The following is a 115,343-nucleotide window of genomic DNA, read 5'->3' as shown; positions in this document are numbered from 1 at the left end:
AGCCTTTTGGTGTCCATTACAGTGTTGAGCCTGCACAAAAACCGCTGTGGTACAGAGGGTTTGGTGAGCTTGTAGATCTATACTCCACCCCATCTGTAGTTGAGCAATTGAGCTCTGTTCGAATTGATGTCGGCGATAAAGACGACTACATCTGGATCACAGAAGGTGTGCTTGCACTGAAACAGAAAGCCGAAGTAAATAAAGTCCCGATTTATTTCGAAGTGTTCCCAGGCGGACACAGTGACAAAGCCCTTGAACGCCTCGAACATCATATGCTGCCGTTTTTTAACGAACGATTGTAGTCCTTCCATAGGGGCACCCATTTGGGCCCCTATTTTATTTCTTGTAAATCAGCAAACATTATCAATCCACCTTGCGCTACTTTAGTGTTGTCGCCACAATCAACTAGGCGTGTATCAACACTGGGCAGCACAATAATGAAACATAAGTTAAGTACACAACATTACTATGAAGCTAGAATGCTGCGCGTAATTGATTATTTATACGAGCATGCAGACACTGAACTTGATGTTAATACGTTGGCTGATATTGCGTGTATGTCAGCTTATCACTTTCATCGTATCTATCGAGAATATGCTGGTGAAACAATTAATGTCACAGTGAGAAGAATGCGTATGTTGAAGGCGGCGACCTATTTAGTTCGCAGCGACTTAAGCCAGCAACAAATTGCAAAGCAAGTTTGTTATGGTAGCGTTGAGGCATTTAACCGTGCCTTTACTAAACACTATGGCGAAACACCTAACCAATATCGCCAACTACGTGCTTATTCAGCGTCTGATGTCACTGCGTTGTACCCAACATCTTCCAAGGAGTATCACTCTATGTACCCTGTTGAACAACAAAGCATTGAAAATATTGAGCTAATCGGAATAAATCACGTGGGTGATTATATGCAAATTGGCCAAGCTTTCGAAAAGCTCTCTTTAATGGCAACAAAAGTAGATCTTATCGACCAAAATACACGCTTTTTTGGCATTTACTTCGATGATCCAGAGTCTGTGCCACAAGCACAATTGAAATCTATGGCCTGTATTACCGTGGATAAAAGCAAACTGCCCACTCAACATGAGTTTGAACAGCTCACCATTCCTGCCGGCAACACTGTAAGTATCTTATTCAAAGGCGATTATACAGAGCTTGAAAAACCATATAATTGGCTGTACGGCCAATGGCTACCACAGAGCCAATTTGAACTGGCTGACTTTCCGCCTTTTGAAGAGTATTTAAATGACCTCAAAGATACCGCCCCACAAGATTTACTCACGCGTATCAATTTTTTAGTCGCGTGATAAGCCCTCCATGCATATAGGCCACCTGTACCTGTGACCTATATGCTCGATTAGCAATGATTTATACCCTCGGGCACCAGTATTTTTGCTATACAGTTAAAGTTAGAGCAAATAATCATTTAATTATTGATTCTTCGTTCTAATCCTTTACTCCTAATAATGATTAATAAGATAATCACGCTAAATTCATGTAAGTTACGTAAACTTATTTAATATCAGTAGCATTAGGGGAATATCATGATCGCAAGGAGTGTGCAAACCAGCTGGTTACTCATCTCTGTTTTATGGCTTTTAATTGGCTGGCATAACAATGCACTCGCACAGTCTAAAAAACGCCAAACACCGCAAGTAGCCATCGTAGGCTCAGGTCCGTTGGTGCCAAAAAGCGCGCATCAAGCAATTCCTATTAGTTATAAAAATACCGCCGAAGTTGATATTGAGATTTTACGCTTAACCAGCCCACATGACTTTTTACAAAGGCATTATTTAAATGACAGAATTTATCCCAGCTCGCTGGATAGGTTAAGTTACAGCTATGAAAGCGTCTTTGCCGACCGCTATACGCTACCAAACAATACAAAAGATAAAATTCATTCTGCAAAGTTACCCATACCAAAAAGCTTGCCATCTGGATGGTACATCGTCACGCTCAAAGCCGCAGGACAATTTGATGAGCTGCAGGCAAAACATATGCTGCTTACAGAACTTGGGATCCAAGCAAGAGTCCAGAAAAATGCTGCTCACTTTAGTGTTAACTACTTGCAAAATGGTCATAGTGTCGTTGATGCCAAAGTGAGTATTTATCGCGAACATGAACTCATTCGTCAAGGTAAAACAAATCCTCAGGGCAACATAGATTTTGCAGTCACATTAGAACAAAATGATATTGTCATTGCTGAGTTAGAGAATAAAAACAATGTCCCTCAACTCGCCATTTTACCTTTAAAAGAAGTGCCTCTGGATCTCTCCGCTTATCAATTAGGCGGCCGCTTATATCAAGAAACAGAAGCCTTTATCTACAGTAATAGAGACCTAGTCAGACCTGGGGATAGCTTACCGATAAACATCTTATTACGGGACTTTGATGGCCGTAAGACCAACATAGATAAACTTACCTTATCGGTAAAAAACTCTCGACAAGAAGAAATCATTAAAGAAACAATACAAACACAAGACGCAGGTTTTTTCAGCAAGTCACTGAAAACGGCTAATGACTGGCCAACGGGTCGCTATACCGTGGGGGTAAAACTAGACCCCAGTGCCCGAAGCCCCATCGCTGAGATGACCTTTCAGCTAGAAGAGTTTGTGCCTGAGCGTATGGACCTCAAGATAGATACAGCGCAACCATTTGTCATTGCAGGCAATAAAAACAACCTGACCTTACATGGTAAGTATTTATTTGGTAGCCCAGCCGCTGGCAATACCTTTAAAACAGATATCAGCCACCAGCCCATCAGGCACTACCCCGGTCCATATCAGGCATTTGTAGTGGGTCAAGATTTCTATTTAAGCGGTCGCTACAAATCTCTCGGCAATAAGAAATTGTCAGATCAAGGTAGCGCACAAATTAAGATTGCGACCCCCAGTGCAACACAAATTAAAAGTCCGGTGAAAACTCAAGTATTTGTTGCACTTCAAGAGGCCGGCGGCGCTGCAGTGCAACGCACCAGTACTTTTACAAGCTGGAAAAACGAGACCATCCCAGGAATTAAACCGCTCTCAAAAGACGTCCAATACCGTTCAGATGCGGGCTTTGAAATTGCTTTATTATCAGCCGATGGTCAAACACTATCCAATGGCAGTATCAAGTTAGAATTATATTACGATCAAGGTAATTACTACTGGATGTATGAAGAGGGTATCGGGTGGCAGCGCCAAAAACAAGACCGATGGCGTAAAGAGCAGCAAAATGTCGTCGATGTAAAGGCAGATATCGCGCGCGTTGAATTACCTGTCAACTGGGGAAATTACCGACTTGAAGCCACCGACTTAAAGGCTGGAAACAAAACGCATTATGAGTTCTATGCGGGCTGGTATCGCGGATATGGCCAATACGCAGTAAAGCCTGAGCATTTACAACTTACGCTAGATAAAGAGGCCTACCAAGCAGGTCAGCAAGCCAAGCTCACATTAACGACACCCATCGATGGCGAGTTGATGGTCACTCTGGAGTCTGATCGTGTACTTTGGTCACACAAAGTTGCTGTGAAAAAAGGACAAAGTCACATTGAGATCCCACTCGAACACACGTTAGCTCGCCATGATCTCTATGTGACTGCAACCGTATTTGGCCAACAGCAAAATGCCCCAAAACGCTATTTAGGCGTAATACCATTACCACTTGATAGAAGTAACCGCCAGGTCAAACTGGCAGTAAACTTGCCAAACCATGTAGAGCCATTACAAACAGTAGAGATCCCCGTCACAGCAACAGGGCTAAATGATGACAGCACCACTTGGGTCACGGTTTCCATGGTGGACAAAGGGGTCGTCAACCTCAGTCGCTACAAGCCAAACAATCCTTTCAACTATTTTTTTGCTCAGCGTCGTTACAGTGGAGATATTGTAGACTTATACTCTCGCCAATACGATCCGCGTCCAAACCCATTTGCCCAGTCCCGCTTTGGTAGTGACAGTATTGAGAACAACACTAATCGCAATGATGACTTAGTTGAAAGCAAAACCATTCAATTAATGTCAATGCCAGTCCAAATGCAAGATGGCAAAGCCGTCGTAAAGCTTGCATTACCCGACTATAATGGAGAAGCACAGCTTATTGTCACGGCGTTCAATGATAACCAAGTGGGCCAGCTGGTACATGACCAAATTATTCGTATGCCACTGGTTACTGAGCTTGCCGTACCTCGATTTTTAATCCCAGGTGACAATTCGTCTGTTACACTTGATGTACACAATTTAAGTGGTAATACACAAACACTGGATATTCGCCTCAGTGCAAATAACCATATCGCACTCACAGGACAAACTGAGCACTCGGTGACCCTAGATCACGCGGCACACTGGAGCTACACAATACCGCTTCAAACTACCGAACATACCCGTGAAGGTAGCACAATATTAACTTTGCACGCAAAGGGAGAAAATGTCGACGTAGAGCGCAGTTGGCGAGTACCGGTCAAACATATTGAGCCGTGGGTTACTCAAGCCAAAAATAGCCAACTAAGTCCACAACAGTCCATCTTATTTGATGAAAGCAGCTGGGATGGCTTAAAACGAGTGAAAGGCAAAGAAGGCAAATTACTCATTAGCCACACGCCTATTCTTAATATTGACCAATTTGCCACAGGACTACATGCTTACCCGTACGGATGTGCCGAGCAAACAACCAGTAAAGCTTGGCCCTTCATCTTACAAAACCCAAAACTAGAACAATTTCAGCAGCGTGCTTTGAAAAATGAGGCCAAGCTCACTTCTAACAAAGCGTATATCAGTACCGCTATCAGTCGCTTGAAGACCATGCAAAAGACATCTGGTGGTTTTGGCACCTGGGGCAGTTACAGTAAAGAGTCACCTTGGCTTACGGTATACATTACTGACTTCCTCACTAAAGCCGACGATAAGTACCCAGGGTTGGTGCCAACAGATATGCTACAGGAGGCACAATATCGCGTATTACGTTATGCTAGAGGTGATTTTGTCAACGCATTAACATATAGCTCAGAATCTGCCGTTGCAGCGACAAGCTACGCCGCTTATGTGTCAAGTCAATTAGGTAAGGTCAGCTACAGCGATTTAGAGGCGCTTCAAATCACCTCTTATCCATCGCAGCTGAGCTTGGTACAATTTGCAGCAGCACTTGCCAAAACAGGCGCGATCGCACAGGCTTCAGCCTTGCTCAACCAATTTGATACACAATCTCGAGTGAGCGCTTATATCTATGATTACGGCAGCCAGGTGCGAGACAAAGCTATGACGGTTATCGCCTTGAACGAAATGGCCAAGTTGCAAGGCTTAAAAAGCAAAGCGCAACGCCTCGCCAATGCTCTAGCTGAAGACCTTCCTTCGCTTGCCATTAATAAGCAATGGTTAAGTACACAAGAGCAAGCTGCATTACTGCGCTCGGCAGTGGCACTGGATAAGCAAAACCAACAACCTCTTACAGTAATGATTGATGGTAAAGAAATCACATCTCAAGGGCGTTTAGAGTATCCATTGCTTCCTGACTTGGCGCTTGTGAATCCTTCTGATGCCACTTTATATGTACAGCAGCTGCACACCGGCTATCTAGCCGTTAATCCGGTTGTGAGCAATCAAATTGACCCATTTAATACCATCAAAATAAAGCACTTATTAAGACGTTGGTACACTCTTTCAGGCCAACCACTCGATCAACAAGTATCACTCAAAGTTGGAGATCGTGTTTTGGTGGTACTCAATGTCGAAACAAAAGAGCGCATTCATGATGCAATGATTGTTGATAAGATCCCAGCCGGCTTTGTACTTGAAAACCCGGAGTTACTGCAGGATTTAGATATCAAGCAGTTGCTTCCTGAAGGGGTTGTATTAAGTCATGTCGAACACCAAGAATATCGTAACGATAGATATGTGGCTGTGACCGACCTTAAACCTCGTGATTATAGCCATCGCTACAACAGTGACAATTCAAGGCAACAATTTGCATATTTACTGCGTGCCGAAGTACCCGGCACCTATGCCAACCCGCCAAGCTTTATTGAGTCTATGTATCGGCCACAAAAACATGTGCTCTATAAACAATTCCCATCTAAAATCACTATCGAAAGGTAGCTTTGAGCGCCCATTACAGGGCGCTTACCACTGTGACTATGCCAAATGACGCTTAAAAAAATCCTATTTATCGCTTTATCAACATTGTTATTCATCGTGATGACCGCGATCGTTTGGCACACAAGCAACCCGTTACCCCCCATTTATCCAGATGGCCCAGCTACACTGATTAAGGCCAGTGACAACCGTACTTTACGATCATTTGGTGATAAACAGGGTGTTCATCGCTATCATGCCACCCTCGCAGAAGTAAGCCCTTTCTATTTACAAGCCTTGTTACATTACGAAGACCGATGGTTTTACCACCACTACGGGGTGAACCCTTTTTCTTTGCTGCGCGCGGCTGGACAATGGATAAAACATGGTCGTGTGATTTCTGGAGGCTCAACCATCACCATGCAAGTAGCCCGTCTTATCGACCCTCATGCTAGAACTATTTCTGGCAAACTGCACCAAATCGCCAGAGCAGTTCAATTAGAGTGGTATTTTAGTAAAGAGGAAATACTCACCTTTTACCTAAACCTTGCGCCATTTGGCGGTAATATCGAAGGCATTGCAGCAGCCTCAAACCGATATTTTGGCAAAGCACCTCTACAACTCACTAAAAACGAAGCCGCATTGCTGGTTGTTCTGCCGCAAAAACCCTCGCGCTATCGCCCAGACCGCTTCCCTACTAAGGCAGAAGCTATGCGCAATAAAGTTTTAAAGCGCCTTTATCAAGGCACTTTACTCGATTCGGAACAATATCGCCTACTCATCAAAGAGCGCGTTAACCTTCACGCAGATAAGCAACCACTCCTAGCCCCTTTGCTTGCACGTTACCTCAAACAACGCTATCCGCACAAACACAAGCTCCGCACCACGATAGATTATTCATTACAAAAGCGTCTGTCGATATTACTACACCAAACCAGTCAACGCTTGCCACATAAAGCCTCGGCCGCCCTGGTGATTTTACATAACCCCAGTGCACAGATCCGCGCTTACCAAGGATCAGTTAATTTTCGCGATGCAAGTCGATTTGCCCACGTCGATATGGTGCGCGCAACACGTTCTCCAGGCTCAACCTTAAAGCCTTTTATTTACGCTCAAGCATTGGATTTAGGCCTAATCCACAGTAAAAGTTTGCTCAGCGATATCCCCGCAGACTTTGATGGCTATAAACCGCAAAACTTAAATGGTGCCTTCAGTGGACCTGTCAGTGCGCAGCATGCACTGCAAAAATCGCTTAATGTGCCTACGATTCAACTGCTCAATCGCATTACGCCACTTCGATTTGAGCAGAATTTGGAGCGGGCAGGTATTCACCTTTCTCATCAACAAGCCAATCTATCTGTAGGTCTAGGGGGAACAGGTACCCAATTACTTACACTTGCAAAACTGTATCGTTCGCTAGCAAGTGAGGGTCATATCGCCCCCTTGAACGTGCTCAAAGATGTACCAAACAAATCAACGTCAGTACAGATTTTAAGCCCACAAAGTAGTTGGATAACCTTTAAAATGCTCAGTGCACAAAGTGCCCCAGATCGCGTCGTACCCTCTGTGCGTCGTCAAATTGCATGGAAAACAGGCACAAGTTATGGCTATCGAGATTTCTGGGCTGTGGGTGTGAGCCATGATTATACCGTCGCAGTCTGGGTAGGCCGCCCAGATGCAAGCCCGATGCTTGGTTACCTTGGCGCAACTCAAGCCGCCCCTCTGATGTTCGATGCTTTTGATTTGCTGCCACCAGACCAGCGACTTTTAACGCAACCTACCTCAGTAACAAACACTCTCATTTGCTGGCCAAGTGGATTAGCGCTGGAGCACATACCAAATAATCGATGCGAATCTCAGCACCATGCGCTTACTATCAACCATATGACACCACCTAGTATGGATATTTATGGCGACTTTACGACAAACATGAGCTGGCCAGAAAAGCTCGCCCATTGGCTTAAAAACAAGCACATTAATAATAGCGCGGCCGCATTACACAATTCATCTCAACCTGCTCCTAATTACTCCATTGCCATCACCTCTTTGAGGAATGGTCAACACTACTATCGCTCTCAACTTAGTACCCTGACTTTAACGTCTACACACCCAGCGCAGGTAAGCTGGTTTGTTAACCATGAGCCCATTACCGAGCCACAAATCAAACTGAGTCAATATTTAGGCGAAACCACAGTGTCCGCCTGTATTGACGCGCAATGCGATAAACAGACTATCTATATACACCCCTGAGATGGCCTCGGGGATTACTATTTACCCAAAACAAGCACAAATCTATCTCCCTTAGTTTAGAAAAGTAAGGTGAGTCTGCTACACTCAGCTCATGACTGTTGTCTTTATGTCACAAAGTATGACAGCCTAAACTAACAGATTGAAAAAGGTGAACTAAATCGTGTCAACAGATCCTTGGAATGTATTAGCACTGGCGCCAACTTCAGATAAACAGTTAATTGAAGCCGCGTATCAGCAAAAACTCGAAGATTTAAAAACTGAACCAGAAGAAACGCGTTCTGAACAAGAACAAGCGATCAATGCTGCATACCAATCAATTTTAAGCAGTCTTGTAGAACCTTTTTCTCCAGACGCTAATAGCCTAGCTGATCCGCTATTCAATGAGTTTAGCGACGAGCTAAGCGATTTATTAACCAATGCACACCGACATACTCAAATTTCAGCATGGCAGTTGCTCGTTGATCACCCTGCTTGTGAAAATGTTACACTGAGAAACGATCTCGCTGCGTTGGTATTTGATAAAGTGTTAACCCACCAAAAAACATGTCAGATTGAAAAAGAGATGGTTTCTAGCGAAGTACTGATTTTTCTAACCGAGCAACTAGAATGGGCTACCCGCGATGATTTAAAAGCACGATATGGAGAAGGCTTTTACTATCGGATGACGCAGCAAGAAATTCCACAACAAGAAATCGTGCCTGAACCGATTGCAGACACTGGCAACCTTGCCAATATTTTTATTGGTCTCACTATTATTTGTGCCATTGGTTTACTGATGATATCGGTCTAGCAACGAGACATACCGGATTTAGCCAGTCAAGTCAGGCTGGCTAAAGTCTCTCTTCGGAGCAAGTGCCTGATGGTCTCTTGGCTAATGTTCACAATGCCTATAACTCAGTCAGCTTTACAAAGTTAAAGCGAAGTCAGACCAGTAATGGTGAGCGAAGCAAGGTACCTAAACGCCTCTTTACCAAATACAGCTTCACACGACACTGATACACATAACAAACTCCCACCGTCTCAATAGCCACTCATACTGCTAGGCGTCTAGTATAGTGTTGGTATAAACTATGCCCAACCGATCAGACATTAACGGATCAGCGCCGAATTAACAGGCCTGAAATCGAGGAAAAAACATGAGCATAACTCGTAAACATACTAACCAGCGTATGAGCCGCATTGTAATACACAATGATACTATTTATCTGTGCGGGCAAGTGTGTAAAGACGCAACACAAGGTATTAAAGAGCAAACACAAACCATGCTCGACAAAGTAGATGCCTTACTTGAAGAAGCAAACAGTGACAAAAAACACATATTAAGTGCAACAGTCTACATCAGTGACATGCAATATTTCGCACAGATGAACGAAGTGTGGGATGCATGGGTGCCTGAAGGGCATGCACCGGCGAGAGCCTGTGTGCAAGCGGCTATGGCAAGACCTGAGTTACTGGTTGAAGTTTCCGTTGTCGCAGCGGTTAAAAAAGACTAATACAAGATTAAATAGCCGATTTTCATCGGCTATTATAAATCATATTACCACATCGGAACTGACCAATAGATCTTGTAATACCTTGTCAACCCGGGCCATAGCAAACTCAAATGCTTCTCTAGTAGTAGGCCCACCAAGTGTAAATCGAATGCCATTTATATCGCAAATTTCATGGGGAGATGCAAACACATCTAGTGTGCGCACTTCAACTGACTGCGCTTTAAACTGGCCTGCTACATAGTGCATATTTAAATTATCTGGCAGGTGCCAACATATATTCAAACCAAAAAAAGCCGCTTCAAAACCATACTGTCTAAGCACCTTATCAAAACACTCCTGTCGGTAACGGAGCTCCTCTTCTAACTTACACTGATTATACTGATACTCTTTGCTTTGCAATGCACGCATCATCAATTCAAAGTTCATCATCGATACCGACCAGCACTGAGCATGAACGGTGTTGATCACTTGCTGCTGCCATAATAAGGGGGTCAACATATAGCCAGCGCGTAGCCCACCGCTAAAGTACTTAGAAAAACTAGCCAAATAAAAAACTCGATCAGGGGCTTTTTGCCACAAAGGCAAACGCCAATTTTCAGGCAAACAGTAATTCACATCGTCTTCAAGAATAAAAAAGTGATACTTGCGGCTCAATGCCAATAGAGCTTGCAGTGTTTCTTCGCTGTAGCGCACATTAGTTGGGTTTTGACAATTCGGCGTAATATAAATTGCTTTGACTGGTTGGCTTTGGCAAATAGACTCAAGTTGTACCAAATCGATGCCTTGTTCATTTAACGCCACGCCTTTAGTACATAATCGTAAGTTGTTACACGCTTTAAAAAAACCTGGATAAGTCAGGGTTTCATGTATCACTAAATCTCCCGGTTCACACAAAGTAGATAAGCAACTATAGATCCCCTGCTGAGCGCCTTGAGTAAAAATAACATCGTGCTGTTCACACGCAAACCCACGCTGCAACAACCAGTCTCGGAAAAACCGCTGATGTCTTGGCAGACCATTGAGCTTATAGGTCATTAACTCAGCAAGTTCCGTATGGCTTTGTGATAGGTCCTGCATCGCTTTTGCAATAATACTGTCTTGTCCCATCAAAGGTTGCACACTGGCTGCCAAATCACTGACCTGTAGCTCATGGAGCAAACTATTATCTTTAGACACATAAGTACCAGCGCCTAATTTTGCTCTAACATAGCCTCTTAGCTCAAGCAGAACATAAGCTCTGGTCACCGTACCATGCGTTATTTGCAAAGCATCCGCCAATGTCCTCTGTGCTGGAAGACGCTGATCAAATGTCAATTGTTTGTTGTCTATTGACTGCTCAATCAACTCTGCTAATGCCATGTATTTTGGTTTGGTTGCGGCCAGTCGCAAAAAGAGTTCCCCATCGGGTTCCCAAATTGTATTCATAACAATAAATAAATTGATGCCCATTTGTACTTATGACAATAATTAAACACGAAACAAATAGCAAGAATTGTATTGATACAATTAAGGAGTTAACTTTGCCATTGGTCGAACTATTTACCCTATTTCCTGCATTGGTATTATTCAGCTTTGCTGCTTCTATCACGCCAGGACCAAATAATATTTTACTCACCTACTCGGGCTCTCAGTTTGGTATAAAAAAAACCCTCCCACATATTGTTGGGATCCGAGCTGGCATGACCATTATTCATATCGCTATGTTGATGGGCTTGGGACACCTTGTATTGGCAAATCCTCAATTACATTTAACGTTTAAACTGTTAGCTACTGGTTACATCGTTTACTTGGCCTATAAAGTTGCATTTAATCACAAGGGCCCCAGTAAGCTGCAGCAACAGAACCAGCCACTTTCCTTTATGCAAGGCGCTTTATTTCAACTGATAAACCCCAAAACAATGGCGACTCTTCTCTCCTTAACCACCGCATTAACTCTACCTGGCGATTACTATTGGCACTCAGCCATACTTGGTGTTCTGGTCTTTAACGTGGTTGCTTTAGGCAGTGGTTTAAGTTGGACTTACTTTGGTAAAATGCTCAGTAAAAAACTGCAAAATCAAAAGCATATGCGTAGGTTTAACTATGTCATGGCCAGCTTATTGCTCGCTTGTTTGCCACTTATTCATATCAATACTTTATAGGAGTTTAGAGTATGCAGCTTGTCAATCGGCTTACACAATCACAGTTTAACGAGGCTTACCAGTTTTTGTCACAGAGAAGCTATTGGAGCAAAGGGATTTCACGAGAAAAATTGTATGTCGCATTTGAAAACTCACTGTGTTTTGCTCTCGTGCACAATAAGCAACTCATTGCATTTGCACGTGTCGTCACAGACTACGCTACATTCGCCAATTTACTGGATGTATTTGTATTAGAGCCATATAGAGGAGTTGGACATGGCAAGCAGCTCATTGATGCAGTAGTCACACATCCTCAGCTACAAGGGTTGAGACGGTTTACACTGGCAACACATGACGCACATACTCTGTATCGCCAATTTGGCTTTGACGATGTTAAAGCGCCTCAGTATTTAATGGAGCGTTACATACATTTGGCACCCACATCGCAGCCACAACCCCAGCAATAATCAACAGTGCAAGCATGTATAAAAAGGTGCGAAGCCTCGCACCTAACTCAACGTCATTTGACCATCATTAGGGTTATTTCCCAGTATGGGTCTCTGGCTTACATGGAAAATAGCAACCCGTGATTACAGCACCACCAGCCACTTTGCCAGTCTGATGCTGACTCACTACTTTATGAGATAAATTTGCCAACTTTTTTGTTTTAAGATTAAGTTTCATCATTATTTCCTTATTTAATTTAATGCTTATACCATCAGAATGGTACGCATAAGATATCCATTAAAAATGGGAAAGCAAGGAATAAATAACCCTAAAAAACATTAAATTAGGAATAAAATAATAATAATTAAGCAGATAGATGCAATATGATAAACAGTCTACAAAACTGTTTTTAATCGCCAATCTAGCAGGTATCTATATCACAGAGCTCATTCTGCAACTTAGATTCATAGCCACTACTTTAGTCTTATCAATAATCGTGATTCACCTAAACTTGATTTCGATCACATGATCACCATTCGACCACATGCTTGGTCAGACTATCTCATAATGCTTGTGTATCACAGGATTCACTTTTAATGTTAGGAAAATCAAAAATAATAGATTCTACTTATGAAACCAATCACAACTCTTGCCCTAAGTGGTGTATTGCTTGCGCTTGCTTCAACAGACAGTTTAGCTAGCACGGCAACATTTAAATCTGATGACATCTTTGCGCTTGAATACGCAGCCAGCACACAGATAAGCCCCGACGGTAAAAAAATTGTTTATGAACGCAGTAGCTATGACATTATGCACGACGTGCCAAAACGTACGTTATGGTTATACGATATCGCTAAAAAAAGTCACTACCCGCTTTTTGCCGATCAACATAACTACGGCCAACCGCGCTGGTCACCAGATAGCAGTAAAATTGCCTTTACCAGTAACAGCAGCGGGTCTCGCCAACTACACGTATATTGGGTAGAGCAAGATAAACAAGCGGTGCTAACGCAACTGCCAAAAGCCATTGGTCATATCACTTGGTCACCAGATGGAGAGCAAATTGCATTTACAATGAATGTGCCGCAAGGTAAATCTAAGTTTGCAAAATCAGTCAAATTACCAAGTAAACCAAAAGGCGCAGAATGGTCAGAGCCGGTTAAAATCTTTGAAAAAGCCAGATACCAAGCTGATGGACGCGGCTACTTAGAACCAGCGTTTAGACATGTTTTTGTATTACCAGCAAATGGTGGTACCCCCAGACAATTAACCAAAGGTGATTTCCAGCACCGTGGTCCATTGGCTTGGAGTCCAAATAACCAACACATTGTTTTCTCATCTGATCAACACCCTGAGTGGGAATACCGTACAACAGAGACCGATTTATATCAGGTCAACGTTACAAATCAAACTCTAAAGCAACTGACAGACCTCCCTGGTGCGGAATATAGTCCAACCTTCTCTGTCAAAGGCGACAAACTGGCATTCATTAGCCGCGGCAATGCGCCTGTACCATACATCAATAACCAATTGACCTTAATGTCAATCAAAGACAGCAAGCTTAAAATCTTAACTGATGAGCTGGACCGCTCTGTTGCAGATTATCAATGGGCTGGTAAAGGTGACTTTGTTATTCAATATGATGATCAAGGTAAACGAGTCTTAGCGGCGGTTTCTACTCGTGGTAAAGTAAAACCATTAGTTGATGATGTCTCTGGTACAACTCTTGGACGCCCTTATGTCAGTGGCAATTTTACGATGGCAAATAACGGCACACTCGCTTATACCCAAGGCAACAGCAAAGCACCTGCTGATGTTGCCTATTGGCGTAAAGGTAAAACAACCACGCTGACACAGTTAAATCAAGACCTTTTAGCACATAGGACACTGGGTGACGTACACGAACTAAACTACAAATCATCGTTTGATGGCGAGCAAATCCAAGGCTGGTATATTACGCCCCCTAATTTTGATAAGTCCAAAAAGTACCCACTATTAGTAGAGATCCATGGCGGACCACATTTAGCGTACGGCCCGCACTTTAGTGCTGAATTACAACGTTATGCCGCTGAAGGGTATGTTGTAGTTTACGTCAACTACCGAGGCTCAACCAGCTATGGTGAACGCTTTGCACTACTATTAGATGGGAAATACAGCTCCAAAGAAGACTTTGCAGATCACAACTCTGCTGTTGACGCCCTAATTGCAAAAGGCTTTATCGATGAGAACAATCTATTTATCGCCGGCGGCTCTGCTGGCGGTATTGCGACAGCTTATGCAGTAGGTTTAACAGATCGATTCAATGCAGCTGCCATCACCAAACCAGTTATTAACTGGATCAGTAAAGTGCTAACAGCAGATAGCTACCTTGGACAAATCCGTAATCAATTCCCGGGATTGCCATGGGAAAACCTAGCTCACTATTGGCAGCGCTCACCATTATCGCTGGTAGGCAATGTCACCACGCCATCGCTGATCATGACAGGCGAGTTGGACAGACGTACGCCAATGTCTGAGTCCGAACAATTTTACCAAGCATTGAAACTACGTAAAGTTGATACCGTATTGATACGCGTCCCTGGCGCACCACATGGTATCGCAGGACGCCCCTCCCGTATGATTTCAAAAATTGAGCATACACTGGCCTGGTTCGAGCTATATAAAAAGTAGTCCATCACCATAAAATTAAATTGCCGAGTTATCTCGGCAATTTGCTTATGTCAGATATACAAAATAGATTCAACAAAAAGGATGAGTTGCCGATATAAAAATTTAAGGCACGTAAACACTGATAAGGAATCATCATGTTATCGAAAATCCTCCAGCATACACATATCACGCAACCACAAAGACAAAAAGAAACAGAAGCCGCACCATATGGCGCTCGCCATAAAATAACAACTCCCCTGCCTGATAACATCCTCAAACCGACGCCCAAACCTCCCTCTGTATTTAGAGAAAATGACGAAGACAAAGAAGAAAAGCCCCCGATTATTACTAAAGAACTAGACGAGGAGGCCGCGGGATACAAAAGACGTAATCCTGTCTTTAAAGAACAATATGAAAACTTAGAAAAAGTCGTCGAGTTGATACAAGAAAAAATACGTAACTTGCAAAAAGAAATCAATGAGCTCAAAAAGCCGCCACTGCAACGCACCTTAACATTCCATGGGGTTTCCACCGAAGCACCTAGCGAGCGAGCTGAAAACGAGCAATTATCAGAACACATTGGCAGTAAGGCCTATAAAAATACCAAAGAAGAGGAACAGATAGAGATACTTGAACAGCAGATGCAAAAGCTCAAAGGACAAGAAGCAGAGATCCGCACAGAGATGATCAACCTGATACTAGAAGAGCGTAAGAAATCTAAATGATACGGCTGAACGCCACATTATTGCAGTGCACGGGCAACTGAAATACGTGGACAGCACTTTCAACTCTGTCCACAAGCCCCCCATTTAAATCCCGCCTTTACTTCCAGAGCCGCTACAGTTACGGCTATTACCTAACGCATACTGTTGACGAATTTCTGAAGGGGTAAGTACCCTATGATGTAATGCGATTTCACCGATCGCGCCTTTAAATAGTCCCGTTTTAAAAGAAGACCGACTGCCAATTCTCAGTGGCATTTCATTACTCAATGAGCCTTGACGCCCAGTAGGGTCGAAAGCACTATTAAGCTGTCCATTAAGATAAAAACGTATCCCTTTCGTGCGATCTCTATCTATGCTGACAGCAACATGATGCCACTGACCATCAGAGACAAATGCTTTAGAGTCATAAAACGTGCAAGAAGAATCCGGCTCTTGACAATACCAGCTCCCATCACCATCTGCTAACTGCAGTGCTAAAAACCCATCATCTATATAGAACGCGTAACCTTGCACATCAGATACTTGGTCTTCATAACGCTTATCGACAATGATATGCTGACCCATTGAAGATGTTTTAACCCAGGTCATGAGTGAAAAGTCTCCCGTACCGATATCCAGCTCAGAGTTAAACGCCTCTACATAATCATCAAAACCATCAAGGCAAAATGCTAGATCTGATTTTTTATTGGCCAACGTAATGCTATCACCAGCATGAACAGCAAGTTGATATTGCTCACTTTTGAGTACTTTTGGTGCTGATGAATACAGCCAACTTGCCCACACTGCAACACCTAACATAAGCAGTAAAATTGTGATTACAAGTGGCCAAATTTTCAGCGTTTTATCAACATAATCAAGCTTAACCGGTTGCGCTAATAGATAACCTTTACCTCGGATATTTTTAATGTGTTCTTGCTCATCCAAAGCTAAAAAGGCTTTCCTAAGAATACTTATGCGCTGCTTTACATTTTCATTGCCAGTCACAACACCTTGCCACACTTTATTTTGAAGTTGCTCTGCTGCCAAAGGGTTATGTTGATGCTCTACTAAAGTTAGAAGTAATGAAAATGAGAGTTCAGAAAGTGGTTGACTCAAATCATCCTTGCGTAAAGTTTTAGTGTTTAAATCTGCATAAACAGCCCCCACCCAGAAACCTTTACATTTTTCTAAACTTAACTTTCTTTCATCCATAAAAAATTTATCCATATATATCAAAAGGTAATACTTACCGAAATTCGGTAAAAGTAATTTTACTCTTTATTTACTCTATTTTTCTAGTGTTTTTTGTGTGTTGTCACCAATATAAACGCAAATTCTTATTCACTTTGATTCAACAATAAATTCAAACATTTGATAATGGAGTGTCCAATGCCGAATACTAAAAAAGCCAAAAGCATATCTGTGTTGTTAATTAATATACTCATAGCTGCCCCCAGTTTTGCAACAGTCTCCATTCAGAAAAACCAAATTGACGAGACCTCGAACCTACAATGCGATCATTACATTAGTAGTAAACAACACTTGATAGATGGTCAAAGTATGTCACTCAATGCGGGTGACACCCTATGCCTAGCACCAGGAGAGCGTGGCCCACTAAGAGTGAGAAATGTGCAAGGATCCGCATCAGCGCCTATCATCATTCGTAACCAAAGCGCAGTGGTGACATTCACGCCTTACGAATACAGTATCGCAATTGAAAACAGTCAATGGCTTAGGATCACATCAAATACAGTTGAGGGAGAGTCAGAATACGGCTTAAGACTTGGTGGCACACTTGGAATTGGTGGGTTAAGTGAGCAAATCGAAATTGATCATATCGAAATTTATCGTGCTAGGTTTGCAGGTATGCTCATAAAAACAGATCCGACTTGCGATAGTCGCACTTGGGCAGAAAACTTCACTATGACTGGTCTTCGTATTCACAACAACTACATCCATGACACAGAGAGTGGCGAAGGCATGTATATTGGCTATACAGGTAAATCGCGTAACCTTGTCTGTGATAACACGTTGACTACAGTCTACCCCCACAAGATCCAAGGCGTGCATATTTTTGACAATAAACTAGAGAATATTGCCGCTGACGGTATACAGCTTAATTCAGTGCAAAATAATGCATATATCACCAACAATACAATTTATCGCACAGGTGTTAGCCCTTTTGATCCGCACTGGCAAAATACTGGTATTCAAGTCGGCGGCGACAACGTAGAGATTAAAAATAACTTAATTTATCGCAGTGGTGGCAATGGCATGATGATTGATGGTGATGGCATTAAAGTGCTAAGTAACCATATCATTTACGCTGGAGAAAATGGCATATTTGCCCGTAACGCAGCTCAGCAAGATAGCAGTATAAGCAATGGTTTAGCGCATGCATACAAGGGGAATTTGATTGTCCATCCAGGTAGCTACGCACTTAAACTATATGCAATCAACACCCTCTCGGAACACCTTATTATTGAAAATAGTATTGAAAATGATGGTTCACTAGATAGTGCTGGGCGGCCAAAAACTTTTTCTTATTTAAACAATGCCGTATTGCGGCACGAATTAAACAATCATCATTACGTAACTCAATCAGCATATATAGAGGCGAACTAAGCAGCCTATATTGTAATCGTCTCGCTGAGCGTGCCGCTTGTCATCTTTGCCCAACATACCTGACTGGCACGCTCGGCACTTTTGCAATAAAAGGGGAAAATTGAAATAAGTTTCGCTGAGCGTGCTACTTGTCATCCTTGCCAACATACCTGACTGGCACGCTCGGCACTTTTACAATAAAGGGCAAAATTGCAATGAGTTTCGCTGAGCGTGCCGCTTGTCATCCTTGCCAACATACCTGACTGGCACGCTCGGCGCTTTTACAATAAAGGGGAAAATTGCAATGAGTTTTGCGGAGCGTGCCGCTTGTCATCCTTGCCAGCATAGCTGACTGGCACGCTCGGCACTTTTGCAATAAAAGTGAAAAACTTAAATGGAGCTTGCTGAGCGTGCATAAAGTCATTCATCCCAACATACCTGACGAGCACGCTCAGCACTTTTAATCACGATCAGCTAGAAGCGCTATCTTCCTTTAAATCAGGCCTGCTCAGAAACCTCAAGATCTGGCTTAATTTGCGCCAATAACTCCTTGGCAGCATCAAAGTCATAATCGTCAATTAATGTCGCTAACCGTTTGAACTTATCCACAAACAGTGTACCGTCGTAGATAGGTAGCAACTCACTCACCAAATCAATCGCATCGGTATCATAGTCTTCTAATAACATAGTCAATTGCTTCAACTTATCCGCAACTTGCTGCTCCGTGAGGCGCGTACAACTTTTAGCGTCTAAACCACCTTCATCTCCCTCGTGACTTAGCACTTGTTGTATAGCAAAAATTAATGGTTCTAATTTTTCATGGACCTGATTTAATGCTGCCTTATATTCACCTTTATTAGCACATATTTGCTCTAACTCTCCCGCTACATTCTGCACCTCAGTTGCGCCTATGTTGCCAGCAGTACCTTTAAGCGTATGCGCACAACGCATAGGCGCATCCGGATCAGCATGTTGCTGCTCAAGTGCTTCATCAAAGTGTGCATGAAAGTGCTGCTGACGATCAACGAACCTTCTTAATAATCGCTTAAATAACGCAACATCTCCTTGTGATATCGATTGTGCTATACCCGTATCAATGCCTTCAATATCGGGGTAACTCGACTCTGATTTTATAGTAAGTGGTTGCTGTATATCATTTTTAATCACATTCGAAACTGAAATCCACTTCCGGAGTGTTGCGAACATTTTGTCAATATTCAGAGGTTTACTAATAATATCATTCATCCCACATGCCAGTGCTGCCTCCTGATTATCCATCATAACGCTGGCTGTCATCGCAATTACAGGTAAGGATTCAAATTGAGCTTGCTCTCGGATCTTACGAGTCGCAGTATACCCATCCATCACCGGCATTTGGCAATCCATCAATACACCGTCAAACTGACTTTGAGCTAACATTTCCAGTGCTTTCTGACCATGTTCGGCCACCTCAACAACGATTCCCTTGCTGGTCAATAATGTTACTGCAAGCTCTTGGTTTAGATCATTGTCTTCGACCAATAATAGGCGTGCGCCAGACAACTGTTGTTGCTCATGCTCATCTTGCTCGTTACGATGCTCAACCTGCTGACTACTTAGACCCAATGCGCACTGTAAAGCAGAATACACATCGTCTGCCAAAAATGGTTTCAATACATAGCTGCTGCGTTCAAACTCACGCAAGTAGACATCAACATTTTGCATTTCATACAACGGCATTAATATACAAGGCATATGGGGGTCTAGATGACGTATCTGCTGTAAATAAGACCTCGATTGCTCAAGCCGCATATCTATAAAAACGACATCTTTATCCACTAACATGCCGGCAAGATCTGCAATGTCAGAAGATGCGAAAGCCTGTGCTTCAATGTCAAAACGCGACAGGCAAGAAGATAAATAACGGCTTGAGCTGAAGTTGTCATCAATGATCAATGCGTGCTTTAGCTCAAGCTTTTCAAGTGCTTCAGGTTCATATAGAGCATCATCAAGCACTAACGTGAAACTAAATGTGCTTCCTACCCCCTGTGCGCTTTGGCAATGGATCTCACCATGCATCAGTTCAACCAACTTTTTACATATAGCCAGTCCAAGACCTGTTCCACCATATTTCCGTGTTGTTGAAGTATCCGCTTGCGAAAATGAGTTAAATAGTTTTGCTTGCTGCTCTTGTGACATACCGATACCAGAGTCAATCACAGCAAACTTTAATGTCAGCTCTCCAGCTACTTGCTGCTCAACCCGCACATCCACCAATACCTCACCGCCTTGCTCGGTAAATTTCACGGCATTGCTGCCAAGATTAAGCAAAATTTGAGATAAACGAAGCGGGTCACCAATTAATTTACTGGGCACTGCTGGGTCAATATGTGCACATAGCTCCAGCTCTTTTTCTTTTGCTTTAACTGCAATTAAATCCAAAGCACTGCGCAGCGTGTCTTCGATGCAAAATTCAACTTGTTCAATATCTAGCTTGCCTGCTTCAATTTTAGAAAAGTCTAATATGTCGTTAATAATACCTAGCAATGATTCTGCACTGCGATGAATTTTCTCAACATAGTTACGCTGCTTAAAATTTAAGTCGGTTTCTAACGCGAGGTAACTCATACCAATAATGGCATTCATTGGTGTACGGATTTCATGCGACATATTAGACAAGAAGTCTGACTTTGCTTGCGTAGCGCTCTCTGCACGCTCTTTTGCTTGCTTTAAAGCTGCCTCTAATCCTTTGGAATCGGATATATCCATATGTATACCAAACATTTCCTTGCGCCGACTATCTTGATTCACAAACACACTTTGCCCCATGCTTAAAATCCATTTCCACTGTCCATCTGCCGTTTTCATACGCAGCTCACAACGGTATGTCTCTGCTTGCTTTGAAAGATGAGCCTGAAGTGCATTTTCGACTATGGCGAGATCATCAGGATGGATAAGCTCACGCCAGCGATTAATGGTTTCGCCATAACGCAGCTCAAGCTCACCTTCTTGGTAACCGAGCATAGTTGACCAAATCCCATTAGTGACAAGTAGGTCACTTTGGCAGTCCCACTCCCAAGTACCGGCATTTGCTCCTTGCATCGCTAAATCAAGCCTTTGCTCAGCCTCTTTCAATTCACTATAAGACAGTGAATTCGCCAGTGCGACTGCAATATGGTTAGCGACCGAGCGTAACACATTTAAATGAACTTCCTTATAGGCACGGGGCTTATTTGATTGTACGGTAAACACACCGATAACTTTGCCATCCACAATCAAAGGCGCACAAAAGACAGACTTAGTTTGTTCACCATAAAGATTATTACAGGCTTTAAGCCCAACCTTGTGCCAGTGGTCATCCGTAGCCGCATAAAACTCTTGTCCACTTGAGACACAATATACATCGGCGCTACTCACCACCTTGGTGTGACTCTCCAAGGCTTCATATAACTCACCTTGCTGCATCGCATAGATATAATCGATGTAGTTCTTTTCAGGATAAAACACCCCTACAGCAAAAAATTCGCAATGTAATATATCACTGAGGTGAGCGTAGATGGTTTCACTGATAACATGCATGTCATATGTTGCAGCAACCTCTTTACCAACTTCTCCTAACACCACAATATCGCGTGTCCTACGTGCAATTTTACGCTCTAATTCGATGCTATTTTCTCGTAATTGCCTTACTCTCAGCCAAAACCCCAATAGTAAAATAACCACAACGAGCATCGGCATTAAGACACGAAACCACATAGTTTGATACCACGCTGGGACACTGATCACCTTAAGCTCAATCCCTACCTGATTCCAAACACCATGATTATTACTACCCTGAACACGAAAACGATATTCACCCGGTGGTAATTCCCGATAATTAACAATGTGCTCTGGGGTAATTGCGCTCCACTTATCGTGATAGCCCACCAGCCAAGTGCGATAGCGGTTATCATCTGTTGCTTGATAATCTAACGCAGCAAAATGAATGGATAAGTTTTTATCTCGATGACCTAGACGGATCTCACCATTGTTTATCTCTATCGGTTGACCATCAACAAAAGCGCGAGTGAATGCGACAGGTGGGGCACTGGTGTTTACTTTAACGTCCTTGGGGTTAAACCCTGTGATGCCATCAATGCTACCAAATAAAACTTGCTCGTCATTAACAGTAAAAGAACGCGCTAAAAAATGATGATTAATTAACCCATCGTTCGTAGTAAATTGATGAAAAATACCGTAGGTGGGGTCAAATTTAAACACGCCACTGGCACTAGCAAACCACAAAAAGCCATCTCTATCTTGCGCAATAGACTTAACAGCGAAATTCACTTGTGAAGCGGTATTTTCGTACTGTTTAAATTGTTGGGTTGTGATATCAAATCGGGTGATCCCCAGATTAGTTGCTAACCAAATATGCTCACCTTGCTGCATCACATGTGTCACATAATTACCATTTGGGCCTACTTGCTCTCCATGCGCTGTATACTGCACAAAACGTGACGTGGTTTGATCAAGTCTAAACACCCCCTCCCCATCGGTGCCAGCCCAAATCATCCCTTCACTATCATGAAAAGTAAACTCCAAGTCCTGTTCATTTAGAAAGTGCTCCACTTGATTATTTTCAACGTCAAGCCGCGTCAGCCCGCTTCTCCCTGACAGTACAACCCAAATGTGGCCTTGCTCATCAAAACTAATGTGCTCCACTGAACGTCGTGCATCCTCCAACCAAGGTAAAGGCACCAAGCTCAAAGATTTAGCGTCCTCATCCACACGATACAAACCAAAACTGGTTGCCGCAAACAGCCCCCCGGTGTGATCTCGAGCCATGCTATGAACACGCAATCGATAATTGCCTTGCAGTGTTTGTGCATCTGCAAATGGGGTAAACTTTGATTTACCATCAAAATGCACCAAACCACGTCCGGTGCCCAACCAAACACCTCCTTGCTTGGCATCTTCAATCGTGAGGACTTGATTAAACAATCCTGAAAGCAATTGGTCATTTAAGAAGTTTTGCCAAGAAATAAAAGCAGGAGGATTAGGGAAGACTTTTTGCACGCCTGAATATCGCGTTGCAGCCCAAAGCAGCCCACTGTCATCTATTAATATTTGTCGCACATCACGGTTTTGTAGCAATGTGAGCTCACCGTTTTCAATAACAGGAATAAATTGATTTTCGCGAGGAGAAAAGCGATACACACCTGCAAAGGTTGCTAATAAAATATCCTCATTAAAATGATGTAAGCGCGTCACACTGGGTAGAGTGCCTGACGTCAAGTTATATATGCGGTACTCTGCGGTTTCTGGATTAAACAATCCAAAGCTGGTGCGCGTTGCCACCCATACTCTGCCAAGATCGTCTACTGAGACCTGACGTACCTCTGCATGGTCCAATGATTGTGGCGCGACACCATAGCCTTGAAATTGACCTGTATTTCTGTCCAATCGATACAAACCGTTGGATGTGCCAACCCATATATCCCCTTTACTTCCTTCACTAATACTCCAAACCCGATCACTGCCTAAGCTATAGGGGTTATCAGGTTGCGGTACAAAGCGCTCAAAGCTTTGTAAATCCTCTTTTAGACGATTCAGACCGCCGCCATTGGTCCCAATCCATAAGGTCCCATCACGACTTTCAAACAGTGTTTGTACTTTATTTGCACCGAGAGAAGATGGATCATTTTCGTCATATTTAAAGTGCACAAAATGTTGTTCTTCTCTGACAAATAAGTTTAAACCACCACCCCAAGTACCGGCCCAAAGTCGCCCTTGCTTGTCAAAAAGCAAAGTCCCGACGCTATTGGCAGATAAAGAATTTGAATCATTCGGGTCATGATTAAAACTGACAAATTGATAGCCATCGTAACGCTTAACCCCATCAGCACTACCAAACCACATAAACCCTTGAGGGTCTTTTGATACTGCGTATATTTGCGGATTGGCTAACCCATTGTAGGCTGAAATAGCCTCCACTTTGACCTCATCAGTGCCCATGGCACGCTCGGCATAAACACAAAAACTAAGTAAAACAAAAAACAGCCGCCAAAGGCGCATATCTGACTCCTTGAATCATCTCAATGACAAACCAACACTTGTGGCTTCCCCACGCTCAATTAGCATAGTGTGTACTTTCAAAAATGGGTAAGTGTATGCATAATTATTAGACACTTTTCGATAACATGTGCAAAATAAGAAGAGTTAATTTTTGTCTACCAATCACTCAGTTATGTAGTCGCGTGTCAAGGACAGTCAATTAGCCTGTAAATTTCATTAAGCAAATTTGGCGCGGAGAACTCTATGGCTTGGAGTGACAACCATCAATCAATAACCGTATTAATTGTAGAACCTCATGAAACTATCCGATCTATGATAGCCAGCACGGCGAAAAAGCTCGCGCCCGAGGTGACTGTAGTGCAAAGCTCAAACGGGGTAGATGCTAGAGAAAAGCTCAATTACAATGACATACAATTGATCATTTCTGAGTGGAAATTACCTAAGTTAGACGGTATTGCACTACTACAGTATGTACGCAGCAACCCTCGAACAGCTCAGATCCCTTTTGTGATGACCTCTGCCACCATAGATCAAGGCAATGTAATGCAAGCCATTCAAAGTGGTGTATCCGAGTACATTGTCAAACCTTTCTCTAGCCAAATCTTATTATCTCGCTTACAACGAGCACTGAGTAAACCTGTACGACCAATGAAGGCCGCAAGTGCAGAGCAATCAGAACAAAAAGAACATGTCACACAAGTATTAGTCGTCGATGATGTTGCCGATAACATTAAAGTGATCAGCGATATTTTGCGCAAGGACTATAAAGTTAAAGCTGCGCTTAATGGCAAAAAGGCACTGCAAATTTGCGCCATGGAACCACAGCCTGATTTAGTACTACTGGATATTATGATGCCAGATATGGATGGTATTGAAGTCTGCAAGCGCCTTAAAGCCGATCCTAACACCCAACATATTACCGTGATATTTTTATCCGCATTAGAACAAACTGAACATATTGTCAAAGGCCTTGAACTTGGAGCCGTAGACTACATTACCAAGCCAGCCAACCCGTCTATTGTCCGCTCACGGGTGAAAGCACACTGTCGCGCCATTGACTCCAATCGTCTTATGCGTGCGCAAATTGATACCATGATGGAAAATGCCAAACTCAGAGATCAATTTGATAACGTAAACCAGCAAGAAGTTGTCGCGCCTATAAAAGAAATACAAACCGCCAGCAATTCACTCTCAAACCACTTAAACGATCCACAAAAAGCGCAGCAATATTTAGATTTTATCCAGCAAAATTGTCAGCAGTTGCAATTGCATTTGGATAATATGCAAGCGCTACAAAAAATTGAGCGCAATGAATATGAGTTTAAGCCCACAACGCATGTCATACACAACGTATTAGATAAGGTACTATTAGGGTTAAGCCATATCATTTCCAATCTGCAAATCAATATTGCCAACTCTGTGCCCGAAAACTTAAAGATCAGTGGAGAGCAACAACTATTGTTCGCGTTATTTACTCATTTAATACAAAACGCCTTGGAGGCGTCTAAAACCAATAAAACCGTCAAGATCAGTGCCCAAACTGAAAGCCAATTTCATATTATCGAAGTACACAATTCAGATCCCATTCCCCTGCCAATACGACATCAATTTTTAGACAAATTTGTCTCCCATGGCAAAGGAGAGCGTTCGGGCCTTGGCACCTATACTGCCAAGATACTCACAGAGCAGCAAAAAGGCTATATTGAATATCGCAGTGATGAGCAATCTGGCACATCCGTTTATGTCAGTTTGCCCATCGCCTAACGCGCTATTGAGTCAAGGGTAATGATACTGGCTGAGTGATATCAACGCTTGGCTTTAACCAGGGTATTTGGATATAGCTCGGGTAATTTTCATCGTGCAAGACGCTAATATTAGCGACAGTGGCGTGTGCCATTGTTTGATATGACACGGGTAATCCACTGTTAAAATGCTTTTGATGATGCCACTTTGAGGAGCGTACAATAAACCTCAATTTACAACCTTTTTCGATTTCTCTTGCCATCCAATCAAAATCGTCCAACCTGAGTTCAAAAGGGGTATTAATGGGTGTAGAAATAGGTATAGATAAGTTGTCTCGATATTTCACTCGCCGATATGCTTGGCTTAGCAGGCGCATTTCATCGCCTTTGCAAACTTCAAACACATCCAAGTAGATATCCGTATCGACAGTACTTATCTCAATCCAAATTGAGGCTTTGATTTGGCCAATTAATATTTGCGATTGTGTAAGGTAGGGCGTATCAAAAGCCACGTAACTGCCACTTTCCTGAGGAATGTCAACCGTCCCTGTCATATCTAGTCTTAATGGTAACCTCACCGCTATTTTGGGGTTATAAACATAACGACTTTTAACCTGCTGAGCTGTATGTTTATTCGGTTTTTTTACCCGCATATTGTGCAACGAAATTCGTTCTACTTTTGAACCTGAGCGCAACGAGTTTTGTCCAAACCAACGTCCTGTCTTTTGCACATACTGGATCACAGGAGAGTGCAAATAGTTCGGCTTTCGCTCACCTTTCAATGTCCAATTAAACCAGTCTAAATACAGCGTGGGCATATCAACCAGTGAGTGCGCCGAGAATTGCGCTTCATGCACCTGACTTTTAGGTTTTCTGGTGCCACTGTGATCCCAAGGCCCCATCACTAAATAATGGTCCGCAAATACGGTGGTATCTCCCCACTGTTGATGATGTTTGTAATACTTTAATGTGCCTCGTTGATCACCATCATAATGACCAGTAATAGACAATATCGGGGTGGATATGGCTGAATAATCCATGCGGTTTGGGACCATCTTTTGCCAATACATATCGTAATTTGGATGGGCTAACCAAGTTTGGTAAACCTCAGATAGGTGATTTTTTTGCTTGTCTAAGTCTTTAAATGCTGTGCCGTTATTTTTTTGCTTTACATAAGCATTATCCCACCCATCTCCCGAGCCATAATGCTTAGTGTCAGTCTTAGATAACACAAAGTCCAACCAAGAAATCGTATAATCTGAGAAGATATTATTGCGCATGGGAAAATCATATCCAGGGTATACAGAAGCAATGGCAATCATTGAGTGTAATGAAGGTGGTCGATATTTCTGTATCGCCCACTGAGCAAACCCTCGATATGAGCCACCTAAGGTGCCGACTTTACCATTGCTGAGAGGGTGATTAGCCAAATATTCAATCACATCATAGCCATCTTTCCCTTCATCAACAAACGGTGTAAACAGCCCCTCAGAACCGCCTACTCCTCGACTATCTACGGAAACAAATATATAACCATGCGCACTAAAATACTCCCCTCTTTGTGTCGCTTCCTCTCGTCCATAAGGTGTAAATTGCACAATCACTGGGTATTTTTCATCATGACTTTGGTCCTGTTCAGGTACATACACAGTTGCCGCCAACTTAGTCGTATCTCGAAGTGGTATGGATATCTCTTGCACAGCAAACGCTTCAGAATAAAGCCCCATAAGAAAAATCAGTAATATTGCAATATGCATAATCAGTCCCTAAATAAACACCAATTTAATACGGTATAACATAACTAAAAAACCTCAGCAAATATAAACGATTTATCAGACAGATAGCGCATACCTCAAGCAAACATCAGTGCCATACATAATGCATACGTATTCAAAAGATAATCCGACAAATCATGCTAGGTTTATCCAGATAGGATAAAAAACATGCTAAATTCACTTGTGCAAGGATCTGCTTAAATGAACACACTCGTTAAGTTACTGAAAGCAACACCATATACTCTCGTACGATATGCCCTCTGGAGAGCGCTGCTTAGTGGCGTACTGATTAGCTCAACCTCATCAGTGTGCTTTGCCACCAATGATGTGATGCTACAAGGCTTTTATTGGGATGTCCCAGTGGATGAAGAGAATAAAAATGGAATTTGGTGGGACCACTTAAAGCAGCAAGCGCCAAGTTTATCTCAAGCGGGGTTCTCAAGTATCTGGATACCGCCTCCTTCGAAAGGAAACTGGGGTATTATCGATATGGGCTATGGCGTATACGACCACTATGACCTTGGTCGTTATTTACAAAAAGGCAGTATCGAAACGCGCTTTGGCAGCCAGAGTGAACTAACAAGCATGATCCACTCACTTCAAAGCCATAATATCGAAGTCTATGCCGATGTTGTCCTCAATCATATATATAGCAATGAACACGACAGTGAAGTCAACCCAGCAGTAAAGGCATATGCAATGGGCAAAGCACATCAACACCTTCATGTTGCCTACCCCAGTAATGAAATTAGCTGGCAGCTCAAAAATGTAGAAGGGCGTATATTTATCAAGGTCCAAGGCTATGGCTCAACCATGCCTTGGCATCAACACATCAATAGTAGAGGGTATGCGCTGAGTATCACAGACGATAAACATGCCATCACGCCAGATACCATCCACGTAGAACAGGAACCTAATGACGGTAATTACTCTGCAATACGCTCCGGTAGTAATGCTTTTCCTAGCATAAATACTACACTGCGAGGGCAAATTATTGATCAAGTAGATGTAGATGAGTATTGGTTAGAAGTACCGAAAAAAACAACTCTCTACATTAAGCTTGTCGCAAAGCAAGGTGACCCAAGTAGTGCGACAACCTGGGTGAACGCGCCGCAAAATAACGGCTTTGTGCCTATCGAAGTGTGGCAACAGCGCGCGCCTGATCAGGTGAGTACCAACATTACCGATACACATTTATTTGCCTTTACCAATACGCGGATCGTCCCTCCCCAACGAATACCTGACGGTAACTACCCAAGCAGCGATGATGGCTGGCGATATAACGACTTTCACCCTGTCGATGGAAATGATTGGCTGGGAGATCTGGGGAACGATGAAGTGATCACCAATACCAAGTTTTTTGGTAATGATACCAACACCTTTTCGCCCAGAGTCCAAGAGAAATTAATTGAGTGGGGGAAATGGCTTGAAACAGAGCACCATTTTGATGGTTTTAGACTCGACTTTGTACGCGGCTTTCAACCAGAGTTCGCAGCTAAGTGGGTCAATAATCTGCCGAAAAATAATGGTAAACAACCATTTGTCGTCGCTGAGTATTGGGGTGGAGACAGTAGTATAAAATCGTGGATAGACACAGTTCAAAGTGCTGGAGCTGACATTGATGCTTTTGATTTTCCGTTAAAATCAGTACTTACACAAATGAGCAATCAAGATCAAAGCTTTGATATGCGCTCGCTCAATAACGCAGGGTTGGTGCGAAATGGACACGGTCATCAGCTCCCCGGAACTTCAGTGGTTACTTTTGTTGAAAACCATGATACCGGCAAAGAACATGATAAATGGGTGAATAAAGACCACAAACTATCTTACGCCTATATTTTAAGCCATGAAGGGAAGCCAACTATCTTTTACTCTCACTATTTTGGGGTTAAACAGCATGACTACCATAAGCCAAACATCACGACTCAGGCTCCCGCGAGTTTACATCAAGATATCAAGCAACTGATGTTTGCTCGAAATACTTATATGGATGGCGGGTTAGTCGTCCTTTCTCAACAAGGTGCACCTTATGGAGACATACAACATGTTTATGTGGCCAGACGATTTGGTAAACACCACAAGCAAGGTGCCATTCTCGTCTTAAACAACCACAACACAGAGCGAAAAGGAGTATGGGTGAGCACCCAAGCAAATGGGTTTAGTGATTTGGCAGGGCAAACACTCGTTAATGCCTTTGATACCAGTGACAAAGTCACCATTTATGAGGACGGCAGAGGATATTTCACAGCCCCTAGCCGAGGTTATACCGTTTATGTGCCACAACGGGATTTTCAACCCTTCACACATACCTCCTCTGCCACCATGCATTAAATCGCCGCTAGCCCATACGCTGGGCTAGTTTAGTCTCAATGGCTTGCAAGCAGACCCGAATACTCAATGGTACTTGTCTGTCAAATGTGTGTAACGCAAATACCGGATTGGGGACTAGGCTGTATCCTGGAAAAACCTCACATATTTGAGTCGCGTATTCTGGCAACTTAAATTCTGGTATTAACCCCACCCCCGCCCCCTGAGCTATCATGGCCAAGCACGTATCAAAGGTATTTACTTTGCAACTGGCGAGGGTAGAAAACACCTTTTCGTGTCCTTCATCAGACATAAGAACATGCTCTATATGCCGTGATTGCCACACATTGGCAATGTATCTCAATTTTTCAGGAGATTGGCTTGCGAGCAGTGCCGGCGCTGCACAGAGTACATCTTTAAACTCACCAATACAGCGCTGCTTCGCATCGCTATTCGCTGAACGGCCCACGCGAATTGCCAAGTCAATACTGTGTGCCTGTAAGTCTAATTGCTGATCATCTGCGATCAGTTCTAATTCAAGCTCAGGATACTCTGCAATGACAGCGGCCAATGCGGGTGCAATTAATGTTGTCATTAACACATTCGGTGCTGTGATCTTAACTTTGCCTTTTGGCACCTCATTAAATTGTGTTGCTTCCAACCAAGCGAGCTGAGCTGTTTGGTTGATTAGCTTGCATTGCGCATAAAAAGCTTGCCCAGCGACAGTTAAGCTTTGCTTTCTTGTCGTTCGCCGTAGCAGCATCACGCCAAGATCTTGTTCAAGCGTTTTTAAATGTTGACTCAATACTGATTTAGACAACCCTAACGTATCTGCGGCAGCGGTGATAGAGCCACTTTCCACAATCTGTGCAAACAAAGACATATGGCGCAACTTACTCATTTATTGTTTACCTCAGTTAAACAATGTGTTCTTTTTACCTTGTTTTTCTAATCTAATTAAAGCGCTAAGCTAAAACAAGTTTAATTTAGTGGAGCATTCAAATGAGCATCAACACAGCACAACTAGATCTATGTAAAGCCGGCATTGCGGCATGGCAACACGCATTTAATCGTCAAGATGCACAGGCCTGTGCGCAGCAATATACTGAGCAAGCCACAATGAAAGCCTTGCCCTTTGGCGAGTTTACAGGTCGTGATCAAATTGCCGAATTTTGGCAAGACATTATGAACCAGGGTTTTAATGATGTTGATTACACTGAGGTTGATTGGCAATCAAGCCCTGACGGCGGCTACATTTTAACGTCAAATTGGACCATGAATAAAGCCTATGGTGTTGTGCATAAAGAGCACTGGATCATCGAACAAGACGGACAAGCACGCCTCATTTATGACGAGTTTGAAGTGCTAGGTGAGAAATAACGCGTTAGCTACAGCCAAACGCTGTTCGGCTGTAGCTGTCATTTACTGGTGATTTTTTACCGTGACGTAAGCCTGAGTGCCCCATAAAGGCACTGTCGACAAACTGTGCTTAAAGCTGCCCGATGTTTCTTTGGTACTATAAGACAAATACATAAGCGTCTGGCTTTTGGCATCATAAATACGACGCACCTTCATGCTTTTTAAAAAATACTCTTAGACTTCTTAAATACCACTTCACCAGATTTAGATTTATCGATATTGGCTATCATGACTGGTGTGATCTCACCTGTTTGACGGCATGAGATTGAGCTATCACTCGGATCAGATAAGCTCAAATCGGCTTCAACACTTGCAACATGGCATGTCACCCCAGTCACCACAGGGTCAATCATGGAATCTAATTTAATATCTTTCAATGTAAACAAGCCCAATGAAACATCACCGACCTCACTGTCTGAGCAACCTGTGAGCAATAATCCCATTGCTAATACCATGTATTTCTTCATTGCCTTTCCTTTTTTGATAAGTCACCAACAAGCTGACTCTATGATTACATCTTACCTCAACCATCTCAACCTTGACTAAACGCCATGTAGTTTTTCATTAAATGCGTATTTTCAATAAACTTTGTTGCTATTACAGGAAAATTCGATACCATCCTCAGCCGCAATAATTCTCATTTAAAATTTACTAGAGATCAGAAGTATATGAAACAATGTGCTGCAGTTTTGACCTCCTTAATCGTCCTAAGCGGTTGCGAATCGACCCCCCCAGAGGCCGACCCAGGTTCAGTTCGCTTAGATAGTCCAGAAGTACACAGTCAACCCTTCAATGTAAAATTGGCCATAGGCTCAGATAAGGGCCGCTCGATACCAATTGATGATTCCCCACTTGGTTCAAATGAAGCGGGTCATTATGCCAGTGCAGAGATGTCTTTAGGAGGCGGATTTTCTGCCAAGTATCAGGTAGGAAAAGCAGTCAAAGGGTCTATTAAATATCAGTTATCAGGACAAAATGCAGAAACCGCACAAGCTGGTAATATCTCTCACGCCATTACACTTGGATACTTAACTGATCATGAGTCTGGTAGAGAAAAAGGTAAGAACGATGACTCCCCTTCAAGAGATTGGGAACTTGACCATGACCTTATTGATGTTGCATGGATAACAGGTTATCGCTTATCAGAAGATTTCCTTGTGTATGGCAGCGTATTTTACCAATTTGGTGAAATCGATGGCGCTTACTATAGTACATACATTGAGGGCTGCGGCGAATCGCGTGCTCCAGAATGTGTCCAAAGTCGCTTTTCAGATGATGGCTCTGCATATGGCCTCAGTTTAAGCGTTGAATATGCAATTACAAAGCACTTTCTCTATTCACTAGAAGTATCACATAGCCGCACTAATTGGTTCAACCGCAACGAAAATGATACGCTCGTTAACGGTAATATTACCTACCAATTTTAAGTCGCAATACTCTCAACACTCTGTGCTTTATCAAACTGTAACTCACATAACCTTTGATAAAGTACGGAGCTTTCAAGCAAATCCTGATGTGTGCCCATATCAACAATTCGGCCTTTATCCATTACCACTATCACGTCAGCATGGGTCACGGTTGCCAATCGATGCGCAATGATCAAGGTAGTTCTATTTTGCATCAGTTCATTGAGTGCAGCTTGGACATGAAATTCGCTCTGCGCATCCAACGCGCTGGTTGCTTCATCCAACAATAGCACTTCTGGGTCTTTCAAAATAGCACGCGCAATAGCGATACGTTGCTTCTGACCGCCTGATAACCTCACACCTTGCTCACCTAAAAAACTGCCATAACCATCAGGTAATTGCTCAATAAAGTCATGAGCATGCGCACGCTTTGCCGCTTCTATCACTAGCTCATCCGAGGCATCTGGATTGCCATAGCGGATATTATGCCAAACGTCAGAGCTAAATAAGACAGGATGCTGTGGCACCATCCCCATCGAATCACGCAATGCATTGAGTGACACGTGAGTGAGCACTTCATTATTGAATTTTATATCCCCTTGTTGAGGATCATAAAAGCGTTGAAGTAGTTCAAATAAAGTCGTTTTCCCTGCGCCTGATGGCCCAACCAAAGCAACTATTTTCCCCTTCGAAATAGATAAATTTATATCTTTAAGCGCTGGTGTGTCTGGTCTTGATGGATAATAAAAATCTACATTGTTAAAGGCAATACTCACCTCGCCTGTGTGCTCCATCTCAACAGGCTCATCAACATCTTTTATGGCACTGTCAATTTTTAACAATTCAAGCAAACGGCTGGCTGCGCCAGCTGCACGTTGTAATTCGCCATATACTTCCGCAATGGTAGCCACTGACATGGCAACCATAATGGCATAAAAGATAAAGGCCCCTAACTCTCCGCCAGTCATACGCCCTTCTAACACATCCATACCACCGACCCATAACATCACACTGATGGCCCCAAAGGTCAGGAATATAACCGCCGCAATTAAAAAAGAACGCTGTTTAATACTTTGTCTGGCCACGTTAAACGCTTTTTCAACCTCACTGCCAAACGCCTGTTTCTCTTTATCCTCATGAGTGTAACTTTGCACCACCTTAATGTGCTGAATGATCTCACCAGCATACGTACTAATATCGGCGATGGCACTTTGGTTATTTTCAGACAACCTACGCACTCGTTTGCCAAAGATCATGATGGGTATCAAGGTCAATGGTACACAAGCCACGACCAGCAAAGTTAACTTTAAATTAGTGACAAGCAACATGATCAAACCACCCAATAGCACTAATGCACTGCGCAGTGCCATCGAAAAAGAAGAGCCCACAATCGATTGCAGTAAAGTCGTATCCGTGGTCAAACGAGACATCATCTCACCGCTGCGATTCTCTTCGAAGTAACTGGGATGAAGATGTACTATTTGATTAAATACGGCTTTGCGAATATCCGCGCTGACACGCTCCCCGAGCCAACTCATCAAATAGAATCGGCAAAATGTACCAACTGCAACCATAGAGATCAAAATCACCAAGCCAGAAATGGCTTGCGTCAATTGCGCTTTGGAACCCGCGATAAAGCCGCTATCAATAACAAATTTCACACCTTGGCCAATGGATAGGTTCAGCCCTGCGGTAATTAACAAAACCAATAATGCCAACATCGCAACCCATTTATAAGGTTTAATAAACGCCACAATGGGCAATAAACTGGCGATGGCCTTTTGCTGCTTCTCTGGGGTTTTATTGCTCAAATTACTTCCTTTAACTCGCTTTTGAATAAGGTAAATATCTATGTCTAGTCAGTGTGCCATATTCACGACATGATTAAAAAGAACACCACGACTTTATGACTAAGCAAATTGCTACAAAAAGTAACAACGTAAAACAGACACTGTAAGGTGACTAAAAATAAAGCTTAAACTCTCGCCAATTTATATATAGAATAAGTTATAACAAAAGAGCATATGAGCTCACGGTGATCAATGTCACACAACAGGAGTCGATAAGTATGAAAAACTGGGTAAAACAAAGTATTGCAAAAATAGAAGCCGATCAGAATCGTTCTGCTGATACACATTTGTTTAAGTTTCAATTACCGCAGTTTGATGATATTTATTTATACCTTAAAGACGAAAGCACTCACCCGACTGGCAGCTTAAAACATCGCCTTGCACGTTCATTATTTTTATATGCTCTGTGTAATGGCAAAATCAAAGAAGACACGACCGTCATTGAAGCCTCATCAGGTAGCACAGCAGTCTCTGAAGCCTATTTTGCACACATGATTGGCGTGCCATTTATTGCCGTGATGCCAGCATCAACAGCGCAAAGTAAAATAGATCAAATCCAATTCTATGGTGGGCAATGTCATTTTGTAGAATGTGCAACGCAGATGCACGACACAGCCGCCGCGCTTGCAAAACAACGCAATGGCTATTTTATGGATCAATTCATGTATGCCGAACGGGCGACGGACTGGCGTGGTAATAACAACATTGCTGAAAGTATTTTTAACCAAATGAAGTGTGAGCCCTACCCTGTACCCAGCCTGGTCGTCATGGGGGCTGGTACAGGCGGTACTTCCGCAACTCTTGGCCGCTACATTCTCTATAAAGGCTATGATACTGAGCTCATGGTAGTTGACCCCGAATTTTCCGCCTTTTATGAAGGCTATAAAACACGCAACGAATCATTTTGCACTGGCCGTTCTAGCCGCATCGAAGGGATCGGCCGACCCAAAGTTGAGAAGTCTTTTCAGCCTGATGTTATTGATCATATGATGCAGGTGCCTGATGCTGCTAGTATCGCAGCCATGTTATGGCTAGAAAAATTTACTGGCCGTAAAGCAGGCCCATCAACGGGGACGAATTTATGGGGCGCTCTGACAAGTGCTGAACGCATGAAACATAAAAACAAAGGCGGGGCTATTGTCACTTTAATTTGCGACAGTGGCGAGCGTTATTTAGATACCTATTATAACCCAGAATGGGTAAAAAATAACATCGGTGATATCACGCCTTATCAGCGACAACTCGAAGCTTGGTTCAAGGCTTAAACGCCTTTAAAAAGTAGTAAACCCGCCAAATTCGACCTTGTTACGAGCAAGTATAACTTTAGTCCCAAACACCGGGCGATGTATCACCTTGAATGGCAGCATCGCCTTTGCGAAACGCCCGATTTTTCCCCTGCTGCTTTTTATCCAAATAGTCTCGAGTTAAGCTAATTATCGTTGGGGTGAGTAACACAATGGCGTATAAATTTACTAGTGTCATTAAACCCAAAGACATGTCCGCTAAATTCCATGCCTGTTGCAAACTAGCATTTGCTCCCCACATCACCATTACCAAATAAATACCGGTATAGCTTAACCTACCCATGGTATTGTCGAGTTTAAAAAAATGAAGATTACTTTCAGCATACGCATAATTGGCAACCACTGAGGTAAATGCAAATAACGTGATGGCCAAAGCTATAAAATCATCACCAAATTCACCAAAATGCATCGCCATAGCCTGCTGAGTCACGCTGATCCCTGCAAGCTCTCCACTCGCTCCAACCCCAGCAAGTAACACGATCACAGCTGTACAGCTACATAACACAATAGTATCTACAAATACCCCCAGCATTTGGATATAGCCTTGTACAACTGGGTGATTCGGTGTAGGGGAAGCGCCTGCAGCTGCATGTGGTACACTACCTGCACCCGCTTCATTTGAATACATCCCTCGCTGAATGCCGCTTTTTATTGCCGCACCTAAAGCACCTGCCGACGCTTCTGTTAATCCAAATGCAGACAACACAATGTCGGTAATAAGCTCTGGTAATTGAGTAAAGTTAATAGCACTAATGACGATGGCTGTAAGTATAAAAGCAGCGCCCATCCAAGGCACTATTAATTCAGCAAAACGTGCAATCCGTTTTAGCCCACCAAGCACTATAACACCCGCAACAATCGCAATGGCACACCCACTAAGGTAGGGCGGAATAGCATATGTGTTGTTCAGAGCCTCCGCTATGGTGTTCGCCTGCATCGCACTGAAGCTAGCCCCGTAGCCCAAAAACAAGCATAGTGAAAACAATACCGCCAACCATGTTTTACCTAAACCAGCTCGAATGTAATAGGCAGGACCGCCGCGAAACTCTTTGCGATTATCTCTCACCTTGTAAAGCTGTCCCAACACACTTTCTGCGAACCCTGTCGCCATACCTAGTAGTGCAATGACCCACATCCAAAATACGGCACCACTTCCGCCCAGAGAGATAGCCATGGCAACACCGGCTAAATTTCCGGTGCCTACGCGGGCACTTAAGCCTGTACATAGTGCCTGAAATGAGCTGATCCCATTTGAATCAGTACTGGTGCTGTGTCTTGCAAGGGCGAACATATGTTTAAAACCCACCAGTTGAATAGCACCGAGCTTAACTGTGAACCAAGCACCCGAAAACAGTAAAATATAAACGAGGAGCTGACCTTTCCCCCATAATAATTGGTTTATAAACGCGATGACCTGCTCGAACATAGATTTCCCTGAGTGGTGATGCATCGTGCCCCCACTAAGATACCCAGGTGAACACAATTGACTAAGATTTACTTGTTGTTAACATAACAGTGGTGAAAAAAATATACAAACGGATAAAGTGGTATGGCAACATATTCATTCCACAATTTAGCGATTCAATCATCATACTAATCCATACTATTGAGACCATCATGTTAAATAGAGTGATCCAATTATTCCCTCTGTGGGCCCTGTTACTCAGTGCCGTTGCTTACTACAACCCTGAACTTTTTACGCCGTACAAGTCTGCAATCATTCCTGTCTTAACCGTTATCATGCTCAGTATGGGGCTAACACTCACCTGGTCGGACTTTAATAAAGTCATGCAAACACCCAAAGCCATTGCCTTAGGCGTATTACTGCAATATTTAGTGATGCCCTTCGTTGCCCTGACCATTGTGTATATATTCAATTTAGATAATGATCTGAGTCTCGGGATAATTTTGGTAGGTTGTGTCGCTGGAGGGACTGCCAGTAATGTTATGTGTTTTTTAGCGAAAGGCGATGTTGCTTTATCTATCACAATGACCGCCATCAGTACATTATTAGGCGTGTTAGTCACACCGTTTTTAATCTCATTGTATGCCCAACAGCTGGTGGATATTCCTACCCAAGCCATGATCTTAAATCTGCTAAAAATCGTCCTTGCGCCTGTCATAATTGGCTTATTACTCAATAGCTTTTTACAAAAGCAAGTTGCTAAAATACAAGCCATTTTACCACTGGTGTCTATGACTGCTATCGTCTTTATCATTGCAGTCATTGTGGCACTCAATCAATCTCACATTTCATCTGTCGGTCCAGTCATATTATGCGCTGTTGTTTTACACAATGGGATTGGCTTATTAAGTGGATATTGGGCTGCGAGATGGTGTGGGTTTCAAGAAGTGGTCTGTCGGACCATTGCCTTTGAAGTTGGATTACAAAACTCAGGTCTTGCTGTGGCTTTAGCGATGAAGTTTTTCTCACCAGCCGCGGCAATGGCGGGCACCGTGTTTTCGATATGGCATAACATCAGTGGCTCTATATTGGCGAGTATGTGGAGTAAACGAGCTTTACCTGCTAAGCCATCATCATCAACAGCACAAGTACCAGATTAATTAGCCGTTTTTTCAAGCTTAAGTGCAACATGAGTCGAGACCGAAAACCCCAACGTGTGGCGGTCTTGCTTCAGCTCACAATACAATCGGTAGTCGCTGGCAGGTTCAAAGTTAAAAATCCCTTCCACACTCCCCTGGTGCTGCTTGTTTGCACACTTTGCTTGAATACGATAAACACCCGGTAAAATGTTCAAGCTATCAAACTTAGCACTTACATAAGGCAAGCGACCACTCAGCTCCTTGCCTTGCTCATTCCAAATGTATTCAATCACGGCAACATAATCATGGGCAAACTGTCGTGGACCTTGCTCTACAATGACCTTTGCTAGGTGAATGTGTTCGACCTCTTCTGGGTTATAGGTAAAAGGTGCTGATTGACAACCTACTATACCGATACACAATAATGTAAGTAAGCACTTCCTTTTCATCATATTAATCCAATCTGTTGATACAAAAATAGCCGCTTCAAAAGACTTATTTTATGGCTCGCCACACGCTTTACGCTGCCATAAAATAAGGCTCTTGGCCTTGATGTTTTGCTTTTCGGCGAAAGCTGCCTTTACCTTTTTTAGCTTTTTCAACCTTGCTTTTAAATACAGGGCTAGTGACCAATGCTTTTAAGGCATTATCTTTAATATCGCCCCGGTGGTGTTCGTGGCTGTGAGATTCTTTTTTACTCATCATTAATCCTATTTTACGTTAATAAATACAGTCGAAACACTATGATTGTGCGCGTTTTCTATCATCGTCATTTCATCATAGTCACTGCAATCAAAACGAGTATACACGCTTATAAAACAAATTAGTTCATAGGAAATTGGTATTTTTATGCCTAAACTGCACAGAGGGCTTCATTCACTACATCACTATGAAATCAATCTCGATTAGCAATCATATTTCTATCAGTTATCAGGATAAAGGGGATAAAAACAAACCTGCCATTGTCTTGATTATGGGGCTTGGCGCACAAATGACACTCTGGCCTGATGCGCTGTTTTATGGCTTGGTAGAGCAGGGGTTTAGAGTCATTCGATTCGATAACCGAGATGCAGGCCTCTCAACTCAGCTAGAACAATATGGCACACCTAATTTGTTTAAAACCTGGTTAAGCGCACGGTTACCTATGCGCACTAAAGTACCTTACACATTAGAAGAAATGGCCGAAGATACCTTGGCATTAATGAAAGCACTAAAAATAAAAAAAGCCCACCTCGTGGGGGCGTCCATGGGCGGGATGATTGCGCAGCTTATTGCCGCAAAGCAAAAGAAAAAGGTGCTCAGCCTCACGTCTATTATGTCCTCTTCTTCCTCCTTGAAATTGACCCACTCCAATCTAAAAGTCTTCTTACAACTTGCTAAAATTCGTCCAGACAAACCCAATAGAGATGCGGCAATTCGCTACAACATCCGCCTAAATCAATTAATCGGCAGCCCAGCTTACCCCCAAGATGAACACACCTTGAAAATTCAGGCGACTGATACCGTCGAGCGAGCACACAACCCCCATGGTTTTTACCGTCAATTTGCGGCAATGGCAGCAAGCGGCAGCCGCCAGAACCTCATGGCCAAGGTTAAAGCGCCCACCTTGGTGATACACGGCGAATCCGATCCCATAATTCCAAGTCAAGAAGGGGTTAAAACCGCACAGCAGATCCGTAAATCAAAACTCAAAATTGTCCCCGGCATGGGCCATAATATCCCGCCAGAATTGGCGCCAAAAATGATCAAATGGATAACAAAGCACGTTCGTAAAAGTGAACTTAAACGCGCTAAAAAGCAGGCCCAAAAAAAGCAAAAAGCCCATTGGGGTGCAGCGCCCTTATAACAATAAAAAAAGCCCATTCTGGAACGAATGAGCCTCACTGCTTGGGAGTATCTAAATTACGCGATGAAAAGTTTACTGTGCCTGAATACTAGAAAGTTTTTCCCGCTAACGTGCTAATAGCAAATAAAATGTCGTGTTCGAACAGCACTATAAGTTTTGTGCTGAACAGTATGAACCTAAGGCTTTTTTTCGTGTAATATTCTTATCAATCAACTTGTATTTTCACATTCAACAAATAGGTGGGTCATGCTTAAAGTAACGCTCGAGCAATGGCGTATGTTTAAAGCTGTCGTCGAGCATGGCGGGTTTAACCAAGCTTCGGCTCAAATTCATAAGAGCCAATCCAGCATTCATAACGCCGTGAATAAAATTGAAACCTCTCTTGGCGTCAAGCTATTTCGTGTTGAAGGCCGCAAAACACTCTTAACGCCTGCCGGTGAATTAATGCTACGCCGAGTTGACTACCTGCTGGAGGAAGCGTCAAAAGTCGAAACCGTTGCGGAGAATCTAGCAGAAGGTATTGAAACTAAACTGCGTATCGCCATCGATGAAATTTTCCCATCGCACTTACTGTATAAGGTACTTGATAAAGTTTCACAGGAATTTCCATTTCTGCGCATCGAACTTGTTGAGTCTGTACTCAATGGAGCCAATGAGCAATTACAAAGTGGGCTGGTTGATATTGCTGTGTCCGCTTTTATCCTTCAGGGCTTATTTAGTGAAGAATTGTGCCAAATTGAATTTATTGCTGTTGCCAGCCCAGAGCATTTCCTTAATCAAACGGAGCACCCTCTGACTTTAGAAGAGTTAAAATCTCATCGTCAGATTGTCGTGAGAGACTCAGCAGTATCAAAAAGTCATGATTCGGGTTGGCTACAAGCCTCACAGCGTTGGACAGTCAGCCACATGCGCACCTCCATCGATATGATAAAAAATGGCTTTGGCTTTGCGTGGCTGCCAGTGCCTTTAATTGAAAAAGAGCTACAAAATAGTGAGCTTGTGCCACTCAACCTGCAATCGGGGCAGACAAGAAAAGTACAACTTCACCTTACCTTTGTCGATGGTGATAGCCTAGGTCCTGCTGCTAGAGCGTTTTTAGGCGAATTGCGATATCAAAGCATGATGATGCCAACTGTAGAGACCTCTAGCTCACAGTAAATCACCATGCCATATCCACGTCTATACTTGAAAAGGTGTCATGACAATTAGGGACAAGTACATATGAATGAAAAAGAATTAGCCACCCAACTATACAGCGCATATTCATGGTCTGTCCTGAACGAGCCCATTGAAACATCCACTGAGCGCGCACTCGAGCAAGACTCAATACTGCTCATGCAAGTTGCCAAAGGCATACAGCCAGCCACAATTAGACTTTGGGAGTGCCCTCAATCACTTATCGTTAGTCGTAAAGAAGCCAAGTTGCCGATGTTTAATGATGCGTGTGATACGCTCGCGCAATTGAATTGGCCAGTTTCAGTTCGGCAAAGTGGTGGCACTGCCGTGCCACACGGGCCGGGCATTTTAAACTTTTCAATTATTTTTGCGCAAACTAAATCACAGCCATTAGACCTCGATGCCATTTACATCGCTTTATGCGAGCCGATCCGCAGCGCACTGCGTAGCCTTGGCTTACAAAGCGAATATGGGGAAACCCCTGGGGCTTATTGTGATGGGCGCTTTAATCTTAATATAGACTCACTGAAAGTCACAGGTACTGCGCAGCGAGTCGCTCTCTCCCCCAATAATGAACACGGTCTTTACCGTGCTGTTTTAGCACAGGCCATGATCATGATTGAAGCTGATCCCCATGACACCACCGCTATCGTGAATCAGTTTTATCAACTTGCAGGCGCTGACAACCGCTACGACCCTCATGCGTCAACCAGTGTAGATAGGCATCTAGCTGGTCACTACCCTACTGGTCAGCTTACTCAAGTTTTAAGAAAAGAGATCCTTTTGGCGCTCGAAGAGTTTAAACTACCAAAATAACTCAACAACATAGTCTGACCTTTCATCTTCACGTCTATTTCACGCTACGGCCTGCAAAGTATTACTAAAAAGGAGGCCGTTTTATGTTTCAACAGTTCCGATGTATTGCCATCACTTGCTCACTTATTGTATTCAACAAACCTGCAATGTCTGCGTCCAGCGAACATATTCATTTAGTAGAATCTGCGCTTGAGCGATTTTCTCAAACCAATAAGCAGCATTGGTCTTACACTGTTCATAGTATTGAAATTGAAGAAGGCAAAAAAACCGAAATACATGCCAAACACCAACCCAACAAAGACGCCTCCCAGCGCTGGCAGCTGCTTTTGTTTAATGGCCAAGAACCATCACAACAACAAGCCAAAGAGTTTGCACAAAGACGTGAAGATGAGGGGTTTTCAATCAGCATTAAGGAACTGGTGAAAACGCACACGCTCAGCCTTACTCAAGAAACTCCCAACAGCATCACCTTTAGCTATCCGGTTGAGCTGGCCGATCTCGGTAGTGATGCCATTGGTAAGCTAACCGGTCACATTAGAATTGATAAAAAAAGTCAGCATATTGAGCAAATCTCTGTGCGAAATACCGCTACCTTTAGCCCTGTTGCACTGGCAGATATCAGCGATTTTAACCTGACGATGCAATTTATGACGGTGAACAATGCTGTCCTTGTGCAGCGAACACAAATGGACATGCGAGGGACTTTTTCCTTCTTTATTGATATAGAAGAAACCTCCACTGTGACCTTTGACAACTACCGACATGAGCAAATCTCTAAAATTGAAAAATAAGTTTATTTCTCATAAACATAAGATTCTATTAAAACTCTATTTTCTAAAATAATAGATAAATGCTAAGACGTCACTCCTCTTTGCAACACATACTTTGTTAACTCCGTGCATCGAGTTACATGAATACGCAAACAATTGAAGTCATTGGCCAATTGCGCGCACATGAAGTAACGCCTTTCAGGGTGCATTAACCATCTGTTATGAGGATTAACAATGACAATACGCAATCGCCGTCACTTTATTCGCAATTTAACGCTAGGCTCACTGGCTGGCTTAGTTGGCACACAAGTGCATGCACGCACTGTAACGCCTAGAGAAATGGAGGGGCCTTATTACCCAATCACACCACAAAAGGATAAAGACGCTGATTTAACGCAAGTTACAGGTAAAAAAGGCAAAGCCAAAGGCACCGTCATCGAGATTTTTGGCCAAGTGTTTGATACCGATGGTAACGCACTTGAAGACGTCACTGTAGATCTGTGGCAAGCCAATAGCTACGGAAAGTATCATCACCCTCATGACAACAGCGATGCTCCTATTGACGAACACTTTCAAGCCTGGGCAATTATACAAACAAAAGCACAGGGGCACTTTCGCTTCAAAACAGTTCTCCCAGGTGCGTACCCCCTCAATGCGGCACAACAAAGAACCCCGCACGTTCACCTTAAAATTTCAAAAAGAGGCTATCATTCACTCCTGACACAAATGTACTTCCCTGAGCATCCTCTTAACCAGAGTGATGGTTTATTTAATAGCAAAACAGCAGAACAACAAGCTTTAATGACCGCGAAGAAAACCACCGTAGCTAACCAATATCGCTACGATATTGTACTGAAAAAAGTGTAATTTCATCACTAATATTATTACTGACTTGCACCGCCAACATGGTCCTTAGACGTTTTCAATAAAAATGTCATAAGGTCATGTTAGCGTTGTCCCATTATTAATGGTGCACCCTGATTTAAGCTCAGTATAAGTAGTTTGAAGTATGCAAAACGTCATAGATATTCACTGGTGGCAACTGGCCCTGTTTAGCCTCACCCTGATCATTCCTTATTGCATTAGTCTGCACTATCAGCTGGGTTTATTAAAAGAAACCCTTATTAGCATCACAAGAATGACACTCCAGCTGATTTTAATCGGTATTTATCTTGAGCTATTGTTTGAACTCAATAGTATTTGGATCAATTTGGCATGGATGTTAGTCATGGTATTAGTGGGAGCCAGTGCCATCATCAATAAGGTGCAATTTCCAAAACGCATTGTCATGTTGCCAGTTATACTCAGCCTAGTTGCTGGGCTCATTCCATTAATGGCTATCTTGATTTTTGGCATCATTCAACCAGACCCTTTTTATCACGCCCGTTATATGATCCCATTAGCGGGGATGCTACTTGGCAATAGCATCTCCAGCAATATTATTTGCTTGCAAAGCTACTACAGTGCACTGCAAGAACGCTGGCCGGAATATCAAGCAGCATTGTCGCTAGGCGCTTCGCCAAGCGATGCAACAAAGCCATTTGTGCAAGATGCACTCAACAAAGCTCTCTCCCCGATACTTGCCACGATGGCTACCACAGGACTGGTCACAATCCCTGGTATGATGACTGGACAAATACTCGGGGGCGCATCTCCTATCGTGGCAATTAAATATCAGCTTATGATAATGCTGGCCATTTTTGTCATGATGAGCATGACGATTACGGTCAGTTTATGGTTGGTTGCCAAACGCAGCATTTCTGTAGAAGGTAAGCCACAAGTGAGCCTAGCTTAAGAAAGGGCAGCAAAGCACTGCCCTAGTGTGGTGTTATTTATCTGCTTCTCGGTATTTTTCAAACCAAGCAATGATGTTACCCACTTTTTGGATTAAATTACTCGGCCTTGCAGCGATACCATGCCCCGCTTTGGGAATACGTACCATGGCAGTTTCTACATTGCGCAGCTGAAGAGCTTGATAATATTGTTCCGTTTCGCTCATCGGTGTACGGTAGTCATTTTCGCCTGTCAGTAGCATAGTCGGTGTTTTTACATTACCCACTAGCGACAATGGTGAATGCTTCCATAAATGCTCAGTGGCCTCCCACGGCATGCCTGGCATCCAGTACTTCGTATAATAATTATATGCATCTGCTGTCAGTGCAAAGCTTATCCAGTTGATCACCGGCTTTGCAACCACTGCGGCCTTGAAACGATCTGTATTGCCAACAATCCAAGCGGTCAAGACGCCACCACCTGAGCCACCTGTGACAAATAAGTTGTCTTCATCAACAAACTTTTTCGCCACCATACCATCTACAACGTCCATCAGGTCGTTATAATCTTGCGATGGGTAATTGTGATGAATTAGATTAGCAAACTCCTGCCCATACGATGTACTGCCTCGAGGGTTCGCCCAAACCACCACATAGCCTTTGGACGCCATAAGCTGCACTTCTGTACTATAATTTGGTCCATACGCTGTATGAGGCCCACCGTGGATCTCCAATATCATCGGATACTTTTTAGATGCATCAAAATTTGGCGGAAGCGCGTACCAAGCTTGAATATCGCGATCATCAACCGATGATTTCACGGTAATTGGCTCAACCTGAGCGATATCTTTATGCCCCAGTAAATCTGCATTTAAATCCGTTAACGACGTTACTTTTTGACGCTTATCAACCAACGCAAGATCTGCTGGACGCTCAGTGCTTGCAGTGGTCACAACCAAACGGCCACTTCCTGCCACTGCGAACTGACCTGATGTGTAAGGACGCCCCAGTGACTGACCACCTAACTGCGCCAGTTTTTCAGTGACTTTACCTTTTAAAGTCACGTGCCCTACATATTTTTGACCATGATCATCATAACTAAAATACAGTCCTCGCCCTTTTTTATCCCACTGATGTGAACTGATCGGACGGTCTAGGGATGCTGTTAAATTGACGGTATTTTTGCCATCTAGGTCCATCATAAAAATATCAAAGTTCTGACTCGATAAGTGCTTATTTTCATAGGCTAGATAAGCGATCTTATCTCTTTGATGATTTATTTGGGGGCCATATTCAGGCCCATCCACATCGGTGATCTGGGTGATCTGGCGATCAGCAATATCAACACGATAAATATCAGACTGACGCGGTTTATTTTGCCAATCATCATAACGATTAGCATTAAAATACAGAGACTTGCCATCTTCACTCCAAGTGATAGATGATCTATGATGAAACGCACCTTGAGTCAATTGGCGCGGTGTCCCCCCCTCTGAAGGGACAACATAAACATGATGATAACCTGGTTTGATAAAGCCGCCACCATCTCGTTTGTAGACTATTTCATCGATATAAGTGGCAACACCTGCCCACTGAGCACCTTTAGGCTTTTTAGGCATTTCTTTAAAAATACCGCTTTTACTCTGTGGTTTAAACATCGTAAATGCAATCCACTTACCATCGGGGGACCAGCTAATATTCGCCACACTCTGATGAACGTTGGTCACTCGAGCAGTTTGCCCTGATCCCAACCAACGCACATATAACTGATTATCACCTTCCACATTTGTAATGTAGGCTAATCGCTTACCATCTGGTGAATATTTTGCACTACGAAACTGGTTTATGCCGGACAACACTGGTTGATGTGTTTTCGTTTTTAGGTCTACTTCCCACAAATTTATCCGCGTACTATCAGCCATGATATCCATGGCTCTGCGCTCATAAATGACCTTATAACCATCAGGGTGAACTTCTGGTGCTGCTGCGTACTCTATATTAAACACATCTTCATATTGCCAAATATCATCGGCACCAATATCATTCGCCAACGCAGGCAAGGCAAGCATTTGAGCGCTTAGCATCGCCACTGATAGCATGTTCTTATTTTTCATGTTCAGACTCTTAATGTTGAACTCATCACTGTAACTCCATGTAGGTAATACACTTTCAAAAGCGATAAGTTTTGTTATGTTATATCAATTTAATCATCATCTCTAAGATGCCCTAAACGAAGGGGTGATTCAAAGCAACTGCGACTAATTACCATCACACTCGATGATTTGGGATACCCATACAATTTAAACGCCATTATAAGACCCCTCTTCATACTGCAATCTGTGTACCACATAAGCTTAAAGTGTGACTATAAAAAAATTGCAATTGACTGTTTATGGTGAAATTGTGACCCTAACGAAGGAGTACAAAAAACAAACAGAAGGATATAACATGAAATTAAAACTCAATAAGAAAGGCATAAAACAACTTAGCCAAAAGCAAATTAATTCAGATGTGACCAAACAAGTGGGCGGTGGCGCAATTGAGTCTAGAGATTATTGGTGCCATTCTGGACAAATGCCATGTTGGACAAATGGCCCATGTATCACAACCCCTTACAAAGGCTGTAACAGCAAAGGCTGGTGTCAAAGTAACTAATGCCCAACAGGTTCCCCAATTAAGGAATGCCGATAGCTGTTGTACGGCATTGATATTCACTTTTCTGCTTTTCACACAACAATAAAATCTACCAATCGCAACGGGTTACTTTTTCAAACCAAGGTCGGTTAAACCGTTTAGCTTTTGGCTTACTCTTTATCGGTATTGAAATATCCATACCAGCCGTTAAATGCGACGACACCAGTGCCCGAATTCTGTCATCGTCTAATTGTTCAAAAGCTTCTATTAATTGCGCTTTTTCACCTCGAGTTAAAGGCTCTCCATGCATGTGTTTAAATCGTGTGTTGAGCCATAATAGGAGTGCTTGTTTGGCAGTATTTGGAAAAGCGAGCGCCAATGTTTCGGTCGGGCTATACAACCTTTGAAAATTGACCCACTGCTGCTGGATAACAAAAACAAACAGTAAATTCACGCCGGCTGATATTTGCCCTGAACGTTTATCAATATTTTGATAACCAGCCAGTGCAGCTCTAAAGTGCAGCTCAGCTTGCCCAATATTGCCTTCTTCCAAAGCTATCATGCCTTGATTATTTTCTATGATCGCCAGTAAGTTTTTTCTATCAGCGATACGTGCAAGCTGCTTGGCTTTTGCATACAAGGCTTTGGCTTTTTCTAACTCATCAAGTTGCCTTGCAAGCAAAGCAAGGCTATTGGTAATCGTCAGTTTTTGCCTATCATTGATGGCGTGTTTATATGAACATTCAAGACTAGTTTGAGCATCATGAATGTAATGGTTTTTGCGCAGCCAGATCCCCGTCGCACTGGTAATTGAGACCAATTTATCCATAAAGTAAGGGTGTTTTTGATGATGAAAAATCACTTCAAGAGAATCAATCAGTTGCTTCATATCCCCCGTAGGGACTGACGCTCGCATAGCGGCAATATGCCACCTTAATTGCTGTACATCTGTCAGAGAATGAAGCTTAGGTATGTCATGGAGTAATTTTAATGAGCGTGATGGATCGACACGCAAGTAATCCTCCGCCTCTTTAAGCGTGTCATCGATCGACGTTGCGACTACTGAGGTTGACAGCAATCCAAGCAAAATAAATTGCGCAGCTGTACGCACGCCCCTTCTCCATTATTCTCATATTTATAAAATATAGATAGCTGGCGCACAATATTCAAAACAATCAGCCCACCAACGGCGATAGTAAATCCATTATTGTTGTTGATGTTGAGCGTCATAAACCCATAGGATCAGTACCACAATGGGCACATTTTTAGTCACAGGGCCAAATGGATGCAACCAAAAAGACGCATCTATCCAGGTCAGCAACACGCTGTATATTACAATCACTCCACACTGTAGTTTGCAGCATAATTTAGTGTACCGTTGTGTGAGTAACCACACACCCAGACATATATCTAAGATACCACCACCATATACAAAAAATTCAGCCAGTGGGCCATCTATGTGAGCTCCAGCCAAGATATCCAAACCAACATGTGATGCAAAAAATACCGATGTCAGGCCTGTAAATATCCAGATAAATGCCAAGCTATAGCACGCATACAAGTAAAGCTTATGCTCTTTCATGTTCATCGCTACACCACCGATAAAGGCTTAAACACCATCAGGACAAGCAAAATCAAAATCGCAGCAAACGCAGGGATACCGAGTAACGTCCACAGTCGCATTAAACGTTTAAACTCCACCGAGACTTCATCTTGCTCTTGGTCTATGGCGGCTAACGCACGTAAACGGTACTGTATTTTTAAAACAGGGAGCCAGCACAGCCCGATAAGTGTAAATAGCCCAGCAACCGTTAAAAACCATGGCGATTGAAATGAATAACCGAGTAAGTGCATCAAATATAAGCCACTGATAATTTGTACAATCACCGCAGGGGTTGTAAACAACCAATCACCCAATACAACATGCCTAGTGGTAATATAAATCGCTTGGGGGTTATTTGAGCGGTTCGCCATAAACATAAAAAAAGCGATGCCTGCGCCTGTTCCCATGACGACAATCGCCGCCAAAATATGAATAAACTTAGCAATAAAATAAGGCTCTATCATATGCCTACCTGCGTTTTTTGGTATATCTCGAATGATTTAAAATACGGTTCAAATTCAGTTAATTGCAACAAGCCAGAACATGGCAGTGCACCTCTTTTCGTCAGCGTGCCAGCAAGTAATTTTTCCGCTAGGATAATGGTTGAGAGAGTGGGGATATATGGCCCTTGTCCGTTAGGCGCATAGAGACGCCAAATCACTTTATGTGGCTGTGCATCAGCGCCGATACCAGCTATCGCGACCTCCATAGCGCCAATATCACTGCCAAAGCGCAAAAAGCAATTACTGAGCGCATCTAGCTGCTTCGCAAGTGGTGACCAATTTTTCACTAACCGCCACTTTGCCAGTGCCGCCATGCCGACCATGCCCCAATGCAGTAAAGGCAGTTCCAAGCCAGCTTTAAAGCTCACTCGTTCGGTCACATTGTATTGGTTGGGAAATAACGCTAAATCTGGCACATCGACATTGGCCAATAAGCGACGCTTAGCAATATCACCAAAATCGTGACTGTGCGCATCCATCCAGCCATAGACTGGCTGCCACTTTCCCTCTCTAAACACCTCAAAAGGATGGCCCGTATAAGTCAGGATAGCTTCAATCGTTGCGACCCCCCTTTGCGCTTGGTTGCCCGGTACAATCGCAATATCAATCGTTTCAATGCGCTCAAAAGCACCGGAGTAATGATCAAGCACGGCGGAAGATAACCCCGGTACTGAGCTGGCACCGCTGACAATCAACACCCCTTTTTTGCTCGCAGCGCAATCTAGTGTGCTAATGTCGCACACAAACCGCCTATCATCCGCTAAGTCAATATAATGCGCACCAGCCTCAATACATGCTTTTGGTACCGTGTAACCCTGACCTTGATAAGGACCACTGGTGTGGATCACCATAAACGGGGCTTGATCTACAAGCTGTTTGGCAAAGTCATTAGCATGGATATCTACCTGCCAAGGCTCTATGATAGCCCGAGCGTTAGGCACTATGCGTTCAATACACTGCTGAGCTTTCACTTTGCTTCTCCCTGCAATGACTAAAGTAATGTCGTGATGTTTCAAAGATTCAGCAATGCGCCTGCCGAAATTCCCATAGCCACCGAGTATAATAACCTTGTTTGACACTGGCACTCCTCAAAAATACAATTTTAAATATCAGCAGTTTATCTTTTTATAATTTACAACCAGTCGGTATTTTTGCCCTCTGAATACATACTCAATGTACCTAAAATAATAATCCTGATAAAGGCTTAAATGGATCAATCCCGCGCTTTTCTCTCGGTCAGAAAAAAACCTCTCAATTCACATTGCAATGCCTTAAAACACGACTACACTTGCTTTGATTTTAATCAGGACAAGGAGTTATTTAATGACGCTTAAAACAACAGGAAAGGTTTTCGCAGTTCTTTCTCTCACTACTTTGACCGCATGTATGAGCACATCATCGTCACCCTATTTAAAAAGCTCTATTTCTGAAGGAGTAGGACCGCTTGAAGTGCGTGCACCGTATGCAAATTACGTCAATTATTTCGGCTATGTGGATGCCACAGTAAAACCTGAGGGTGAATATAAAGGCAAAGATACCTACTATCTTTATGCTTGGGTACCAGCAGCTGTAGATGAAATTGGTATTTCCATGCAATCTCCCGTTGAGTCAAAGCCAACCGAGCAGGACTTTGTTCATACCAACTTTGCATCTGGCATGGAAAAAGACAAAGCTAAGTTTTTTGACACCTATATCGTGTTTGATCGCCTCAATATCATAGACAATAAAAAAATTGCACAGGGCGGCAAGGTATTACAACCTCTTGGTTATAATGACGACACGCGAGAGTTACCTGCAAACCCAAGCGGGGCACACTATAACTCATTGTTAAGACAAACCACGAACCTAAATAACCCGACAGAATCTCTAGTACGCGGGGTCTATCGTATTTCTTTCACCTCATTCCGCTCTCAGGTTGAGGGCTCATTTGAGGCAACCATCGGCACCAATGTACCGGGGGTAAAAATTGCGGCTTCATTGGAAGAACTGCATAAGCTAGTGAATGACGGTAATTTATAATACGCATAAAGGTGCTCATTAAAGAGCACCTTTGCAGTATCTCGTAAACAGGTTCCACACCTAAGCACCGTCGCCAAACCTCTATACTTTGCTTGTCATATCCACTTCACAAAGCCGCCTCAATGTTTAATAAACAATTTACTCTACTTAATGTATGTTGAATCAGATAAGCGTAACGCCACGAGTATTAAGTTGATTTTTGATAATTAAAAATATGAAAAAAGTCATAAAAATTAATAAAGTAACAAACATTTTCTGCACCTAACCGAATATAAGGACCTCTCATTATTTTGTCATAATTTTGGAACCAACTTGCCATTTTTTCTTAGCTTATTTGTCTTTTTCGCTCTCTATAGTAGCGGCACTAAAATCGATAAATGAGAAAGGAATATGAAAACAAAATTACTGCCGCTGGCAATTTTATGTGGCGCAAGCTCACTACTAACCGGGTGCTTTGACTCAAATGACAATGAAGTGAAAGCAAAAGTGCCAAATCAAGAAGTGGTTGCAGGTACAACCATCGAACTACGCTTGCTTGAAACCACAGACTTACATGCCAACGTTCTAAATTTTAACTATTTTTCAGATAATCAAGATGACAAGGTCGGCTTAGTTAAAACCGCAGCACTCATCCACAAAGCCAGAAATGAAGTGCAAAACTCAGTACTTGTCGACAATGGAGATCTAATTCAAGGTAGTCCTCTGGGTGACTATATGGCAAAAATTAAAAAACTCCAGGATGGCGAAATCCACCCTGTTTATAAAGCCATGAATACATTGGACTATGATGTTGCTAATATAGGTAATCACGAATTTAATTTCGGTTTAGAGTTTTTACAAGAAGCCATTGATGACGCCAACTTCCCATATATCTCCGCAAACGTCTTTAAATACGATGGTGATGACGATGACAGCAATGACGAACCGCTATTTTCTCCTTACCTGATCCAAGATAAAGCATTCGTAGATACAGACGGAAACACACACACCATAAAAGTGGGTTACATTGGATTTGTACCTCCACAAATCATGCAATGGGATAAAGCAAATCTTGAGGGCAAAGTCATCGCCAAAGACATCATTGCAATGGCCAACAAATATGTCCCAGAGATGAAAGAAAAAGGCGCGGACATCATTATTGCTATTCCGCACTCAGGGCTAGATACCACAGCCCATACTGATAAAAAAGAAAACGCCAGCTACCACTTATCAAAAGTGGAGGGCATTGATGCAATCATGTTTGGTCATGCTCATGCAAACTTCCCAGGCTCGCGCTATGAAGGCATGGAAGACAAAGGCATTGATCTTGAAAAAGGCACCATCAATGGTGTTGCGGCAGTGATGCCCGGCTTTTGGGGTAACCATTTAGGTGTGATTGATGTCACCTTGACCTACCAGTCGGGTGACTGGCAGGTGAGCAACTCACAGTCTTCATTGATGCCCATTTTTGAACAAGATGCCGACAGAAACATTACCGCTTTAGTTGATAATGATGCCGATGTGGAAGCCGCTGTGCATCATGAGCACGAAGAAACCCGTACGTGGGTTAACAAGCCTTTTGCAAAAGTGACCAACCAAGTCAATAGCTTCTTTGCGCTAGTCAATGATGACCCATCAATCCAAATCGTTACCGATGCACAAGCTTGGTACACGCAAAAAATAGTTCAAGGCACAGAGCTGGATGGCCTACCAATCCTCTCAGCGGGTGCGCCATTTAGAGCAGGTCGTGGGGGCGCGGACGACTATACTTATATCGCAACTGGCGACATTGCATATCGTAACGTGGCAGACCTTTATATCTATCCAAATATCTTAAAAGTACTCAAGCTTAACGGTGCGCAAGTTAAAGAGTGGCTTGAAATGTCAGCGGGTCAGTTTAATCAAATCAACCCAGACTCTGCCGATATGCAGTCTTTGATAAACCCTGACTTCCCATCTTATAACTTTGATGTTATCGATGGCGTGACCTATCAAATCGACCTCACTCAACCTGCAAGATACAGTGCCAAAGGTGAAAAGTCCTCTGATGGACAGCGTATTGTGGCCTTGTCTTATCAAGGTAAGCCTGTCACTGATGAGCAAGAGTTCCTTGTTGTCACTAATAACTATCGTGCATCTGGCGGTGGTAACTTCCCAGCTATAGGCGCAGATAAAATCGTGGTCGACTCTCCAGATGAAAATCGTCAAGTCGTAGCAAACTATATTACTCATCAAAGTGACGCAAATGGTGGCAAAGGGCTTGACCCATCAGCAGATATGAATTGGTCATTCACGGCAATTGAAAACGTCCAGATCCAATTCACAACCTCCAATAGTGATAATGCAAAAACGTATAGTGAACAGTTTGGTCATATCCAACCACTGGACAAAACCAATGAAGACGGCTTTGCACTGTACCAATTGAATTTATCTCAAAACCAATAATAAAAACCCAGAAAAAGACCCAATTGAGGTATGCCCAACAGCATGCCTCTCCTCCTCTACAGCTATTTGGAAGTTGGCTGTAACAACAAACCAAACCAACGGGAATTGAAAAATGACTGTAAATAAACTGACCCTTTCGGTATTGCTCAGTGCAGGCCTTCTTGCGCATTCAAGCTTTACCATGGCCGCAGCCTATGACTGGAACAACACTGCACCAGTCAAAGTACCTAGTGCAGAAAATAACAACGGTAAAACCGTATACTTCGACGTATCTCATGGCGGTGTTGAAGGCAATGCTGACTGGGTTATCGATGGTGCGTTTTCAGATTTTGCCGATGCACTCGTTCAGCAAGGTTACACAGTAAAAGAGTACCGCGGCGTAGACTTAAATAATGATGGTCGTATTCGTTTTTTTGACGATCGTACGGGTAATCAAAACAACGAAGCCATCATTACTTATGATGCCATTAAAGACTCTGATGTCTTTGTGCTGGCTGAAACCAATAGACCATTTACACTGGCAGAACAAGCTGCACTTGAGCAGTTCGTTGCAAGTGGAAAAGGGATCTTTTTCGTTGCTGATCACTATGATGCTGACCGCAACCTCAATACATGGGATGCCACTGAAGTCTTCAATGGTTATAACCGTTCAGACTTGAGTAAATACAATATGGGTGGCGCTTATGGTGATTGGCGTAACCCAAAATCAGCCTACGCAGGCTGGTTAGTAGAAAACTTCGGGATCCGTTTTCGTTTCAATGGCGTGGACTACAAACAAGGTGTCAGTGGTGTAGAGCCGAGCTCGCAAACAGAAGGGATCACCCAAGGCGTTGAGCCAATTCTTATGGCCGCAGGCGCAACGCTCGCCATTGTCGATCCGCAAAAAGCCAAAGGCTTAGTTTACTTTTCAGAGACCGATACCCCAGTGAAGTGGCGACATGCCAAAGATGACGGCTTATATTTTGGTGGCAAAGCTGAAGGACCTTATGTCGCGATTGCAAAATCAGGTGCAGGTAAAGCTGCATTTATCGGCGATTCATCACCAATCGAAGATGCCTCGCCTAAGTATCGCCGCCAAGACAGTGGCAGTACCAAAAAAACCTACCCTGGATGGACAGACCCTGGCCATGCCTCAGTACTTGCAGTCAACATCATAAACTGGCTTGCCACACCAGAGAGCTACCAATACTTTGATGGACAAAATGGCCATACGAGTGGTTTTGCGACACCGACCCCAATGGATACACAAGAAATGTCCGATCCAAATAACGGACAACCTTGGGGCACGCCAGCAAATGGCTTTAACCCTTGGGATACAGATACTTATAAAAAAAACTCATTTAATGCCCCTTACGGCGATGGTCAAACCAACCCAGATCCAGACCCTGATCCAACGCCAACACCCGGTGATACAGTGTCAGTCAGTGATGCACTGGCTGCTGCACAAAACACCCCATTGGTTGTTATTGGTAAAGTCACTAATGCCATCAACGGCGTTTATGGTCTAGAGCTAAGCGACCTTAATAATCCATCGACTCACATTTATGTGAAGTTGGAAAGCAGTCAAAGAGCTAACTTTAATCCACAGCTAAACCCTGCGATTTTAAATCAAAACATCATCGTGACAGGTAAGCGCAATAGTTACATGGGCGCGCCGGGTATTCGCTATGTCACAGAATTACAGATTGCACCGTCTTTCATGTCCGTTGAGCAAGCTTTGGCAACTGCACAAGGTGAATCGCTTGAACTGACTGGGCGCGTAAAGTCTGGGTTAAACAATATCTATGCACTGATTTTGGAAGATCTGAACGACCCAGGTTTTACCATTAATATTAAGCTTGAAAGCAGTCAACGTGCAGAGTTTAGTCCAGTACTGAACCCGGATATTCTTAATGCAACACTTGTGATCAAAGGCGTACGCGATAGTTACATGAGCCAACCGGGTGTACGTCAAGTAACCAGTATTACTCAAGCATCAAACGACAACGGCGGTCACCCTGACCAAGGTAATGACCTGTCAGTATCTGATGTGCTCGCAATGAGTAATGGTCAGCCAATTGTCGTATCAGGCACCATCACGGCTGCTATCAACAATAAATACGCATTGGAATTAAGCGATCCGAGTAACAATGGCAACAAGTTATATATCAAGCTGGAGTCATCTCAGCGTGATACATTTAGTCCATTATTGAACCCGCAGCTTATTGGCAAAAGTTTAAGAGTTGAGGGCATTAAGAATGACTATATGAGCCATCCAGGCGTACGCAGTGTCAGTAAGTTAACACTGTTAAATTAATCATCCGATTGATATGCAAAAGGCCATCCCAGCCTTTTGCATCACTGATATTAACAAAAGAATTAATCACATTGCCTAGTGCTTAGTACCGGCATGCGGTGTTGAAGAAAAATTGATGTACTCATTTAGTATCAACTGCCCTTCATTATCACTAAATTTTATATACACATTATTGTCTTCAAAAAAGAAACTATTTGGAGACATCGCGACCAACTCTTGATAATTTTCATCACCGCGATGGAAATACAAGCCGCCTTGATAATATACGACGCTATACATTGCGCCACTTTGCATTACGTACTGCCCTTCAAATGCTTTTAATTGTGCATCATCTAACGTCACTTCTTTAAAACTAGGCATCTCGATATCTAGTGCTTTTGCAGCTAAGCGCTGACTCAGTAACTGTGGATTAATATCGGTATTATTAGTGAGCACCGCCACATAGACTGATTGCTCAGGAACATAAAGCGCATCAGATACAAAGCCATTAATGCCCCCGCTGTGTGTGATCACTTGGTAACCACCTAATGTTGATACCGCTATCCCATATCCATAAGTCGAAATTCGACCATCATTTAATGTCACAGGCGCCAACATTTGCTGATAACTTTCTTTAGAGATCAGTTGCTCATTTGCAAGCGCATGATACCAAGTGTTCAAATCAAACACATTGGATGACAACGCACCTGCTGCATGCGGCCAAGCAGTATCAATATGGATGGTATTCACATAGCCATCCGCTGACAGATCATAACCGGAAACATGATGCTTGATGATCTGTCTTCCTGCATAGTGGCTGTTTTTCATCCCTAGCTTTTGGAAAATATGTTCGCCAATAAACTCGGCATATGACTGGCCGCTCGCCACCTCGATAATTTTACCCAGCAGCACATAACCCGTATTTGAGTATGCCATGTTATCTCCTGGTTGAAACTTCATCGGGTGCTGTGCAAGCCGAGTAAGGATTTCATCCAAGGTAGCTGGTGCCGTGGCTTCTTTGAGCATTAATTCATGATCTTCAGTGTAATTTGCTATCCCTGAGGTGTGGGTTAGCAAATGCTCTATAGTCACAACATTTCCCTCGGTGGGAAAATCTGGCACATATTTGTGAATGTCATCATGCACAGATAACTTGCCGCGTTCATGTAAAATCATAATGGCCGCTGCGGTAAATTGCTTGGTGATAGAACCAATTTTAAATACACTTTTTGCTTTTAATGGCACATTTAACTCTAAATTAGCGCGTCCGATGGCCTTTTTAAACAGTACTTCACCCTCTTGGCTGACAAGCACTGCAGCGCCAGGTTCGTTTTTATTCAACTCACTGCGCATTACCTTTAGGTACTCTTTTTTTGGCGTATCTACATCTCGCGCTATCACATCTGTCGTCACTAAAGAAAAAGTAGTGGCGAGTACGGTAACGATTATGGAAAGTTTCATCTTGCTGTCCTTGTGGTTTGATAAGTCACAGCTATTCAAACACTGAACACATGAAAAAACTGTCTTATAAATGTACAAATCTGTGGCAAAATTTATAAAATTGTCTCGTTAAAAACTGGCATCAATCCTGCTGACTTTTTGTACACAAAAGCAAATGGACACGCAAATCATGATTGTTAACGCGAATAAAAACCTCTCCTACCCAACGTATAGCGCTCCATCAACACCAATAAAAACCACGGCAACTTCCACTAAAACACACTCGACACAAGTGCAACTCAGCGACCATGCTCACGCCGCGGATGCAAAGTGGCAATCTATTGCCAATCAATATGATGTACACAATATTTCAGACGCTGAGTCCAGCCATATGTCTCGTGAATTATTTGATGCGGGTTTTATCAATACCACACAAATGATGATACTGATGGCCCCGACCTCTATGAATGAGTCCCCACTGAAAAAGCATGACATGCTCAATGATATGAAGCACACTTTTAAGCTATCAAATGCACTGGGCGGCCATAGCCACACATCAAAAAACGCTTACATAAGTGCCCTCAATATTCTGGAGCATCTCAATACATCAAGAACATAATCCCAGACGTATCGCACATAATTATTTTGTAATTTCACCCCTTTTTGGGCGCGGTGACGTTTTACTTACAACGACTAGGATATTTAATGATGTAAGGTGACAATGATGAAGAAAAAATATCAACCCTCAGCACCCTCTCACACTGATGTAGACATGAACCCCATGCTCGACATTGTATTTATTTTACTTATCTTTTTTATCGTGACCGCCAGTTTTCAAAAAGCCCATGTGCTTGATATTAATAAGCCGTCAAAATCAAATCAGGCTTTAAACCAATCCGTTGTACCACAGTTTTTTATTGATAACCAAAACCGCATCTTTTTAAATCAAAGGCCAATTGAAGTTGATGCTATCGCAGTGAATATTGCTCGGCTTGCGGCACAAGGAGAGATCACATCTATCAGTTTGAAGGCCCATGAGCAAAGTGAGCACAATACCTTGGTGAGAGTATTAAATGCGATAAAATCGCAGACATCTACGCCAGTGTCTCTGGCTAGCTCTTAAATTAGATAGAAAAATGGCCAAAGTGTCGCATCACCTAACACCTTGGCCGTGCAAATTAAGGGTTGATATGGTGCAGTTGTGTATCAACCAATTTACCTTCAAAGTTACGATGTGCATCGATGCGTGCGAAGAAAGCTTGTGCATTTGGCGTTACAGGAATAACGACTGAATAGAACGCAAAGTTTAGCCCCGCCACGACTTGCTGCTGTGCTGCCAAAATCTTGTAGCTCACGCCGACTAGCGACTCAATTTGCTCAGCAGCGTTTTTCTCAGCTTCGGTGAAGTTTTCACGCAGAGCTACTGAGTCAAATGAACCAATCGGTGGCACTAAAACAGGCTCACTGAAGGTGCGATCTGATAATTGTGTGAAATGCTCACCCTGCTGATTTACAACAATCAGTTCTAAGCGATTTACTTTCGGCACATTTGGGGCAACTACAGGTGAAACAAAGCAGTAAAATGCAAAGTTTTTACCATTAACAACTTGAGATTGAGCTGCTAGCGGCTTGATCTCCACACCATCACGTTTGTTGATGTGCTCAAATGCATTGATGTACTCTTTATCAAAATCTTGTGCCAAAACGATTGGACCAAAACCACCTAAAATACGATTTGCGTCAGACATTGTTTTATCCTTGTATGTCATGGATGAATGGATACTCCAGTCAATGGAGCAACTTTAGATGCGACCTAGTCTAGGCGCTTCGAGGCAGTTTGTTGGTATCAGTTTAGTATCACTTTGGTATCAGATAAAAAGCGTAAATTTCCCGTAACTTTTGCGTCTATTGTGTACACTAAAACGCACACTGCTACTACGCATGATAATTAGCGAAAACCCGCGCTCGTTGCTAGGCTTTATTTCCCTACTCAAGGAGTCTAATTATGGATGGCAGAGTGAAGCTGGATTGTAAAATTCTTAAGCAACTGAGACGTAATATGGGACTAAGCCAAGAGAAACTGGCTTGCGCCTGCCAAGAGCAAGCATTATGTGTCTCTATTGCAACGCTTAAACGCGCTGAATGCGGCTGTAAGGTATACCATAGAACAGCCAGAGAGCTGGCTCGTTTTTATCAAATCCCAGTCAAAGATTTGTTATTTGAACAGACAGGCTAATCCTAATTACTTTTCCTTTTCAACGACTAAGCGTAAAACAACTTACTGCACCTGCTGAATCGATTTGTAACAAAATTCTTATTCTCAATCTTCTCACTTTCCCCTAATCTAGGCTTAGTAAAGCAAATGGAGAACGCGATGAAAGAATTGCAAAAACTGGTCAGTGGTTTAAATAAATCAGGCGCACTCAGCGGCTTTTTAGGCGGCATAGCTGGCGGTGGGGCCACCAGCTTACTCGGCGGTAAAAAAGGCAAAAAGACGGGGAAAAAAGCTGTCAAATACGGTGCCCTAGCTGCGGTAGGAGGACTCGCATGGAAAGCCTATAAACAATATAGTGAGCAAAACCAAGCAGCGGCTCAGCAGCGTGACAGCGACGCTTTTGATAAAGCCATGGCGACGCGTACACCGCCTCAGCGTAGCTTTGATTTTCAGCCTGCCAGCATGCCTCAACAAAGCTTCGAACAAGTCGTAGAAGACGACAGTGGTTCAGGGCAGCTGCTCATTATGCGCGCTATGATCGCTGCCGCCTATGCAGATGGACATATAGACGAAACGGAACGACAAAAGATATTCGCTCAAGTCGAAACGATGACGCTCAGCGTGCACGAAAAGGCGATGTTATTTGACGAGTTAAGGCGCCCATTAAGCCTAACAGAGCTAGTACAAGCTGTGCCTAATGCGCAAACTGGTATTGAAGTCTATGCAGCCAGCGCCAGTGCCATCGACCTGCATCAAACGGTTTCACAACAATATTTGCAAACTCTGGCTCGCCAGCTTTGTATACCAAAAGAGTTAGTACATTCTATCCATCAACAACTTGCTGAGCTTTGATCAACCTGTGTATTGTTTAACTTTTTCGCGGTGCGTGCTTTAGTCCAAGCACGCAAACCATCACTGAAAAAAATTAAGGCTTTTTAACCACCTTAGGTCGCTTGCGATTGGGGTAGCAAGTCGTGCACATGGGACACACCGTGCCGTCGCACCCCCTTGCGGTACAAAATTCACGACCATAATAAATAAACTGCAAATGCAGGTCATTCCAACACTCTTTTGGGAAAAGACGTTTTAGATCTTTCTCTGTTTGCGCGACGTTTTTACCATTGGTCAAGCCCCAACGCTGAGCCAAACGATGAATATGGGTATCAACTGGGAAAGCGGGCACATCAAATGCCTGTGCCATCACTACCCCCGCCGTTTTATGTCCAACACCCGGTAGCGTTTCTAATGCATCCATGTCCTCAGGCACAATCCCGTCATAGTCTGCCACTAGAATTTCCGACAGTTTTTTAATGGCTTTTGATTTTTGCGGTGATAAACCACACGGCCGGATGATCTGCTTAATATCTTCAACCGATTGCTTGGCCATGTCGAAAGGATTATCAGCTAACTTCCAAAGTGATGGCGTCACCTGATTTACGCGCTCATCAGTACATTGCGCTGAGAGCAGAACTGCAATTAATAAGGTGTAAGGGTCTTTATGGTCAAGAGGAATTGGAGGTTTTGGGTAGCGAGCTTGTAAATCCGCCAAAATATACGCTACACGTTCCGCTTTGAGTAAGTTTTTTTCAGGCACTAGTATTAACCTAATCTACTTTTTAATTGCTATGCGCTTAATTTACACTGACGCCGTCATGGCGTCAGCAGAAAACCGTGAATTTATTATACCTCACTGCACGAAACGCTACGCAGCTAAATACTGGCCCAAGGCAATGAAGAAAGGCACACCCAATAACACATTAAACGGGAAGGTAATACCGAGCGATGCGGTGATTGACATACCCGCGTTGGCTTCAGGTAAACTTTCTTTCATCGCTGCAGGGACCGCAATATACGAGGCGCTTGCTCCCAATACAGCCATCAGCGCAATGCCACCTGCGCTGAGATTTAAGAGCATACCTAAACCAGTGCCCGCCAATCCACCAAGCATCGGCATCAATACCGCAAAACTAATTAAAAACAAACTGTTCTTTTTCAATGCACCTAATTGCTCTCCAGCCACCAAGCCCATTTTTAAAAGGAAAAGAGCCAACACACCTGAAAATAACTCGACAAAGAATGGCGTCAATTTTTGCACGCTCTCGCCTCCAGCAAACCCAATCGCCAAGCTACCCACCATGAGCAGAATACTTTGGTTTGCCACCAGCTCTTTTTTGATAAAGGCACGGTTTATAACCTTTAGATTGCCTTTTGCGAGTACTAAACCAACCAAAATAGCGGGCATTTCTAGTAACACCACAAACAAAGGGAAATACGCTTCATAGGCAATATTACCAGCCTCTAGCAAAGCCACTGCAACGGCATAAGTTGCGACGCTTACAGAGCCATAATGCGCCGCAATGGCGCCAGCATTGATTTTATCCAGTTGACCAAAGTAACGTAGTATCGGATAGGCTACTAAGGGCAGTAACAACCCAAAGGCGACCACCGCGAGAGACATGGTGAGCAGTGCAGGATCCACATGCTGCTGCAAAGCGATGCCACCCTTTAGGCCAATAGCGACCATTAAAAATAGACTGAGCGTTTTGTACAAGCCATCAGGAAATGGGATTTTAGCCCCTAATAATTGGGCGGCTATCCCAAGCAGAAAAAAAGCAACGACCGCATCAATCATGACCTATTTTGCCTCTTTTAACTGGCAAGAAGATGCACTCATTGGCGTGTGAGTTTCTCCTGAAGGTTTTATCAAACTGACGATTGAAAAAGTGAAAATAGATAAAGCCAGCAAAATAAAGCCTGTGCCACTATGACTAAGTAAACTGCTCAAATATGAAAACGCCAACAGACTTAAGCACGTTATCAAAGGTAATGCCAAACTTTTAAATGTCATAACTCTCTCCTCTGTATTTTTGAGGATTTTACAAAAGTCTAAATATAGATAAAAATAGATAGTAACTAAGATAATCATAGATAAAAATCTAATATAAGGATTTAGTTGTAATATGGCTTCACGATTACACGCCCATATCGGTACGTTTAGACAGCTAGAAATTCTCTTAGCACTACATCAAGGTGGGAGTGTCAAAGCGGCCTCCGAAAAGCTATTTTTAACTCAGCCAACAGTATCCATGCAGTTAAAAAAGCTAGCGGAAGCAATTGGTTTGCCCTTATATGAACAAGTCGGAAAGCAACTTAAATTTACCGATGCAGGCCTTGCAACTGTTGCCACCGCTAAGAAAATATTGCAAAGTTGCGAAGAGTTAGATATGCATTTATCAAATCTAAGAGGACTCAAGTCAGGGACGTTAAGGCTATCCAGTGTCACTACGGCAAAATATTTCATTCCTCATTTACTGGGGCCTTTTTGTGAGCGCTATCCAGGCATTGATATCCAATTTACCGTGGCTAACAGACAACAAGTAATAGAGCGCCTAGAGCAAGGCTTAGATGATTTTTATGTCTTTAGTCACCTCCCTGAAGGACTCGATTTAGAAGTCATTGAATTTATGTCCAATGACCTGGTTGCCATTGCCCCAGCCTCACACCCATTTAGTCAGCAAGAAAAAGTGTCATTAGAAGCGTTTTGCCAAGAGGACTTTCTCATTCGAGAGTCTGGATCCGGAACCCGCTATGCCACAGAAGCCTTTTTCAAAAATCAAGCTGTGACGCCAAATATAAAAATGACCATTGCCAGCAATGAAGCCATTATTCACTCGGTATTATCACGCCTAGGGGTCTCAATTTTATCTTCTCATACCCTCGCGTTTGGCGAGATCCATGATGTCAATGTCATCAATGTCGAATCACTCCCCATTCGCTCCAAATGGTCGTTTTCATGGACAAAGCGCAAAACGCTTTCTCCCATTGCCAGTGTTTTTTTAACCTATGTAGAAACTGAAGGTCGAGAAATCATGCAAAGTGCAATTAGAATATAAAATGCTCAAAAAAAACACACATGAGTGAAAGTTAATGCTAGGAGTTCAGGTCTTTTGAAAGAATAGTAATTTTAACCGCTTGAGGGGTCGACTATGGCATACTCGCTTAAATTTGCACCACTGTTTATGGTTTTAGGGTTAACGGCATGTGGAGGGAGCAGCAGCTCATCACCGACAAACACCAACAATACGACGGCGGAGAGTACACCGGCGACCTCAACAACAAATACCTCAACTTCTCAGCCAGCTGCTACTTCGGTGACCTATGAACTAAAATTTACTCATACGTGGGAACGCAGTAATTTTCCAACCAATTTCCCTAGTGGAACGCACTTCTCGCCTATGATTGGATTAACACACAATGATCAAGGACGTATTTTTCAGCGCGATACCACAGCCAGCGCAGGCATCATCAGCATGGCTGAAACAGGAGCGAAAACGCTGCTTAGAAACGAAATAAGTGATATACAAAACCTTGGCAACTCGAGCTACCTAATTGATGAAGCGGGGATCCCACATGGCAGTAAAAGTGTCACTTTAACCTTTGAGGCGAGCCAAACCTTTGCACACTTGAGCATTGTGTCTATGGTCGCACCTAGTCCAGATTGGTTTATTGGCATAGATAGCCTACTCCTGTTTGAAGATAACCAGTGGATAGATGAACAAACTATTCAACTTAAAGTATATGATGCTGGTAGTGATAGTGGTGTCACTTTCAGTGCTGCAGATTCAACCACAGATCCACAAAGCTCAATATCACTGCTTAGCAGCGCACGCAGCGATACTGATTTTAACGATGGTGTGCACTATACCAGTGGTGAAAGCATTGGCTTTATCACTATAAAGCTTATGCAATAGCCGCTTAGACCGTCACTGTCTGTGGCGGTCAACAACTTTTGGTCATTAAAGACCTTAATAATGCCCTAAGCCAAGTATTTTTATCATCACTTGTTTTACGCTGGAACCACAATAAGGATATATCAAAGTCAGGTACAATTATCGGTGGCTCAAAATAGCCTAACTGTCTATTTTGACATGCGACATCGGCCATTCTTTTAGGCACAATGGCGATCAGCTGACGACCTATGAGTAAACTTTGAATGGTCATGAAGTTGCGTGTTGCCACCGTCACCTTACGGTTTAACCCTTCGGCTTGTAATGTGTCATCAACGCCTGTGGCTAAACGGCCATCGGGGCTCACTAACGCATGCTCAATGTTGGCAAATTCATACTTTGACAAACCGTGATCAAATGCAATGCAGTGCGGATCTGCAATACAAACATGCCTTTCCGTGTATAGATAATGGGATTGAAAAGCAGGGTCTGGCGTTGCAATACTGCCTATCACAATATCGAGCTTTTCTTGTTCGGCGAGAACGACATAATTACTGCGATTAACATTAACAAAGCTCACCTGCGCTTTTGGCGCTTGCTGTCGTATCGCATCAAAAATCGCAGGCGCAAAAATAAACTCGGCATAATCCGTCAGTCCAATGCGGCAAATCCCCTCGTACTCGGCCGGATCAAAAGGTGCACTCGTGAGAATGTCATTGCTAACGCAATCGAGCAGTTTTGTAATAGTGGGCGCTAATTGGTGAGCACGTTCAGTGGCAACCATTTTATGCCCTTTGCGCTCAAATAAACCATCGTCAAATAATGCGCGCAAGCGCGATAAACTATGGCTCATTGCAGACTGACTCACATAGCTTTTTTCAGCCGCAACACTCACACTTTGATAACGATATAAATATGCGAAAGCCACTAACAAATTTAAATCAATATTACGCCACTGCACATCCGTAAAGCTCATCTCAATCCCATTTTATTCATACTTACAATCAATACTATTAATTTGATTAATTATAATGCTTTTTTTAACCTAGTGACATTATCAACACTGCATCCAATACGGTGCCAACCATGCTCACCATATTTAAACTTTTTTTCATGCTCGGCTGGGTCAGCTTCGGCGGGCCAGCAGCACACGTAGGCTACTTTAGACAGACATTTGTTGAAAAGCTCAAGTGGCTTGATGATCATGAGTATGGTCAAATTGTCGCACTGAGCCAATTCTTGCCTGGACCAGGTTCGAGCCAAGTTGGTTTCGCACTTGGCTATAAACGCGGGGGTCTCGGCGGCGCAGTCGCAGCCTTTTTAGGATTCACATTACCATCAATTTTAATCATGATTGGTCTGGCTGTTGTGGCAAGTCAAATAACACAACATGATGTGTTTCAAAGTATCGTGCATGGATTGAAGTTATTGGCTGTCGTAGTGGTAGCTGATGCGGCTTGGGGCATGTACAAAAACTTTTGTAAAAATATCTTAACCAACAGCTTATGCCTAATGACCGCCGTGGCATTACTCGTCGCCCCTAGTATCTTGATGCAAATTGCCATTTTAGCCATAGCCGCTGTCATTGGAGCGCAATTTTTAAAAAGCGCACCGACTGAGCAAACTGGCGTCACGTTTAAACCTAGCTATGTACCGTTATGTTTATTTTTCGTTCTATTAGTAGGACTGCCTTTTGTTGCACACATTTTGCCGTCAGTTGCTTTATTTAATGACTTCTACCAAGCCGGCAGCCTCGTCTTTGGTGGCGGCCATGTTGTTCTACCTCTTTTGCAAAATATCGTCGGCGATCAACTTAGCCAAGACGCCTTTTTAACTGGATATGCAGCAGCACAGGCAGTACCTGGCCCAATGTTTACTTTTGCCACTTATATTGGTTATGAGCTGCTCCCTAGCAATCCAATAATGGGCTCACTCATTGCAACGCTTGCCGTCTTTCTTCCAGGCTTTTTATTGCTCTTAGCGGTGCTAAAAAACTGGCAAACACTTGCACAAAAGCCGCGTATTGCCGGTGCACTCACTGGCGTTAACGCCGCAGTTGTGGGCTTATTAGTGGCAGCACTTTATCAACCTGTATTTATTAGCGCGGTCTTTACACCCATCGATATTGCATTGGTGCTAGTGGGCTTTTTCTTATTAAAACAAATCAAACTGCCTATTATTTGGCTGGTATCCACTTTTATGCTCGCAGGTATCGTAGTAGGTCTAGTTTAAAGACATTCAGTCTCTTTTACATTGCAAACACGGAAGTTCGCAATGCAAACTCTCCAAGGCAGAGTGCTTTTGGGCTCTTTTTTCAATACAAACACCTGCCAAGCTCATCATGTCATTCATCACACAACCACCTAGGCAAATATATCTACTGAAAGGGTTTAAATTAAGCTGCAATACGCGTAGACTTGAATGATAACAATTATCATTCAAGTCTACGCGTATGATTCAAGATTTTGCTACTCGAACTTGCCCATGTTGCAACAAGCCACTCAAGCTCAGTGATAGAATTGCGTTGCTTAATCGCGAGCCATTGACGTGTAAGTTCTGTGCTAAACCACTGAAGCCCAATTCTAGCATCATGCTTATCAATGTGTTTTGGCTCAGCACCTGTGTATCAGGATTGATAAAAACCCATACCGAACTCAATTATTTATGGGCATTATGCGCAGCCTTATTGGCTGTCAGTGTGGTATTGCCTGCGCTAGATTTGCTCTTCTCCTTAGAAGAAGAGCAATAAACAAACCAGTTAAAGCCAAAGCAACTTAACACCTGAAAGGATAATGGTGATACTTAGAATGACACAAAGCGCATTAAATAGCTTATTCACGCCCGCACTTTTCACGTAGTCACCGGCTATTTGCCACCCAGCTAACATGCCATTCAACGCGAAAATAACGATACATAAAGTACTTACACCTTTAAACCAAGTTGGCTCAAAAAAGTGCATCAAACTTTGATAATCGGTCACAGGCTGGTTCACTAATAGACCGACTAACATCAATGTATACAGTACAATTAAAGCATTGCTAACGCGCTGTAAAACCCACTGTTTAGTACCTGATCGAGCAATCCCACTTATAGCCATATCAACGCTCCAATCACAATACTCAACACAATACCCAGACCAATGGCAACACGTGATATCATGCAACCACTCGCCAACTCTTCAAAATAACCAAACTCTTGGATTATGTGCTTCACAGTACCCAAACAGTAATAACCTAATGCCGTTAATAACCCCCACACAATAAACTGCGCAAGGAAATTCTCAGTAAACAAGGTTGATAACGTAGTGAAGTGTTCTTGTGATTGAATTGCAAAAATTAACAGTGGTAATAAAGCAACTAAAGCAGCCCACACAATAACGCCACTGACGCGATGCAAAATAGACGCATAGGCGGTTATTGGTAACGCCATTGTCTGGATAGCCAGATTAGTTGGCCGTTCTTTTCTCATATCTAATACCTAAACTTAAACATAAATAAATGCTAACGCAAATCATTACCACTTACAAATTTTGATTAATTAATATCTCATGACAAATTGATAGTAGGTTGACAAATTAAGCCACTCTAAACAGAAAAACCAGTATAGTTACCTAGCACCTACACTGGTTTTAGAAATGATGGTTCAGAATCCAAGCGGAATGTTAAACGCAAAGAATCCAACCAATAGAGATGTCCAAAACAGTAAAAATGCCACTGAATAAGGGACCATCATCATGATCACATCACCAAAGCTTAAATCTGGCTTGTATTTACGCATAAACGCTAAAATCACACCCGCGTAGGTCATCATCGGCGTAATAATATTAGTCGAAGAATCTGCAACACGGTATGCTGCTGCAACCAGATCGGGTGTCATCGCAGGGTTAACTTGATATAACATCGGTACAAAGATTGGTCCAAGTAACATCCACTTAGACGTTAAGCCACCGACAAACAGGTTAATCAAACCCGTGGTGATCACAAAACCTATGATCAACAGGATTGGGAACTCTTGCAAACCAAGTGCAGATAAGCCGCTTGCACCTATATAAGTAATATAAGTACCTAGACCTGAGTAACCTAAGATACCCAAAAAGTTATAACAGAAGAAGGTCAGTACCAAGATGTAACCCATGGTGTTCATTTGTGCGATCATCGCTTGCACAACATCCATTAAACTCTTAAATTTCCCTGTAGCGACACCAAACGCTGCACCAACAATAGTAAACACTAAAGTGATTAATAAAATGACGTTGTTTAAATAAGGGGTAACGACTTTTCCCGCCGCATTTTCGTATGGCGCCAGAGGCCCTAGAGCAAGTGCAACCACAAGTCCTAACGATAATAATAAACCCCAAGATGCCGCTTTTAGACCTTTTTTCTCTTCTTCAGTCACGGCAAAATTTGATAAATCCATCCCTTCAGGTAGTTCATAAGGGACATTTTTAAACCTTGGCTCAACAAACTTTTTCGTAACCCACGCACCTATGCCAACCAACATAAACGTAGACACAAAAATGAAATAATAATGCATCGTCGCAGGCGTTAAAGCTTCACCCGTCGACGACTCAAACGGCACCCCTTGAGACTCAGCAAATATTTGTGCATTTAAACCGATTATCACATCTACAGGCGTTGCTGGGATCAAGTTAGCACTAAAACCAGCTGACACGCCGGCAAATGCCGCCGCCATCCCTATCAATGGGTTTTTGCCCAACCCTGCATATAGTAGGCCTGCCAACGGAATTAAAATTAAGTATCCCGCATCAGTGGCAATGGAGCTCATGATCCCCAAGAAAATCAAAGCGGGTGCTAAATAAGTGTCTTTTAAACGCGTACCTAGTTTTTTGATAATCGCATTAAACAGCCCAGAGCTTTCTGCAACCCCCACGCCCAGCATAACAATTAGGATCACACCTAAAATACCGTTACCAAAGCCCAGCCAATTTTGCAGTAATGCATTATCAAAAAACCAAACAACATTTTCAGCGTCGGTCATATTTTTAATGGTATGTGTGATTGGACTCCCATCAGCACCTTGGGTTTCGAATGTTAACCCACCGATCAAAGCCGTCAGCGCAAACGCCCCAACAATAAACCACATAAAAATAATAATGGGGTCTGGAATTTTTTTACCTGCTTTTTCAATGAATGAGATCACCCCACCACCATTCATTTTTGCTGTATCAGTAGCCGACACTTAACCTCCTTAGTATTAAAAAAATTTACAATAAACTGTACTTTTGCAAGGTACAAAGGCGGTATTCTAATCAATTTTTACTCAATTGAGAAAATTTTTAGTTAAATAGAGCCGAGTTCAACTTAAATTCCCCCCTCAAATAAAACTTATTTTTCGAACAAAAAACCTCAATTTTAAAATCTTTCTATCAATATCAGTCCATTAAATTATAAAAATCATCTTCTAACCCCACCCAACTTAAGTAACGCCAATACGCCTTAAAAAAACAAGATATTTACAAGTGTTTCAATAAGTGATGTGATAAAAAATGAACAAATAAGGAAATCAATATGAAGACAATTAAAACAATATCTGTGCTCTCTTTGCTCGCAGCTTGCTTTCAAGCCAGCGCAAATGAAGCGCCAAATTTCTCATTCCCAGGTGACTGGCTGGGAGAATATCCGAAGATGGTTTACTTCACACCCGCTTATAATGCTGGCTATTGGAACACGGGTAACAATCATCAGTTCTACAATAATTGCTACAATTACGCAGCCAACCGAACCTCTCCGACTAACGCAAAATCACAGCCAGGGTTCGCAAGTGGCCACTTAGGATTTAGATCTGATAACGGAAGATCCTGTTATGGGGTCATACAAGGCGCTAAAAGTGACGGCTTTGTGGAAGTTCCTCGCTCACAATGGGCGAGTAAAAAAGCAGACACCACAGGTGATAAAACACTCATGGCATTAGTACTCGCGCCACAGAGAGACTACCATTGGTATCGCCGAGACAGTCAAGGAAAATGGTCCCATAAACCAGGTAGCACTGCAGCCACGAATTTAGATAATTCGGGCAATATTATTCACGATCCACAGTCAGCCAACCGTGGGATTTATGACACTTTTTGCGGGTATTTTGAGGGACAATCTCAATACCTTATGCACAGACCTGAAATATTTATCACACAAAATAGGGGCAATATTCGGGTAACCGGTGTTGTACCATCCAGATCTAGCCTTTCTGATAACATACAAAGTCTAGACCAGCCACAATCCACGGTCACTTTGTTGAAATACTCCGGGCGTGAAAACCCTTCGCTCCCAATCTCTCAACTGAACGACTACTTAAAACATCGCTTATCTGAAGTTGCGGCCTTACAAAACACCTCCATTATTCGTAAAGAAGTATCTCTCGCAGGTGAACCATTGTTGCCGGGGAAGTTGGGGTATTCAGGCATATTAATCAATGATACTGAAGGGGTTTATTTCAAACCAGGTGATAAAGTACTGATTAGTAACGAGCAAATAAAAATACTGAGTAAACTTAACACACAGACAAATTCACATATAACATCGACACAAGGTTCAGATAAAACATCTGGATTTACCAAGTCTTCGCTACTGGATATCTCATTAGAGCAAGACCTCAAAGACTTTATTGAGACCAAATAATCATAGGATGAGGGTGGCTTCGCTCCCCTCATCAATACACACCGAACAAAACTAGGTGGTAGTGCGGTTTAATGACGTTTTTTTGGGCCCATTCTCACCAATTCTTTGCCATTTTCAAACACATCTTGTGTTACCCAACGACCAAGCAATAGTTGGTGCTTGTCGTCAAGGACGGCAACAAACGGGCGACCATTACTGTTATGAGTTGCCAATGCAACACCTTCCACATTTTCTAAGCCCAAACCGCCATTTTCTACTAACAGCAAAAACGCTTCTAATTCATCAAGGCTGGTTATTTCATCGTGGTCGTTAATCATACTACTCACTCTCTTTATACTGTTTACTGCGACGTCTACTGAACTTCGTCAGCATATAACGGTTTTAAAAAATGATTATATCCCGCAATCTACACGTCAGCTATAGGTCATGCATCAGGTTATGTGAAAACTTTACATGATAACAACAGTACCACAGTCCTATATAAGGATTGCCGCATAGGCATCAATTGCCGTACACTCTTGGTCATTATTGCATTTATTTTTGAGGTAACAATGGCTGAGCCCAACAATAAACCCTCTGGATTTTTTAGCCAGATGCTTTTTAACATCATTCTACCTGTCGTGATCCTGACACGATTTTCTGGTGAAGAACATTTGGGCCCTTCTTTAGGCGTGATCGTTGCTCTGGCATTTCCGGTAGGTTTTGGCTTATGGGAACGTAAAAAAACAGGTAAGTTTAACTTTATTTCAGGCTTAGGGATTGTCTCTGTATTATTAACTGGCGGCATTAGTTTACTCGAACTTGATGCCAAATATATCGCCATCAAAGAAGCACTGATCCCCGGTGTTATCGGGGTCGCCATCGTTGTCAGTCAATATACTAAGTACCCTTTATTAAAAACCATGCTGTTCAATGAAAACGTCATGGATATTCCCAAGATTGACTCTGCGTTAAAAGAGAAGGGGAATTTAGACAAACTACCAAAAGTACAAATTGTTGCCTCAAACATTTTAGCAGGCTCATTCTTTTTATCTTCCGTATTAAACTATGTCTTGGCAAAAATGATTGTTGTCAGTCCGGCGGGGACGGAAGCCTACAATAACGAATTGGGGCGAATGACAGCATTAAGCTACCCAGTAATTGTGCTGCCCACCATGGTGATTTTCTTTGTCGCACTTTACTATTTAATCAATTCTTTGAAAAAGCTAACAGGGCTTAAAATGGAAGAGATGTTTATTGAGCAGTAAATCATCTTTTTTATCAAAAAAGCGATAAATGGGGCCAATTTGGCCCCATTTTTATATCCTTTCTCTATTTTTTGGCAATCGAGTTAAATCAAGCTTCAACACCTTTGACCGTCGTTGATAGTTATACAATGATTTTTTCTTCGCGGGTAAATCTTCGATGCTTGCACAATCAAACCCCTGCTCTAAAAACCAGTGAATACTGCGTGTAGTCAAAGCAAACAAAGCTTTATATCCTTTTCGGCGTGCCTTGTTAATTACTGCTCGTAATAAAAAGCTGCCCCTGTCAGCATCTCTGTATTGTGGGTGGACCGCTAAACTCGCAAACTCTCCTACTTGTTCCTCTGAAAAGGGGTAAAGAGCAGCACATGCGATAATCAATCCATCTCGCTCAATTACGGTGAATTGCTCAATCTCCATTTCCAATTGCTCTCGAGAGCGTCTCACCAAATATCCTTGCTCTTCCAGTGGGCGAATCAAATTGAGTACACCATTAATGTCTGTAATCGTCGCACTGCGCAATTGCTCGGAACTTTGAGGGGCGATTTGTGTGCCTATGCCATCAAGTGAGAATAACTCCTGAAGCAAAGCCCCATCTTCTCGATAGCTGACAAGGTGACAACGGTGCACACCACCTCGACATGCTTCTATTGCCGCATGTAAAAACACAGCGGCACTTTTGCATGGTGAGTTACCATGTTCTTTGGCCAGTAGCTGCTCACCTTCATTAGGCATTAACTCAGCGATGGCTTCACCGTGTTCATCTAAAATACCCGCTTCATGACAAAACCCTAGCATTTTATCGGCATCTAGGCGCAACGCCACTTGAGTTGCGATTTCTTCAGCAGTTAAATTAAAGCTCTCCCCTGTCACAGAAGCAGATATAGGACCAAGCAACACGATACTGTTGTTATCCAGCTGATGGCGGATCCCCTCAACATCAATACGACGTACGCGACCTGAGTGATGATAATCAACGCCCTCGTCGATCCCAATGGGCTGAGCAATCACAAAGTTACCACTGACAACATTAAGAGAAGTACCTGACATTGGGGTACTACTGAGCGACATTGACAGCATTGCCGTAATGTCTAACTGCATAGCACCACTCACTTGCTTAATAATTTGCAAAGAGTCGCTGTCAGTTACGCGAATGTGATTGTGAAATTCACTGTGAATATCCGCATTTGCCAGAGCACTATCAAACTGAGGCCTTGCACCAAATACCAATACGATTTTAATGCCCAAACTGGTAAGTAAGGCAACATCATTGATGATACTGCGATAGCCTGGTTGATCAACCGCCTCTCCGCCAAGCATAACAACAAATGTTTTACCACGGTGAGCATTCACATAAGGAGTAGACTGACGAAAACCATCGACAAGTTCTGTAGTACGCACGAGCAATTTACCTTTTTCACAGATAAGTAAGTCTATTAATGAGCCCCTATCATATGGAATTAAAATTCAAAATAAAAGAATTTTTATTCGCACAGTTAATTTTTAGGAACCATAAGTAATTAGAAAGCCACTGTATGAACATTTCAAGAAAACATAATAGATTACAAATCTTGATGTTACATTTAAAACTTCTTATCACACAAAAAAATGTCATTCAGCCGAGTTAATAAAAGAAATTATTATTCAAATTAAAACTCTGATGTCGTAGCAAAGACTTCCCAGTGGCGTGGGAGTGGAAAAAACAACATGCGTATAATCAGTTAACTCTCACTACACACCCATGGTGCAGCAAAAAGCCTCCAACCGACAAGGCAATAAAAAGGCAGCTCTGCTATTGATGAGTAAAAGCGCAAGTGGATATGCGGTGCGTAAATGCGTAGATAATAGAATTAAATGACACCAAAGACCTCTATTTCTAAACCGATGATCAAGTAATACATAGCGCAGTAGGTTTAAAAATATTGCTTAATACTGAGCTGGATCAGATCACACAACTTAGTGCTCAATTTACTATTGAGCCTCTACTAGGCTTATCATGTAAGTAATGATTTAGTCGATTGTATTGAATCTAAAAATTAATGCCTAAATGGGGAGTACAACTACCCTTTATATCTAGCACAAAGCGTATTATTCGGCGCTATCCTTAACACAGCCTCTTGTCGAGAAAGATTAATTAATTCATTAATTTCAATTTATTATGCATATTTTTCATTTTATAAAGTTAAAAGCCACACATGGCATATATGTATGAATTTTAATCACCACAGCCGCCCCCACAGTTGTTGACAAAAAATATACAAACACATTAAATTTTTAAATGTGAACACATTTCGTTCACGTAAATAATGATAAAGGAAATATAAAAATGAATAAAAAAATAGCAATGGCCGTTATCGGTGCAGCCATGGGGCTAGGTACTTCACTTGCAGTATCAGCGAGTAACTTTGCTAACTATACCAATGGTTGTAACTGGAAAGGCTTTGGCACATTAGAAAATTACTGTGGTTATCAATATTATGTATGCCTAATGGGCGGTACTCCAGGCTACAACTGCCGTACAATTAAAGCCCAGTGTATGCGTGATTGTGCATAATACGCATAACCTTGAGCGATAACGTCGTTATCGCTCATCTATTTGTGAATAGGTAATCTAATGAATACAATAAAGTACCTCGCTCTATTTTTTCTCACTCTGGGTATCGGTTGGGCAGCTGGAACCTATGGACTGCAGGCTGTGCAAAGCGTGTTTGCAAGCCAACAAATAGAAAAAGGGGATTATGCCCCTTATGGTGTAACTGCACAGACACCAGTCAAGCTTTACACAACCCAATGGTGTCCTTTTTGTAAAAAAGCCGTTCAATATTTATCACAGCGTAATATCAAGTTTATCAACGTAGACATTGAGCAAGACCCTGAAGCCCTCAAAGAATTCGAGGCATTAGGAGGAGAAGTCCTACCTATTATTTTAGTCTCCGATGGCTTAATCAAAGGCTTTAATAAAGCGGCATTGGAAGCACAATTAAAAAACAATAACTTGCTTTAAGCTTACTTACCATCATAGGTTATCCGCTACACTTTGGTTGAAGTTACAGGCGAGCTACTTTACTCGCCTACTTATTATCAATATGACCACATATCGCTACGATTTAAACGCTCCACAGAAGAAGATTGCCGCTGTGTTTCACAAGGCAGAGTATTGAAGCTAGTTCACCGACTCCTTTAACGTCGCTCTCACACTTGGTACCAAGCGGCGGCTCACAGGCACCGTTTCACCGACTGTGAGCAACAGAGCGTGCTGGTTATTTGCACTGTGCAAGGTAAGCACTTCGTTCAAATTAACCAGATAAGAGCGGTGCGTCTTAACAAACATGGAAGGCAAACTCGATTCAAGCTGCTTTAACGGCCCTGAATAGAGTTTGTCAGTCCCATTTTTCATATAGAGTTCGACGTAGTCGCCCGCCGCTTTACAATAAGCGATATCCGTCATCGTGACATAGTCTGTTTTACCTGCAACAGACAATTCAAGCTTCGTTGGCGAATGTGATTGTTGATTTTGTGCAAGTTTCAACTCGAGCTTAGCGATATGCGACTGATCACGAAAATACTGCGCTTGCTGCAAATTATACTCTCTTGCTTGTCGTACAAATAAAAAAGCTAACAACAGTGCAATAATTACAAAGTATATAATTTCATGAAAACTCGCAGCCGCAAGGCAAATCGTGATTGCAACCGTACACTGAACCACAAACCAATTTAATAATGATGTATCACGACTTTGCCACCAAAACAGGGCTATTTGCACCAGACTAAATAGCAGCGGAATAAAAATCCCAGCGGTCGCCTTAACATCAAAGCCTGGCGCAAACAGTACCGCACTCAGAGATAAGAATCCGCCAATATATATCCAGTGCCAAGCGCGACTTCCTGCCACTTTAAAGGAGCTGTAAATCAGTAATATCACACCGAACAAAAATGATAACCCGACGACCAAGAGCAGCCGAATATCCTGCCAAAGATAATCGTAATTAAATAAACCACGAGACATCTCTGTGCCCAGTTGTAGGGCCGCTAATAAGCAAAGCGCCGAGAACAATTTAAAGTTTCGTCTTCCCTGATGCCTAAAGCTAATAGTTAGAAAATACAAAGCACCGAGCAAAAAAGCCCCGATCAAGATCAGACCAAGACGACTAAATGATTGAATATATTGCTTAGGGTCTCCATATTCACCAATTCCTAAATAATGAACAGGGTAATCAAGTGTGATTAGGCTATGGTGAGCCGACAAGGCCAATACCAGCTTATTTTGCGACACTAATATTTCTTCAGGTACATACATTACCTGATCCATTTTTCCCATTTGCTCTGACTTATCAGCGGCTGGCTGACCATTTTGTCCGATTAAAACCCCATTGAGATAAACACGAGATGCCGCTTTCGCAAATAAAAATAACCCGTATGGTGGCGAGAGCTCGGTAAGTCTCTGCGTGCGTTCAAACTCTAACTTTACCCATATAGCTTGATTTTGCGGGTCAAGCTTTGATAACTGAGTAACTTTACATGCAGGGCTTAAAAAGTCCGGTGGTTCGGATGTGATATATGGGCAAACCGTCACTTCTGCACTGCGATCAAAAGGCACTAGTTGCTGGCTACCATACGCAACACTCACGAAACAACTGAAGAACAACGTCGCCACGAAATAAAATACAAAATGACTGTTCACACTCTCTCACTTTCCTTTTACCACTTACCAGAATTTAACTACCGTTCACCCTGTAACCCTTTAATATCAGGTCATTCAAAGAAGTTTGCTACCCCTCAAAGTACATACTGCGTTTAATTGATGCAGACCAATACAGGAGCAATCTTATGCGATTTACAAATCATTTAGTAGCCACTTTAACATTGGCGTGTAGCTTTTATAATGTTGCCGATGAGCAAACACCCACTCTGAAGCTTTATGACAACGAAAAACAAATTCTATTCACGGCAAACAGTGGTGAAACCACTGATGCTGTTGAAGGTCACTTATGGGTACCTGAAAATAGAGATAACCCGAATAGCCGAAAAATCAGAGTTAACTATGTACGCTTTCCTGCCACAGGCAGTAAATCAGGCTCACCGATTGTTTATCTGTCTGGAGGCCCCGGCGGCTCAGGTATCGGCACGGCCAAATGGCGACGCTACCCATTATTTCAAGCGCTCAGAGAATTTGGTGACGTCATCGCACTAGATCAAAGAGGCACAGGTAAGTCCGAGCAAGCGGCACCTTGTGTATCAACGCACAAACTCGCGTTAAATAAGGTCATCAGTGCCGAGCAAGTAACCCAAAGCTACCGAGCAGCGGCTCGCGAGTGCTTTGCCTCATGGAAATCACAAGGTTATGATATTTATGGATATAATTCTAACCAAAACGCTTTAGACATTGACGATATACGTACCCACTTAAACGCAGATAAGGTCACGTTATGGGGTATTTCATATGGCAGTCACTTAGCCCTAGCCGCTATGAAACTATTCCCCCAACACATTGATAAGGTGATCATTGCCAGTGCTGAAGGCCTCAATCAGACTGTTAAGCTTCCAGCACAAACAGACCTCTATTTTAAAAAGTTACAAGTAGTCATCGATCAACAAGCATTGAAAACAGACATACCAAACTTGTCTGCCCTGATGAAACGAGTACATGCAAAATTAGATGAAACGCCCAAGCAGATAACTATACAAAATAGAGATGGCTCCATGACAAAGCTGCTTTTCCAAACTCATCACTTGCAAACACTAGCCGGTAAAATGATTGCGGACCCTAATCACTACCTTGCAATACTGCTGCATATTTATCTCGGGTTAGATAATGACAACACTGAACTATTAAGCGCAGTGCTTCAGCGCGGTATGTTTAACGATGAGCCCATCACGTTTAAACTGATGCCACTGGCGATGGATATTGCATCTGGGATCTCTGCTGCGCGTTTAGCGCAAGTGAAGCAACAAGCACGGACTTCTCTGCTCGCAGGGCAATTGAACTTCCCTATGCCACACTTGAACATGCTAGATAACCAACTAGATTTAGGCGATGAATTTAGAACAGAAGTGCAATCCTCGATTCCAACATTGCTATTTTCTGGGAGTCTAGATGGTCGCACCTATCCAGAATCACAAGCCCAAACAGTAAAGGGCCTTAGTAATCTCACCCATATCACTGTCAATCATGCTGGACATAACTTGTATACCAGCTCACCTGAGGTGCTAGTTCGAATGAAAACATTTTTGGCTGGCAAAACAGTCAGTCAAGATCCAATCAATTTGCCACTGCCACAATTGCGTATGCCAGAACGCTAAAGCCACAAGCTAGATTGAAAAGAGCCTAGGATGTGATGAGCATCCTAGCCTTTCATTGCCCGGCAACATCAATACCACATGGTTTTAAACTAAACCCAACTCTATTGCTTTAAGCACCGCCTGAGTGCGACCTTGCACTGTAAGTTTGGCGAGTATATTTGACACATGATTACGTATTGTCCCCTCAGAGTTACTTAACGCTTCAGCAATGGATTTATTCGCCATACCCAAAGATAGACACTTTAATACCTGTAACTCTTTTGTCGTCAATACCAGTTGTGGCGCTATCTGCTTTTGCAGCAAATAATCCGTCAGTGCGGGTTGCAACACTTTCTCCCCTGCAACCACCCGCTTAATGGCATCAATTAACTCTTCTAATTCAATGTTTTTTAATACATACCCTTTCGCACCTAAAGCCATAGCATTAACCAGCACTTCGCAATCTTCAAAGGTAGTAATAATCAGTATTGGTGGTGTCTTTTTTATGTTGTTTTGCAGCGCACGTAAGACCCCTAAGCCATCTAACTCAGGCATACGCATGTCCAATAACACCACATCAAAATCTCGCTGTTCGAGCTGACTTAGCGCATCCACGCCATTTTCAGCTTGGCCATCGACACAGATTGCATCACTTAAATTAAGTAAATTAGCCAGCCCAAGCCTTACTAAAGTCTGATCTTCAACCAATAAACACGAAATCAATGGCTATCTCCTTGCTCTAGAGGGAGTGATATCATGCTGACTAAGCGATGACCTTCCAGCAGCTGTTGAAAATCACCATGGAGTTGCTCAGTGCGCTCTTTTAGACCCGACAGCCCATTGCCCATTTTCGGAATGCAAGACTCCGGCTGGTTGTGCCAAGCCTTTGCTAACACATACTGCCTATCGGATTGATGAACAATCTGAACTTTAAAATGGAACTGCTGAGCCTGAGTATGCTTTAGTGTATTGCTGACCATCTCTTGGCAAAAACGTACGATACACAAGGCGTGCTGCTGTGAAATAGACGCATCTTTTACCTCAACATCTAGACTACATGCCAGCGTTGGCGTCAATGTAAATATGCCTTCTAGCGCCTCTTTTAATAAAGGTTTATCACTGCGCTGTGTAGAGACAATATCCCGTACTTCAGACAGTGCTTGTTGGCTTAATTGATGGCAAGTATTCACAGTTGCGGCAACGCTCTCTGGCGCTGTGCGTTTTACAAAATCAAGATGAATACTCAAAGCAGTGAGTTTGTGACCAAGCGAGTCATGCAACTCTCGAGAAATATGCTGCCGCGTTTGGAAAGCTGACATCGCCCCCATCATGTGCTGCGCCGCCTTAAGCTCTTTATAGTTTTGGCGCGATTGGTAATGCATATTTAAACTCTCAATAATACGGCGGCTTACAAACCAATTCATACTGCAAAAAAACAACCAAACGACAAACGTTACCCAAGGAATATCCCCTTGCCACCTGTCAAAATGCTCAATACCGTATACTGTCATTGCCAAGGTGATAGCTGCCATTACCTTGGCAAAAGAAAAGTGCGGGCTAAACACCGCTGCAAACATCACCAAATGAATAAAAAGCAAAGATGTTGAGGTAAGAGGGATCAGTCCAAGTATTAAAATCAAGTAACCAAGGGCAACTGCAAAGACGTGTTTATTGGGGTGTTTGAGCACATAAAGTAGCAGCAATAGTATCGATAAACTGACTGGTAACTGCAACATCAAGGCAATCGGTGAGTTGGCAAAATAGGCACAGGCACACGTCACTCCCAACCATGAGGCAATGGTTGAAAACCGCCAGTCCGTCGTGTGTCTTATTTGAATATCCATTGCGAGCACGCTTTTATTTTTTGAGCCATTATTGCAAATATCTCGGGCCAAAAACAGTGACAGATGTCATAGTGAAAATAGACCAAATGTGACTGGTTAGGAAAAGACTGAACACGCTAGCATGTGAACATTCTCAGCATCATGGAGGTCACTCATGCATCCCCCATCTAGATTTAATTTTATTGATAATTTACGGTGTTTTGCACTACTGCTTGGCATCGTATTTCATGCCGCTTTGGCGTACAGCCCTTACTTTCATAACATTTGGCTCAGTGCAGACTCAAGCAAGGCTGTGATTTTTGATGGCCTGACACATTGGTTACACTTATTTCGAATGCCAGTCTTTTTTGTCATCGCTGGGTTTTGTAGCGCATTAATCATCACTAAAAAAGGCGCTGCGACATTTATTAAGCAAAGGCTAAAACGTATCTTGCTGCCATTTTTAGTATTTTTACCTCTGGTCATTGCATCGTTTATTCATGTACTGAGTTGGGGGGCTGACATAGCAACACCTTTACCACCTATTTATGCCGCTTTTAATGCCATGACTGAGCCTCAAATAAGCACTGCGCATTTGTGGTTTTTGTGGATTTTAATACAACTTTGCCTGTTGCACTGGAGTGTTTACCACATCTCAGGGTCACTACATAAGAGGCTAAATTGTACCGTTAATATGGCTATATATCCGCTCATTTTGATGGCGTGCTGCTTTGTGACATTGCTCGCCCAGCCTACCCCATTTCCGGCGCCCGATAAGCTTTTGCCACAACTTTGGGCATTAACTTTCTATGGTGCTTTTTATTTATTTGGCATTATTCTTTTCCACAATCCAGCTCTTTTCAAGCGCGCTCATAGCGCTATTTTACCCTTGTCGCTCACCGCAATTCTCTCATTGACTGCTTACTTAGTTTACCTGCCTGAGGCCCCCACTCTTCAACAGGTCATCGCAGCGGCCAAGCAAGGCGCATTTACCCCAAGCGGTATACAACATATGCAAGTCGTGGCGATTCAAGCAGTGGCCATAGTCAGCTGGACAACCCTAATTCTCTTGCTCGGCTACCGCTTTTTTAACCAGAAAAATAACATCTGTCGTTATTTATCCGACGCATCATATTGGGTGTATTTAATCCATGTTCCCGTGCTGCTATACATACAAATGCCATTGATAAATACAGCGTTACCAGCCATTGTAAAGCTCATTATCAGTGTAGTGGGTACCCTGAGCATCTCACTGCTAACCTACCACTTTGCAGTCAAGCACACCGTAATAGGTCGGTTATTGACTGGCAACCACAAAAACATAAAGAAACAACGTGACGTGCATACTTAAAAAATGCAGTGACTAGGTAAAAATGGGGGCCATACAGGCCCCTATTTTTTATCATTAAGAAGACTGAGCAGCAGACTCAGCAGGCGCTTGCACTTGAGCTTTTTCTCCTAAAATACGGTGCGTAATAGTACCCGCTGTCATCGAGCCAGATACATTTAATGCCGTACGTGCCATATCAATTAATGGCTCAATTGAAATAAGCAATGCAGCGATGGTCACTGGTAAGCCCATGGCAGGTAGTACAATCAATGCCGCAAATGTTGCACCACCGCCCACACCTGCAATACCAAATGAACTGATAGCAACAATGGCAACGAGCGATAATATAAATGAAATATCCATCGGGTTGATACCGACGCTCGGTGCGACCATCACAGCCAGCATCGCAGGATAAATACCTGCACACCCATTTTGACCAATCGTCGCACCAAATGACGCTGATAAGTTTGCAATCGCAGGCGGTACATTCAGCTTGTTGATTTGCGTATCAACATTCAGTGGAATAGTGGCTGCGCTACTGCGAGACGTAAACGCAAATGTAAGTACAGGCCAGATTTTTTGGAAAAACTGCTTTGGACTGACGCCAAATAGACCCACTAACACTCCATGTACCACAAACATTAAGAAAATAGCCACATAAGATGCGACAATAAAGCCTAATAAATTTGTGATATCAGCCAAACTTGATGTGGCAACTACCTTTGCCATCAGCGCCGCAACCCCATATGGTGTCAGTGAAATCACCATTTTCACCAGTCGCATCACAACCGCTTGTAGGGTTTCAACAAATGTGCGGATGGGTGCTTCTAGCTCTTCACGTTCACTCATCACCTTACGCGCTGCAATGCCTACCAAAATACCAAAAATCACCACCGCGATGATAGAAGTTGAACGCTCCCACGCTAAGTCTTGGAAGATATTGGTTGGGATAAAGCTCAGTAACATTTGTGGAATTGACAAATCACTGACGGTTTCACTGCGAGACTCCAGCACGGCAATACGAGATGTTTCGCGTGCGCCTTCTGTCAAACCTTCAGCACTCAACCCAAATAATTGAGTAATAAAAATACCGATCAGCGCTGCTACCATGGTCGTCACTACCAGCACTGAAATCGTGATACCACTAATTTTGCCCAAAGCCCCCGACTTATCTAATCGTACAACCGCTGCCACCATAGACACCAATACCAAAGGCATAATGATCATTTTCAACAGTGCAACATAACCACTGCCAACTACATTGGTCCAATTTAGGGTTTCAGTTATGGCTTGATGTCCCTCTCCCAGGAAAAACTGTAAGGCAAGACCAAATACGCTGCCTAATGACAGGCCGATTAAAACGAGGCGAGAAAGTGTTGCCCCTTTTTTCTGGGTTTGAAATAAAATAATGAGAATTGCAGCAAAAACAGCAAGGCTCACCATGGCGATGAAGGACATATAGTTACCTTTGAATGATTCGTACGAGAGAAATTCTAAAAAGAAGATAAATCGGAATTTTTATCTAGTGTGCACAGTAATAAATTATTGCGATACTGCAAAGAATGATTAGGAATGATATATATTTTCAAGTTATGGATGTGCTGATTTATTGACTGACACGGCTATCCTTTGCTCAAAAGTACGCATACAAACTGCGCAACTTGTCTAGCTGTCATCATAATACTCTTATTTACTCACTATCAATTTCTATTTGTAGTGCTTCTAGTTGTTCTAAAATGGCCAAAAACTTTTCTCCAAATGGTGTTACTAGGTATTCCACTCGAGGGGGGAGCTCATTAAAAACCTGTTTATCTAAAATACCAAATTCAACATTACGCTTTAAACATTGGTTGAGCACCTTGGTCGATAAGCCCTCAACTTGACGCACCATTTCTCCGGGCCGGTTTACCCCTGCATTCAATAGCTGATATACCGTCAAAGACCATTTACAGCCATAAATGGTTTCTACCATGCGCGCGCTGGATTGTGGCGCTAACTTTCTTGAAAATTTTTTTTCTTGTGATGTCATAAAGATGTACCAAAAAGTACCTAGCTAACCAAATTGTACTTACTATTCAGAGGCTTTTATTAAATTTAATCTTATCACGACTTTTTAAAACAAGAGATGTGATTATGACTTTTTCAAATTCAGGCATTGCCCTTATCATTGGTGGCTCAAGCGGTATGGGATACGCAACGGCTAAGCAACTTTTACAAGCAGGCGTCTCAGTCGAGATTGTCGCTAATAATCAACACAAGTTAGATTCTGCGATCAGTGCATTAAGTGAGTTTGGCACCGTCACTGGCAAACAAATCAATCTGTATGACACTCAGTCAGTGATGACGTTCGCAGAAGAAGTCGCGAGTTCTTCAACACACTATCGCTACCTTGTTAACGCAGCAGGTTATTTCTCACCCACGCCTTTTATTGAGCATTCACTTGCAGACTATGACAAATACCATGATTTAAATAAAGCCACCTTTTTACTCACGCAAGGCGTAGTTAAGAATATGCAACGTTTCAATGGGGGTAACATGGTCAATGTTGGTTCAATGTGGGCGAAACAAGCAATCAAAGCTACCCCCTCTAGTGCATATTCTATGGCTAAAGCTGGTCTCCACGCGCTTACCCAGCACCTCGCGATGGAATTAGCGGATAACCACATCCGCGTCAATGCCGTTGCACCGGCAGTCGTACACACCCCCATTTATGGCGCATTCATACCACCAGCAGAAATTAAGCAAACCTTAGCTGCATTTAATGAATTCCATCCCATAGGCCGTATTGGTGAACCAGATGATGTTGCCAACAGTATTTTATTTTTATTATCCGATGAAGCAAGTTGGGTGACTGGCACTATTATGGATGTCGATGGCGGTGTGATGGCAGGTAGAAACTAACACACTTTGAAACGGTGCTTTAAACCAAAGAGGTCAGCATATGCTAAACATGAATTTTGCAGAGCGAGTAATTATTAACACAGCCAAGCAACCTTGGCTTGCTAGCCCCGCCAAAGGGGTTTGGCGTAAACCATTAGAACGCGAGGACAAAGAGTCTGGGCACACTACCAGTATTGTAAAATACGAGGCTGGTTCCGCCTTTAAGCCTCATCCACATCCGTTTGGTGAAGAGATATTTGTTCTTGAAGGGGTTTTCTCTGATGAACATGGTGACTATCCAGCAGGCACCTACTTACGAAATCCGCCAAATAGTGTGCATGCGCCATTTAGCAAACATGGCTGTGTGATTTTTGTAAAACTCAATCAGTTTGATGAGCAGGACCTAACAACCGTCAGAGTAAACACACATGAAACACCTTGGCAACAAGGGCAAGGTAATTTGCAGGTGATGTCACTGCATAGCTTCGCGCAGCAACATACGGCGTTAGTCAAATGGCCAGCCAATGAGCGATTTATCCCGCACACACATTTTGGTGGGGAGGAGATCCTAGTGCTTGAAGGCGCGTTTATTGATGAACAAGGTCAATATCCACAAGGCTCTTGGCTTCGAAACCCGCACTTAAGCCAACATACACCGTTTGTTGAGCAACCGACAGTTATATTGGTGAAGGTCGGGCACCTTGCCATCAACTGAGCAGCCATGCTTTGGCGTTGTTGTCATAGACCTTACTTGGTTATAATCCACAGCATCGCACCCTATTTCACAGCAGAATCGGAGCCCCTGATGAAAAAACTCTCTAAAGTGCAAGAAAAACAACAAGCACTCGTACTTGATGTGGCAGATAGACTCGAAGCACAAGCGCGAGAAGAGATCCCCGGCATGCTACAATGCTGGTTTGATATGGAATTTCATTTATTTCCGAGTTCTTTATTACTGTGCTTTCAATTCGAGAATGAGCAAGCCTTGGAAGCGGCAAAACCCGATTTACTCAAATGGCAAAAACGTCTTAGCGCCGCCATGGTGAAAAAAGGCGTTATCTTAAAAGATATGCGCAAACATTTGGTCTTTACGATGAATGGACCTGAGGATTAAACTTCATATATTTAGCCTGACCAAGCGGCAGTAAATATGATATTGCCGCTCTCCACCTTTATCTACACAGCCCAGTAGAACAACTAAACAAGTTAAGCGTGCCCCTTGTCATTACCTAATCTTTGAGATCTAAAGTGCACATCTTGCATTTATTCGTTTAGCATAAGCAGGTTATATAGTACTGTCAGACGCTGAACATAAAGCCATCCTTCGCGAATACACTTCTGACAATAAATTTATTGTCAACATACTTAACTATAGAACTGTTGTCAAAGGAGGCTCCAATGGCTGGGCAAGTGGCATTTGGAAAGTATTACTTTCCAAGAGAAAAAGATGAAAATAGAATATGGCGTCGTTTGAAGCGTGGCAGTCACCTACTATTACTAGCACCTAGGCGTGTTGGAAAAACATCGCTACTTAGGCATTTGGAATCTCAACCCAAAGAGGGTTATGTATTCTTATATAACATAGTGCAATCTTGCCCTTCAGTTCATGAATATTACAAATGTATTATTGATAACTTATTTAGATCAGAATTTACCAATAAACTCAGTAAACTCACACAGTGGAGTACTGAAAAGCTAAATGATTTAAAAACTAGTATAAAAGGACTCAACATCAGTGAAGCTGGTATCGAGTTTGCTAACCAAGAGCAACTCCTAACACACCATGACCTCAAAGCAGTACTTGAGAAAATCAAAATAAACCAAAAGCTCATAATAGTCATTGATGAATTCCCTGACGTATTGGAAAAAATACATACTGAACATGGCCAAGCTGCAGCTGAGCAATTTTTGGCAGGCTGCCGAGAGCTTGTTCAGGAGCCAAGTTTAGATCAAAACATTCAGTTTATTTTCACCGGCTCTATTGGGCTAGATTCGCTTGTAAATAAATTAAACTTATCCGATCTAATCAATGTATTGATGACCGTCACAGTGACCCCTTTAACTACTGAAAAAGCACTGACGTTTATCGATTTTGTTTCCACTGAAGATAAAGAAAACCTGCTATTGTCCAATGAGATAAAACTCTATTTGTTAGAAAGGTTGGGGTGGTTCATGCCCTATTATATCGAGACCTTAGTATTGAGTGTCGAAGATCATTGCTGTGAAAATGACATAACCTGCCCATCACAGCAAGACATTGATATTGCTTATGAGCAGCTATTTACACAAAACTACCTGTCAAACTTCAACCATTGGGCTGAGCGACTGAATAGGTTAGAAAAGAGCGAGCAAAGATTTGCATATGAATCGCTCAATCATATTGCAGCACATGGTGAAATCACATTATCTGACTTACACAATATCAAGGCATCACCAACCAATGCCGCCGTTAATACCAGTTACGTCATCGACTGCCTAAAACATGATGGCTACATTTTCGAAAATGGCGACGATGCATTTGAATTTACATCTCCTATGTTAAAAGAGTGGTGGAGGCGCCATGCAGCTAGATAACTACAAAGAGGGTATTAAGCTTTATAATACTCAAAATACTTCAGCCCATATGGTAAAAAGCAACTTTGTTATCAGGCTAAGGCAATATAAGAAGCTGTGGCAATCAATTAAAGATGCCGATATGGCACACCCTGAACAACACTATATTATACAAGGTGTTAGAGGCTCAGGAAAAACCACCATGTTGCGCCGGTTGGCAATTGAGGTCGAAGAAGATCAACAACTCTCCTCTTGGCTCATACCAATCACGTTCAAAGAAGAAGAGTATGGGATTAGCTCACTCTTTACATTTTGGGAGCGGCTCGCTGAAGAGTTGGCCGAGTTTAACAGCGCCCTGTTTGGTACCTTGTTCGAGACAGTGGATGATCTAGAGGATAACGAAATAAAACAGCTGATTGCTGTCATCGATCAAACGCTCATTACACACAATAAAAAGATTATCTTATTTATTGATAATATCGCCGAGTTATTTGAGCCGTTTTCGCAACACGAAGGGGAGATACTCCGAGAAGTCCTCACTACCAATAATAATATCCGTATTTTTGGTGGCTCAGCCGTTAGGCTCGAAGCCTTTTTTGACAATACGGCCCCCTTTTATCAATTTTTTACCGTAGAAACCCTAACCGGCTTGAAAAAGAATGAAACGATTGCACTGCTCAATAAACTCAGTGAACATGCCGGTGAAAAAGAACAACAAACACTCAAATTACTGTTAAAAAATGAGCCGGAAAAAGTCGAGTCCATCCGCCGCTTAACTGGGGATATTCCGCGTACCATGGTTATATTATTCAATATACTAGTAGAGGGTGCAAAAGGCAGCACATTTAGGCTACTAGAAGAAACCATTGATAAAACAACCCCCCTTTACAAACATCGTATGGACGATTTAACCGCTCAGCAAAAGCCCATCGTCAATGCCATTGCCCTTAATTGGGATGCGATCTCAGTCAAAGAACTTACCGAGAAAACAAGACTCCCCAGCAAGCAAATTTCCGCACAGCTCAGGCAACTTGAAAAGCAGTGGATCATCGAAAAAACCACAACTCACACCAAAAACCACTTATATGCTTTAAAAGAACGCTTTTTCAATATTTGGTACTTAATGCGCTATGGGCGTCGTAAAGACAGAAAAAAGGTATCTGGCTCACCCAGTTTATGGAAATATGGTGCTCTGGAGAGGATTTATTAAAAAGAGCCAATGTGTTTGCTCAGCAACTTAACCGGGAATGTCACCCGCACGCAGCAGTTATGATTGCCAATGCTTTTGTCTGCAGTGAGCAGCTTCCATTTGACGAAAAAACAAAAATTTCCTCTGCCATCTCTCAATTTTTAGATAAATCAGGGAATGGCAACCTGCAAAAAGAACTGCTCCCCATTGAAAGCAGTGCCGTACAACAGGATCAAGAGTTAGTTAAACTACTCAAATTGCTTCTTGAACATGGCGATAAAACCCCCACGAAAGAGACTCAGCAACTAGAACAGAAACTATTAGAGAGCAGCAATACTCTCATGCTAGGCTGTTTTTATTATATATTAGAGCAATTTGAAAAGGCTGAGCACTATTTAAAGCAACTTGACGATGCTGGTGCGCGTTTCATGCTGCTGGTCATTTACTCTATACAAGAACAAACAGACCAAGTAATTGAGTTGGCGTATGAATGTATTAAGGAGGGCTATTTTGAAGCTGCATTACTATTAGCCTATGCCTATGTAAAGCAACGCGACTTCTCAGAGGCTGAAAAGCACTATCTCTTGGCAATTGAAAAAAAGGTTGAGAGCAGTCAAAGCAAACTAGCCAACTTTTATTATGATAGAAATAAAATGGAACTTGCTGAAAAATATGCGCTGCTTGCATATCATGCAGGTGAGGATGAAGCACTATTTACACTACTTGCCATCTACCAAAAACAAAGCAAATATGATGAGGCTGAAACACTGGCATTAACAGAGATCAGCAAAGGTAATACCGATGAACGCCTCTATATTTCACTTGTTTTTTCTCGTATATATCAAGGTAAATTGGACGCCGTAGAATCCTACTTGCAAACAGAGCAACTACTCCATTACAACTTCATTGCCGCTCATTTTTATCTCGCTAAAAATGAACTGGAACAGGCCAAAACACATGCATTGAACTCGTATCAGCAAGATAACTTTTCACCTGCACATAAGCTACTAGCCCTTATTTACACTCAAGAAGCCAAGTATGATCTTGCTGAAAAGCACCTACTAGAAGTCGCTTCCGAAGACCCTATTGCTCAATTAAAACTGGCTTCCCTTTATTTTAATCAACCGCAGCTCAAACCGAAGGAGCATGCCCTTTCCTTAATTGCACAAATTGAAGAGATACCGCAAGCAAGTAACCCCCTTGTTATTCAAATTTTATTGTGGAATAACCAATTTGACCAAGCTGCTGAAAAAATGAGTCAAATCTTAAGCACTTGTGCTCAACAAATTGATGATTATGAGGAAACGCTGATCCAACTGTTCACTTTCTTTTTAGCAAAAGGTCAAACTAATTTAGTCTGCCGTTGGTTCAAGGAGTATGACTTATCAGAACGCTTTAAACCTCTTTATTACGCTTTGATGTCACTCATGGAAAGTACCTATCCAAATGAGCACTTGCGCATGGGAAGTGAATTACAAGAAACCGTTGACGAAATATTGCAACACATAGATTTTTTAGCACAAACGTATAAATAATCTGGCGGGGCCTTGATTGGCCCCTCGTTTTTCATCATCAACGTCGCGCTAACCTTGTCTATGCCACTTTTCACTATGAACAAAATCTATCCAAAAGCGCAATAACCCTTCAAATACTTGGTTTTATAACGCTTAGCATGATCATATATTAGGGACGTTTCGTATTTAGCCTACTTATACCTAATGCCATAGTGGCTCACCTCATATAGCAAAAAAGTATATTTATTGAGCGCTTGGTATCTAGCAATAAGTGTATTAAGGAATAGAAAATGAAAAAAGCATTCTTAGCAGCAGGTATAACCGCCTTCTTCTGCGCTGCTATCTCTACACATGTTCAGGCAACACATCAAATTGGTGAAATGGCGCATAGTAAAATCATTAATAACCAAGGCAAACAAGTTGGCACAGCTCACTATACCCAAGGCAATGAAGGTGTCGTGATTGAAATCATTGCCCAACAATTACCTGCGGGTAAACATGGCATGCACTTCCATGAAGTCGGCACCTGCGTTGACAAGCACCATTTCAAAAAAGCAAAAGGGCACATCATGCCATCGGGAAAACCGCATGGATATTATCACCCTGAAGGGCCCCACGAAGGTAACTTACCGAATTTAATTGTTCGTGAAGATGGCACGGTGCATGTGGAGCTGTATACCGAACTTGTTTCAATCAGCGGTCGCGGTAACAAACCCGCCTTATTGGATGACAATGGCTCCGTACTGATGATCCATGCCAATGAAGATGATCACCTCACTCAACCTATCGGTGGTTCTGGTAGCCGTATTGGATGTGGACTGGTTGTTTCAGGCAAGTAAGTGACCAAAGTCATTACCCACATGACTTTGACCATATCATTCATTACTCAGCGTAATCGGTTTCAATTATCCTGCGCCACGGTTGAGTCGTATACGCAAATCTTCACGCACTTGCGCGTGTTGTGTTAGCAAGGCTTTAAATTGCATTTCGCCTTGCAATGGGGCGAGTAAATGATCTTGCGTCAATGTCCACCACTGCTGGTGAAAAGATTCTATCCACCCCATTTCAAGGGCTTGGCTTAAATAAACCAGTGCCTGTTTCTTATTACCAAGCTGCGCATGCACTTGGGCCAGTACAAACCGCACTTGAGTTTGATCAAACACGAGTTGCTGCTGCAGAAACTTATCGACCTCTTGAAATAAAGACGCTGCATATTCCGTGTTATCTAGCTGCTTTATCACAGCGGCATACAAGGTAACCGCTTGATAATTATCTGCCGTCAAATCAAAAGAGCCTCGGTCACTGTGATTTTGCCACTGGGGATAAAGTTGCAGCAAAGTCTGTTTTGCCGGCTCGAATTGTTCACCGCGAAATTGCGCATACGCCAACTCTAGACGGGCTTGCGCACTGTAAGGTAGTTGAAATACGCGATTTTGTATCCGTGCTAAAATCTGCCTGTTTTGCTTCTGCTCACTTAATGTCAGTAGGTGTAAAGTATGTCTGAAATGGCCATGCAGTGGCTGCATTTTTTCTAATAAATGCGCTGCAGCCTGTTTTGCGCCCACACTTAAATACGCCAATACCTGCTGCTCACACACTTCAATACTAGAGCACGTATCGAAAAGCTCAGGTGCCTGTTGGTGCCAGGTAAACATCTGAGAAATAGAAGAGGCAGAATGCCTATTCACTTTTGCAGTGTCGAGTAGTCGAGTATCTGAGTTGGCTTCTAATTGAAGCGCTTGCTGATATAAACGCTGTGCAGAGTCGGGTCTAGCCATCGACATCAATAAAAAGCTCAACGCCCGTTTTAAAGGTGCTGATAGCGGATTTAAAACGATTGCTTGTTCTAAATGTGAAACCGCGTCTGACTGTTTACCCATACGGGTAAGCATTGTGCTATACCATAGGTGGGTAATTGCACTGTTTTGCACCGCTAGAGACTGCTCAAAAGCAATTTTCGCCTGTCGGTACAGTGCAAAATCTCCAGTTGCTTTGGCTTTATCCGATAACAGCATCCCATACGTTGCCAATGCCATGGGCGAGTGTGGCTTAAATTGCAAGGCAGCTGAAATGTGTGGCATCGCCGCATCTATTGCATCCAGCTCGGGCTGATTGCCATAAGTATGCAAAAAGGCGTAACTAATGGCCAAACCAATATGCGCATCAGCATAATCAGGCTCAAGGTCTAAACTGTGTTGAAAATAACTAACCGCTTTGTGCAATGCCTCAGGGCTGCGTTGACGCCAATGATATTGACCCATTAAGTACCACTCATACGCCTGTGCATTAACTCTCAATTGCTCAGGTTGTCCCTTCTGAAAATGAGGAGAGATCACCCACCTCAAGTAAGTACTTACATCATCTTGAAGTTCAAAAGCATCGGATGTTTTACCATCAAATCTTTTTGACCATAGTAATTGACCAGATTGGGAATTGACGATCCGAATTTGAACACGTAGTTGCTCACTTACTTTTTGAATACTGCCAAGCAATACATTCTCAACTTGCAGTGCACGCCCAATTTCGGTGACATGATTGCTATTTTGGTAGCGAAACGAAGAGTCTCTAGAAATCACTTTCAGGGATTTAATTTGAGAAAGCTGAGCTATGATCTCATCAGATAGACCTGCCGCAAAATACTGACTGTCTTGTTGAGCACTCAAATCCTCGAAGGGCACTACGGCAATTGAGTCAATGTGTATCTGCTCAATGTCGCCATCCTCACGGCTTAATATCCATTGCCATATAGTTACGCTGAGGACAATTAAGCCCAGCATTAGCCTGTATTTAATTGGCAGTAAAAATTTTTTTGTCCTGACTTCATGAGGTTCACGCTCAATCTCTTGAACTTGTGCAACTAAAACATATCCTTCATTCGGGATTGTTTTAATAAATTTAGGGTTACGAGCGTCATCATCGAGGGCTTTGCGAATTTTACTCATCGTGACGGATAAAATATCCGTTGTGACCACTTTACCCGCCCACACCTGTTCAAAGATGCGGTCTTTGCTAAGCGTATTGCCCGCTTCATGGATCAAAAGCATCAATAGCTGCATGCTTTTATTGTCCAGCGTCCGTGTCTGCTCGCCATTACTGATGCTATTGTGCTTGGGGCATACACGCCAAGGGCCCAACTGAAACTGCTGACTATGTTTCATTGGCCCCCTCTACAATTTCCCAACCCATTGTTTGAGTCACACTTATCCACTGTAAAACCCTATTTTTATTATGATTGACTCAGTACGTCACATGCAAAAATAACAAAAGTAACCTTGGAACTTTGCAAGATACTTTGATTTATCATCAGGCTGAGCCAAAAACCCGTTTGACCACCTTGCTTAGCTCCTTTATACCCTACACTTAACAATATGAAATTTATAGATATATTTTCCCACATCTATACTTTGGAAGATTTAAGGTGTTTTAAGTTGTTCAATTTAGTTTGCCATATAGCCTGTGGTCATATTGCATTAAACTTAAGAGGCTCGTATGACCACACAATTAAAATTACAAAGCGTTATTGCATTCACTCTCCTGTTGGGTAGCAATGTAACAGTACAAGCAAGCAATCCAATTAACACCGACACGAAAACCACTGGGCCTTATCTTGGGCAAACACCGCCCACTTTAACACCTAAACCATTCGCCCCTGGCATTGTTGATACTGATGCGTACCTTGAAAGTGAAGTACTGTTTTTACCTGACATGAGCGCCCTGTCTTTCACCCGCTATGGTGAGCAGGCCGACTCCACTTTTTACGTCATGCAATACCAAAACAACCAGTGGTATCACAAGCAAATTCCTGCCGAACAAGTCAAAACATATAGTGAGCAATTCAGCCCAAGTGTTGAAAAGCTTAAAAATATTCCTGTGTTTAAAAACATTCCTGTGGTCGGCTACACAACATCATCTGCCGGTACTCACTATTTTTATGTGTTAGATTTAAAAGATGGTAGCGGTCATATGAGCTATTCGCGACGTATTAATGGCCACTATGAAACCCCGATTAAAATGAGTTCAGCCATTAATCAAGGCAAATATATTGCTCACCCTTTTATTGCCCCAGATGAATCTTATTTGATGTGGGACGCCGAAGCTGACGGAGCAAATACGCCTGATATCTTCATCAGCTTTAAGCAAAAAGACGGCACATGGGGCAAGGCCATCAATATGGGCGATACCATCAATACCCCACGGTATGAACAAAGACCTAAAGTCACGCCAGATGGCAAATACTTGTTTTATTGGAAAGGCGATGTAAAAACCAAAGCTGACGGCAGCCGCTATGTCGAAGGCGGCCCCCATTGGGTAGATGCCAAAATCATTGACACCCTGAGGCCAAAAACATAGCAGTGCCATCTCTTAAAATACGAATAACAAAAACCAGATTCAACGCTGGTTTTTGTAAATTGCTGAGCAAACATACTCACGTTAATTTTAGTGAGTATTTCCTCTCATCACGCCAGTTTAAAGCGGTTGATCATTCTCATCATGTCTTCAGACACCTGACTCAGCTCCTCACTGGCGGTGGCCATTAACGTGGACTCACTGGCAAGCGAAGTCGAGCCATCGTTTAAGTTGGCCACATTTTGATTAATACCATTCACCGTCATCGTTTGCTGCTCAGTGGCGGCAGATATCTGCTGGTTCATGCCTTGAATCGCGTGGACCTCTTGTGCAATCTCATTAAGCGCATCACCTGCTGATGATGAGATCTCTGAGGTATTTGACGCTTTTTCAGCGCCTTTACTCATCACCTCTACAGCTTGCTCTGCCCCTGCTTGAAGTTTTTCAATAATGGTTTGAATTTCAATCGTTGACTCTTGTGTACGCAGTGACAAGGTGCGTACTTCATCAGCCACCACCGCAAAGCCTCGTCCAGCCTCACCGGCACGAGCTGCCTCAATCGCCGCATTGAGGGCCAATAAATTGGTTTGCTCTGCAATGCCTCGGATCACCTCTAATACCGTATCCACATTGCGACTATCGGCTGCCAGTCGCGCTATCACTTGGCTGGCTTCACCAATGTCTTGTGCCAACAATTGTGATTTTTGAATATTGCATTCAATGATCTCTAAGCTTTGCTCAGTTTGCTTGGCCGCTTTAACACTGAATTCCGAAGCATCAACCGTTCTGCCCGATACCTCCGTCACCGCAGTGAGCATCTCACTCATAGCACCAGCCAACTGTTCGGTATCGTTTCTTTGTTGATTCAAATTCATATCTACCGATGAAACCGAAGAAGATAATCGATTCGCTGAATCAGATAACTGCGTGCCCGCAGCACTAACACTGAGCATAATATCTTGGATTGAGCCAACAAAGCGATTGAAGTATTGTGCTAAATCAATCAGCTCTTTACTGCCTTCCTCTTTTAACCTCTGGGTTAAATCTCCCTCGCCACTGGCCAAGTCTCGCATCGCAGATACCGTACTCTTTATGGGCTTTGTAATGCTACGAATAAAGTAAATCACCAAGGTAGATAACACTGCTAATACCATAACCACATTCATTAATGAGATCATCTGCGACTGTGCAATGTCTTCTTCTAAGGCGGTAATATTAATGCCGGTGCCTATCATCCAATCCCATTCATGGAAATAATCCGCATAACTGGTCTTGGGGGTCAGTTCGGTGGCATCTGGTGAGGTTTTCCAAAGGTATTCAACAAACCCGCCACCGCTTTTACCTGTTGCGTATAGCTCTTCAACAAACAACTTTCCGTTACCGTCTTTGAGCGGCAAAATATTGGTCCCAAGTAAATGCTTGAGCCCCGATGCGAGCTGTATACCGTCTTTGTCAGCAACAAAGATATAATTGCCATTATCAAAACGCATTGCGGTAATCGACACCAAGGCTAGCCGCTTTGCCTCTTCTTCACTGATTGCGCCGCTTCTACTTTGCTCATAATAGTGATTGATCACACCCAGCGCACTTTCGATGATCAGCTGCACGCCATACTCGTAATTCGCACGCATATGCTTATTGGTGTTGTGCGCATCCAACAAAGAGTTAGCAAACAAACCAATGGCAAATAATACCACTATCATCCACGCCCGCGTGCTGATAGGCGCATTATGAATTGAAAAGTTCATGACACCTCCTTGTTACTCATGCGGACCAGTCACTTTCTTGGCAGAAAAACTGGACTCATGGCTGGTATAAAGACGTCGTAATGCATCTTTACACGATCCTTCATCTTCGGCATTGGTTTCAACATGCTTAATCACATCCTGAAACTGCTGCAATAATTGTTTAGAGTCTGCCTCTGACTTTTGGCAAACACCGTGTACACCCTGTGACTTTCGATGTGACAGTTTTTTACCCTGTGCACGCTTGAATACGCTCTCCATAACTCCCCCTAGCATTGTCTGTACACATGGCTATGTTCACATACCACGTCCAGCCATAGCGGATGTACAGTCCTTGTTAAATATTAAATTGATACACGTTGACTCTGTTCAGTGCACAATCTGGTAAATAGACCTTATTGTTTTTCACATGTAACAAATAAGGCAGCCACAGTTGACCTTTCTCTCTGTCCGCGCCAAATCCACTGAATGACTCTAAAAATTCACCCGAGCAATTAAACACCTTAATGGCCCGATTCACTAAGTCCGAAACAAATAAATAGCCATTCTCATGATCAATACTGGTCGGTAATAAGAAGCTTTCACTGGCCGTGCCATACCCCTCTTTACCAAAGCTACGCAGCCACTTACCGTGACCGTCAAACACTTCAATACGATTGTTGTTTTGATCCGTAACAAAACACTGCCCTTGTTCATCGACGGTGATATCTGATGGCGTGTGAAACTCTCCATGCTCTGAACCTAAATGCCCAAAGGTATGCACTAAGAATGGCCCGCCAGTATCAGAAAGTCGCCAACGACAAATGCGGTTATTACCTGAGTCTGCAATTAAAATATCGTTATTGGTTGGATCGATTGCGATACCCTGGGGTTGATTGAGTTGCTCATCGCCCGTACCAAGACCACCGAAAACGGTGTATGGCACAAGTTCTCCCAAGGTGTCGTTATACTGTAAAATGGTTACAATGCCACTGAGGTAGTTGCTTACCACTAACAAAGGCACACTATAGTCTAGCTGTCCAGGCAACGGTTTTTTAGGCGTCAATGCCGCAATCCCTAAAGAGCCTGGCAACATGGGTAAACTAATTGGCCTAGCTGAGTCACTTTTACCATTTTCTGTCGCTTGTAATTGATAATTACCCGAGTCCATCATCCAAAGTAAGTCTTCTGGGTCATCAAATTTATCGTTAAGAAAAACCCGCACCATGGTTTGTTGCCACCTTTGTACCCACTCTGTTTGCGCTGACAGTGCGATGCTCAACCACGATGGCAAACCCGGTGGTTGCATCACTTTAAGCAGCTGATCTTGCAGCGACAGTTGGTGCTCGATCCAATGCTCCAGCAAGGGTGCATTACTTGAATAGCCCGATTGCGTTTGCGTAACATCACCCACCACTGAGGTCACAAAATGCAACTGACCAGGGTTATCTCGCTCATCTCCAATTGCTTTTAAGACCTTGGTTGAACGAGATTTCCCTCCTTTCAATGTCGCTAAATTAACCGTATGTTTTTGCAAAGATGCTAAAAATGGTTCGGTGATCAGCATGGTTTGCGGATCGTTAAATTCGGTTATTTGTACCGGCGCAAAAAAGCCATCTAGGCTCCCCATAAATTGACCATTCAAGTCATATACAGAAATCGCATTGGCCTTGCCACCGGGGATCAACACGCGGTTTTGGATCACAGACACACCGCGAGATAACGCCAAACCATCAATATAGCATTTACCAGTGGCGCTAAACGTTATCCCTTTTCCTTGCCAATCGCAGCGCACCACGGTTGCAAAGCCGGTATTCGAAATATAGATATTGCCATCTTTATCTAGACTCAACCCTTGAGGCCACAATAGGTGAACAGCCTCACCTCCATTGTCTGGTATAATTTGTTCAATGGTACGTTCATACTGACCATCTTCACTGAAAATCACCAATCGAGATTCGCTGTGTTGACCTTCATAGAACTCATCAGCCACACAGAGTTTACCGTTGTAAACCACAATGCCATTAGGCCCTCTCAGCGCAACCTCGGGTTCATTGCCAAAGATCTTAACCGTTTCAATCTCTAAGGACTCTGTATAGGCGAGAATATGGACTCTAAAGTTGCCAATATCCGTCACATAGATCCAATTTTTATCAGGATGGGTGACCAGCCGAAATGGCATATTAAATTGCGCCGTTCCTGTACCAACGGTACCAAAACTTGCCAGAATCTGGTCCATATTGGCATCAAATACCAGCACGCGATTGTGCGCTGTATCTGCTAACCAAACTCGGCCAAATTTATCAACACAACTGCCAACGGGCGTGCTCAGAGAGAGGTGTCCGCTTGTCGAACACGGGAGTGGCGGCAACTGATCAACAGTCGCCCCAATGTAACTGTGGTATGAAATCCCCATAGTACCTAGCCTGTAAAAAAAGAGTCCGTTTAGTCAAGCTTCTACTCAAACCCCTGGTAGATCCTTGGCGGTGCAATCAATTATCATTACGATTTTTTGACTGGTTTATACAAAAAAATAGCAGGAAGAAAATGACTCGCCAGTATGTCATGTTGAAAAATTCGTATTTATTAAAAAATTCACATTTGTATAATGTTTACGCTCCACAGGGGAAGATTTAAATACGCAATTAATACATTACCTTAACTATAAAATACGAGGTGAAATGTAGAAAAAAGTATGGTTCTATTGTTCGGTACACCGCAAGATAGAGCTATTAATATAATTCATATTGAGAAGTTTTCTTCCCAACATTTACACAACGAATAACCTTGCTGAATTGACTTGCTTTCATGTAGCGCTTGTAATACTGCAATAAATGGCCACAAAAAAGTGCGCGCTCTACAACATCAGCTATTCAACACATATCAATTCATACTAGTAAAAATCATAGTGCCCCATGTAATTCAGCTTAACTTTTGTTCACCACATCTCAGCACAATCATTTGTCGATTCCATCCGACTTCGTTTTCAAGTAAGCTGCCCTACTCCATAAAAAGCTCAGAAGAGGAAAGTGCGTTGGATAAAAGAATTGAACCTGAATTACCCAGTATTACGCCCGACTTAGATCAGGTTGAAACCTATAAACAGTCCCTCAATCCGTCTAGTAAAGCGCCTTTGCCAGAGCAAGAACCTGAGCAACACCATGCATCAACTAAAAAATCCAGCATTATGTCTTGGGTTAGCAGCGCTGCGATTATTGCGTTAGCATTTTGCTCATATGGACTCTATCAACAAAACCAAGCAACACACGCGCAGTTAATTGAATCGACAAAACGTATCGCTGAATTGGAACGCACACTCTCTGCAACTGGAGAAGAAATGGGCCTCTCAGCAGGTGCGCTGCAAGCAAACCTAGCAGCATTAAGCGAACGAACTGATGAACTTTGGTCACAAATGGATAAACTATGGGCGTCAGCTTGGCGACGTAATCAGTCTGAGATTAAAAAATTAAAAGAGCAAACCAGCGCCATTGCGAGCAATCAAACAAAACAGGTGAATGCGCAATCAGGTGTCGCTGCACGCGTAGATACACTCGCCCAAAGCCAAACAGATTTGGTCTTTAAGTTATCTCTTTTAGAGGAGCAATTACAAGCCGCTGAAACGCTTAACAATCAACTCACTTCCATCAACACCGATCTAGATAAATTAAAATCTCAATCTCGTGGTAATGATGCAAAGCAGCTTGAAATCGGCAGTAGTATTGCGCAGCTTGAAATGACCCAAAATGCCCTTGCTGAACAGCTAGAGCGATTAGAGAGCAGGCTCACCTCTGCGAAGAGAGAAACACAAGCTGCCAATTAATTTCTTATTCTGTATCCGCGCACTATGGGGCCTGTTTCGCAGTCTCCATAAGTTCATCAAGTTACACCTCTACGTACATTATAAGTAGTCAAAACATCATGATACTTAACTCGACTAAAGTACTTCATGGTTACATAGATATGGTAAGAAAAATGGGGTCTAGTGTTGACCCCATTGAACCAGTTTTGTATTTAGCTAAACACGTAGCCTGTTTAGCTTAGGAAAAACTCATAACGCTTTTTTCTTGGTGACTTTGTTCTTGTGACCAAGAATACGGATTGACCAGCTATCGAGCAATCCAGGCTGAGTATCATTTGCAACCGACACGGCTGCGCTTTCACCATTGACATGCAAGGTATAGTTTAATGGCTCGCTATTCATATCTGTGATATGAATTTTCCACTCCCCATTACCCGCATTGGCCTTTTCATCCCAAAACTTATAGCTCAGCATAAGGTGATCATTATAACCATCTGTGCTGCCAGGCGCTTGCTCTGGTAACACTAAGCTCTGGCCCACCAAGTTATTGAAAGGTGACATCACAATACTACGAGTCCCATTTGGCGACTCAAGCTCAACTTTTAAATCAGAAATACGTGTATGGGTTGCATTGAGACGGATTTGTACTCCTTCAATAAACAGATCATCCTCTACTTTAATACTCGCTGTTGTTGTTCGTGTTGCATCATCATAGATTGGCGCATCAACAGGATTATTTAGCCCATACCATGGCGTTTTGACCAGTTCAGAAGGTAAATCTTCGATAGCATGGCGTCGCACCAGCTCAGTCGCTTTATCTACATTCAACAGGCCAAACCCGTAATAAGGAGAAAACTCATGTCCAGCCGCATTAGTTGACCACCCCTCAAGGCCTGTGATGCCATTTACCTCAATGTCCCCTCGTGTTGGATCTACCTTAGTCGCCGTTCGTGCGAGTAGGTGGCGAATATCACGAGGTGTCAGGTCATGTTTTTGCTGCTCTGCTGCAGATAAGAGCAATGCAATCGCGCCGGACGTGTTGGGGGCCGCTGACGAGGTACCATTCATTCTAACAGTAAAGTCATCATAGCCATTGCAATCAAAATTCGCATCGAGATTTTCAACAATAAAGGCACAAGAGATCCGCGGCGTCGCATGCCCTGGCGTTGCTCGATCACCTCCACCTGGTGCGGTTAGGAAAACACTACTACCCACCGTAGAATAACTTGATAGAACACCATCTGCACTGAGGGCGCTAACAGATAAATTCCAGAAGTTCGACGTTGTATAAAATGAATTACTATTTGTCCATGGCAAGCCATGATTACCTTGTTCGGGAACTGTATAGCCTAAAAAAGCGATGCCATTCTCAGTGAAGAAATGAACGCGAGAGGCTGTATGCGCATTGCCAGCAGCTTGTACATAAACAGCTGTTCGAGGGTCTAAATGTGTTGATAAAGATACCGTTTCGTAGATTTTTTCTTGCTCTGGTTGGCTAAAAAATAAGACGTCATTTCCTTGCGCATCTTTTACCGTTTTCGAAAAGGTGTAAGGCATACTCACAACAGGACTCATTCCATAACTTTTGTTAAAAATCCGGATCCTATCAGCTGTTGAATTATCCAAGTTGTTACCGTCAAAGCCATGACTCACCTTCCATTGCGCATGACTCTCGAACGTTCCACCAAAATTCGTAAAAGAGGCCATTGTTGCCTCAGGTGCAACGCCTCTCACACCGACATTATTTTGAGCTGCAGCAATAATACCTGCGACCATAGTGCCATGATTTGAGTCTCCCATTGGAAGTGCATCAATCAAAGGATCATCAACCATACTGGAGTTTAAGTCACTATGGCTCACATCAACACCGGAATCGATCACTGCGACCAACACGTCTTGACCTTTATGACCCCAAATATGTGTTTGCCAAAGGTTTAGATCAACACCCGATTGTGAGTTATTAAGAGCTCCTGAATTAAGCAAATTCCACTGCAACGCAAGCATAGGGTCGCCATTTGGATCCAACCATCGATGCTCATAATCACGATCGGTTGTTGCCAGTGCATTCACTGATAAAAGCGTTGAAACCAAGCCTGCAAGATATTGTTTTTTTATTCTCATTGTAAGTTCCTTTTTTGGGTTCAATTTATTTTCTAGCATCTCAACATTTAACCTGTCAAGAAAAATGCAACTTATCCATTTCTTTCCTGTAACAAATTGTACAACTGTGTATTGATGTGTCTTTGGTTATTGTGGTATCCACGGAGAAAATCGCAGCGCAATAGAGGTTGACCACATTGAAGGGGGTTTCACTTTGGTGAGATATAACTTTTTGCTTTAAATAGCATAATTAGATAGTGTGTTATGAGTCAGCCTTGCTTGGATTGCAGGATGCGACTCTATCTAATAGCCAATAGAATATGCGAGATAAAACAGGGGCGATGTTATCACCGACCCAGCTTTCGCTCACTGACAGATCACGTTGTTATAGATCCGCTTCATCTTCTGAAGTACGTGCTTGCCTATGGCCCTCTTTCGCCAAAATTTCAACGTAAAAAGACGTCAAGTTCTCTTGTTGCGTTTTATCGATGAGTTTGTTGAGCTGTGATACGTGCACAGGCTGCGCCTCAGCTTCTGTATTACCGAATTTACAATCAAAATCCCAAAAATCCGCGCCAGCAGGTAACGTTTTGTTACGCTCTCGCTTGAGGTACTTTTTAATCTCATGTTTAACAGCGTCTACACGCCTAGCTAATTTAATCTTTGGGTGAGTTAATTCAAATGTTTTTTTCATAATTGCCTTCAAACAGCGGTATTGATATGTGCCACCTGCCGACTAGGGGCTGCTGGACTTACAAAGTGCAAATTTCGTACTGAAACAAATGCGAAAGTGCGATCTAGTTACTTTACTTGAATTTGCTGGACCTCGCACCCTCTTTCGTGTACCAAATCACCATGGCACGAATCAATTCAAGTGCATGAAGATGAGCATTCACTGACTTTTATATACAAATCAAATGCTTTTTAAGTGATACCAACGCGGTTAAAACAATACTCTATTTGTGTGAGTAACAGCACTAATATTATTAAAATAGACGCGGCATTTATTGTGTAGGATAGGGCCAAAGCATACTGACCCTATAAAAATTTAGATTGAGCACTGCGCTTGCAGGTTCAACAATCTATTTAACTTAGAAATTGAGCAGCTTTTTGACATGGCATGTTTGCGGTAAAACGCCTTTTTGAGTTTCAATTTGCACTCTGTCACCCGCAGAAAAAGCAGAGGCAATATTGGTCACTCTTTCAAGTAAATTTGGTTTATCATAGGTCACTATGCCATTCATACGACAGCTAAATCTGCGGCCATTACTATCTGTCGCGCTCACAGTGAAGTGGTTTTCGCTCACCGTCATGGAAAATATACCGCCTTGGCTGTCATCTAACACCGCATCCAACTCTTCAAAGATGATACCACCACCATAGTTTCGTTCCGTAATTGTAACTTGCGCTGCTGATGCTAGATTTGCAGACATGCCAAGTACAAATACCGTGGCGCCTAACGCTTTGTTTAGTAATTTCATTGTATATTATTCCTTTATACATTTATGGTTGTTAAAGCACTCTGGAATTCAAAGTGCTGATTTTATAATCCAAAAATAACTTGCTCAATAAATGTACCAATATAAAATATTTAATACAATATATAAGTAAAAAACATTAGAAAATAAAAAATAAAAAGACAAAAGAATTTATTTATCTGCAATACTTATGATGACCACCCTATCGCAACCTCGATATTTATTATTTCCATTCTCAGATCAATACTCATTAGGGAAGTATCACAATCTAGTTTAATCGACTTGCAAAAATAAACTAAAATCCACACTCTCAGAGTACTCAATTAAAGAAATATGTGGCGAGCCGCTTCCTATTATTATTTAATATAAAAGGCTAAAAAACCATCATTTATAAGTATAAAAAAGAATATGAAGCCATAGCTCATATCCTTTTTCTCAATAAAATAAATAACAATTTGCTCGCTTATTTACGCTGGGTTCTTCCCGTGAATGGGTTTAAAATGTGCCATACCTCGACAACGCTTGGCCACTCTCTCCAATAAATAGCATGCGGTGCCCCTCTGTGCGCCATGGCCATTGCAGCTTCTTTATTTGCTCAGACAACACGCCATCACCTACGACATGGTGACGCGCTCGGTTATTTTGATAGATCACATTGGGAGGCTGGTGAAAAACCACCAGGGTAACAAGTGCACCATAGCGCTCACCTAAATTATACAAAATACGCCTGAAATCTTGCCGAATATTGGTCGCATCCCATACAACATCACGCTTTTGTGCAAGCGCTGTTTTTAACCGGGATTTGGCGATCTGCAATACCTGACCACGATTTTTTTGACAACCCCGCCTGCCATTGAACTCAGCTCTGATCTCATCGAGAGAGATAACTTCAACCCCAGATAAATTCTGTTTAATCCATGTAGACTTGCCACTGCCGCTTACGCCACACATCACATAAAAATGGCTATAATGCTGACAAGCTTGGTAGTTTTTTGCGATCGCTTCTTCAGGCAGCACAATGGCGCCTTGCGATAATTGTTGTATCGCATACCCATCAACAAATCGCTGCTGAGCCTCAGAGGTTTTCACTTGGATATTTTGTAGATACATCTGTTCCGGATTACAGTTCCCCCATAAACAATATTCTTCGGCAAACATTCTAAATTGCGCTAACAAGTCGAGTTGTGAGTCTACATCCTCACAAATACGGCCATTCATGTCTGCCACTTCCAACCAGAATAAAAGTTCTAAGTCTGCACAGAGAGAAAGTTGAAGATAGTCATTGAATGCACCATCTCTCACCACCAATAATTTGGGCATGTGATGAAAACCAACTAACCCCAAAATCATCATTACGACGCGGTGACACAAAGGCAGCGCCATCAATCTCAGGGCCAAATAGCTCGCGCCAATGTCTTCGTGTTTTGGCGCAACGACCCGCTCTAAACCGGCGATGTCTTTACGCCGTGTCGTTATCGGCTTGGCAATATCATGTAATAGAGCAGATAAAATCAATGCTTGACGCTTTTCACCCTTAATATGTCCAGCGTCAGTCCTAAGCAAATCATACACTTCGTTTAAAACCATATTGGTATGAATAGCAACATTCCCTTCGGCGTGCCAACGTGCATCTTGTTCGGTGTTAATAAACTCATTGAGTAGTGGAAAATAACACGCTAAGTATGACTGACATTCGTCAAAGTCTGGCGAATGCCCATGCGCTAAGCTATCTAGCCAACTTTTTAACAGGTTCGATTTAGCCATTTTGTTTCTCCATTAACCCATTTGGTATCACTTCCTCGTGCATCCAATGCGTGTCGGTCATAACATGATTTGGCCTCACCCACTTTGCAACCGCATACGTAAATTCATCATAATGAAATTCATCTGCCAGCCTCACCACATAGCCTTCTTGAATACGCGTGTCCACAGCGATATTTTTAATGGTGTGTTCACACCAAATTCCGGTATATAACGTCTTTGGCGTACACAGTCCAAGTTGCTCAAAAATGCGTGTGCTTTGTTGCCAACTCAAGCATTCATTCTTGTCATTCCAGACAGAAAAAGCCAAAAAGTAACTTGGCAACGCGTGATATGCGATTGCATGTTTTGCATAGAGGTTTTCACCACAAATACGCCACCCAGATGGAATTTGATAGCCAATTTGGGCTTGCAGTGCCTTCACCCAAGCCCGAGATGGGTGAAAACGCCCATCAATCGATCGAGCGTGCATATAATCTGTATAAAGCGTGGTATTTTCACCATCCATTTTCTCTGTGACAATAACCTGCTTACCAATAAAGTGGCTTAGACAACCTTGTCGAATATCGTCTCGAGTGACACCCGATGACCAAGGTAAATGAGGGGTACGAGGGTATTTTACTCTCATCATATTTCTCCAAAATTATTAACTAAATGACTAGCTTTACACTAGCTTTCGGTGAAATAGGCACAGCCACACAATCTCATTTTTTCCAAATAAGATCATAAATTTGCTGTGCCATGATGAAATTACATCGCTCTATCCTCTCTTTCTCTTGTCGTTTTTTCGCTTGCTATCAACGTGATGACAGACTTAAATAATCGTCAACGGACAAGGTTATCAATTCAACCAATTCTGCATCCATATACTGATATTCATCAGGAATATCGAGAACTTGGATGTCTTTATAATTTAACAGACGTGTAAACCGAGTTTGCAATCGTTGTTTGTGTTTGTGCTCCATCACAAAAATCACATCAGCCCACTGAATATCATTGACTGACACCGTCTTTTTTGCATTAGGACTGGTCCCTGCAGATCGTGCGACAACCTCAGGGTGATGTTTAAAAATGTGTTCACCGGTCGGGCTACGCCATTGATTTCTACTGCATATAAAAAGTAACTTTGTCATATTCCAATTAAGCGTTTGCACTTAGCAGGCTAAGACAAACTTATCTCCTTTAAATGTCTTCACAGGGTTACCTCGTTCAAGGTCTATGTGCTGCTGCCAACGCGCTTGCTCTTGCAATGTCATCTGCTTCTGTTTGTGTAATTCCAATTTTTGAAACAGTAACACCTTCGCCAACCGCTTATTCGCATGCTGACTGCGTTCACTTTCTACTCGCACAGCAATACCCGTTTCTTTATGTACTGCACGGACTGCCGAATTTGTCTTATTCACATGCTGGCCGCCAGCCCCTGATGCACGACAAGTTTGAAATGTCACATTGCGATTAAATTGTGCTTCATTAAGCTCAAACATTTGCCCGCTGAAAAACCAATTTTTACGCTTGTGTTTAGGCCGATATTGGCTTTGACACACCCATAACATGGCGCCTTGCCAAGCGCACGCCAACTGCTTTGCACAAGCTTGATTGGGTGACTCTAGCTGGACCAAAGCCGACTTAAAACAGCCTTTTTGCTGTGCAGGTACAGTATCGACGATGGTCAGAGCGACCCCATTTAACTGACATTCTTTTTCTATTGCGCGCAGTGCTAGACCAATGGCTTTACAGCATTCTATTGGGCCTTGTCCTGATGATAATTGCAGTAATATCATGATGAACAACTCCCATTGGTCTTAAAGGTTAAAACGGGTCTTAACCTAGCCACAACCTCGATTAACCCTGCATCCTCCATGTCGCTGATCACAGTTTCACATTTTTTATATGCCTGAGGAGCCTCGTCATACAACAGCTCTTTGTTACCACATATAACTCGACTGCCCAGTGAAGTACGATACAGATCTGCACGTTTATACTTGTGACTCAATCGGCCATGACACTCGCCGCGTTTCCATTTTCGACCTGCACCATGTGGCAATGAATATAGGCTCGTGATCTGTTTTTCTTCTGATCCCTCAAGCGGTTTAACGAGATAGCTATAATCACCACGAGAACCCGGTATGACCACATAACCTTGATCACTGGGTGTGGCACCTTTTCGGTGCAACCAACCTTGCACTCCCGCTATATTTTTCGGCGATACAAGGTTGTGATTTACATCCAGTGCACAGTTCCCTGTAGCACGGATTGCCTGTAAAAATCGCTGTGCGATTAACTCGCGATTTAATTCAGCCCAGCGAACGGCTTCATCGTGCTTTTGAATGTAATCTTCAAAGTCGCTATGTTGCTCAGCTGCATGAGTCACCGTTATCCCATCGTGATTGTGAGTCGCAACGTGATTAACCAATATCGATTGACCCAGCCCCCGAGAACCTGAGTGCACGAGTAGCTGCAAGTGCTGTTTATTGAGCCCAAGCTCATTTAGCGCCGATTGGCTGTAAATTTCATCTATGGCTTGAAACTCAGCAAAGTGATTGCCACCACCAATGGTGCCCAGCGCATGGTCAAACCCATTATTGATGATCCCTTTGTCATGCTTTCGAGCTGCCACATAGTCTGCCCAACTATCATCTAATGGGCATTCTACGTGCTCGAACTTCTTTGCCATTTTATCCAGATTGACTTTGGATACTTTCGCCGAGGTTTGCCACAATGACATACCACAACCAATATCATTGCCCACCAATGCTGGGTAGAGTGTGCTGGCTGTAAAAAATGCGGCACCTATCGGATAGCCTCTGCCAGGGTGCAAATCTGGCATACCCGCAACGCGCTGCATGCCTGTTAATTCTGATGTTTTAATCAGTTGCTGTACGGCTAGCCCCTCGATCCAAGTTTCTTTGGATGCAATAAGGCTAACGTTTTCAGTGATCTTTTGGACGGATTTGCCCATAGTACCAATACCTTTAAATAGGATTTAAAACGAAAAACGTATTGGCAGGTCAGTTGACCGGGGCGTAGCTTTACCAAAAAGCCATGACCTTGAAAAAAGGATTATGAGATAACTTTTTGCTACTTAGCGGACAAGACCTGCAAAGGATAATGATGTCAATGTCATGATTTTTACTCCTCTACAGTTAGTTGATGGTTAATTAAACAAGCGCATAGTAATCAAACCTAAGAGGTAAAGCAACCTATAAATCTATCACTTCCCCAATTTTTAGGGGAGCCGACCAGATTAAGAATATAATTAGCTATTAATTAAAGAATAACCTCCTATAAATGGAGAGAAATAACCATTTTAAAAATATATAAAAATCAAAATAAGACCATCAATAATTTAACAACCAATATATATTAACTTTGATAATTGGAACTAATAAAAGGAAGATAAAATGGCAAGCGCTCTCAAGCAAAATTGTGCACTACTTACATTGTCTGCACTATTATTAACCGGTTGTGGAGGCGGAGGGAATGATAGTTCTAACAGTGCAACTCAAACACCTAAAAAACAAATCAACAGTGCACCAAACATCGTGTTTGAATCACCAAGTAAAGTTATGGGGGAACAATCTGTTATAATCTCTGCAACTATTACTGATGATCAACAAATTAGTTCTGTAGATTGGAAGCAAGTCGCTGGAAAGGAGATTAAATGAACAGTACAAGAAAATAACAGCATTACATTCCAGGCTCCTCATTTACCAGAAATTGAAGTACTAGAACTTGAGCTAACTGCAAAAGATAATCAGGGCTTAACAACGATAAAAAGTATAAAGTTAGAAGTTGAACCACTTCCAACACCAATAAAAAAGCTTAAGTTTGATAATATTATACGCGATGTAGACCCTAGCATCCTTTATTCATTCTCTCATCCTCAGTTTATAGGTGAAAAAACACAGCTCATGCGCTCAAATGATGCAGGCGACACTTGGGAGCTGATATATCAAGATGAATTATTCGATGATAGTGACTATATGCACCGGGTTATTACGTCAAGTATACCTGGACACCTAATTATTAGATCATTAAATGTTAAGCAAAGAAAATATACATTCATCCACTCATTTGATTATGGAAAATCTTTTGATCAAAGTTCGCAGGTAGAACTCGATAGTCTCAGCATAAAATACTTCTTTGACCGAAAAACCATGTGGTCCATTAATTATAATGATCACACCTTAAATAAAAGTGATGATTTCGGAAAAACTTGGCAAACAGTCAATCAGTCCGATTACATACCTTATAGTCGAATTGTATTTCCAAAAAGCAATGACAATATCTTATTTTTGACTAAATCAGACCAATCAAATGAAGCCTTCTTGATCTCTTATGATAATGGAAAAAGTTTCGAAAATAGAAGTACAGGCCTGCCTGTGAGTGGGGTATCCACGGCTTATATAAACCCTGACGATTATAAGAATATCATTGTAGGCAGTGCTTATGGCTTTTTTGAAACGCAAGATGCTGGCATAACCTGGGACGCTTTAAATTGGGATAACACAAATCGATTAGTTCAAAGCCACAGTGGTGACTTATATCGCCATATAGAATCGAGATTTGAAATGTCTACCGATTTTGGAAAAACTTGGCAATACCGTTATGCAAACCCTGAAGGGGGATTAGATCTATACATTATGAGCGTGCATGATAATTTCTTCTATTTTCAGTTGGATGGCCCCAGCGATCATGGAACCTATCGAGGTTTCAAAGGCACACCTCAAGAATAGATAATCGATTTAAACACTAATCAGGTGAAGTCGCTCATATTGATGGGCGATTTCCTAGTTGCACAAACTCCACAAATCGACCTGCTTTCAGCCTAAAATAATCAGTCATCAGGACACAATGTTGTGCTGTGAAAAACTTAAACTACTACATTGTTAACTCCGAAAGCATGCCAATCAATTACTAAAGCGAGTGACTCTCTCGCGCATAACACCATCCCTTTTTATTTATCTATATTGTGTTGTCATTCAGCATTCTCCCTCATTGTCAAAAGGCACATTGCATTTTCCACAATCGTTGCACATTTCAATGCTGGAATGTCTGTATTCGGAAAAGCGCTATGCATATTACTTTTCCTATGACAGTGACTTTGGATATGAAGCCCATACCCAGAGTCACATAAATACAGGACACTGAGTAAAAGAATGAATATCTCCTCGCCAAAACCTGAGTTAATCAACCCATTAGGACAACACATTACTATCGATATCTTCGATGCTTCGAATCTCATTGGTGAGAAGCGTATAGAACAGATGATGATTGACTGTGCCAACGCTGCCAATGCGACGATTTTGAAGACCCATTTACACCCCTTCGAAACCAATGGCGGTGTGTCAGGCATGATCATTTTAGCAGAGAGTCATATTTCTATTCATACCTGGCCTGAATATAACTTTGCCGCGATGGATATTTTTATGTGCGGTGATGCCAAACCTGAACTGTGCCTGCCCGTAATAAAACTGTACTTTCAGCCAAAAAAGATGGTCGTCAATACCCTCACCAGAGGCGGCTCTGTCAGCGGCACCGGAGAATTTCAGCCACTTTTACACACTCAATTACAGCCAACCCAAAAACTCGCATAATAGACGGAGTATTCAAGCACATGACTAAGATTAAATGGCACTACGAGCAAATGACAAGTGGCGTTCACGTTGCACTTCGTTCAGAAAATGATTTGGTCGACGTAGAAACTGAGTTTCAAGATGTCAGCATTTTTGAAACTCGTCACCTCGGCAAAGTAATGCGCATTGACGATGGCATTCAGGTCACCACCAAAGGTGAGCATATTTATCACGAAATGATGGCGCACGTGCCGATTTTATTTCACGGTAAGGTTAAAAATGTACTCATTGTTGGCGGCGGTGACGGCGGTAGCGCACGCGAAGTATTAAAACACCACAGCGTGGAAAACGTCGTTATGGTCGATATTGACGAGCAAATTATCCAATTGAGCCGCAAGTATTTGCCAGAGATCAACAACGGCGCATTTGATGACCCTAGATTTGTTCTGCGTATTGGTGATGGAGCTGAAATCATCTCCCAATACAGTGATTGCTTTGACTTGATCATTCTAGATGCCGCGGATCCAGATGGCGGCGCATCAGAAACTCTATTCACTCAATCATTTTTTGGCAATTGCTTAACGGCACTAAAAACCGATGGTATCTTAGTCGCCCAAGGCGGTACCCCTTACTTTGAACCTTATATGATGCAGTCTATGGTATCGCGCTTAACGCAAGCATTTAACAACCCTGCCGGTATTTATCTGGGTGGCTGCTATGACTACTTTGGTGGCTCACACGCGTTTATTTGGGCTACTCGCAGCGGCTCTATCAATACACTCTCGCTGGATGAAATAGAAGCACGTTATAACAAGGCGGATATTCAAACCAAATACTATTCGCCTGAGGCCCATTTTGGCTCATTCTTCTTGTCAAAAGACATGCGAGCGTACGTCAATCAGGCAGTCAAATGTGAAAACGTCGATGAATTATCAATGCCAGAAGCGGGTGACTGGGACGACTACACGCCAGAAACTTCCAACAGCGATGACGATGACGAATAAAGCTTAATCTTGCCTGCAATAAAGGCAGATGAATCTCCATTACAAGCCACTGCAACGAAGTAAGATTCGTATCGGTGGCTTACGCATTCTAAGCTCAAGCTTCACACCTTGGGCTTTACTTGACATATCAAGGCACCACGCAAAGCGATGAAATCACTATTTAAGTTATTTGAAAAAATGGGTCACACAGACACGTTTGACAGTCAATTGAATGAAGCACCTCACAACTTGCCTTTTATCCGTCAGTGCACAAAGGAATTTTCTGGTTGGATAGTTGTCGCCTTTGTTATTTCGTTGCTCGGTGGTATTTTGCAAATTGTCACCTTCGACTTTTTAGGTGAGTTAGTTGACTGGCTAGATACTGCCAGTGATAACACCAAGCTCAATGAAAAAGGGGCTGAACTGGCATTCATCGCGATTGCAATTGCGCTGGTTATTCCGACAATCACGCTTTTTAAAAACCTCGTTTACCACCAGTTACTTGGCCCAAACTTACAAAAAAACACCCTTATTAAGCTCTACCGTACACTCATTGCATCTCCAGCAAGCTACCACGAAGAAGACGACCCGGGCTCTACTGCCATTGTGATTGTAGATACCTCAGAAGCCATTATTGATGTGGTATTGCAATTCTGTGGATTTGCCGGTTTTTTGCTGGCGTTTTTAGGTGCGCTGCTATTGTATGTAGGCAATATTGACGGCTGGCTAACACTGCCATTTATTATTTGGACTGGATTATTTTTAGCTATGCTGATCGGCCAATGGATCCCCAAAGCCAAAGCCACTAACCGACTAGAAGCACAAAGCTGTGCTGAAATTACAGGTAAATTCACCGAACGCTTCGCCCGTATTCGCACAGTTAAAATGCTATCAAATAATGAGTACGAACAAAAATTCGCTGAAAAATGGGCAACTCGTCACCGAAGAGTCGTGGCTAAAGAATATCGCGTTTTTTCTAATTTTGCCTCAGTCGTAGGACTACTGAACGGTATTTTAATTGTGGGCACAGGCGCTTTATGCTTGCAGCTATGGATAAATAATAGCTTATCAATCGGTGAATTTTCGATGGTATTAGCGCTAGTCTATCGAGTGATCTCACTCTCAGAGTGGTGCCAAGAGGAATTTGATGCCTTTTTTGTATCTTGGGGACAAGTAACGGTAGGTAGAGAAGCAGTTAATGAATTTTTAGAAGATATTGAGCCACTTGAGGATGAAGGAAACTTTCATGTTTCAAGAGGAAAAATCACATTTAAGAATGTTGAATTTGCTTATGAAAATAAAGCACCGCTGTTTACTGATTTTTGCTTGAAAATAAAACCCGGTGAGAAAGTCGGGATCATCGGTCCCTCTGGCGCTGGCAAGACTTCATTGCTGAATATGCTCTGTGGTATTGATGAGATTGAAAGCGGTGCCATTTATATTGATGGTAAAAATATCGAAGACTACCCAATAGACAAAATCTGCAATGAAATGAGCTTTTTAAATCAGGATATTGGTCTTTTTAATCAAAGCATTTATGAAAACGTTGCGTTTGGATTAAATGACGTCAGCAAAGAGTCAGTCAGACGCGCGCTTGAAAAAGCCAATGCTTTGGAGTTTGTAGAGAGCTACACGGATGCACGTGGCCGTAAAGGTTTATCTGCCTTTATTGGGGAAAATGGCGGGCAATTATCAGGCGGTCAACGTCAACGATTGGCGCTTGCCAGAGCAATTTTAAGGGATAAAAACATATTATTGTTAGATGAAGCCACCAGCGCCTTAGACCCTGTATTAAAAACAGAATTTATCAGCTCACTTAACACAATTATGAGAGGCAAAACCGTCATTTCTATCGCCCATTCTTATGATGTACTTTCCATGATGGACCGTATTATCGAAATAAAAGATGGCAAAATTGTCAGAGATGGGAAGCCGTTAGAAATTATTACTCCAATGAAAGAGGAATGATTATTTTTAAGTCCAGTGAATAAAAGCAATGATTGTCTTATCATTAAACCATAAGGCTAAAGAAGTAGCAGCTTCCCTTATGGTTTAATCGTAATCACCCCATAAATTGACTCTTTAAACTAATTTTTATAATGTAAATTTTAGGTGTTTAAAAAGCACTCAAAAGACGTTAACGAAAAAGCATATTAATCACAGCTGAAAAGTAACCAATGAGTGCATAAACTTTAAATAAAAAAATAAGCCATCTTATAGTTAACAACCTCATTTTGGATTAATTCACTTATGTGATGGGGAAATAGGGAACTAAGGTTTTAACTAATCATTAGACAACAGGTACTGTATGGAATGGGTAATTGCTCTTGGGGTCGGGTTCGCACTATTTCTTATTAAGCAAAGTAATAGGCTCAAAAGAACCAAAGGAATTGCACTAGAGGATGACCTCGCTCATTACCGTGAAGTTTGTAACAGAGCTGAAGCCGATTGTAGAAAGAACGCCCATAGTCCATCAGGGGTTTCTAGACTTATGCGGCCTAAGTATGAACACCCCTATTACAAAAAACACATAAAAAATAAACGAGACTTGAACACACAACTAAATGCTCAAGAGTCCCCCTTTTTGCTCAATCCACAACAGCATATAGTTGATTATTACACAGAGAACGTTCAGTATTTTTCACGCGATAATAAAGAAAACAATTATCAAAAGTGCTGTGTAATAAACGCAAAAAAACAAGGAAATTCGAACGTCCGAGAAGATGAATATACTGACATGGCTGAACGATTTGAACTGCAAAGAAAGTTTACGCCACAATTCACACCATTAATCAATCAAACAGAAGCGCTATGTATGCAGGCGCTTATTCGAAATACCAAAGGTATTCGACGATGCCTTGCTGTGCCCGCAAGATTTGGTTTTAAAGATTCAACTGGACAATTACTAAAAAGCTCCGAGTATATCAACGAAGTAAGTGGTTTTTATATGTGGTCTACTAAGGAAAAGGTTAACACTCACTCAATAGAAAGGCATTTAGAAGAAATCACGAAATTCGTTGGTTTCTCAGGAATAATTCTTAGCATCTCACTAGAAAATGAAAAGATATTACTGCACCACAGTTCAGTAAAATAAAAAGTATAAATCACATCGAACATGGCTTTATTACAAGCTAATAAAATATATAAGAAGGAACTAACATGAAAAAAATTGTCGCTTTCCCACAGTCAAACAATCACTTACTACACA

General features: G+C 42.6%; 100 protein-coding genes and 1 pseudogene (2 of these 101 running past the window's edge). 57 read left to right on the top strand and 44 right to left on the bottom strand.

Going from position 1 to position 115,343, the window contains the following annotated elements; genetic code table 11:
- The 6 genes from S4054249_RS03150 to S4054249_RS03125 form a co-directional block, all read left to right on the top strand.
- A protein-coding gene (locus tag S4054249_RS03150) for an alpha/beta hydrolase (RefSeq protein WP_046356881.1) crosses the window boundary here: on the top strand, positions 1-302 show its 3' portion. 751 nt of this gene lie to the left of the window's left edge; 302 of the gene's 1,053 nt are visible here — the last part of the coding sequence; the start codon falls outside the window, past its left edge; its stop codon occupies positions 300-302.
- A gap of 135 nt (positions 303-437) precedes the next feature.
- Positions 438-1,310, top strand: a complete 873-nt coding sequence (locus S4054249_RS03145; RefSeq protein ID WP_046356882.1) for an AraC family transcriptional regulator — start codon at positions 438-440, stop codon at positions 1,308-1,310.
- Between the two features lie 237 nt (positions 1,311-1,547).
- Entirely contained in the window at positions 1,548-6,077 is a 4,530-nt protein-coding gene (locus S4054249_RS03140; RefSeq protein WP_052961015.1) for an alpha-2-macroglobulin family protein, read from the top strand.
- Positions 6,078-6,122: 45 nt separating this feature from the next.
- Entirely contained in the window at positions 6,123-8,303 is a 2,181-nt protein-coding gene (gene pbpC, locus S4054249_RS03135) for a penicillin-binding protein 1C (RefSeq protein WP_230851791.1), read from the top strand.
- A gap of 160 nt (positions 8,304-8,463) precedes the next feature.
- Positions 8,464-9,093, top strand: a complete 630-nt coding sequence (locus S4054249_RS03130) for a hypothetical protein (RefSeq protein ID WP_046356883.1) — start codon at positions 8,464-8,466, stop codon at positions 9,091-9,093.
- A gap of 346 nt (positions 9,094-9,439) precedes the next feature.
- Complete coding sequence (locus S4054249_RS03125) at positions 9,440-9,796, top strand: RidA family protein (RefSeq protein WP_046356884.1); 357 nt, start codon at positions 9,440-9,442, stop codon at positions 9,794-9,796.
- 39 nt (positions 9,797-9,835) lie between these two features.
- Here the strand turns inward: S4054249_RS03125 and S4054249_RS03120 are convergent, their stop codons facing one another.
- Positions 9,836-11,221 (bottom strand): PLP-dependent aminotransferase family protein, encoded by a 1,386-nt coding sequence (locus tag S4054249_RS03120; protein ID WP_046356928.1) that lies wholly within the window; start codon positions 11,219-11,221, stop codon positions 9,836-9,838.
- A 95-nt stretch (positions 11,222-11,316) separates the two neighbouring features.
- On the opposite strand from S4054249_RS03120, the gene S4054249_RS03115 reads away from it, so the two are divergent.
- Positions 11,317-11,937, top strand: a complete 621-nt coding sequence (locus S4054249_RS03115; protein ID WP_052961017.1) for a LysE family translocator — start codon at positions 11,317-11,319, stop codon at positions 11,935-11,937.
- Positions 11,938-11,948: 11 nt separating this feature from the next.
- The gene (locus S4054249_RS03110; protein WP_046356885.1) at positions 11,949-12,383 is read left to right on the top strand and encodes a GNAT family N-acetyltransferase; all 435 of its coding nucleotides are present in this window, start codon (positions 11,949-11,951) and stop codon (positions 12,381-12,383) included.
- Between the two features lie 73 nt (positions 12,384-12,456).
- Here the strand turns inward: S4054249_RS03110 and S4054249_RS26485 are convergent, their stop codons facing one another.
- Positions 12,457-12,603: a hypothetical protein gene (locus tag S4054249_RS26485; RefSeq protein ID WP_155401389.1), complete on the bottom strand. Its 147-nt coding sequence runs from the start codon at positions 12,601-12,603 to the stop codon at positions 12,457-12,459.
- Between the two features lie 390 nt (positions 12,604-12,993).
- Here S4054249_RS26485 and S4054249_RS03105 point away from each other — a divergent pair, with 390 nt between their 5' ends.
- Together S4054249_RS03105 and S4054249_RS03100 are read left to right on the top strand one after the other, a co-directional pair.
- Entirely contained in the window at positions 12,994-15,033 is a 2,040-nt protein-coding gene (locus tag S4054249_RS03105; protein WP_046356886.1) for a S9 family peptidase, read from the top strand.
- Positions 15,034-15,167: 134 nt separating this feature from the next.
- Positions 15,168-15,737, top strand: coding sequence for a hypothetical protein (locus S4054249_RS03100; RefSeq protein ID WP_052961018.1), 570 nt, complete (start codon positions 15,168-15,170; stop codon positions 15,735-15,737).
- 84 nt (positions 15,738-15,821) lie between these two features.
- Here the strand turns inward: S4054249_RS03100 and S4054249_RS03095 are convergent, their stop codons facing one another.
- Positions 15,822-16,928 (bottom strand): LamG-like jellyroll fold domain-containing protein, encoded by a 1,107-nt coding sequence (locus S4054249_RS03095; protein WP_046356887.1) that lies wholly within the window; start codon positions 16,926-16,928, stop codon positions 15,822-15,824.
- Positions 16,929-17,105: 177 nt separating this feature from the next.
- On the opposite strand from S4054249_RS03095, the gene S4054249_RS03090 reads away from it, so the two are divergent.
- Entirely contained in the window at positions 17,106-18,341 is a 1,236-nt protein-coding gene (locus S4054249_RS03090) for a right-handed parallel beta-helix repeat-containing protein (protein WP_046356888.1), read from the top strand.
- A gap of 477 nt (positions 18,342-18,818) precedes the next feature.
- Here the strand turns inward: S4054249_RS03090 and S4054249_RS03085 are convergent, their stop codons facing one another.
- Positions 18,819-24,356: a two-component regulator propeller domain-containing protein gene (locus S4054249_RS03085; RefSeq protein ID WP_052961019.1), complete on the bottom strand. Its 5,538-nt coding sequence runs from the start codon at positions 24,354-24,356 to the stop codon at positions 18,819-18,821.
- Between the two features lie 243 nt (positions 24,357-24,599).
- On the opposite strand from S4054249_RS03085, the gene S4054249_RS03080 reads away from it, so the two are divergent.
- Positions 24,600-26,120 (top strand): response regulator, encoded by a 1,521-nt coding sequence (locus S4054249_RS03080; protein ID WP_052961020.1) that lies wholly within the window; start codon positions 24,600-24,602, stop codon positions 26,118-26,120.
- Positions 26,121-26,124: 4 nt separating this feature from the next.
- Here the strand turns inward: S4054249_RS03080 and S4054249_RS03075 are convergent, their stop codons facing one another.
- Positions 26,125-27,855 (bottom strand): CocE/NonD family hydrolase, encoded by a 1,731-nt coding sequence (locus S4054249_RS03075; RefSeq protein ID WP_046356889.1) that lies wholly within the window; start codon positions 27,853-27,855, stop codon positions 26,125-26,127.
- A 219-nt stretch (positions 27,856-28,074) separates the two neighbouring features.
- Here S4054249_RS03075 and S4054249_RS03070 point away from each other — a divergent pair, with 219 nt between their 5' ends.
- Positions 28,075-30,204 (top strand): alpha-amylase family glycosyl hydrolase, encoded by a 2,130-nt coding sequence (locus S4054249_RS03070; protein WP_052961021.1) that lies wholly within the window; start codon positions 28,075-28,077, stop codon positions 30,202-30,204.
- 7 nt (positions 30,205-30,211) lie between these two features.
- On the opposite strand, the gene S4054249_RS03065 is transcribed toward S4054249_RS03070, so the two are convergent.
- Positions 30,212-31,081 carry a LysR family transcriptional regulator gene (locus S4054249_RS03065; protein ID WP_046356890.1) on the bottom strand — a complete coding sequence of 290 codons (870 nt, stop codon included), beginning with the start codon at positions 31,079-31,081 and terminating at the stop codon, positions 30,212-30,214.
- Between the two features lie 101 nt (positions 31,082-31,182).
- Here S4054249_RS03065 and S4054249_RS03060 point away from each other — a divergent pair, with 101 nt between their 5' ends.
- The gene (locus S4054249_RS03060; RefSeq protein WP_046356891.1) at positions 31,183-31,560 is read left to right on the top strand and encodes a YybH family protein; all 378 of its coding nucleotides are present in this window, start codon (positions 31,183-31,185) and stop codon (positions 31,558-31,560) included.
- A gap of 42 nt (positions 31,561-31,602) precedes the next feature.
- On the opposite strand, the pseudogene S4054249_RS03055 reads toward S4054249_RS03060, so the two are convergent.
- Positions 31,603-32,066, bottom strand: a pseudogene (locus S4054249_RS03055) (CreA family protein).
- A 201-nt stretch (positions 32,067-32,267) separates the two neighbouring features.
- On the opposite strand from S4054249_RS03055, the gene S4054249_RS03050 reads away from it, so the two are divergent.
- Positions 32,268-33,026, top strand: a complete 759-nt coding sequence (locus S4054249_RS03050; RefSeq protein ID WP_046356892.1) for a hypothetical protein — start codon at positions 32,268-32,270, stop codon at positions 33,024-33,026.
- Here the strand turns inward: S4054249_RS03050 and S4054249_RS03045 are convergent.
- Positions 33,023-34,816 carry an ABC transporter transmembrane domain-containing protein gene (locus S4054249_RS03045; protein WP_046356893.1) on the bottom strand — a complete coding sequence of 598 codons (1,794 nt, stop codon included), beginning with the start codon at positions 34,814-34,816 and terminating at the stop codon, positions 33,023-33,025. The two genes, S4054249_RS03050 and S4054249_RS03045, sit on opposite strands and share 4 nt — an antisense overlap.
- 257 nt (positions 34,817-35,073) lie before the next feature.
- Between S4054249_RS03045 and S4054249_RS03040 the strand changes: the two genes are divergently transcribed.
- Entirely contained in the window at positions 35,074-36,120 is a 1,047-nt protein-coding gene (locus S4054249_RS03040) for a PLP-dependent cysteine synthase family protein (protein WP_046356894.1), read from the top strand.
- Positions 36,121-36,178: 58 nt separating this feature from the next.
- On the opposite strand, the gene S4054249_RS03035 is transcribed toward S4054249_RS03040, so the two are convergent.
- A complete protein-coding gene (locus S4054249_RS03035; protein ID WP_046356895.1) occupies positions 36,179-37,585 on the bottom strand; it encodes an alanine/glycine:cation symporter family protein in 1,407 nt (468 codons plus the stop codon).
- 191 nt (positions 37,586-37,776) lie between these two features.
- Here S4054249_RS03035 and S4054249_RS03030 point away from each other — a divergent pair, with 191 nt between their 5' ends.
- On the top strand, positions 37,777-38,724 hold the full coding sequence (locus S4054249_RS03030) for a bile acid:sodium symporter family protein (protein ID WP_046356896.1): 948 nt from the start codon (positions 37,777-37,779) through the stop codon (positions 38,722-38,724).
- Here the strand turns inward: S4054249_RS03030 and S4054249_RS03025 are convergent.
- Together S4054249_RS03025 and S4054249_RS03020 are read right to left on the bottom strand one after the other, a co-directional pair.
- Positions 38,721-39,155: a hypothetical protein gene (locus tag S4054249_RS03025; RefSeq protein WP_145924971.1), complete on the bottom strand. Its 435-nt coding sequence runs from the start codon at positions 39,153-39,155 to the stop codon at positions 38,721-38,723. The two genes, S4054249_RS03030 and S4054249_RS03025, sit on opposite strands and share 4 nt — an antisense overlap.
- Positions 39,156-39,222: 67 nt before the next feature.
- Positions 39,223-39,405, bottom strand: a complete 183-nt coding sequence (locus S4054249_RS03020; protein ID WP_046356898.1) for an alternative ribosome-rescue factor A — start codon at positions 39,403-39,405, stop codon at positions 39,223-39,225.
- Between the two features lie 187 nt (positions 39,406-39,592).
- Here S4054249_RS03020 and S4054249_RS03015 point away from each other — a divergent pair, with 187 nt between their 5' ends.
- The 6 genes from S4054249_RS03015 (at position 39,593) to S4054249_RS02990 (ending at position 45,106) form a co-directional block, all read left to right on the top strand.
- Positions 39,593-40,549, top strand: a complete 957-nt coding sequence (locus tag S4054249_RS03015) for an alpha/beta fold hydrolase (protein ID WP_046356899.1) — start codon at positions 39,593-39,595, stop codon at positions 40,547-40,549.
- Between the two features lie 246 nt (positions 40,550-40,795).
- Positions 40,796-41,707 (top strand): LysR family transcriptional regulator, encoded by a 912-nt coding sequence (locus S4054249_RS03010; protein ID WP_046356900.1) that lies wholly within the window; start codon positions 40,796-40,798, stop codon positions 41,705-41,707.
- 63 nt (positions 41,708-41,770) lie between these two features.
- The gene (locus tag S4054249_RS03005; RefSeq protein WP_052961022.1) at positions 41,771-42,541 is read left to right on the top strand and encodes a lipoate--protein ligase family protein; all 771 of its coding nucleotides are present in this window, start codon (positions 41,771-41,773) and stop codon (positions 42,539-42,541) included.
- Positions 42,542-42,624: 83 nt separating this feature from the next.
- Positions 42,625-43,332 carry a hypothetical protein gene (locus S4054249_RS03000; RefSeq protein ID WP_046356901.1) on the top strand — a complete coding sequence of 236 codons (708 nt, stop codon included), beginning with the start codon at positions 42,625-42,627 and terminating at the stop codon, positions 43,330-43,332.
- A 213-nt stretch (positions 43,333-43,545) separates the two neighbouring features.
- Positions 43,546-44,178 (top strand): protocatechuate 3,4-dioxygenase, encoded by a 633-nt coding sequence (locus S4054249_RS02995; RefSeq protein ID WP_046356902.1) that lies wholly within the window; start codon positions 43,546-43,548, stop codon positions 44,176-44,178.
- A gap of 142 nt (positions 44,179-44,320) precedes the next feature.
- Positions 44,321-45,106, top strand: coding sequence for an ABC transporter permease (locus S4054249_RS02990; protein ID WP_046356903.1), 786 nt, complete (start codon positions 44,321-44,323; stop codon positions 45,104-45,106).
- 33 nt (positions 45,107-45,139) lie between these two features.
- Here the strand turns inward: S4054249_RS02990 and S4054249_RS02985 are convergent, their stop codons facing one another.
- On the bottom strand, positions 45,140-47,197 hold the full coding sequence (locus S4054249_RS02985) for a S9 family peptidase (protein ID WP_046356904.1): 2,058 nt from the start codon (positions 47,195-47,197) through the stop codon (positions 45,140-45,142).
- A gap of 334 nt (positions 47,198-47,531) precedes the next feature.
- Here S4054249_RS02985 and S4054249_RS02980 point away from each other — a divergent pair, with 334 nt between their 5' ends.
- Positions 47,532-47,738, top strand: a complete 207-nt coding sequence (locus S4054249_RS02980; protein WP_046356905.1) for a hypothetical protein — start codon at positions 47,532-47,534, stop codon at positions 47,736-47,738.
- An 88-nt stretch (positions 47,739-47,826) separates the two neighbouring features.
- Here S4054249_RS02980 and S4054249_RS02975 read toward each other — a convergent pair whose 3' ends face one another.
- The 4 genes from S4054249_RS02975 to S4054249_RS02960 form a co-directional block, all read right to left on the bottom strand.
- A complete protein-coding gene (locus S4054249_RS02975) occupies positions 47,827-48,828 on the bottom strand; it encodes a hypothetical protein (RefSeq protein WP_052961023.1) in 1,002 nt (333 codons plus the stop codon).
- Between the two features lie 93 nt (positions 48,829-48,921).
- Positions 48,922-49,305: a DoxX-like family protein gene (locus S4054249_RS02970; RefSeq protein WP_230851789.1), complete on the bottom strand. Its 384-nt coding sequence runs from the start codon at positions 49,303-49,305 to the stop codon at positions 48,922-48,924.
- A 2-nt stretch (positions 49,306-49,307) separates the two neighbouring features.
- Entirely contained in the window at positions 49,308-49,784 is a 477-nt protein-coding gene (locus tag S4054249_RS02965) for a DUF2269 family protein (protein WP_046356906.1), read from the bottom strand.
- Positions 49,781-50,902 carry a saccharopine dehydrogenase family protein gene (locus tag S4054249_RS02960; RefSeq protein ID WP_052961024.1) on the bottom strand — a complete coding sequence of 374 codons (1,122 nt, stop codon included), beginning with the start codon at positions 50,900-50,902 and terminating at the stop codon, positions 49,781-49,783. Before S4054249_RS02960 ends, S4054249_RS02965 begins: the two co-directional genes overlap by 4 nt.
- Before the next feature lie 244 nt (positions 50,903-51,146).
- Between S4054249_RS02960 and S4054249_RS02955 the strand changes: the two genes are divergently transcribed.
- From S4054249_RS02955 to S4054249_RS02945, 3 genes are all read left to right on the top strand, one after another.
- A complete protein-coding gene (locus tag S4054249_RS02955) occupies positions 51,147-51,842 on the top strand; it encodes a LipL32 family surface lipoprotein (RefSeq protein WP_046356908.1) in 696 nt (231 codons plus the stop codon).
- Positions 51,843-52,232: 390 nt separating this feature from the next.
- Positions 52,233-54,266 carry a bifunctional 2',3'-cyclic-nucleotide 2'-phosphodiesterase/3'-nucleotidase gene (locus S4054249_RS02950; protein WP_046356909.1) on the top strand — a complete coding sequence of 678 codons (2,034 nt, stop codon included), beginning with the start codon at positions 52,233-52,235 and terminating at the stop codon, positions 54,264-54,266.
- 112 nt (positions 54,267-54,378) lie between these two features.
- Complete coding sequence (locus S4054249_RS02945; protein WP_046356910.1) at positions 54,379-56,562, top strand: DUF6359 domain-containing protein; 2,184 nt, start codon at positions 54,379-54,381, stop codon at positions 56,560-56,562.
- Between the two features lie 75 nt (positions 56,563-56,637).
- Here the strand turns inward: S4054249_RS02945 and S4054249_RS02940 are convergent, their stop codons facing one another.
- Positions 56,638-58,002 carry a serine hydrolase domain-containing protein gene (locus tag S4054249_RS02940; RefSeq protein WP_046356911.1) on the bottom strand — a complete coding sequence of 455 codons (1,365 nt, stop codon included), beginning with the start codon at positions 58,000-58,002 and terminating at the stop codon, positions 56,638-56,640.
- A gap of 154 nt (positions 58,003-58,156) precedes the next feature.
- Between S4054249_RS02940 and S4054249_RS02935 the strand changes: the two genes are divergently transcribed.
- Both S4054249_RS02935 and S4054249_RS02930 read left to right on the top strand, forming a co-directional pair.
- Positions 58,157-58,600, top strand: a complete 444-nt coding sequence (locus S4054249_RS02935) for a hypothetical protein (RefSeq protein WP_081333484.1) — start codon at positions 58,157-58,159, stop codon at positions 58,598-58,600.
- Positions 58,601-58,702: 102 nt separating this feature from the next.
- Positions 58,703-59,104 carry an ExbD/TolR family protein gene (locus S4054249_RS02930; protein ID WP_052961025.1) on the top strand — a complete coding sequence of 134 codons (402 nt, stop codon included), beginning with the start codon at positions 58,703-58,705 and terminating at the stop codon, positions 59,102-59,104.
- 55 nt (positions 59,105-59,159) lie between these two features.
- Here S4054249_RS02930 and S4054249_RS02925 read toward each other — a convergent pair whose 3' ends face one another.
- The gene (locus S4054249_RS02925; RefSeq protein WP_046356914.1) at positions 59,160-59,729 is read right to left on the bottom strand and encodes a hypothetical protein; all 570 of its coding nucleotides are present in this window, start codon (positions 59,727-59,729) and stop codon (positions 59,160-59,162) included.
- Between the two features lie 257 nt (positions 59,730-59,986).
- Between S4054249_RS02925 and S4054249_RS02920 the strand changes: the two genes are divergently transcribed.
- Both S4054249_RS02920 and S4054249_RS02915 read left to right on the top strand, forming a co-directional pair.
- Positions 59,987-60,217, top strand: a complete 231-nt coding sequence (locus tag S4054249_RS02920; protein ID WP_046356915.1) for a helix-turn-helix domain-containing protein — start codon at positions 59,987-59,989, stop codon at positions 60,215-60,217.
- Between the two features lie 138 nt (positions 60,218-60,355).
- Positions 60,356-61,048: a tellurite resistance TerB family protein gene (locus S4054249_RS02915; protein WP_046356916.1), complete on the top strand. Its 693-nt coding sequence runs from the start codon at positions 60,356-60,358 to the stop codon at positions 61,046-61,048.
- 73 nt (positions 61,049-61,121) lie between these two features.
- On the opposite strand, the gene nth is transcribed toward S4054249_RS02915, so the two are convergent.
- From nth to S4054249_RS02900, 3 genes are all read right to left on the bottom strand, one after another.
- On the bottom strand, positions 61,122-61,790 hold the full coding sequence (nth, locus tag S4054249_RS02910; RefSeq protein WP_046356917.1) for an endonuclease III: 669 nt from the start codon (positions 61,788-61,790) through the stop codon (positions 61,122-61,124).
- Between the two features lie 108 nt (positions 61,791-61,898).
- A complete protein-coding gene (locus S4054249_RS02905) occupies positions 61,899-62,828 on the bottom strand; it encodes a sodium-dependent bicarbonate transport family permease (protein ID WP_046356918.1) in 930 nt (309 codons plus the stop codon).
- 3 nt (positions 62,829-62,831) lie between these two features.
- Positions 62,832-63,044, bottom strand: coding sequence for a hypothetical protein (locus S4054249_RS02900; RefSeq protein WP_046356919.1), 213 nt, complete (start codon positions 63,042-63,044; stop codon positions 62,832-62,834).
- Between the two features lie 112 nt (positions 63,045-63,156).
- On the opposite strand from S4054249_RS02900, the gene S4054249_RS02895 reads away from it, so the two are divergent.
- Positions 63,157-64,089 carry a LysR family transcriptional regulator gene (locus tag S4054249_RS02895; protein ID WP_046356920.1) on the top strand — a complete coding sequence of 311 codons (933 nt, stop codon included), beginning with the start codon at positions 63,157-63,159 and terminating at the stop codon, positions 64,087-64,089.
- Positions 64,090-64,182: 93 nt separating this feature from the next.
- A complete protein-coding gene (locus S4054249_RS02890; protein ID WP_046356921.1) occupies positions 64,183-64,947 on the top strand; it encodes a spondin domain-containing protein in 765 nt (254 codons plus the stop codon).
- A 28-nt stretch (positions 64,948-64,975) separates the two neighbouring features.
- Here S4054249_RS02890 and S4054249_RS02885 read toward each other — a convergent pair whose 3' ends face one another.
- Positions 64,976-65,899: a LysR family transcriptional regulator gene (locus S4054249_RS02885; protein WP_046356922.1), complete on the bottom strand. Its 924-nt coding sequence runs from the start codon at positions 65,897-65,899 to the stop codon at positions 64,976-64,978.
- Between the two features lie 110 nt (positions 65,900-66,009).
- On the opposite strand from S4054249_RS02885, the gene chrA reads away from it, so the two are divergent.
- The gene (gene chrA, locus S4054249_RS02880) at positions 66,010-67,155 is read left to right on the top strand and encodes a chromate efflux transporter (RefSeq protein WP_046356923.1); all 1,146 of its coding nucleotides are present in this window, start codon (positions 66,010-66,012) and stop codon (positions 67,153-67,155) included.
- 220 nt (positions 67,156-67,375) lie between these two features.
- The gene (locus tag S4054249_RS02875) at positions 67,376-67,672 is read left to right on the top strand and encodes a hypothetical protein (protein ID WP_046356355.1); all 297 of its coding nucleotides are present in this window, start codon (positions 67,376-67,378) and stop codon (positions 67,670-67,672) included.
- Positions 67,673-67,681: 9 nt separating this feature from the next.
- Here the strand turns inward: S4054249_RS02875 and sdhD are convergent, their stop codons facing one another.
- The 3 genes from sdhD to S4054249_RS02860 all read right to left on the bottom strand — a co-directional run bounded on the left by sdhD (position 67,682) and on the right by S4054249_RS02860 (position 70,122).
- Complete coding sequence (gene sdhD / locus S4054249_RS02870; protein ID WP_046356354.1) at positions 67,682-68,020, bottom strand: succinate dehydrogenase, hydrophobic membrane anchor protein; 339 nt, start codon at positions 68,018-68,020, stop codon at positions 67,682-67,684.
- Positions 68,011-68,391, bottom strand: coding sequence for a succinate dehydrogenase, cytochrome b556 subunit (sdhC, locus tag S4054249_RS02865; protein ID WP_046356353.1), 381 nt, complete (start codon positions 68,389-68,391; stop codon positions 68,011-68,013). The genes sdhD and sdhC overlap by 10 nt, the downstream gene beginning before the upstream one ends.
- A gap of 174 nt (positions 68,392-68,565) precedes the next feature.
- On the bottom strand, positions 68,566-70,122 hold the full coding sequence (locus tag S4054249_RS02860; protein ID WP_230851788.1) for an AbgT family transporter: 1,557 nt from the start codon (positions 70,120-70,122) through the stop codon (positions 68,566-68,568).
- Between the two features lie 329 nt (positions 70,123-70,451).
- On the opposite strand from S4054249_RS02860, the gene S4054249_RS02855 reads away from it, so the two are divergent.
- Positions 70,452-71,555 carry a hypothetical protein gene (locus S4054249_RS02855; protein WP_052960983.1) on the top strand — a complete coding sequence of 368 codons (1,104 nt, stop codon included), beginning with the start codon at positions 70,452-70,454 and terminating at the stop codon, positions 71,553-71,555.
- 68 nt (positions 71,556-71,623) lie between these two features.
- On the opposite strand, the gene S4054249_RS02850 is transcribed toward S4054249_RS02855, so the two are convergent.
- Positions 71,624-71,872 carry a hypothetical protein gene (locus S4054249_RS02850; protein ID WP_046356352.1) on the bottom strand — a complete coding sequence of 83 codons (249 nt, stop codon included), beginning with the start codon at positions 71,870-71,872 and terminating at the stop codon, positions 71,624-71,626.
- 234 nt (positions 71,873-72,106) lie between these two features.
- Here S4054249_RS02850 and S4054249_RS02845 point away from each other — a divergent pair, with 234 nt between their 5' ends.
- Positions 72,107-72,802 (top strand): VC0807 family protein, encoded by a 696-nt coding sequence (locus tag S4054249_RS02845; protein ID WP_046356363.1) that lies wholly within the window; start codon positions 72,107-72,109, stop codon positions 72,800-72,802.
- A 51-nt stretch (positions 72,803-72,853) separates the two neighbouring features.
- Here S4054249_RS02845 and argA read toward each other — a convergent pair whose 3' ends face one another.
- Positions 72,854-74,200 (bottom strand): amino-acid N-acetyltransferase, encoded by a 1,347-nt coding sequence (gene argA / locus S4054249_RS02840; RefSeq protein WP_046356351.1) that lies wholly within the window; start codon positions 74,198-74,200, stop codon positions 72,854-72,856.
- Positions 74,201-75,125: 925 nt separating this feature from the next.
- On the opposite strand from argA, the gene S4054249_RS02835 reads away from it, so the two are divergent.
- Positions 75,126-75,353: a hypothetical protein gene (locus tag S4054249_RS02835; RefSeq protein WP_039612006.1), complete on the top strand. Its 228-nt coding sequence runs from the start codon at positions 75,126-75,128 to the stop codon at positions 75,351-75,353.
- A gap of 60 nt (positions 75,354-75,413) precedes the next feature.
- A complete protein-coding gene (locus tag S4054249_RS02830) occupies positions 75,414-75,803 on the top strand; it encodes a glutaredoxin family protein (protein ID WP_052960982.1) in 390 nt (129 codons plus the stop codon).
- Positions 75,804-75,962: 159 nt separating this feature from the next.
- On the opposite strand, the gene S4054249_RS02825 is transcribed toward S4054249_RS02830, so the two are convergent.
- Entirely contained in the window at positions 75,963-77,480 is a 1,518-nt protein-coding gene (locus S4054249_RS02825) for a LytR/AlgR family response regulator transcription factor (protein ID WP_046356350.1), read from the bottom strand.
- 146 nt (positions 77,481-77,626) lie between these two features.
- Here S4054249_RS02825 and S4054249_RS02820 point away from each other — a divergent pair, with 146 nt between their 5' ends.
- Positions 77,627-79,099 (top strand): alpha/beta fold hydrolase, encoded by a 1,473-nt coding sequence (locus S4054249_RS02820; protein WP_046356349.1) that lies wholly within the window; start codon positions 77,627-77,629, stop codon positions 79,097-79,099.
- An 84-nt stretch (positions 79,100-79,183) separates the two neighbouring features.
- Here S4054249_RS02820 and S4054249_RS02815 read toward each other — a convergent pair whose 3' ends face one another.
- Positions 79,184-79,801, bottom strand: coding sequence for a response regulator (locus S4054249_RS02815; RefSeq protein ID WP_046356348.1), 618 nt, complete (start codon positions 79,799-79,801; stop codon positions 79,184-79,186).
- Positions 79,798-80,922, bottom strand: coding sequence for a sensor histidine kinase (locus S4054249_RS02810; protein ID WP_046356347.1), 1,125 nt, complete (start codon positions 80,920-80,922; stop codon positions 79,798-79,800). The genes S4054249_RS02815 and S4054249_RS02810 overlap by 4 nt, the downstream gene beginning before the upstream one ends.
- Before the next feature lie 154 nt (positions 80,923-81,076).
- On the opposite strand from S4054249_RS02810, the gene S4054249_RS02805 reads away from it, so the two are divergent.
- Complete coding sequence (locus S4054249_RS02805) at positions 81,077-82,252, top strand: acyltransferase family protein (RefSeq protein WP_046356346.1); 1,176 nt, start codon at positions 81,077-81,079, stop codon at positions 82,250-82,252.
- A 54-nt stretch (positions 82,253-82,306) separates the two neighbouring features.
- Here S4054249_RS02805 and S4054249_RS02800 read toward each other — a convergent pair whose 3' ends face one another.
- Together S4054249_RS02800 and S4054249_RS02795 are read right to left on the bottom strand one after the other, a co-directional pair.
- Complete coding sequence (locus S4054249_RS02800; RefSeq protein ID WP_046356345.1) at positions 82,307-83,689, bottom strand: L-cystine transporter; 1,383 nt, start codon at positions 83,687-83,689, stop codon at positions 82,307-82,309.
- Positions 83,690-83,921: 232 nt separating this feature from the next.
- The gene (locus tag S4054249_RS02795; RefSeq protein ID WP_046356344.1) at positions 83,922-84,260 is read right to left on the bottom strand and encodes a winged helix-turn-helix transcriptional regulator; all 339 of its coding nucleotides are present in this window, start codon (positions 84,258-84,260) and stop codon (positions 83,922-83,924) included.
- Between the two features lie 104 nt (positions 84,261-84,364).
- On the opposite strand from S4054249_RS02795, the gene S4054249_RS02790 reads away from it, so the two are divergent.
- From S4054249_RS02790 to S4054249_RS02760, 7 genes are all read left to right on the top strand, one after another.
- A complete protein-coding gene (locus S4054249_RS02790) occupies positions 84,365-85,132 on the top strand; it encodes an SDR family NAD(P)-dependent oxidoreductase (protein ID WP_046356343.1) in 768 nt (255 codons plus the stop codon).
- A 40-nt stretch (positions 85,133-85,172) separates the two neighbouring features.
- Complete coding sequence (locus S4054249_RS02785) at positions 85,173-85,826, top strand: cupin domain-containing protein (protein ID WP_046356342.1); 654 nt, start codon at positions 85,173-85,175, stop codon at positions 85,824-85,826.
- A gap of 90 nt (positions 85,827-85,916) precedes the next feature.
- On the top strand, positions 85,917-86,225 hold the full coding sequence (locus tag S4054249_RS02780; protein ID WP_046356341.1) for a hypothetical protein: 309 nt from the start codon (positions 85,917-85,919) through the stop codon (positions 86,223-86,225).
- Positions 86,226-86,509: 284 nt separating this feature from the next.
- Complete coding sequence (locus S4054249_RS02775) at positions 86,510-87,685, top strand: ATP-binding protein (protein WP_046356340.1); 1,176 nt, start codon at positions 86,510-86,512, stop codon at positions 87,683-87,685.
- Positions 87,672-88,874, top strand: coding sequence for a MarR family transcriptional regulator (locus S4054249_RS02770; protein ID WP_046356339.1), 1,203 nt, complete (start codon positions 87,672-87,674; stop codon positions 88,872-88,874). The genes S4054249_RS02775 and S4054249_RS02770 overlap by 14 nt, the downstream gene beginning before the upstream one ends.
- A complete protein-coding gene (locus S4054249_RS02765) occupies positions 88,841-90,388 on the top strand; it encodes a tetratricopeptide repeat protein (protein WP_046356338.1) in 1,548 nt (515 codons plus the stop codon). Before S4054249_RS02770 ends, S4054249_RS02765 begins: the two co-directional genes overlap by 34 nt.
- Positions 90,389-90,657: 269 nt before the next feature.
- The gene (locus S4054249_RS02760) at positions 90,658-91,206 is read left to right on the top strand and encodes a superoxide dismutase family protein (protein WP_052960981.1); all 549 of its coding nucleotides are present in this window, start codon (positions 90,658-90,660) and stop codon (positions 91,204-91,206) included.
- Between the two features lie 66 nt (positions 91,207-91,272).
- Here the strand turns inward: S4054249_RS02760 and S4054249_RS02755 are convergent, their stop codons facing one another.
- Positions 91,273-93,525 carry a winged helix-turn-helix domain-containing protein gene (locus S4054249_RS02755; RefSeq protein ID WP_046356337.1) on the bottom strand — a complete coding sequence of 751 codons (2,253 nt, stop codon included), beginning with the start codon at positions 93,523-93,525 and terminating at the stop codon, positions 91,273-91,275.
- A 331-nt stretch (positions 93,526-93,856) separates the two neighbouring features.
- On the opposite strand from S4054249_RS02755, the gene S4054249_RS02750 reads away from it, so the two are divergent.
- Complete coding sequence (locus S4054249_RS02750) at positions 93,857-94,717, top strand: hypothetical protein (RefSeq protein ID WP_052960980.1); 861 nt, start codon at positions 93,857-93,859, stop codon at positions 94,715-94,717.
- A 107-nt stretch (positions 94,718-94,824) separates the two neighbouring features.
- Here S4054249_RS02750 and S4054249_RS02745 read toward each other — a convergent pair whose 3' ends face one another.
- The 3 genes from S4054249_RS02745 to S4054249_RS02735 all read right to left on the bottom strand — a co-directional run bounded on the left by S4054249_RS02745 (position 94,825) and on the right by S4054249_RS02735 (position 98,854).
- Entirely contained in the window at positions 94,825-96,462 is a 1,638-nt protein-coding gene (locus S4054249_RS02745) for a methyl-accepting chemotaxis protein (protein ID WP_046356336.1), read from the bottom strand.
- 12 nt (positions 96,463-96,474) lie between these two features.
- Positions 96,475-96,720: a hypothetical protein gene (locus tag S4054249_RS02740; RefSeq protein WP_046356335.1), complete on the bottom strand. Its 246-nt coding sequence runs from the start codon at positions 96,718-96,720 to the stop codon at positions 96,475-96,477.
- A gap of 76 nt (positions 96,721-96,796) precedes the next feature.
- Positions 96,797-98,854: an NHL repeat-containing protein gene (locus S4054249_RS02735; protein WP_046356334.1), complete on the bottom strand. Its 2,058-nt coding sequence runs from the start codon at positions 98,852-98,854 to the stop codon at positions 96,797-96,799.
- Positions 98,855-99,472: 618 nt separating this feature from the next.
- Here S4054249_RS02735 and S4054249_RS02730 point away from each other — a divergent pair.
- Complete coding sequence (locus S4054249_RS02730) at positions 99,473-100,258, top strand: hypothetical protein (RefSeq protein WP_046356333.1); 786 nt, start codon at positions 99,473-99,475, stop codon at positions 100,256-100,258.
- A gap of 228 nt (positions 100,259-100,486) precedes the next feature.
- Here the strand turns inward: S4054249_RS02730 and S4054249_RS02725 are convergent, their stop codons facing one another.
- The 8 genes from S4054249_RS02725 to S4054249_RS02690 all read right to left on the bottom strand — a co-directional run bounded on the left by S4054249_RS02725 (position 100,487) and on the right by S4054249_RS02690 (position 108,535).
- On the bottom strand, positions 100,487-102,358 hold the full coding sequence (locus tag S4054249_RS02725; protein ID WP_046356332.1) for a S8 family serine peptidase: 1,872 nt from the start codon (positions 102,356-102,358) through the stop codon (positions 100,487-100,489).
- 364 nt (positions 102,359-102,722) lie between these two features.
- Complete coding sequence (locus tag S4054249_RS02720; protein ID WP_046356331.1) at positions 102,723-103,031, bottom strand: DUF6172 family protein; 309 nt, start codon at positions 103,029-103,031, stop codon at positions 102,723-102,725.
- A 397-nt stretch (positions 103,032-103,428) separates the two neighbouring features.
- Positions 103,429-103,818, bottom strand: coding sequence for a hypothetical protein (locus S4054249_RS02715; RefSeq protein ID WP_046356330.1), 390 nt, complete (start codon positions 103,816-103,818; stop codon positions 103,429-103,431).
- A 492-nt stretch (positions 103,819-104,310) separates the two neighbouring features.
- Complete coding sequence (locus tag S4054249_RS02710) at positions 104,311-105,579, bottom strand: AAA family ATPase (RefSeq protein ID WP_046356329.1); 1,269 nt, start codon at positions 105,577-105,579, stop codon at positions 104,311-104,313.
- Positions 105,572-106,207: an RNA ligase family protein gene (locus tag S4054249_RS02705; RefSeq protein ID WP_046356328.1), complete on the bottom strand. Its 636-nt coding sequence runs from the start codon at positions 106,205-106,207 to the stop codon at positions 105,572-105,574. The genes S4054249_RS02710 and S4054249_RS02705 overlap by 8 nt, the downstream gene beginning before the upstream one ends.
- Positions 106,208-106,373: 166 nt before the next feature.
- A complete protein-coding gene (locus tag S4054249_RS02700) occupies positions 106,374-106,709 on the bottom strand; it encodes a low molecular weight protein tyrosine phosphatase family protein (RefSeq protein WP_046356359.1) in 336 nt (111 codons plus the stop codon).
- A 21-nt stretch (positions 106,710-106,730) separates the two neighbouring features.
- The gene (gene prfH / locus S4054249_RS02695) at positions 106,731-107,357 is read right to left on the bottom strand and encodes a peptide chain release factor H (protein ID WP_046356327.1); all 627 of its coding nucleotides are present in this window, start codon (positions 107,355-107,357) and stop codon (positions 106,731-106,733) included.
- Positions 107,354-108,535 carry an RNA ligase RtcB family protein gene (locus S4054249_RS02690; RefSeq protein WP_046356326.1) on the bottom strand — a complete coding sequence of 394 codons (1,182 nt, stop codon included), beginning with the start codon at positions 108,533-108,535 and terminating at the stop codon, positions 107,354-107,356. Before S4054249_RS02690 ends, prfH begins: the two co-directional genes overlap by 4 nt.
- A 442-nt stretch (positions 108,536-108,977) precedes the next feature.
- On the opposite strand from S4054249_RS02690, the gene S4054249_RS02685 reads away from it, so the two are divergent.
- From S4054249_RS02685 to S4054249_RS02655, 7 genes are all read left to right on the top strand, one after another.
- A complete protein-coding gene (locus tag S4054249_RS02685; RefSeq protein ID WP_046356325.1) occupies positions 108,978-109,241 on the top strand; it encodes a hypothetical protein in 264 nt (87 codons plus the stop codon).
- 246 nt (positions 109,242-109,487) lie between these two features.
- Entirely contained in the window at positions 109,488-110,312 is an 825-nt protein-coding gene (locus S4054249_RS02680) for a WD40/YVTN/BNR-like repeat-containing protein (protein ID WP_046356324.1), read from the top strand.
- 423 nt (positions 110,313-110,735) lie between these two features.
- Positions 110,736-111,173, top strand: coding sequence for an adenosylmethionine decarboxylase (gene speD / locus S4054249_RS02675; protein WP_046356323.1), 438 nt, complete (start codon positions 110,736-110,738; stop codon positions 111,171-111,173).
- Between the two features lie 20 nt (positions 111,174-111,193).
- On the top strand, positions 111,194-112,156 hold the full coding sequence (speE, locus tag S4054249_RS02670; protein ID WP_052960979.1) for a polyamine aminopropyltransferase: 963 nt from the start codon (positions 111,194-111,196) through the stop codon (positions 112,154-112,156).
- A 147-nt stretch (positions 112,157-112,303) separates the two neighbouring features.
- Positions 112,304-114,103, top strand: a complete 1,800-nt coding sequence (locus tag S4054249_RS02665) for an ABC transporter ATP-binding protein (RefSeq protein ID WP_046356322.1) — start codon at positions 112,304-112,306, stop codon at positions 114,101-114,103.
- Positions 114,104-114,443: 340 nt separating this feature from the next.
- Positions 114,444-115,229 (top strand): hypothetical protein, encoded by a 786-nt coding sequence (locus S4054249_RS02660; protein ID WP_046356321.1) that lies wholly within the window; start codon positions 114,444-114,446, stop codon positions 115,227-115,229.
- Between the two features lie 65 nt (positions 115,230-115,294).
- Positions 115,295-115,343: the 5' portion of a hypothetical protein gene (locus S4054249_RS02655; RefSeq protein WP_046356320.1), read on the top strand. It continues 338 nt past the right edge of the window; 49 of the gene's 387 nt are visible here — the first part of the coding sequence; the start codon lies at positions 115,295-115,297; the stop codon falls past the right edge of the window.

The organism is Pseudoalteromonas luteoviolacea (assembly GCF_001750165.1).
In the GTDB taxonomy this organism is placed as follows: Bacteria; Pseudomonadota; Gammaproteobacteria; order Enterobacterales; family Alteromonadaceae; genus Pseudoalteromonas; species Pseudoalteromonas luteoviolacea_G.
Note: the sequence above shows the minus strand (reverse complement) of the source record. Positions and strands in the feature narration are given on the sequence as shown.

Coding starts and splice junctions, on each gene's coding strand:
- S4054249_RS03145 (WP_046356882.1), top strand. CDS start 438: ATGAAACATAAGTTAAGTACACAACATTACTATGAAGCTAGAATGCTG.
- S4054249_RS03140 (WP_052961015.1), top strand. CDS start 1,548: ATGATCGCAAGGAGTGTGCAAACCAGCTGGTTACTCATCTCTGTTTTA.
- pbpC (WP_230851791.1), top strand. CDS start 6,123: ATGACGCTTAAAAAAATCCTATTTATCGCTTTATCAACATTGTTATTC.
- S4054249_RS03125 (WP_046356884.1), top strand. CDS start 9,440: ATGAGCATAACTCGTAAACATACTAACCAGCGTATGAGCCGCATTGTA.
- S4054249_RS03120 (WP_046356928.1), bottom strand. CDS start 11,221: ATGAATACAATTTGGGAACCCGATGGGGAACTCTTTTTGCGACTGGCC.
- S4054249_RS03110 (WP_046356885.1), top strand. CDS start 11,949: ATGCAGCTTGTCAATCGGCTTACACAATCACAGTTTAACGAGGCTTAC.
- S4054249_RS26485 (WP_155401389.1), bottom strand. CDS start 12,603: ATGATGAAACTTAATCTTAAAACAAAAAAGTTGGCAAATTTATCTCAT.
- S4054249_RS03105 (WP_046356886.1), top strand. CDS start 12,994: ATGAAACCAATCACAACTCTTGCCCTAAGTGGTGTATTGCTTGCGCTT.
- S4054249_RS03100 (WP_052961018.1), top strand. CDS start 15,168: ATGTTATCGAAAATCCTCCAGCATACACATATCACGCAACCACAAAGA.
- S4054249_RS03095 (WP_046356887.1), bottom strand. CDS start 16,928: ATGGATGAAAGAAAGTTAAGTTTAGAAAAATGTAAAGGTTTCTGGGTG.
- S4054249_RS03090 (WP_046356888.1), top strand. CDS start 17,106: ATGCCGAATACTAAAAAAGCCAAAAGCATATCTGTGTTGTTAATTAAT.
- S4054249_RS03085 (WP_052961019.1), bottom strand. CDS start 24,356: ATGCGCCTTTGGCGGCTGTTTTTTGTTTTACTTAGTTTTTGTGTTTAT.
- S4054249_RS03080 (WP_052961020.1), top strand. CDS start 24,600: ATGGCTTGGAGTGACAACCATCAATCAATAACCGTATTAATTGTAGAA.
- S4054249_RS03075 (WP_046356889.1), bottom strand. CDS start 27,855: ATGCATATTGCAATATTACTGATTTTTCTTATGGGGCTTTATTCTGAA.
- S4054249_RS03070 (WP_052961021.1), top strand. CDS start 28,075: ATGAACACACTCGTTAAGTTACTGAAAGCAACACCATATACTCTCGTA.
- S4054249_RS03065 (WP_046356890.1), bottom strand. CDS start 31,081: ATGAGTAAGTTGCGCCATATGTCTTTGTTTGCACAGATTGTGGAAAGT.
- S4054249_RS03060 (WP_046356891.1), top strand. CDS start 31,183: ATGAGCATCAACACAGCACAACTAGATCTATGTAAAGCCGGCATTGCG.
- S4054249_RS03050 (WP_046356892.1), top strand. CDS start 32,268: ATGAAACAATGTGCTGCAGTTTTGACCTCCTTAATCGTCCTAAGCGGT.
- S4054249_RS03040 (WP_046356894.1), top strand. CDS start 35,074: ATGAAAAACTGGGTAAAACAAAGTATTGCAAAAATAGAAGCCGATCAG.
- S4054249_RS03035 (WP_046356895.1), bottom strand. CDS start 37,585: ATGTTCGAGCAGGTCATCGCGTTTATAAACCAATTATTATGGGGGAAA.
- S4054249_RS03030 (WP_046356896.1), top strand. CDS start 37,777: ATGTTAAATAGAGTGATCCAATTATTCCCTCTGTGGGCCCTGTTACTC.
- S4054249_RS03025 (WP_145924971.1), bottom strand. CDS start 39,155: ATGATGAAAAGGAAGTGCTTACTTACATTATTGTGTATCGGTATAGTA.
- S4054249_RS03020 (WP_046356898.1), bottom strand. CDS start 39,405: ATGAGTAAAAAAGAATCTCACAGCCACGAACACCACCGGGGCGATATT.
- S4054249_RS03015 (WP_046356899.1), top strand. CDS start 39,593: ATGAAATCAATCTCGATTAGCAATCATATTTCTATCAGTTATCAGGAT.
- S4054249_RS03010 (WP_046356900.1), top strand. CDS start 40,796: ATGCTTAAAGTAACGCTCGAGCAATGGCGTATGTTTAAAGCTGTCGTC.
- S4054249_RS03005 (WP_052961022.1), top strand. CDS start 41,771: ATGAATGAAAAAGAATTAGCCACCCAACTATACAGCGCATATTCATGG.
- S4054249_RS03000 (WP_046356901.1), top strand. CDS start 42,625: ATGTTTCAACAGTTCCGATGTATTGCCATCACTTGCTCACTTATTGTA.
- S4054249_RS02995 (WP_046356902.1), top strand. CDS start 43,546: ATGACAATACGCAATCGCCGTCACTTTATTCGCAATTTAACGCTAGGC.
- S4054249_RS02990 (WP_046356903.1), top strand. CDS start 44,321: ATGCAAAACGTCATAGATATTCACTGGTGGCAACTGGCCCTGTTTAGC.
- S4054249_RS02985 (WP_046356904.1), bottom strand. CDS start 47,197: ATGAAAAATAAGAACATGCTATCAGTGGCGATGCTAAGCGCTCAAATG.
- S4054249_RS02980 (WP_046356905.1), top strand. CDS start 47,532: ATGAAATTAAAACTCAATAAGAAAGGCATAAAACAACTTAGCCAAAAG.
- S4054249_RS02970 (WP_230851789.1), bottom strand. CDS start 49,305: ATGAACATGAAAGAGCATAAGCTTTACTTGTATGCGTGCTATAGCTTG.
- S4054249_RS02965 (WP_046356906.1), bottom strand. CDS start 49,784: ATGATAGAGCCTTATTTTATTGCTAAGTTTATTCATATTTTGGCGGCG.
- S4054249_RS02955 (WP_046356908.1), top strand. CDS start 51,147: ATGACGCTTAAAACAACAGGAAAGGTTTTCGCAGTTCTTTCTCTCACT.
- S4054249_RS02950 (WP_046356909.1), top strand. CDS start 52,233: ATGAAAACAAAATTACTGCCGCTGGCAATTTTATGTGGCGCAAGCTCA.
- S4054249_RS02945 (WP_046356910.1), top strand. CDS start 54,379: ATGACTGTAAATAAACTGACCCTTTCGGTATTGCTCAGTGCAGGCCTT.
- S4054249_RS02940 (WP_046356911.1), bottom strand. CDS start 58,002: ATGAAACTTTCCATAATCGTTACCGTACTCGCCACTACTTTTTCTTTA.
- S4054249_RS02935 (WP_081333484.1), top strand. CDS start 58,157: ATGGACACGCAAATCATGATTGTTAACGCGAATAAAAACCTCTCCTAC.
- S4054249_RS02930 (WP_052961025.1), top strand. CDS start 58,703: ATGATGAAGAAAAAATATCAACCCTCAGCACCCTCTCACACTGATGTA.
- S4054249_RS02925 (WP_046356914.1), bottom strand. CDS start 59,729: ATGTCTGACGCAAATCGTATTTTAGGTGGTTTTGGTCCAATCGTTTTG.
- S4054249_RS02920 (WP_046356915.1), top strand. CDS start 59,987: ATGGATGGCAGAGTGAAGCTGGATTGTAAAATTCTTAAGCAACTGAGA.
- S4054249_RS02915 (WP_046356916.1), top strand. CDS start 60,356: ATGAAAGAATTGCAAAAACTGGTCAGTGGTTTAAATAAATCAGGCGCA.
- S4054249_RS02905 (WP_046356918.1), bottom strand. CDS start 62,828: ATGATTGATGCGGTCGTTGCTTTTTTTCTGCTTGGGATAGCCGCCCAA.
- S4054249_RS02900 (WP_046356919.1), bottom strand. CDS start 63,044: ATGACATTTAAAAGTTTGGCATTACCTTTGATAACGTGCTTAAGTCTG.
- S4054249_RS02895 (WP_046356920.1), top strand. CDS start 63,157: ATGGCTTCACGATTACACGCCCATATCGGTACGTTTAGACAGCTAGAA.
- S4054249_RS02890 (WP_046356921.1), top strand. CDS start 64,183: ATGGCATACTCGCTTAAATTTGCACCACTGTTTATGGTTTTAGGGTTA.
- S4054249_RS02885 (WP_046356922.1), bottom strand. CDS start 65,899: ATGAGCTTTACGGATGTGCAGTGGCGTAATATTGATTTAAATTTGTTA.
- chrA (WP_046356923.1), top strand. CDS start 66,010: ATGCTCACCATATTTAAACTTTTTTTCATGCTCGGCTGGGTCAGCTTC.
- S4054249_RS02875 (WP_046356355.1), top strand. CDS start 67,376: ATGATTCAAGATTTTGCTACTCGAACTTGCCCATGTTGCAACAAGCCA.
- sdhD (WP_046356354.1), bottom strand. CDS start 68,020: ATGGCTATAAGTGGGATTGCTCGATCAGGTACTAAACAGTGGGTTTTA.
- sdhC (WP_046356353.1), bottom strand. CDS start 68,391: ATGAGAAAAGAACGGCCAACTAATCTGGCTATCCAGACAATGGCGTTA.
- S4054249_RS02855 (WP_052960983.1), top strand. CDS start 70,452: ATGAAGACAATTAAAACAATATCTGTGCTCTCTTTGCTCGCAGCTTGC.
- S4054249_RS02850 (WP_046356352.1), bottom strand. CDS start 71,872: ATGATTAACGACCACGATGAAATAACCAGCCTTGATGAATTAGAAGCG.
- S4054249_RS02845 (WP_046356363.1), top strand. CDS start 72,107: ATGGCTGAGCCCAACAATAAACCCTCTGGATTTTTTAGCCAGATGCTT.
- S4054249_RS02835 (WP_039612006.1), top strand. CDS start 75,126: ATGAATAAAAAAATAGCAATGGCCGTTATCGGTGCAGCCATGGGGCTA.
- S4054249_RS02830 (WP_052960982.1), top strand. CDS start 75,414: ATGAATACAATAAAGTACCTCGCTCTATTTTTTCTCACTCTGGGTATC.
- S4054249_RS02820 (WP_046356349.1), top strand. CDS start 77,627: ATGCGATTTACAAATCATTTAGTAGCCACTTTAACATTGGCGTGTAGC.
- S4054249_RS02810 (WP_046356347.1), bottom strand. CDS start 80,922: ATGGATATTCAAATAAGACACACGACGGACTGGCGGTTTTCAACCATT.
- S4054249_RS02805 (WP_046356346.1), top strand. CDS start 81,077: ATGCATCCCCCATCTAGATTTAATTTTATTGATAATTTACGGTGTTTT.
- S4054249_RS02800 (WP_046356345.1), bottom strand. CDS start 83,689: ATGTCCTTCATCGCCATGGTGAGCCTTGCTGTTTTTGCTGCAATTCTC.
- S4054249_RS02795 (WP_046356344.1), bottom strand. CDS start 84,260: ATGACATCACAAGAAAAAAAATTTTCAAGAAAGTTAGCGCCACAATCC.
- S4054249_RS02790 (WP_046356343.1), top strand. CDS start 84,365: ATGACTTTTTCAAATTCAGGCATTGCCCTTATCATTGGTGGCTCAAGC.
- S4054249_RS02785 (WP_046356342.1), top strand. CDS start 85,173: ATGCTAAACATGAATTTTGCAGAGCGAGTAATTATTAACACAGCCAAG.
- S4054249_RS02780 (WP_046356341.1), top strand. CDS start 85,917: ATGAAAAAACTCTCTAAAGTGCAAGAAAAACAACAAGCACTCGTACTT.
- S4054249_RS02775 (WP_046356340.1), top strand. CDS start 86,510: ATGGCTGGGCAAGTGGCATTTGGAAAGTATTACTTTCCAAGAGAAAAA.
- S4054249_RS02770 (WP_046356339.1), top strand. CDS start 87,672: ATGCAGCTAGATAACTACAAAGAGGGTATTAAGCTTTATAATACTCAA.
- S4054249_RS02765 (WP_046356338.1), top strand. CDS start 88,841: ATGGAAATATGGTGCTCTGGAGAGGATTTATTAAAAAGAGCCAATGTG.
- S4054249_RS02760 (WP_052960981.1), top strand. CDS start 90,658: ATGAAAAAAGCATTCTTAGCAGCAGGTATAACCGCCTTCTTCTGCGCT.
- S4054249_RS02755 (WP_046356337.1), bottom strand. CDS start 93,525: ATGAAACATAGTCAGCAGTTTCAGTTGGGCCCTTGGCGTGTATGCCCC.
- S4054249_RS02750 (WP_052960980.1), top strand. CDS start 93,857: ATGACCACACAATTAAAATTACAAAGCGTTATTGCATTCACTCTCCTG.
- S4054249_RS02745 (WP_046356336.1), bottom strand. CDS start 96,462: ATGAACTTTTCAATTCATAATGCGCCTATCAGCACGCGGGCGTGGATG.
- S4054249_RS02740 (WP_046356335.1), bottom strand. CDS start 96,720: ATGGAGAGCGTATTCAAGCGTGCACAGGGTAAAAAACTGTCACATCGA.
- S4054249_RS02735 (WP_046356334.1), bottom strand. CDS start 98,854: ATGGGGATTTCATACCACAGTTACATTGGGGCGACTGTTGATCAGTTG.
- S4054249_RS02725 (WP_046356332.1), bottom strand. CDS start 102,358: ATGAGAATAAAAAAACAATATCTTGCAGGCTTGGTTTCAACGCTTTTA.
- S4054249_RS02720 (WP_046356331.1), bottom strand. CDS start 103,031: ATGAAAAAAACATTTGAATTAACTCACCCAAAGATTAAATTAGCTAGG.
- S4054249_RS02715 (WP_046356330.1), bottom strand. CDS start 103,818: ATGAAATTACTAAACAAAGCGTTAGGCGCCACGGTATTTGTACTTGGC.
- S4054249_RS02710 (WP_046356329.1), bottom strand. CDS start 105,579: ATGGCTAAATCGAACCTGTTAAAAAGTTGGCTAGATAGCTTAGCGCAT.
- S4054249_RS02705 (WP_046356328.1), bottom strand. CDS start 106,207: ATGATGAGAGTAAAATACCCTCGTACCCCTCATTTACCTTGGTCATCG.
- S4054249_RS02700 (WP_046356359.1), bottom strand. CDS start 106,709: ATGACAAAGTTACTTTTTATATGCAGTAGAAATCAATGGCGTAGCCCG.
- prfH (WP_046356327.1), bottom strand. CDS start 107,357: ATGATATTACTGCAATTATCATCAGGACAAGGCCCAATAGAATGCTGT.
- S4054249_RS02690 (WP_046356326.1), bottom strand. CDS start 108,535: ATGGGCAAATCCGTCCAAAAGATCACTGAAAACGTTAGCCTTATTGCA.
- S4054249_RS02685 (WP_046356325.1), top strand. CDS start 108,978: ATGGCAAGCGCTCTCAAGCAAAATTGTGCACTACTTACATTGTCTGCA.
- S4054249_RS02680 (WP_046356324.1), top strand. CDS start 109,488: ATGCGCTCAAATGATGCAGGCGACACTTGGGAGCTGATATATCAAGAT.
- speD (WP_046356323.1), top strand. CDS start 110,736: ATGAATATCTCCTCGCCAAAACCTGAGTTAATCAACCCATTAGGACAA.
- speE (WP_052960979.1), top strand. CDS start 111,194: ATGACTAAGATTAAATGGCACTACGAGCAAATGACAAGTGGCGTTCAC.
- S4054249_RS02665 (WP_046356322.1), top strand. CDS start 112,304: ATGAAATCACTATTTAAGTTATTTGAAAAAATGGGTCACACAGACACG.
- S4054249_RS02660 (WP_046356321.1), top strand. CDS start 114,444: ATGGAATGGGTAATTGCTCTTGGGGTCGGGTTCGCACTATTTCTTATT.